This is a genomic window from Bdellovibrio sp. BIS2 (genome assembly GCF_055398295.1).
In genome coordinates this window covers 3721899-3836678 of the sequence record NZ_AP035879.1, presented here as the reverse complement: position 1 = coordinate 3836678, position 114780 = coordinate 3721899, and the positions used below count along the sequence as shown (strand labels likewise).

Sequence of the window (114780 nt, the reverse complement as noted above, 5' to 3'; positions counted from 1 at the left end):
TGGAAGCCGCCGACGATGTTGAGATTCAGCAGCAGCAGCAAGCCCCCGCGGACTTTGATGATCTAACACCTGTAGAAACCACCGACATGGACGAAGAGTCTGACCCCTTCGCGGAAGAATCCACGACAACACCGGAAGAAACTTCCACCGCAGAAACGGAAGAGGTTGCGCCAGCTCCTGAGGAGCCCGCTGTGATTGAGGCTCCGGTTCAAAGATATGCCGAGCCGACGCCAAACCCGGCCTTGGAAAACCTTCCTTTGGTGGAGGTACAGATTCGTCAGGACAATCTGGCTGACTACAAAGTCCGACGCGAAACTCACGGCACCTATGTGTCGTTTGACTATGAGGCGATCGAATTTAAAAACTTCATTTCCACTTTGGACGGCCAATCCTACAAGGCCGTTTTTGGTTCGGACACGGTGAACCTGATTCAACTGGGTGTGGACTATAAATACAACTTCATGCTGGGCTCTTTGGCGGCGGGTGCTTTCTACGGCGTTGGTAAAGTCGACGGCAACAGCGATCGCAGTCTTGAAATCACCAAATATGGTATCGGCTTTAAATTCACGGCCGACATGCTGATGAATGAGCCTTACGTGGCCCCTTATGTGGGAATCAACGTCTGGCAGATGGGATTCTCGGAAAAAAGTGCGACGGATTCATTCTCAGCAACCACTCAGATGGGTTACAACTACACGGTGGGATTATTGATCCAGCTTGATTGGATTGATTACGAAACGGCGAAAGAAAGCACGTTCAACTGGGGTCTTGAAAACACCTTCATCGACGTCTATGCGACTCAGTATGCAAAAACCGAAGCGCCGGATGATCCGGACACCACCACAGACTTCCTGTTCGGTGGCGGTCTTCGTTTGGAATTCTAGATAAGTCTTAAAAGAGCGTCGATCTCTTCGTGAACTGCGGACCAGGTGATATTGCTCATTTTGATGTTCAGGCGGTTGTCCGGAGTCAGTGAATACTTTTTGCTTTCACGGATTGCCAGTTGAATCACCTTTTCCGGGCTCAGTTTGGTTTTCTCGGTGAAGATCAAAGAAATGGATTTTAATCCCGCACTGATATCACGAACACCCAGCTCTTTACACTGACGACGAATCAACATAAGGCCCATCAAATTCACGGTTTGTTCCGGGATCGGTCCGAATTGATCACGCAGCTCTTCTTCAATGCGATCCAGCTCTTCATTGGAAGTAATGTCCGCCAAAGCCTTGTAGTAACCCAGACGGATGCGGATGTCTTTGATATAGGCATCCGGGATCAGGGCCGGGATTTTCAGATTCAGTTCCGGATCCAGATCCATGTCTTCAACCGCTTCACCCTTGGCTTCCGCCAAAGCCTCATTCAGAAGATCCATGTACATTTCATAACCTACGGAATTGACGTGACCGGATTGCTCTTCGCCCAGAATGTTTCCGGAACCGCGAAGTTCCAGATCATACTGGGCAATCTTGATGCCGCTGCCAAGCGCGGTGTTTTCCTGAATGATCTTAAGACGCTCTTGCTGCTCTTTATCGAGCTTGTGATTTCTTGGCATCATCAGATAACAGTAAGCCCGCGTTTTGGAGCGGCCCACGCGTCCACGCAGTTGATAAAGCTGGGAAAGTCCAAACAAGTGCGCGGTATCAATGAACATGGTGTTAGCACGTGGCACGTCCATGCCGGATTCCACAATCGCCGTACACACGAGCACATCGATTTCGTGGTGGAAGAAGGCGAGCATGGCTTTTTCAAGCTCGTGTTCTTCCATTTGTCCATGGGCCACGCGAATCCTTGCTTCCGGCACAATCTGACGAAGCTCATCCACCAAACCGTAAATGGATTCAATGCGGTTGTGGATAAAGTACACCTGGCCGCCACGCGAGATTTCCGCCGTCACGGCTTTGCGAATGGTTTCCGGATCGAACTTGGTCACAAAGGTGCGGGTTGGCAGACGATCCACCGGAGCCGTGTTGATCAAACTTAAATCGCGAATCCCGACAAGCGCCATATTCAGTGTGCGTGGGATAGGAGTTGCCGACAACGTCAGGGTGTCGACGCTGGTTTTGATCTTTTTGATTTTCTCTTTATGAGTGACGCCGAATTTTTGTTCTTCGTCGATAATCAAAAGGCCCAGGTCTTTATAGGCAATGGACGATCCCAGAAGTTTGTGGGTGCCCACGATCAAATCGACTTTGCCGTCTTTCAAATCCTGCAAAGTCTTTTTCACTTCAGCCGGAGTCACGAAACGATTCAGCACGCGAATATCCACCGGCCAGCCTTCGAAACGTTTTTTGAAGGTTTCAAAGTGCTGGAAGGTCAAAACGGTGGTCGGTGCCAGCACCGCCACTTGTTTTCGGGCTTGAATGGCAAAGAACGCCGCGCGCATGGCAACTTCCGTTTTACCGAAGCCCACATCGCCGCACACAAGCCGATCCATGGGCTTCGTGGATTTAAGATCTTTGCGGATGTCATTGATGGCGCGAAGCTGATCATCGGTTTCTTCATACGGGAAACCGTTTTCAAACATCATGACTTCATCTTCTTTAATCACAAAAGCCGGGCGGTGCATTTCAGCACGCTTTGCATACAAGGCCAGCAGATCCGCAGCAATGTCGCGCACGTGAGATTTGACTTTGGCTTTGGTTTTTTCCCAGGCAGTGCCGCCCAGCTTGTCCAGGATGCTGGTGCCAGCGCCGGAGAACTTCTGCAACTGACCCACGCGGTATACCGGCAGATAAAGTTTGTCTTTATCCTTGTAGCCGACCTGAATGTATTCAGATTCGACTCCGCCGATATTCATGATCTTCAGGCCTTCGTATTGGCCGATCCCGTGTTTGGTGTGAACCACCAGGTCGCCGGGCTTTAAATCACCGAAAGAAAGACGCTTGGCCTGCTTCTGGAAATCCTGGGCGCCGCTGGATTCTTTGGCGCGCTGTTTTTTGCCGTAGAAGTCCTCATCGCGCAGGAAGATGATCTTTTCCTCTTCCAGGCGCAGACTTTCCGCAAGATGGCGGGGCACGATGTGAACGATGTTTTGTTCACGATCCTGTTCCTGCAGCCAGGAATCCCAGCGGTATTCATCACTGTTCGTGCGAATGGCTTTCAGTTCCAGTTTTTCAAACACCAAAGACAACCGGTCGATATGGGACTGATTTTTGGTGCTGACAAAGATGCGATAACCCTCATCACGCCAGCGATGAAGTTTGTTGGTCGCGGCTTGCAGCCACGGCTCGGTGCCGACCGCGTTGGCTAAGGCCAGGTTTGTAAAATCCTGAGTCATTGCCGTACGATATTCAACACGGGAATCATCCGAGTTTTCTTCGTCGAAGTATTCCAACGAAGAAAAATACACCTGGCGAGAGTGTAACGGATACGCCAGAGTTTCAAAGTTGACGTAGATGTCTTCAAGCTCGGGGCGGATCACATGCGCTTCACTGGTGCGATAGTCGGCTTTTAATTCCGCCCACATTTCATCCGCACAGCGGGAGATCTCCACCGGATCCAGGAACCACAGATTTAAAGCGCCCGGAAAATGATCAGCCGGAGTGGCAAGTTCGCCGTAGAAATAGGGAAGCAGGAATTCAATGCCCGGAAAGGCATTTTTTAACACCAGGGATCGCAGGGTTTCTTCGGCCTCAGCTTTATCGACTTTACGGCCCTCAAGGGAGCCGCGCACTCGCTGCAGCAGTCTTTCATGGGTTTCATCGCGATAAAGGACTTCACGCGCCGGAGTCAGAACAAAAGATTGAATCTCGTCCGAGCTTCTTTGATCAGCGACACTGAAGTGGCGAAGGCTTTCCACCTGATCCCCGAACAGATCCATGCGCACGGGCTGATTTTCAGTGGGGGGATAGATGTCGACGATACCCCCGCGAACCGCGAACTGACCCTTGTCCTCTACCATCGGAGCGGCGGTGTAACCTAAAGTGCTGAAATAGTCCGAAAGGTTTTCGGGAAGTTCATCCCCGGCACGAACAGTTTTGGAGTGATCCTTCAGGATTTTCACCGGAAGAGTTTTCTGCATCAGTGCGTCAACGGAAGATATGAAGATTTCTCCGGCTTTGGCAGACTGAGCTTTTGCCAGGAAACGAACCCGGTCGGCGACAACTTGAGTGTTCGGATAAAGACCGGAATACGGGGAAACATCGAAAGCGGGCAGAATATGACTTTGACGACTTGGGTCGAAGAACTCCAGCAAGGCTTGCAAGGTCACCGCTTCACGATGACTGCCAGTCACAACAAGATGCGGCAAGCCGTTGATTTTTTTGGAGTAAGTCTGCGACAAAAAGTAAGCAAGCGCCAGCGGAGACGCCGCCCCGGTGACTTGAATCTTTCCGCGAGTTGTTTCAAAGGCTCTTTCCAGGATGGATTCGAGTCTTGTGTGAGTGCTTTCGGCTTTCATTTGGTGGGCTCATCTTGCCACGCTTATCGCCTTGTTTCCATTCATATTTCTTGGTTTTCAAAGACGACACATATATAACTAATTGAAATCCAAATAATAACGACAACTTTGGAGGGACTAGTGCCACTCGGTGGAGTCATATTCATCGTCATTTTCATTGCTCTTTTTGGAGCCTTTTTAGTTTGGCTTGCTGCCAACATTACTGGGACAAAACCGGTATACAACCCTGTGAAGTACGAGCCTTACGAGTGCGGTATTCCTGGTATTGAGAAAAAGGAAACAAAGATTTCTGTTAAGTACTATCTGACAGCGATCCTGTTCATCCTTTTCGATATCGAGATTATCTTCATGTACCCTTGGGCGATTTCATTCCGTGAATTCATCGCGACAGGCGGAGGCACATTTGTCTTCGTTTCCATGATGATTTTCATCGCGATCTTCATCTTCGGGCTGTTCTGGGAAGTTAAATCTAAAGCTTTGGAATGGGACTAAGCGATGGGAATGGGTAAAGATATTTTCGAGATAACCGTTAACGGTTTAAAACTGGTCGTCATCTTCCTGATGATGGTTCAAGCAGTGCCTATTTTGGTTTGGCTTGAGCGCCGTGGCTCCGCATTCATTCAGGATCGTCTGGGTCCGAACCGCGTGGGTCCGCTGGGTCTGGTGCAGCTTCTTGCCGATGCGGTGAAGTTCCTGAACAAGGAAAACTTCATGCCGCAAACTGCGAAGCCGTTCCTGTACTACGCAGCTCCGGTGTTTGCTTTGATTCCGGGTACAATCGCTTTCTCTGCGATCCCGCTTTCTTCTCCGATTCAGGTTGGAACATTCGAACTGTTCGGCTCCACTTGGGGTCCTTACACTTTCCTGGTTCAGGGTTATGATATCGGCGTGGGCATCGTCTTCATCCTGGGTGTCAGCTCTTTGGCTGCTTACACGGTTTTGATGGCGGGCTGGGGTTCCGGCAACAAGTACACTTTGATGGGTGCGCTTCGTGCTTCCGCTCAAACGATCTCTTACGAACTGGCTTTGGGTCTTTCCATCGTGGGTGTGATCATGCTTTATGGCACGTTCAACCTGACTGAAATGACTTTGGCGCAGCAGGGTCCTTTGGCGTTCTCTTTCCTGGGTCACACGATCACCGCAAACTGGCTGCCGAACTGGGGTATCTTCTATCAACCGGTGGGCGCTTTGTTGTTCTTCTCGGCTGCGTTTGCAGAATCCAACCGTCTGCCATTTGACTTGGCGGAGGGTGAGTCCGAGCTGGTCGGTGGTTTCCACACTGAGTACGGCGGTTTCAAATTCAACATGTTCTTCATCGGGGAATACGGTCACATGATGATCGCTTCCGGTCTGATGGTTCTGTTCTTCTTCGGTGGTTACACGATTCCTTACGTTTCTGTGGCTGAACTGAATGAATGGGCGGCAGGTGTTGCTTCCACAGCCGGCTGGGCAAGTGCCCTGGTTGCGCTGATCCACTTCCTGGTGTTCAACATCAAGTTTGGGTTCTTCATGTGGGTCTTCATCTGGGTTCGTTGGACTTTGCCTCGTTTCCGTTACGATCAGTTGATGGATCTGGGCTGGAAGACGATGCTTCCTTGGGCTTTGGCAAACACCATTATCACAGCCTTTGTGATCTACATCGCATCTTTGTAAGGAGTTAAAATGACAGCAGATGCATTTCTTTTCTGGTTTCTAGCGTTTGTCACCCTGGCCTCCGGCCTTGGTGTCATTTTGATGTCCAATCCGATTTACTCCGCTTTGTGCCTGGCAATGACCATGGTGGGTATCTCTGCCTTGTTCGTGACTTTGAACGCCTTCTTCATTGCGGGTGTTCAATTGATCGTTTATGCCGGCGCGGTCATGGTTTTGTTCACCATGGTGATCATGCTCTTCGACTTGAAAAAAGACATTCAGGCCTTCACCCGCGGCAAGTTCACGGGTGTGGTTAAAATCGCCTCGGTCGGTCTGTTTGCAGGCCTGGTAGTCGGTGCGATCGCAATGTCCGTGAATCTGATGGGTGAAAAAACCACAGACAATCCGGTGCTTGTGGGTACAGGCATGGAAACCACCAAAGCTTTGGGGCACATCCTGTTCACCAAATACATCTTCGGATTTGAGGCTTTGGGCGTTCTTCTTCTGGTAATTGCAGTGGGTGCCGTTGCTTTGGCACGCAGTAAAGGTGGAACACATGAACACTGAGTTCATCAATAATATCGGCCTGACTCATTACTTGGTTCTGGCTGCACTTTTGTTTGTTATGGGTATGGCGGGCGTTCTTCTTCGCCGTAACGTGATCGTTCTTTTGATGTCCATCGAGTTGATGCTGAACTCTGTGAATCTGACTTTCGTGGCTTTCAGTAAATATCTGGGCCTGCTGGACGGTCACATCATGGTGTTCTTCGTTATGACTATCGCGGCTGCGGAAGCGGCGGTGGGTCTGGCGCTGGCAGTATCCATCTTTAAACGATTCAACGAAGTGAACATCCGCTTCTTTGAGCACTTGAAAGGATAGGGGATAAGCTGTGAATCATTCTCTATTAATGGCAGTCCTGATTCTGGCTCCTTTCGTTGGTTTCCTGATCAACGGTGCCAGATATAAAAAACACTCTGGAAACGTGGCGGGTTCCATCGCAACGGTTGCGGTGGCGATCTCCTTCATCTCCGCAATCTTGCTGGTTGTGGACCTGGTTTCCATGCCGGCTGAAGCCCGCCGTATCGCGGTGAGCTTCTTTGAATGGATGGCGATTGATAAGTTCAAGGTCAACGCCGGTTTCGTCGTCGATCAAATCAGCGCGATCATGATTCTGGTGATCACCGGTGTTGGTACTCTGATCCACTTGTTCTCTATTGGTTACATGCACCACGATAAAGGGGTGGCGAAATACTTCGCTTACCTGAATCTGTTCATCTTCAACATGTTGTTGCTTGTTTTGGGCGACAGCTTGCTGGTGATGTTCGTGGGCTGGGAGGGCGTGGGCCTTTGTTCTTACCTGTTGATCGGTTTCTGGTTCACAGACAAAGAAAAAGCAGCGGCGGGCATGAAAGCCTTCATCACCAACCGTATCGGTGACGCGGCCTTCTTGCTGGGTATGTTCGTTTTGTTCATCACCTTTGGCACTTTGAACTTCTCTGAACTGAATGCCTTGGCGCCAACCGTGGCTGAGTCCTCCTGGTTGGGGGCTTTGACTCTGGGCACGTTGTTCCTGTTCATCGGGGCGACTGGTAAATCCGCACAGATTCCTTTGTACGTTTGGCTTCCAGACGCGATGGCCGGTCCAACACCGGTTTCCGCCCTGATCCACGCGGCGACGATGGTGACTGCGGGTGTGTACATGATCGTGCGTCTGAATCCACTGTTTATCATGGCTCCTAACACGATGATGGTGATTGCGATCATCGGTGCGGCGACCGCGGTGTTTGCAGCGACTATCGGTATCACTCAAAACGACATCAAAAAAGTTCTGGCTTACTCTACGGTGTCTCAATTGGGCTACATGTTCCTGGCAGCCGGTGTGGGTGCGTTCGGGGCAGCGATGTTCCACTTGATGACTCACGCATTCTTTAAAGCCCTGATGTTCCTGGGTTCTGGTTCTGTGATTCACGGAATGCACGAAGAACAGGACATCCGCAAAATGGGTGGTCTGAAAAAGTACATGCCAATCACGCACATCACATTCCTGATGGGCTGGCTGGCGATCATCGGAACTCCGCTGTTCTCGGGTTTCTTCTCTAAGGATGAAATCCTGGCTTACGCGTTCCACTCTCCAATGGGTTCTCCAATCCTTTGGGCGGCGGGTGTTGTGGGTGCGACTTTGACGGCGTTCTACATGACTCGTTTGATGGCCCTGACCTTCTGGGGTAAAAGCCGTGTTTCTGCTGATGTTCATCCGCACGAATCTTCCGCGATCATGACGATTCCACTGATCATCCTGGCGATCCTTTCTGTGTTCGCGGGCTGGATCGGGGTTCCTCATGTTATCGGTGAGCACCTGGGTCACATGCCGAACTTCTGGGAGCACTGGTTGCACCCGATGATTTCTCCGATCCCGGGCTGGACTGCGATTGATCACACGACGGAATGGGTTCTGATGGGCTGTTCTGTGGGTCTGGCGACTGTTTCTGCGATCGTGGCTTACCAGTTCTATGTGAAGTCTCCAGAGACTCCGAAGAAGATCGCGGAAAGCATCAAGCCGGTTTACAACACGGTTTACAACAAGTACTTCGTGGATGAAGCCTACTTTGGTTTCATCATCAATCCGCTGGTTTCTTTGAGCAAAAACACCTGGTACTACATCGACGTGAATTTCATCGACAAGATGACGTTCTGGGCTGGTGATCTTGTGCGTGGCATGGGTTCCTTCGCCCGCTCGGTTCAGACCGGAAATATGCAACAATACGCGATGTACATCGGTATCGGCGTGGTTGTGGCCCTTTCATTTGTGATCATGAGGTAATGTATGATCCTGAGTAGCATTGTTTTCCTACCTCTTCTATTCGCGCTGTTAGTTGCGATCTGGCCTAAGGCGAACACCGTTCGCCATCTGGCTTTGGGTCTTTCCGTGATTGAATTCATCGTGAGCCTTTCCCTGTTCAAAAGCTTCGACGCTTCCGCGACGGGCTTGCAGATGGTGGAAAAGTTCATGTGGATTGAGCGCTTCGGCATCCAGTATTTCATGGGTATCGACGGGATCTCTTTGTGGCTGGTTCTGCTGACCACGTTCCTGACTCCGATTATTATCCTGGCTAGCTGGACATCCATCACTGAACGAGTCAAAGGCTTCCACGTTTGTCTGTTCATCCTGCAAACGGCGATGCTGGGCACTTTCCTGGCAATGGATGCCGTGTTCTTCTATGTGTTCTGGGAGCTTTCTCTGGTTCCGATGTACTTCATGGTCGGTATCTGGGGTGGTGCTCGCCGTATCTACGCAACCGTGAAATTCTTCATCTACACGATGGCGGGTTCGGTGCTGATGCTGGTGGCGATCATCTATATGATGTACCTGACTCAGGAAGCGACTGGCCAGATGAGTGCAAGTTTGCTTGATTTCTATCAGTTGCAAATCCCGTTTGTGGGCGGCACGTTCTTCAGTTTGCAAACGTTGTTGTTCTTTGCCTTTGCATTGGCTTTCGCGATCAAGGTTCCGGCGTTCCCGGTTCATACTTGGTTGCCGGATGCCCACGTTGAAGCTCCGACTCCGGGTTCTGTGATCCTGGCGGGCGTGATGCTGAAAATGGGTACTTACGGTTTCATGCGCTGGGTGATTCCTTTGTTCCCAGAGGCTTCTGAATACTGGGCTTGGTTGTTCATGCTGATCGGTACTGTGGGCATCATCTATGGTGCTTTGGTGGCGATGGTTCAGCCGGACGTCAAAAAACTAGTGGCGTACTCTTCCGTATCCCACATGGGTTACATCCTTCTGGGCCTGTTCGCGTTTAACGCCTACGGCATGGGTGGTGGTCTGTATCAGATGCTGAACCACGGTATCTCTACCGGCGCGCTGTTCATCCTGATTGGTATGATCTACGAAAGAACGCATTCTCGTGAAATCTCCAAATACGGCGGTTTGGCGGGTGTGTTGCCAATCTTCACGATCTTCTTCTTTATCATCACTTTGTCCTCGATCGCGGTTCCAATGACCAACGGTTTCGTGGGCGAGTTCTTCATCCTTCTGGGCACTTACCAGGCTCACCCGGTCTTTGCGTACTTCGCGGTTTCCGGTGTGGTTCTGGGTGCAGTGTACATGTTGTGGATGTTTAAACGTGTGTTCTTCGGTGAACAGGGCGAGCTGGTTAAAGACGAGCATCATCCGCTTCATGACCTGAACGCGCGTGAAATCACAGTTCTGGTTCCATTGGTGATCATGGTGTTCTGGATGGGTCTGTTCCCGAATCATTTCCTGAACTTCTCTAAAGCCAGCATCGATCATCTGGTGAACAACAGAAGCAATTATAATCTGACGATTGTTCAGCCGGGCGCCTCTGAAGTTACGCACGCGCAAGGAGGTAACTAATGAATATCAATATCGGTCTTAGCGACGTGCTTTTGATCTCTCCGATGATCGCGTTGTTCCTGGCAAGTCTTCTGCCAATCACGATGAAAGTTCTTCGTGGCAACCGCGAACAACACGCCCTGATCACTTTGGGTCAGGCTTTGACGGGTATCGTGGCAGCGGTTGTGTTGCTGGTGGTCTTTGGTGGCTCTGACAAAACTGCTTTCAACAACGGTCTGATCTTTGACGGTGTCACTCAGTGGATGGGTATCATTGCCCTGGCTGGTGCGGGTGCCGCGATGGTTATGATGTATGAAAATCCGGCGACTACGGGCAAGCAGTTCTCTGAACTGATCTTCCTGGCGATGAGCAGTGCGGTGGGGATGTTGATCCTGGTTTCCGCAGTGGACCTGCTGATGGTCTTCATCGGTCTGGAAATGATGTCTTTGGCACTGTACCTGATGATCGCCATGAGCCACGAGGAAAAACTTTCCAAAGAAGCGGCCTTGAAATACTTCATCCTGGGTTCTTTTGCTTCGGCATTGTTCCTTTACGGTGTGGCTTTCATCTTCGGTTCTACCGGTGGCACAAACATCCTGAGCTTCATGGACAACGCTGCTGAACTTGTTCAGACCAGCCGTTTGTTCCTGTTTGGTGTGACTTTCGTGATCCTGGGCTTCTGCTTCAAGGTTTCGATTGCTCCATTCCACGCTTGGACTCCGGACGTTTACCAGGGGGCTCCGACTCCGCACACGGCCTTCATGGCCACAGCGGTGAAAACAGTGTCCTTCGCAGCGTTCTTGAGAATCATCGCAACCAAGTCTTTGACGGGTTCTGATCAGTTGTTCGACATCCTTCAGTGGATGGCTGTTATCACCATGATCGTGGGTAATGCCGCGGCTATCATGCAGAACAACTTCAAACGCATGATTGCTTACTCTTCCGTGGCTCACTCTGGTTACCTGATGGTGGGTCTGATCACGGCGGGTGTCAGCGACAACGGTGCGTTTGGTGCTTCGGGCGTGATCTTCTATCTGCTGGCTTACGGTTTGATGACGATCGGTGCGTTTGCGATTGCGGCGATGCTGGAAAAATCTGAAAACCATATCGTGAACATCGATGATCTGGCTGGTTTTGCAAAACAACGTCCGATGCTGGCTTTGTGTTTGACGGTGTTCCTGCTTTCTTTGGCAGGTATTCCGCCAACACTGGGCTTCTTCGGTAAGTTCTACATGTTCAACGCAGCTATCGGTGAAGGCCTTCTGTGGCTGGCAATCTGGGGTATGTTGAACTCTGTGATCGGTGTTTACTACTACCTGCGCCCGATCGTTGTGATGTACATGAAGGAAGGAAACGCGGAAATCGCGGGTCACTCTTTGAATGCAACCACAGTGACGGCAGTGGTTATGGCTCTTGCCATTGTTTTGATGGGCTTTGTATCTGGTCCCATCTTCTCGGCTGTCGAAAAAAGTCTGTTGTAGGACTTTCGCCTTGTGAACAGGGCGGGATCTTAGAATAAGACATAAATAAAGCCTCGGTGAACCCGGGGCTTTTTTATTTTCCAAAAAAGGTTTGGTCACCGCCGCGACGGACCTTATCCTATCAGTCTATGAACACCAAGTTTCACGATCTGATTTCTGAAGCCTCGAAAGTTGTCCTGGATAAGAATGTGGAAATCCGTCTGGCCATGACGTGCCTGCTGGCCGGGGGACATTTGTTGATCGAGGATCTTCCGGGCGTGGGTAAAACCACGCTGGTGCAAGTGCTGGGAAAACTGACCGGCTTAAAAACCCGCCGTATTCAGTTCACAATTGATCTTTTGCCCGCAGATGCCATCGGTGGTCAGGTGTTTCATCCGCAAGAACAAAAGTTTGTGTTTCATCCGGGTCCTTTGTTTTCCCAGATGGTGATGGCTGATGAACTCAATCGCGCGAGCCCTCGCACTCAAAGTGCGCTGTTGCAGGCGATGGAGGAAGGTGAAGTGTCCGTGGACGGAACCACCTGGCCTTTGCCAAAACCTTTCTATGTGATCGCGACCCAGAATCCGCATCAACAAACCGGAACCTTCCCGCTGCCGGAAAGCCAACTGGATCGTTTTTTGATGAGCCTGGAACTTCACCACGCTTCGAAAGAAACTGAAGTGCGTCTGCTGCAAGGGGAAGATCCGCGCGCAAGACTGCAGAAGATTTCTGCCTTGTTCAGTGATGGCGAAATTGAGGCAGCTTTGTCTTCAGTGCAATCCGTGACCGTGTCGCCTGTGGTGGCCGGATACATTGCCGAGATCTTAGAGCGTTCCCGCCGTGCGGGATTTGAAGGGGCTCCACTTTCCACTCGTGCCGGCATGGCTTTGGTGCGTGCCGCGAAAGCGTGGGCGTTCTTAGAGGGACGTGACTATGTTCGTCCCGATGATGTTCAACAGGTTCTGGTTCCGGTACTGGGACACCGACTGGGAGGAAATCATGGCATCAAACGAGGTCGTGAGTGGGCCCATGCCCTTCAAAAAGCGACTCCAGTCCCTGTTTAAGAAAAAGAAAAGAACCTACATCATGCCATCCCGATTCGGAATGGCGTTTGGGGCCATGGCCCTGACGCTGTTCTTTTTGGCTGTGGGGTATGCGAACAACCTGATTTATATCTTCGTGTTCTTTCTGATCTCGGTCGCATTCACCGGGATTCTTCTGACCAATAAAAACATGGATGTCGTCCAAGTCGAGGGACTTGAGAACGAAGAGCTTTTTTCCGGCGAAGAAGGACTGCTGCGAATTTCCCTGGAAAACCCTTCCGTGACTCCGGCCTGGGATGTGGAAGCGGTGTTGGGTAAAGATAAAAACACCCTCCGTAAAACGTCAATCAAGCCGCTGTCCCATGGGGATTTGCAGATTCCCTATCGTCCCGGCAAACGAGGCTGGGTGAAACTTCCGCGCATCACTTTGCAAAGCACATATCCCTTTGGACTTTTGCGGGCGTGGAAATACATGACCTCTCAGGATTCCGTGTTGGTGTATCCGGCGCGTTTGGGTGAAAAACAATTCCCCACCGATGCGGTGGCCGGAGAAGGGCAGCAGGCCACGGGTTTATTTCGTGATCATCGCGGTTTTCAAAGTGCGGATTCGCTCAGTCGTATTGACTGGCGCGCCAGTGCGCGCCGGCAGGATCTGCTGGTGAAAAACTATGAAGAGCCTGAAAAACCCGCTTTGCATTTCAACTGGGAGCAGACGGAAAACTTGCCGGACGTTGAAGCCCGCATCAGTCAGTTGTGCCTGTGGGTCGATGAAGCGGAACGACAGGGTTTTCAGTATTCATTAATCGTCGGTCCGCAGGAGCTCAAACAAAACAAAGGCCCGCATCACCGCGAAGAGTGTCTGACGTTGCTGGCGCTTGCGCAGACCGAGGCCTTGTCATGAAAAGACAGTTCTTCGCCCAAACATCCCTGGCGTTTTCATTTATCACCGCAATGGTGATGGTGGGACTGGAAGTGTCCCCGTGGGTGGCGTTGTTTTCGCTGGGTCTTTTGATCTGGAAGTGGGGAGTTGAAAAACTTCACTGGAAAAATCTTTCGCGCAAAGTGACGGGCGGATTAAGTGTCTTGTTGCTGGCGCAGATTTTGGTGCAGTACCGCACCCTGATTGGTCAGGATCCTTCGTACACATTCCTGCTGGGTCTTTCCGCCTTGCGGGTGATGGATTATGAAAACGAAAGGGATCATCGTTTCCTGGTGCTTTTGGGTTTTGTTCTGATTTCGATCAAGGCTTTGTTCAGTCTGGATATCTATTGGATCGTTCCTTCGGGTCTGGCGTTTGCGGGTCTTTGGTATTCTTTGCTGTCACCCGAACTTCCTCAGCGCGGAAAGATTTTACTGAAGGTCTTTGCGCTGTCGGTTCCCGGGGCGGTGATCTTGTTCTTTGCTTTTCCAAGGTTTGTGCTTCCGTGGGCGATGTCTCGCGGTGAAGCCACGGGGCAGATTGGTTTTAGTGAAGAGCTCAATCCCGGACGCGTGGCCGAACTTGCCGGTGTCGCCAACATGGTTTTTCGGGCGAAGCTTTCTGAGTTGCCGATCAAATCCAGCCAGGAACTTTATTGGCGTGGATCAGTTCTGGTGAATTCCCGCGGCCTAAGCTGGCGGCCGGGAATGCTGGGGATCAAACCACGAAGCGAAGCCGAAGTTGATAAACCCACCGACAAACACTATGAAGTCGCCCTGGAGCCCCATGCGAACACCTTCTTGTTCGTGCTTGAGGGCACCGAACAGGTGCAGCTTGAAATCGGAAATTCGTTTTCACTTAACGCCTCGGTGTTTCGCAGTGCCCGGCCTTTGATGACCACGACCGTGTATCGCGGGCTCTGGAATGAAGGCTCGATTGATCGTCAGACCCCGGATGAAGAGTATCTGAAAATTCCGGAACTGCGCGGGCAGGTGGCCGACTGGGTGAACACCACCAAAGAAAAGCACCCCACTCCAGCGGCAAGGATTGAAGCTTTGCAGGCGTTTTATCAGGAAAATGATTTTACCTACACTTTGAATCCCGGTGCTTATGGTGGCGTCAACGAACTGGAATCGTTTTTGTTTTATCGAAAACGTGGTTTTTGCGAGCACTTCGCCGGAAGTTACGCGACCCTTGCCAGAGCTTTGGGGATTCCGGCCCGGGTGATCGTGGGTTATCAGGGTGGCAGATACAATCCGATGGGGGAATTTTGGCGGGTCAGTCAGCGTGATGCCCATGCCTGGGTTGAGATTTTCAATGACGGCCGCTGGCAGCGAGTGGATCCGACCCAATGGGTGGCGCCCTTAAGATTGGTGATCGGGGCTGAAGATTTCTTCAACCTGTCGGAAGAAGATCAAAAGGTCTTTGCCCGGGATATTCAGTGGCGTCCAAAGGCGGGGGATGGCATCACGCTGTGGGACCGCGTGGGCTTTGTGATGGATGATCTGAACTATCGATGGACCTACTTCCTGGTGGATTTCGATCGCACCTCGCAAAAAAGCTTCTGGCAAAGTCTGATCGATCTGAAACTGCAGCTTGTGGTGGGATTGATCTTTGTGGCGGTTCTTTGTGTTTTGATTTTCCGCAGTCTTTTCAAAAACAAAGGTTTACTGAGCGAAGAACAAGTTTTGTATCATGCGGTTTTAAGCTGGGGTCAAAAGCAGGACATCTTCCCGGAAGAAGCTGAAACTCCGCTGCAGTATCTGGAGCGTTTGGGGAAAGAACATCCATCCAAAAAAGCGATTTTACGCAAGGTCAGTGAATACTATGACCAGAAGGCTTACGCGAAAAAGCCGCTTTCCGGAGAAGGCGCAAAAATTCTGACGGAATGGAAAGAGGCCAGCCGGAATTAAATGTCGTGCTGGCGAAGGGCATTGATCCCGGATTTGAAACCGATGCGCACGATGCGCGCCAGGATTTCCGGATTCAGGCTGAAGTGATCGACAAAGAACATTTCATAGTTCTGTGGGCGCGGAGCCACATAGATGTAATCCACTTCCGGACGATAGTTCACACGATTCCTAATGATTTCAAGGATCTTGTCCCGGTGTTCGCCCGGCAAGTTCTGCTGCTTGAAGTAACCATCGACTGCGTTGTAGATACCGCGGATGTCGTTTTTATACTGGATATGACGGGTGATCTTTTGCTGCACCACCTGATACAGCGCCTGATTGGCGATCAGGGGAATCCCATAGTCATGAAGCGAGCCCATCTCTTTAGTGTAGTGATAGGGCTGGATGGAGTATGAGGAAATCACAAGATCCGCGCCATAGTCCGCCGCCACGTGGGTGGACAGGGTGTCGCGGATTTCGCCGTCATAATAGAAGATCTCTTTGCCATCCGGGCGTTTGATTCCATACGGAGAAAACACCGGAGGCAAAGCCGTCGAACAAGCCACCGCATCACTGATCGTCGCATAGTTGATGTATTTGGTGGTCTCGGTTTTAAAGGAATCGGGGAAGTTCCCGAAGATGGCTTTGCGGGTGTGATTCAGTTGAGTTCCGATGATAAAGAGCTCAACCCCCAAACGGGCAAAGTCATTGTCGACCAGAACCTCTTTGCGCAGATAGTTCTCAATCCCTTTTGTGGAAAACAAGCCATTCAGTTTCAGTCCGTTTTTCAAAATGGATTCAAGACCCCCGGTGACCAGGGCTTTTTCCATGATCGAACGCGGGATGAACTTCATCAGGCCGGAAGAGTTTAAGTTAAACAGGCTGCGATAAGAAATCGGCTTCAGATAACGAAGATCGGATTTATCAAAAGTGGGATCAGAACCCGAACCGACCTGGAAAGCGTTGATCAAAGATTCCACTGGATAACCAGCGGCAAGAACGGAAGCGACAAACGCCCCGGCGCTCGAACCGACATAAAGACGGATCGTCATCGGATCATCGGACCCGAAGTTCTGACGCACCATCTCTTTGGTGCCGCCGGCAAATTTGAATCCCTTTTCTTGAAGGGCCAAGCAAACCCCGATGTGGAAGGCGGCGGCTTTGATGCCTCCACCACTTAGAACCAAGGCTACTTTCTTTTTATCTCTGATACGCATATAGCTAATTTAAATTATCGGGTCTTTGGTCAAAAGGCGCAAAGAATTCTTTTATTCCACCAGAAATCCATGACTTAGGGTTGCGTAGTCAGACTTTGGTCCAGTGAATAGGCAATGGCTAACCAGATCAAGGTCCTGAATTTAGTTGAATTTGAGTAAGTGTTCACACAAAATTTGACAGACTGAAGTCCTGTGATAATGTTGACTACGCAAGCTGAGTAGGGATACCACCTTCCTAAAAGGCTAGCTACTGAAGCTTCGGCGCCACCGAGGCAGAAAGTATAAGAGGATTTAATGAACGTTGAGAGCTACGGTTCTTGGTTACCGCTAACGGACTACTCTACTAAATACAAAATTAGTGTGAGTACCCTCCGCCGACGAATCAAAGCCGACGACATTAAGTTCCGCTTTGAAGACGGCAAGTACTTCATCATGGACGAACCGATGGGTACCCATCAAAGAGTACATCGCCCCTCCCAAGAAAGCGACCTGGCTTTGGTGGGTGCTCATCAAGGAATGATGAAAGGTTATGAAATGGCCACTTCAAAGGACGAAACAAAGACCACAGACCTTGCCGACAAAGTGGTAAAGGTGAAAAACGATGAGCCCATCCTGACAGCGGCCAACAAGCTGCTGAATGAGCTCAAGAAGGCCTACACCCAAATCCTTCACGAAAAAGAGGAGCAGATCCTCCATCTGAAGGAAGAAGTGACGGACCTGAAGACTCTGGTTCGTGTTCTTGAATCCGAAAATGACCGTCTAAAAGGTTTTAAACAATAAGAAAAGGGCTGATCTCTCAGCCCTTTTTTATTTCAGGCACTGACTGTTCCCCGGTCCGAGGTGTTCAGGATTTTGGCTATTTTGCAGGCAAAACCCACAGAGAAGTTACCACTGTCTGCAGAAAGGGCCGAACCCAGGTTTTTTTTGACTTCGTCTATATCCGGTCTTTTTTCTCCCATCCTGACTTGAGTTCTATTATCCAGTTCCCAACACAGCCGAACCAGCATGGATTCCTCCGTCAGTTTGTCGGATCGTGGGCGATGCGGAAAACCTTTTTGATCGGATCTTTCATGGCTCATAAGGATCATGTCTTTGATGGCCTCTGTCAGCGGCAGCCGACGGGACAGGCAGTTGTTGAGACTGAAGATGGGGTGCTTATGATATTCCATCAGCTCTTCTGCGTTGAGCTGGCTCATCTGATTGTTGCGCACTTTCCGGGCGGTGGAAGGGCTGAACTCCAGATAACCAATATCCGCCAGCAGGGCTCCAATCATCACTTCTTCTGCCAGGCCAATCTGGTTTTGCGAACTTAAGATACCGGCATAGGCAGAAATGGCGGGCGATCTTTCAACGGAACCGAAGTCACCCACCGCAGAACTGGCCACCACCTTCCAGGGATCCGGGGTGTTGATCAGGGAGCTGTGCAGCTCATAGGCAAATTTTCTGCAAAGTTCATAAACCTCTTTTCCGGCAGCGAAGGAGGCCCCCGAGCTTTGATCGCTGATAAGCAGGGTCAGATCCAAAAAGCTTTGATTGAGCTGTAAGAATTTAGAGCGACACTGACGAAGCAAACCCGCCTCATCTTCGGCACGAAAGCTGTTGGTGTATTCCAACCAGGCACCAAGATCTTTACGGGGAATGAACAAGTCACCAGCCGGTGAGTACTTTTCCAGAAACGCCTTGCTCAGCTTTGAATCTGGTTTAAGGACTTTCAGAAAACGGCGGTTCATGGGGAGCAGGTGATACAAAGCAAACGACAATTCAGAGTCCTCGATCAAATCCAGCGTCTTAACGGGTATGAAGGCAGAACGGATCACCTGGCTAAGCGCAAATTCGGCTTTGCATGAAGAATAGTACTCACTCTCCATCATCACCAAGGAGGCTCCGGAAGTTTTGGCAATTCGCGCATCTTCGGGCGCCAACTTGGAGCTGATGACCGTTAGAATATAACTCTCTGGAGCTCCCTGACGAGCAACCTGCACAAGACCCGCCACTTCATTCGGCTTTTCAAGATAGCTGCAGTCCAACACGACAGACGTAATGCCGTTAAAATTTTCTGCCTCTGTAAAGAAATCTTCATCACTTCGAAAGACGTGAAATTCAAACTGAAAGGACGTCGACAAATCTTTGGCTCTTTCACAGAACTTTTGATGAGGGGAAATAATGGCTAAATCAAGCGTGCGCATAATCAACCTCTAAGAAGATCATGCGCTTAGGTGGACTAAATAAACACTGGGCTTGGTCCAAGATCCCGCACGGGTTGCTTGGAATTAATCAAATTAAACAAACTTGCGACTTTGTCTATTGGCAGCTTAGCGGTCGCTTCAGATTTAAGTTCTGGGAAAACACTGTGCGCTGGCGGCTGATGTCGGTCTTGATATCCCCGACGGTTTGTCCTTGGTTTCGTTTCAAATAACTTTCCGAAGCATCCAATTTCAGATCAAACAGCACCGTATTAAAACAGACGTTGTTGGCAGCATTGAGCATATCCGCGATGAAGTTGGCTGGCTCCACACGCACGCCGGATCTGGTGGCCAGGTAACCGATCTTAAAAGAGTTGATGGTGAAATCCACATGCGGGTTTTGCAAAAGCACGGTCTCAGCGCGGGTGTTTTCATCAAGCTTGATCAGACTGCGATCACTTTTTCGCAAACACAGGTAATAGGTGCTGGAGGAATACACCTCTGTTCCGGTGATAAAGACCGACGTCTTTGGAGTGATACTGCTGCCGTTGGCGGTCGGAGGCGACTTTAAGATCACGCTGACATAATTAAAGTTGATGGCATTTCCCAGTGAATCCACGCGGGGCTGGTCATCATAGGGGTCGAGCGTTGCATTCAAACGCATGGTGTGGGTGGAAACCTTGTAGCGGCGAATGTACCGGCGATCGGCATCGACCAACACAATTTCACGCGGGGCTTTGGAAGTCCCGAACATCGAACTGGTGGTGGCGTCCGCCGTTAGGCGCAGCTCATGGGAGCTGCCGGTTTTATTCACATCCGCCAGTTCCGACCAGGCACGAAGCACGCGTTCAGAGCGCTGCTTTCGATCCAAAGTGGTGTAGCGAATCACAGAGCCCGTCGCATCGTTCACGCATACCGAAGGCTCAAGACCCGGAGGCAGGGAGGTCAGCCCGAAATAGGCGACGCCGGAAGCGGAGGTCAGATTTTCAACCGGATCAAAACGAATGACGTTTCGGATGTCACCTTCGGCATTTTTTAGGGCCATCGACATCTCAAGCTGTCCGCCGGACCACACCTCCAGATTGCGTTGCTCGGAAAAGAAATTGTGAATGAGATAAGTTACAATCCCGATCACTATCGTGGAAATACTCACCGCCAGCAAAAGCTCCATGACAGAGAAGCCTGAATTTTTTCTCATCGTTTAAACAGAGTCACCTGATTGTGAATCAGGCGGGCTCCGGCTCCGCTGGAATACCCGCGCACATGCAGGGTGACTTTCTTTAGTGTGTTGGAATATTTGGGAAGCTTCAAAGACGGCGAACTGAAGTCTGCATTGATGCTGGTGGCGGGCTCGACCTCCCAAACCACCTGAATGGTGTCTTTGGAAGGTTCAGCCAATCCACAAAGAGGTGGGCTTCCGGCCTGGGTTACTTCATTTTGAAATTCAGTCTGATAATTATAGGTGCGCACAATGCAGTTTCCGGGAAGGGGGATTTCCGTTACGGCGCGGCCCTTAAGTTCAATAGCATTGTTGGTCAGAATTTCTTTTAAAACGATTGAACGATCCACTTCGGATTTGTGCGTGCGATTGCTCAGAGTCAGTTGCATCAGCACAGTCAGGCTGATCAGAGAAATGCCGATGGCCACCAGAACTTCAACAAGAGTCATACCGGAGTTGTTCAGAGGTTTCATGTTCATCTATTGTCGGGTCTCCAGAATAGGCTGGTCAATCCCGATGATAGAGCCCAGGTTGCGGTAATCCACAGGTGGATCAGCGTGAACAAAGATGTAGCGTCCGTTGTTGATGGTTGGCTGCATGGCCGTGGTGTCCGGAAGACCGGAATTATAAGAGGCTTCTTTAAACTGCATGGTGCTTGGCAGGCAGGCGGTGCCCGCGGCAGTGGGCTTATAATAAGAGGAACTGGTCCACTGCAGATTTTTGTGTTCAAGAGAAAACTGCGAACTATAGTTGCCCCGCGTGTCGGTGACCGTGTGCAGGGGCACATTTAAATTGCGTTTTCCTGTGGGCGTGAAACTATCAAACGCCGTGTACATGCGAATGCCCGAATAGATTAAATCGGATTCTTCCCGATTGCCCATGCCCGCCGCCCGCTGCACCCAAAACACGGAAGGATAGTAGGATCGCGGGAACTGGCTGGTGTTTCCGTTATAGTAACGTGATGAAAGTGGAGGAATCGGGGAGTTCGGTGCTGAGTGATAAGCCGGTATTTGGGCTGTCGCCAGCAAGTCATTTCCGGGAACGGGAGTCAGAGTCGAGCCTGCCATCGAAACCATGCACATATTCGACGGAAACTGATTAGCGGTGGAGTCCGGGCCGCTCCACAGCCCTCTAAGGACAAAGGGATTGGATGTATCAATATTGGCATTCGTGACCAGACTGATATTTTCCAGGCGGAAAGTGCGGTATCCATAGCGGAATCCATCATTTTCCTGACGGACATAATCGGTATAGTTGTGCACGACTGGGCGGATCTTGCCATTGACCACCGGCCAGTAATTTTGCAGGTAATTTATGGAGGCGGGAACATACTGCGGACTGAGCAGATGCACCCGTTCAGGGGAAAGAATCACCATCGGTAAAGGTTCGCGCCCTGCATTGGTGGCATCGGCGTTAAAGACCACCTCGCGCATACGGGCTGGATCTGTATCTAGAGGTGAAGTGTTGTCTTGTTGATACCCTTTCAGTGCCAACGTGTCTTCAGATACAACCCACAAGGAAAAATTCTTGCGGGCGGTATTGGTGGAAAGCGCTCCCAACATCAGGCCCTGCGATGTGGACTGACGAATTTCAGTGGGAACTTTCGTGTATAATACACGACGAAGCAGGCGTTCCTTCAGGGCAGGATTTGTCAGTTGGGCCGGGTTGAAATTGGTCAGGGTCAGGGAATTCATGTCCACCGCTGAAACTTGACCGCACACATTGGATCCGCTGGCTGCGGCATACTTTTGTTGGAATGAAAGATCCCAGACATCACAGTCAGTATAGGGATTGGTGGGTGCTGAAATCACCGCACCACAGGCACGAGCATCTTCTTCTAATGCTTCCATATTATCCCAATTCAAAGTGGGGGCGGGGATTTCTTCAGCATCGGCCGTGAACAAAGTCCCTTCAAGGCCTGCATCCTTTCGCCACTGGGCAAAACCGCGTGGGAAGTGTTCTGAATTCGAGCAGATTTTTTTGGTGGTACCAGCGTCCACACGAGAAATGCAGGTGGCATCCAGGCGGACGCCGAAATAGTTCGTTCCACCCCAGCCATAATTGAAGATGCTGTAACGATCCGGATTGTTGAAATAAGCACCGGTATCAGAAGCTGTCCATGAAAGCAGTGGCGGAGTTCCACCAAACAGTGCAATCGGATAAACTTCCGAGGCTACAGAGGCTTTGGTTAAAGGACCGGGAGTCGCATCGATCACCTGCTGTTTTAATGTCTGCGCTTTGTTGTAGTCCCGGGTCACAACGGTGGTTGCGGCACCGAATTGTGAGTGGTGAGTCGGAGGTTCATCAATGGCGTTGTCATAAGGGGCGAGCATCGCTTCGATGTTTGTGCCCGGTGTGGGATTGGGTTTATTCATGCTGTACTGAATGTACTGCATGCCGCCGCCAAACTGGATGCGGTCACCTTGAATGATTGTACCCCATTCTCCGGGCCATCCGGCGGCAGATCCCGCCCAATTCAGATGATCATTGTGACGGGGAATGTTTCCGCCAAACTGCAAAGGTCCTTTGGTGTAAATGCGACGATCTCGGGCAATCAGGGCGGTCGGGAATTTTTCATTATACAAACGACGCAGGGTCATCGTGTTAGGGGAGCTTGAGAACAACAGATAATCTGAAACATCCAGAATCTTGATGCGTTTGATATAGAACGCTTTCAGATCCCGGTACTGACCTTCAGAAATCAGTTCATAGTTTTTAGTGGTGAAATTGTACTTGGCTGAAACTTTCCACTTCATACCACCATTCAGTTCACCTTCGACATTAAAGTCCTCGGACTTCAAACAGGAATTGTCCGGCGGTGGTTCCCATAGTCGGCGTTGCAGGGCGGCTTCCATCACCGCGAAGGCCGAGGTGGTCACTTCATTCAACAGCACCTGGTCGTAATCTTTGGTTTTATAGTCGTAGTTGCGTTTGTGAATATCAGCAGAGCTCAGGACAAAGATGGTCCCAATAGCACACAGAACAGTCACAAACAGAAGGGTGCTTTGCCCTAGGCGGTTGAATGTCATTGCTAACAGGGTAAGACTGAACGTTGTTTAGCACAAGTTGGTGGGGTCATTTCTGGCCCTCACATTACAGAAAGTGTGTCATGACGAGACACACTTGCGAGAGAGGCTCTACAAAAAAACAGAAGGCCGGTTTTACCGGCCTTCTGCTGTAACATCACTTTTTGGGAGGGGCGATGTGTGGCTTGCGGATTAGGCCGCAAGCGATTTGGTCTTTTTCGGATCTTTCTTCGCGGCAGGCTTTTTCTCCTGACCTTTTGCCGACTTGTCGAAGGCAACTGCGAAGACTTCGTCCAGATTTTCTGCAAGGATGAAGTTGATCTTATCCTTGAACACCTTAGGGATATCAGCAAGATCCTTTTGGCAAGCCATCGGGATGATGATGTTTGTAATACCCAGGTTCAAAGCGGCAAGACACTTCTCACGGATACCACCGACCGGCAGTACACGTCCTTGCAAGGTCACTTCACCAGTCATCGCGATATCGTGACGAACCGGAGTGCCTGTCATCAAACTCACAAGAGCGGTCGTGAGAGTGATACCTGCAGATGGACCGTCTTTCGGGATCGCACCGGCTGGCAAGTGCACATGCACATCGTACTTTTCAAAGAAGTCCTCTGGGATACCCAGTTCTTCCTGGTGAGCACGAGCGTAAGACATTGCTGCGTGAGCGGACTCTTTCATCACGTCGCCAAGCTGGCCCGTCAATGCAAGATGTCCTTTACCTTTCATTTTCAAAGCTTCGATAGTGAGAACTTCACCACCCGCTTGTGTCCAGGCAAGACCCTGAACCACGCCCACCTGAGAATCCGCGATCTTGTCATCACGCTGGAATCTTGGAGGACCCAGAAGCTCCGGAACGGTTGTTGCGTTTACTTCAACAAAGTTCGTTTCTTCCATCACCACCATCTTAGCCACTTTACGGCAGACGGAACCCACTTCACGCTCCAGGTTACGAAGACCCGCTTCGCGAGTGTAGCCTGCGATCAGGTATTTGATACCTTCGTCAGTGAACTTGATGTTTTCTTCAGTGATACCGTTGGCTTCGATCTGTCTGCGGATCAAGTGTTTCTTCGTGATCAACAGCTTGTCATTCTCGGTGTAACCAGGAATGTTCAGGATCTCCATACGGTCACGCAAAGCTGGTGGAATATTTTCCAACACGTTGGCTGTTGCGATGAACAACACATTTGAAAGGTCGAAGTCGACATTCAGATAGTTGTCACGGAAAGTGGCGTTTTGTTCCGGATCCAGCACTTCCAGCATTGCTGCAGAAGGGTCACCACGGAAGTCAGAACCCAATTTGTCAATTTCATCCAGTACGATCACTGGATTGCTTGTTTTAGCCTGACGAAGAGCCTGGATGATTTTACCCGGCATCGCGCCCACATAAGTGCGGCGGTGACCACGGATTTCCGCTTCATCCTTCACGCCGCCCAGAGCGATACGGAAGTATTCACGGCCCATCGCACGAGCGATGGATTTACCCAGGGATGTTTTACCCACACCCGGAGGACCGCCGAAGCACAGGATTGGTCCTTTCAGGTTTGGTTTCAGCTTGCGAACCGCCAGGAATTCCATGATGCGGTCTTTGGCTTTTTCCAGTTCATAGTGATCTTCGTCCAGAATTTCTTTGGAACGTTTAAGGTCAATATGATCTTCAGATTTCTTGCTCCAAGGAAGATCCGCCATCCAGTCAAGGTATGTGCGAACCATTGTGGCTTCAGATGCATCCGGGTGCATACGCTCCAGACGGCCCAGTTGTTTCAGGGCTTCTGCTTCCACATGAGGAGGCATGCCGGCGTTCACCAGCTTTTCGCGCAACTCATCCATTTCCTCTGATTTGGAGTCGCCTTCTCCAAGCTCATTCTTTATAGCCTTCATCTGCTCACGCAGGAAGTATTCGCGCTGGGACTTGGACATGTCGTCCTTGGCGCCCGTGCGATTTTTGGATTGTGTCTGCATCACTTCAAGTTCAGCAGCCAGAATCTCGTTAACCAGTTTCAGTCTTTCTGTAGCATCAGAAGTTTCCAGAACCTTCTGTGCGTCCTGAACTTTGATGCCCAGGTTGGAAGCGATAAGGTCAGCAATACGGCCTGGATCAGAAACATCATCCAGAACCAGCAGGATGTCCGGAGAAAGAGGACGGCCCAAAGCGATGATGCGCTCGATGTGCTCTTTCGCGGTTCTGATCAAAGCTTCGTTTTCAACAACGGTTTTTTGAACCGGTGTTTCCTCGATCTTTTCAACAGCCACTTCAAAGGAAGGGGAGGTCTTGGTGAAATTTTTCACGCGGCCTTTAGCGACACCTTGGATAAGGATTTTCACGCGGCCGTCGGAAAGTTTTCTCATTCTCATGATCATCGCCACTGTACCAACAGTGTAGATGTTGTCTGGAGATGGATTTTCTTCAGTGATGTCTTTCTGGGAAGCCAGGAAGATCAGGCGATTTTTTGCCAAAGCTTCTTCAACTGAGCGGATCGAAGCGTCTCTGCCTACGAACAAAGGAATGATCATGTAGGGGAATACTACGATGTCTCTCACAGGTAGCATGGGAAGGGTCTGTGGGATTTCTAGGACTTTATCGTCAAAACTCATACCGCTCCTCCGCGTGATGCGGGAATTTATGTTTCTGGTATGAGTCTTCTCGGTGTGAGACAGTTTTTTCTAAACTGCAATCGTTGAATAATTTAAAAAATTGGACTGACATCCATGTCAGTGGACCTCATCCAATGAGTTTAAATATGAATGTTATTGGAAGAGGCCAGTCTGGCTTTCTTGTTCTTCCATGCAGTCAATACAAAGGGCTGTGAAAGGTCGTGCCTGCAGACGGCGGGCATTGATAATTTCAGTGCAGGATTCGCACTGGCCGTAGGTCCCGTCAGCGATCTTTCCCAAAGCTCTTTCGATCGCGTACAAAGCGGTACGGTCACGTTCGTGCAAGTGAATAGAGATATTGTTGGAGATATCCTGAGAAGCGGCTTCCGCTTCATCCGCAACCGCAGCCATGCTGGATTGTTCCTCTTTAAATTCATGTGATTTATTGAGGATCGTGCTCTTTTGGAAGAGCAGGGATTCTTTTAGATTTTGCAGTTCAGTTTCAGTCAACTCTGTGAGTTCGGTTGCGTTCATCTCACCCCCCGATATGATGATCCTTGGCCGAAAATTGATCGCATATTACGGGGGAATGATTATCTGTCACTAAAAATGCACAGCGTGATTATTTATCGCGCAAACTTACGACTTACCGCTTCTCGCATCTCGGCACCCTCGATGGACAAGCGAGTCCACGGAATTGCCAGCAACCTTTCAGATTCGATAAGTTCCTCGGTCTCTTCGCAGATTCCGAATGTGCCTTGCTCGATGCGAGCCAGGGCCATCTCGATCTCGACCAGTTGATTTCTCATGCGTGCTTGGGATATCAAAAAAGAATGTTCTTCGATGTGGGCGACAGATTGATCTGCTTCGTCACCGCCACGCTCCGCATGGACCAGTTCGCGCTGGGCTGTTCTGAAACGATTCAAAACATCCTGTTTCGCGGTAAGAAGTTTTCTTCTGCACTCCATCACTAAGTTTTCAGAGATACGACTTGTCATAACAACCCCCTTCTAAAGATTTGCGACTCTCTTGGTCGCTGGTGTTCCTAAGACAGGGCACCGCAAGAAGGGGGTTAAAAAATCGTCATTAAATTAACTTATAGCTGCTATTTGCGGACTTTAAGGGGAATTACTTCGCCTTTTTCAATAGTTAGAGCGGTCACCGGGCGCTCGATTTCGCGCTCAGCATTAATACTGAGGCTTCCTAGCGATCCAGGGAACTTGTTGAGCTGGCCTAGCTTCTGCACCAATTCCTCGCGGGAGCTGGCTCCGGCGGCAATCAACTGACGCAGAATAAGACCCGCATCATAGGCCTGAATTTCAATCAATGAAGGTGGTTCATTGTAAAGGCTGCGGTATTCGTTCACGAAACGTGAGCGGTCCTGATTCGCTGGAGTCATGCTGTCCACAAACACCAGATTCTGCGCAAAGTTGCCGGCACGTTTGGCGATGTCTTTGGTGTTCCAAAGATTGGTGCCCAGAAGTTTCACACCACGCACGTCATTGTAAGACAGCATCGCTGAAATCTGTCCCATGGCGCGGGCCGAGTCGGGGATAAAGATCGCATCAAAGTCGGTGATGGGTGGCAGCACATTTTCAAGATTGCTCTGACGAACTGAGTGTTTCTTGCCGGAGCTTTGCAGTTCTTTTAAACGCATGTTGAACTCATCCTGACGGGCCTCGCCGAAGTAAGTTCCCACCAGACGCTGCACAACCAGGCGGAAGTCTGTCTCTTTTACAGAGTAAGTCTGAACAGCGGTGATCTCGCCTCCACGGGCCAGCACTTCATCCCAGAAGATGTTGGTGAATTCGATGCCATAGGGATCGTTCGGGTAAAGCACCGCGAACTTTTTCATGTCCATGTCTTCCATCGCCGTGCGAACCAGCGCGCGCACCTGCATGCCGCTGGTCAGAGAATTTCTGAACACGGTCGGGCCCACTTCCGTCAAACCGGAACGCTGGGAAAGGGCAATGGTCGGCACACCCAGTTCATCGGACTTCGCCGCCACAGCCGGAGCCGTCTTGGAAAGCAAGCTTCCCACGATGGCGATAACGTTGTCTTCTTTCACCAGACGCTCGACTCCGCGGCGGGCGGAGTCAGGATTGCCTTCACTGTCCATCACGGCCAATTGGAAGCCCGAGCCGGGGATATGAAGGCCCAGGCCCATTTCAAGGCCCCGCAGCGCACGCTGGCCCACAGGGGCGTTACGGCCACTCAGTGGCAGCACCACGCCCACGGTCTGGGACTTTACGTTCTTGGCGGAATCAAGCTGCAGGATGATCTCCTGGGCTCTCAGCGCCAGATCGCTGCCCGGAACAAACTCCGTCACAGAATTAAAATACATTTTTGCATCGGAGGTGTCTTTTTTATCCAGGGAAATTTCCCCCAGGCGGAACATCGCATGCCCGCGCAGGAATCCAAAGTCGGATTCATCCGCCACGTCCTCAAGCTGATCTTCGTTCAATTTGTTTTCAACGATGTCGATTGCTTTAAGGCGGTAAGATTCCTGATCTGCTTTGCTGGGTGCTTGCACGGCCTGATTTACGAGGGACTTGAGTTGTCCCAGCACATCGGCGGTTGGAGTGGCAGGCACGCTCAAGGTTTCACTTTCAATCTGCTCTGGCGGTTTGCCGGTGGTCAGACCGCCGATGGCTTTTGGTTTTTTACCCGCAGCGGCCGTCGTTGCGGCCGGTTTCATCGGGGTGCGTTTCGTAGCTACTGTCGTACAGGAAGCCAGAAGGCCGGCCGTCAGCAAGAGTGAAAAGTAGAGTTTCATTTACGCGTCCTCATCAGTTGTGCGACTTTATCCTGGAAGGCTTTCACCAGCGGACTTGTGTCCGTGGTCTTGGCAAGTTCTTCCACCAGTTCTTTTTGTTTGTTGCTCAGGCTGCTTGGGGTGTCCACCAGAACGCGCACAAGCATGTCGCCGGATCCAAAGCCGCCCAGTTTAGGGAAACCTTTGCCCTTCAGACGGAAGGTCTGGCCAGAGTGTGTTCCCGGAGGAATGCGGATCATGGCTTTTCCCGTCAGGGTCGGAACTTCGATGTTGGTTCCCAAAATCGCATCGGTGTAAACAATCGGAAGATCCAATGTCACATCGTTTTCGTTTCGTTTAAACAGCGGGTGTTCCTGAATGTTGATAATCACATACAGGTCTCCGGCGGCAGCGCCTCCGGAAGCATCCCCTTCGCCCGCCAGTTTCAGGCGCTGGCCTTCTTTCACGCCAGCAGGAACATTCACGGAAAGTTTCGCAGGCTCTTCACGGCCGCCACGCTGGCGCATGAAGCTGATGACTTTTTCGCTGCCCAAGGCGGATTCTTCAAAAGAGATATTCAGTGTATAGCGCAGGTCTGTGCCTTTGGAAGGACGGCGCGCGCGAGCTCCACCAGCTCCGGGTCCGCCACGGGCATTGCCGAAGATCTCACCAAAGACATCCCCGAAGATGTCCTGGAAGGGATCGCCACCGGCCCCGGCTCCAGCACCGCCAGCTCCGGCACCACCAAAGCCACCGAATCCCCCGGCACCGCCGAACGGGCCGCCAGCTCCGCCAAAGCCCTGGGCCCCGGCGTGACCGAACTGGTCGTACATTTCACGTTTTTTGGTATCACTCAAAACCTCGTAGGCTTCGGTGATTTCCTTGAATTTTTCCTCGGCCTTTTTATCGCCGGGATTTTTGTCCGGGTGATACTGCATAGCCAGCTTGCGATAAGATTTTTTGATCTCATCAGCAGTGGCCGAGCGGGAAACATTCAAAAGGGAGTAAAAATCTTTTTTAGACAAGCAGGTTCCTTACTCTGGCTTCTTGGCAACAACCACTTGGCCAGGTCTGATCACTTTATCATGAAGTTTGTAAGGCTTTTTAAACACACGCACCACGTGGCCAGGGGCCATTTGGTCTGTCGCTTCGCTGCTCAGCGCTTCGTGAACGTTCGGATCAAACGGTGCGCCTTGCGCCGGGATTTCGGTCACATTGTGACGCTGAAGCAGGGATTTTAATTCCTGAGCGGTCATATCCACACCCTGTTTGAAGGTGTTGAAGTTCTCAGCACTCACGTTCACGCTCAGGGCGCGGTCGAAATTGTCCACCACTTCCAGCAGGTCGCGCACCAGACGCTCGCCGCCGTACTTCGTCAACTCGGAACGTTCCTTGATCGCGTTGCGTTTGTAGTTTTCAAACTCAGCGCGCAGATAAAGATAGTCGTTTTTGAACTTTTCAGCTTGTTCCTGAAGTTTCTGGATCTCAGAAGCGATTTCGCCATTTTCTGGATTGGGAGGATTGGAGTTTTGAGAGTTGTTTTCTTCTGACATGAGACTTCCTTTCGCAATACTTAAGATTGTGTATTCACGAAGCAATGTCAATGTCAGGGGGGCGGAAGAAAAACTCCTAGCCCCTTAGAGATCTTCTTGAAGGAAAGTCAGTTCCTGGAAAACACGGTTGCTCAGCACAAGGCCCTCGCGCGTCAGTGACCAATGCCCGTTGTCATGGCGAATCCAGGATTTTTCTTCCAGATTTTTCATGATTTGCAGGACCTTTTCGCTGACGTTTTGCGGGAATTTGGCTTGAAGCTGGCCCACATTGAGTCCACGCATCAGACGCATCGAAGTATGACAAAAGTCTGTAAGCGCCTGATGCATTTCCAGCACTTCCACCTGATTCGATGGCAGATGGCGCACCGGAGAATCAAATTCCTGACCGTCAAATGCCAGAATTTGCTTTTGGTATTCGTTGATGGAATTGATGTTCCAGTAACGCGTGCCCCAGGCGGATTCTTTGGAATAGGAATGTGCGCTCAGGCCCAGGCTCCAATATGGTTCATCGACCCAGTAAAGCATGTTGTGACGGGACTCAAAACCGGGCAGGGCAAAGTTGGATATTTCGTACTGCTGAAAACCTTTGCGCGTCAGTTCATCAGCGATGATGTCAAACATTTCAACCTGTTCGTCGTCAATCGGGCGGCCTTTTGACAAAGGATGCCCGTCGGGAACTGTCAGACAATAAGGGCTGATATGTTTGGCCCCTTGTTCAACAGCGATTTCCACATCACGGCGCAGGCCCTCGACAGTTTGTGAAGGCAGTGCAAACAGAATATCAAAGCTGAAATTCACTCCATGAGCCCGAAGAAGGTCGAGAGTCTCCAGGGTTTGTTTGGCCGAATGCTCGCGATGAACCATTTTCAACAGGCGATCATCAAAGGTTTGAGCACCCACACTGAAACGGTTGATGCCGTTATCCAGATAGGTTTTCAGTTTTTCTTTGCTGACGGTCGCCGGATTGATCTCGATGGTGATCTCGGTGTCAGGTCTAGTTGTAAATCCATATCTACCCAGCTCTTTGATAATCGCTACAATGAGATTTGCAGGGATGAGGCTCGGCGTGCCTCCACCAAAGTAAATGGTGTCCAGACTTTGGGGAGTGTAATAGCGGTGCTTCTGGCGAATCTCCTTAAACAGGAGTTCGACGTACTGATCCGGCGGCAGAATCTTGCTTTGCTCATAAGTGGCAAAATCGCAGTAAGTACAGCGCTGGATACAGTAGGGAATGTGGATATAGACGCCAAATGCCATGGGAGTTATGTAGAGTATGTCTAAGAAATTTCAACTAAAAAACGGTATGAAAGTCCTTTTACTGGAAAGCCACAAGTCTCCGGTGGTCTCAGTGCAAATGTGGGTGAAAACAGGCTCGGCGGATGAAAAAAAGACCGAAGAGGGGATCTCTCACTTTATCGAGCATTTGGTGTTTAAGGGGACCCGCAAGTACAAGGTGGGTGAGATCGCGGCCACCGTGGAAGGCTCCGGCGGGGAGCTGAATGCCTACACCTCTTTTGACCAAACTGTGTTTTATGTGACCATTTCCAAACAATTCTCGGATGTGGCGCTGGATGTGATCAGCGAAATGATGGGCTATCCCACTTTTGACCCCCAGGAAATCGACAACGAACGCGAAGTGGTTCTGGAAGAGATCAAACGCGGACAGGACAGCCCGGGCCGCAGAGCCAGTCAGCTGCTATTCACCAACGTCTTCCAAAAAAGCCCTTACGGAATTCCGGTGATTGGTTATGACAAGGTCGTAAAAAAAGTTTCCGCAAAAAAAATCCGCGAATTTTATCAGTCCCGTTATGTGCCATCAAATATGTTCCTGGTGGTGTCCGGTGACTTTGACTCCAAAGAAATGAAGAACCGCGTGCAGCAGATGTTTGGCGGTTTTGCGCCGTACAAACTGCGCAAAGTGGCGCGCAAAAAAGAACCGGCGCAAAAAACCATCCGCATCAAGGTTGAACAGGCAAAATTTGAACAGACCACCGCCTATCTGACCTGGAGAATCCCAAGCGTCAAACACAAGGACATCGCGGCCCTTGAGGTGATGTCAGCGATTCTGGGGCAGGGGGATTCCTGCCGTCTGATGCAGACCTTGCGTATCAAGGAGCCTCTGACCAATTCGGTGGGGTCATTTGCCTATTCCATGCAGGACGACGGTCTATTTGCCGTGTCGCTGGGCCTTGAAAAAGAGAATCTGACCAAAGCGCTCAGCGCGCTGATTCCGGAACTGGTCCGGATTGTGACGGAGCCACCCACGGTCGCAGAAATGCAAAAAGCCATCACCAACTTTGCCAGCCACGAAGTCTACTCCATGGAGACGGTGGATAACATTGCGAGAAAAGCCGGAAGTAATGAATTCTATTACGGCGATCATGACTACTACAAAAAGTACATGAAGCAGGTCTATGCGCTGAAACCGGAAGATATTCAGAAGATCGCCAAAAAATATCTGAAGGCGGACAGCTTTGGTCTGTCCATGATGACAAACATGGATAAGAAAAACGCGGACCGCATCCTGAAAGCGTTTGCCAAAGACTTAAGAAAAGCCCTGCGTGAGGCAAAAGTCGTAAAGCAGAAAGCACCGCGCTTTGCTGCGAAGAAATTCAATATCAATGCCGGCGCGGCCAAGGGCGTTCCAACCACGGAGCGTATTGTACTGGATTCCGGTGCGACCCTGTTGATTCGCGAACAAAGTGATACGCCGTATGTGGCGATGAAAGCCGCGTTCCTGGGCGGGGCGCGTGTTGAGCCGGAAGGTCAAAACGGTCTAACGGAACTCTTTGCCAGAAACTGGATGTCGGGATCCAAAAACTTCACTGAAGATGACATCAATCTTCGTGTCGATGAACTGGCTGCGGGGATCGGCGCATTTGGCGGCCGAAATTCCGCCGGTCTTTCCATGGATTACCTTTCACCATTTGAAGACAAAATGCTGGAGATCTATGCCGACTCCCTGCTGGCGCCGCAGTTCCCGGAAATCATCCTGGAGCGCGAAAAGGTTGTCCTTAAAAATCAGATCAAAGCCCGCAATGACAATCCGGCCCAGCTTTGCATTCTGGCCTTTATGCAGGAGATCTTCAAAGGGCATCCGTACTCCCGCGATCTGGTGGGAAGTGAGACGACGGTAAACGCCATCTCGTCCGCCGACCTTCTGGGCTACTACAAAAAAATCGCCATGGCGAAGAACGTGACGTTCTCGGTCGTCGGGGATGTGGACACCAAAAAATGGGTGAAGACGCTGAATGAAATCACGAAAGAGCTTCCCAAAGGGGAGCGCGTGAAAAATCATTTTGCCGCACCAAAAATCACAGAGTCCAAACACCTGTTCCGTGAACTTAAAAAAGAACAAAGCCACATTATCGTGGGCTATCAGGGTCTGACACTTTCAAGTCCAGAGCGCTACACGATGGAAATCATTCAGTCCATCTTAAGTGGTCAGGGGGGACGGCTCTTCATCGAGCTTCGGGATAAAAACTCGTTGGCTTATTCCGTGTCACCAATGCACATGGAAGGGATTGAGTGTGGATATTTCGGTGGATACATCGGTTGTTCACCCGAGAAATCAGAAAAAGCCATCCAGATGCTGAAGGCGGAATTCAACAAGCTGGCGACAACGAAGATTTCCCCGGAAGAACTGGTGCGCGCGCAGAGATATTTGATCGGCAGACACGATATCGAACTGCAAAGAAAGAGCACCATCGGCAATGCCATCTTGTTCGATGATATCTATGGCCTGGATTATCGTGAAAGCCTGGATGTGGCGGACAAGTACTTTGCGGTCAGCCCTGAGGATGTTCAGAAGCTCGCGCAAAAAATCTTTTCCCAGCCTTCGATCGTCAGTCTGGTGGGACCTACGGATGTGAAATCCTAAAGTTCGCGACGGAAGTCCTCAATGATTCTTTGATTGAGGGCTTCCAGATCCTTGAATCCGCGGGGTTTGAGTTCTTCAGGCCCCTTGTTCAGCTCCAAGTTTAGATGTCTTTCTAAAATCGCAAATACCTTTGGAATCAAAGTGCGCTGATAGTTATCACTGCCAATGCGGGTTTTTACGATCTGCCAAAGTTCCCAGCGCGCGGGCAGGAAGGCATAGTACAGATCACCGCCGAACTGCGAATAGAAAGGATATTCTTTTTTCCAGCGCTGGCGCGACAGGTGGTGGCGGCCGTCGGTAAAGTCACGAAGCTGCAAAACGGTGGAAGTGTGCGGGCGATAGTTTTCCCCGGTGCTTTTTAAAACTTTGGACATGGCCTTGGGATCTTTTGTTGCCACCATGGACAGCGAATCCGCAAAGAGCTCGTGTACGGCGCTGCGAAGACTCCAGTGGGCCGAAAGCTCCTTGCGGCGCTCGGCGATGGCGTCGATTTCTTTGATGACTTCATAGATTCTTCGGTCCAGATCCTGGCGAATTGCCGGGTCGGCGGTCTTTTCCTGTTCGGCCATTAAAGCATCATTCTTTGCGTGCAGGAGGTCTTCGCGAGTGTGCAGGGAAATCTGCTCTTCGCGCAAATTTTTGTAGCCGGGGGATTTTAAGGCCATGTTCTTTTCAAAAACCGCGTGGGCGTATTCATGCATCAGGGTGTTTTGATTGATGGACGGATGTTTTTTACCCATTTTTTCCGGGCGCACACCGACACTGATCTGATAGCTCTGGGCATTGAAGGTGGAAAAGATAAAAGCACTGTCGACCTGGATCTGCACTTCGTGGGGAACGGCGAGGTCACCCAAGAGGGAATTGATTTTATCAACTGTGTGGGCGTAGTCCCGGGCCGGAGGCCCTTTCTGACCGGAAGGTTTGACTTCAATCTGACCCAGCTTCGCATACTCGGAAGCAAAGACCGGCCCGCACTTTTCCCCGAAGGCCCACAGGGACCCGGGCGCAAAAGCGCTCAGCACTGCCAAAGTGATAGTCATCCATCTTAAGTTCATTCGGAGTACAGCTCCTTCAAACGGGCTTTCCAAAATGAAATGCAAAGAGGGCGCCGGAACAGTGTCTCATTGTGAGACTTTCGGCCAGCTTTGCAAAAAACAACTAACCGAAAACCATTCAAAATTTGTTAAACTAGCAGTATGCGGGAAAAGCGTTCGACACCGACAGTTGAGCTTTTTGTGAGCCCAGAGGGCTACTTCCAGGAACTGGTTCAGAAAGGTCTGTCCCAGCGTAAGGTTCAGACCTTTCCGATGGTTGAAGCCTATCTTGTGAACTTATTACAGCACTATTTGGATGCGCGAAATCTGCACGATCCAGCCTATGCCAGCGAAAGCTGCGCGCGAAATCCCCAGACCCTGGCCGAAATGTATCTGACAGCCCAGAACGCCGAAAGTTTTGTGAAGGCCGAAATGCTGAGAAAACTCGGCGACAGAACCCTGTACATCAGTGGGTTCTTCGGCGATTCGCTGTCTCGCAAGATCATTGATGTGGACTATTATGCGGAGATTGGCGGAGCGGCTTATGCGTCCCTGGCTCATTGCACCCGGGAAGACACAATGGCCCGCGTGTACTCGGTGTTTTCGGACCGCTTTCTGGAGTTTGTCGATGTGCTGACGTACATCAGCCATCATTCCTTCATCAAAAGCGATGAGAGCATTCTGAGACTGTATGAACGCTATATGAGAACAGGATCTGAGCTGGCGCGGGAAAAGCTTGAGGAAATGGGAGTTCTGACCCTTCCTCAGGATCAAGTAAAGCTTGGCAAGCAGAGCTGATTCCTCTATTCTGGCGCCATGTTTGGCTTAGGTATGTCTGAAATTATCTTCCTTGCGGTTCTTGCCCTGATTGTGATCGGGCCCAAAGAACTTCCGGAACTGGCAAGGACTCTGGGGCGCTTTCTCAACGAGTTGAAAAGAAGCACCGATTCCATGGGTGATGAACTCAAGCAACAGATGCGCCTGGATAAGTTAGACAAGTTGAACATGGACACCATCCGCAATCCTCAACCACAACAGGCCCAGCAGAACGAAGCTGAACAAGCTCCGCTGACGGCTTCTGCTGATGCAGCTCCAATCGTGGAAGAGCAGTTGGAGTTCCCGCAAGCCACCACTGATGACAAATCAGAAGAACAGAAGCCTTCATGAGACGCGAAGAACTCGATTCCAAAGCCCAATCTTTGTATGAGCACCTTTCGGACTTGAGAAAATGTCTGATCAACTGTGTCTGGATTCTGCTGATCGCAACGGGCATCTGCTACGGCTTCAGTGAAAAGATTTTCGATTTTGTGCGTGAGCCGATTCGTCCCTATCTTCCTGGCGGCGGTCTGATCTATACGGGTCCTCTGGATAAGTTCATTGCTCACTTAAAACTTTCATTCGTGTGCGGTATCTTGCTGTCTTGCCCGTTCTGGCTTTATCAGGTGTGGAAGTTTATTGCTCCGGGTCTGTATGCCAAAGAACGCAAATACACGATGGGCTTTATCATTTCCGGCACGGGCTTGTTTGTGCTGGGGGCGGCGTTTTCTTATTGGATCGCTTTGCCGATGGCCTTTCAATTCCTGATGACTTTTGGTGGGGAGATCGACAAGCCGATGATTTCCATCGACCAGTACATGGGTTTCTTCACTCAGATGTGTCTGATGTTCGGGGTGGCTTTTGAGTTGCCTTTGGTGATCGTGGTTCTGGGGATGATGGGGATTGTGTCCCAGTCCTTCCTGCGCAAGAATCGCCGCTATGCCATCATGACCATTGCGGTGATTGCCGCTATCATCACTCCGCCGGACCTTTTGAGCATGGTGATGATGCTGGCGCCGATGTGGGTTCTTTACGAAGCGGCGGTCCTGATCGTCGGTGTCTTTGAAAAGAAGCGTGAAGACGCTTACGCCGTGAACGAGCGCGAGTAGCCACAGTTCCTGCCCCGACAACAGTCGGGGTGTTCGGCATTTAATGTGAAATGTGAGAATCTTAAGAGTACACTCAAAAAAGTGTACAAATGCATTCTTACGTTCATGGAGGAACTGTGAGGTCTTTGATCTTCTTGCCCCTGATGGGTCTTTCTTTGTCTGCGGCCGCCAATATGGCGGACTATGAAAAAGCATCAAAACAATTTGCGTGTATCAATCAAGTCAACATGGCGACGATGGATATGGGCTTCGGCACAGAGCCGGACGGTGCTGCCTTCGCTATCGGTGCTGATGGTAAAACCAATGTTTTGGACTCCGGAAAAGTTGTTTCCCGCGAAACCAAAGACGGCGTTGAAACGATCGTTTACAAAGCGAAAGTGATGACCGGATTCAAAGACGGCAAACCGGTTTTTGAAACGGACCGCAAAACAGTGGCGATTCGCCGTGATGATCAGGGGCGCGTGGTGGCGGTGAACAAGGACATGAATCTGAAAACTCAGATTCAAAACCGTGATGCTTATCTGAAAACAGAATGGGGCAAACACGCCAAAGGCCACTATCCGTTGATCAAAGGAACTGAGTCCACGTTCACGTACGACGGGGATTCCTGTGATGTTGCGCAAAGTGTTTACATGCAGATGCAGGATGAAAATTCCAAAGTGGAAAGTAAAGTCACTTATGACAAAGTCTTCTGCGATCGCATGAAGCCCATGATCTCCAAAATGGGTTCTCAGAATGCGGCTCAGTGTGGAAACCTGATCGGTATGGCTCAAGGCGCATTCGATCAGCGTAACGCGGAACTTGCGAAAGAGGGCAAATCCATGGCCGCCAGTGCTTTCGGCATGTATGCGGATCCTTACGGTGGTGCACCTTCTTCCAATGCCAAAACCAAACAAGCAGCTCAAAGCAGCGCCTTTAATATCGGCGGTGCGATTGCCATGTGTGCTTCTATGGCTGATGGGGGCATGGGCATGATGGGTGGCTACTACGGCATGGGTATGGGTGGCATCATGGGCGCCTATTCCGGCGGTATCGTCGGTACTGGAGGTATTGGGGGGAGCGTTCCAGCGAAAGCCAAAACGAACCAGAAAGACGCTAAAGGCACCAAGTAAGACAAAATAAAAAAGGGGCTCCAAAGAGCCCCTTTAGTTTTTCCAAGATGTCGTTTGAAGACTATGGTTCTTCGAACTTGATCAGAACCGCTCCGGATTCAACCGAATCGCCCTGTTTCACGCGGATCTCTTTGATCTTCACATCGCGAGTCGCACGCATTTCGTTTTCCATCTTCATCGCCTCCATGATCAGCAAAGGCTTGTTGGCCTTCACGATTTCACCTTCTTTGGCGAAGATTTCGATGATTTTGCCAGGCATACCGGATTTCAGTTCCTGATCGCCACCGAAACCGCCACCTTTCTTCAGGGATTCATGCAAAAGCATTTCATCATTGAAGACCTTGATGGTGCGGAATGAGTTACGCGTAAAGACCGTGTACTCGGTGTCCTGTCCGATCACGTCGATCAGATAGGACTTACCGCCAAACAGGAAGCTGATGTATTGTTCAGCCTCTTTGTAGTCGTTTTTGGAGATGTCATAGTGGATCCAGTCTTTGCCCTCTTCCTGCAAGGAAACCTTCCAGGTTGTGCGGTGCTCGGTCACATCCACTTTAAATTTTTTACCTTTAAGTTCTGCCTCAAAGTACATGGTTACGTCCTCAATTGAAGTTTGCGGCTGATGCGCTTCCAGTTGGAAGTCAGGTTCAGCTGGCGAACGTCTTTGGATTTACGATCGTTGTAAGCAGTGATTGCCGCCGCGATCAGGAATACAGGGTCTTCAACTTCTTTGAAAAGATTTGGTTCGATCACTTCGAAGTTCTTTTCAATGAACTGAGTTGTGTAAGAGCCATCACGGAATTTTGCGTGATCCAGGATGGTTTTATGAAGAACGATATTGGTTTTAATACCGGTCAACACGAACTCACTTAAAGCACGTTGCATTCTGTCGATGGCCTCTTCGCGCGTCTCACCCCAAGTGATCACTTTCGCGATCATTGGATCGTAGAAGATAGGCACTTCATAGCCAGGGTAGGCGTAGGAATCCACACGCATAAACGGACCTTGCGGGTGACGGCAGGCACGAATCACACCAGGGTGTGGTTTGTACGTGATCGGGTCTTCCGCGCAAATACGGGCTTCAATCGCGTGGCCTTTTTGTTTGATGTCTTCTTGTTTGAAGCTCAAAGGTTTGCCCGCAGCCACATAGATCTGCTCTTTCACCAGGTCATAACCCGTCACGATTTCGGTGATCGGATGTTCCACCTGAAGACGAGTGTTCATCTCCATGAAGTAGAATTCTTTGGTGGCGTTATCGAAGATGAACTCAATCGTTCCCGCGCCCACATAGTTGATCTGTTTTGCTGCGCGAACAGCGGCTTCACCCATGCGCAGGCGCACTTCGTGAGGCACAGAAGGGGACGGACATTCCTCGATGATCTTCTGGTGACGGCGCTGAACAGAGCACTCACGTTCAAACAGGTGAACGTGGTTGTTGTGGGTGTCGCCGAACACCTGGATCTCGATGTGTTTCGGGTCGTTGATGAATTTTTCGATATATACTGTCGGATCCGCGAAATAGTTCTGACCTTCAGAGCGGCACGCACGGAAAGCGCTTTCCAGCTCGTCCATCTGACGAACCACACGCATCCCCTTACCACCACCGCCGGCGGAAGCCTTGATGATGATTGGAAGGCCGATTTTTTCTGCGATCTTCTGGGCTTCCTCAACGGATTCAACGCCGCCATCAGAGCCTGGAACCGTCGGGACACCGGCTTTTTTCATCAAAGCCTTGGCGGAAAGTTTATCCCCCATGGCTTCAATGTTCGCAACTGTCGGTCCGATGAAGGTGATGCCTGCATCTTTCAAAGCTTGCGCAAAAGTGGTGTTTTCAGACAGGAAGCCGTAACCCGGGTGAACGGCGTCCACGCCGGCTTTTTTGCAGACCTCGATGATCTTGCTATAGTTCAGGTAGCTTTCACGCGAAGGGGACGGGCCAATGTGATAAGCCTCGTCCGCCAAGAATACGTGCAAACTGTCGCGGTCCGCATCGGAAAACACCGCCACAGATCCGATACCCAGCTCGCGGCAGGCACGAGTGATACGGATGGCGATTTCCCCGCGGTTGGCGATCAGGATTTTTTTAAACAATGCCATGTTCGCTCCTACAGAGGGATGTTTCCGTGCTTTTTAGCCGGAGTAACGTCACGTTTATGTTTCAGCATTTCCAAAGAGTCGATGATGCGTTTACGAGTCATCGCTGGCTCAATAACCTCATCTGTGTAGCCCAGTTCAGCGGACACGTATGGATTGCTGAATTTGGCTTCGTATTCTGCCGTCAGGCGCGCGCGCTCGGCCACAGGGTCTTTGGCTTTGTTGATCTCTTCACGGAAGATGATGCTGACCGCACCATCAGCGCCCATAACCGCGATTTCTGCGGACGGGTAAGCCAGGTTCACGTCAGAGCGAAGAAGTTTCGAGCCCATAACGATGTAAGCACCGCCGTAAGCTTTGCGAGTGATAACGGTGATTTTAGGCACCGTCGCCTCGGCATAAGCGTAAAGAAGTTTCGCCCCGTGAGTGATGATGCCGTTCCATTCCTGGTCTTTACCCGGCAGGAAGCCTGGTACGTCCACAAAGGAAACAACCGGGATGTTGAAGGCGTCACAGAAACGGATGAAACGAGCGCCTTTGCGGGACGCTTCAATGTTCAAACAACCTGCAAGGATGTTTGGCTGATTCGCCACGATACCCACAGGACGGCCGTTGAAGCGGGCAAAGCCCACGATCAGATTCTGAGCGAAGTGTTTGTGCACTTCCAGGAAGTAACCTTCATCCACGCACTCAGTGATAACCGAGATCATGTCGTAAGGTTTCTTTGGATTTTCAGGGATCAGAGTGTTCAGACCTTCAGTCAAACGGTCCGGACGGTCGTTGGTTGGAAGAACCGGCGCATCGTCAAGATTGTTGGACGGAAGGAAGTTCATCATCTCGCGGATCAGAAGCAAGCAGTGCTTGTCATCTTCAGCAGCGAAGTGAGCCACGCCGGATTTTGCCGAGTGAGTTGTTGCGCCACCCAGTTCTTCTTTGGTCACATCTTCGTGGGTCACGGTCTTGATAACATCAGGACCGGTTACGAACATGTAAGAGGTGTTTTTTACCATGAAGACGAAGTCTGTGATGGACGGGGAGTAAACCGCACCACCCGCGCACGGGCCCATGATAGCAGTGATCTGCGGGATCAAGCCGGAAGCCATGGTGTTTCTGGTGAAGATGTCCGCGTAACCGCCCAGGGATTCGATACCTTCCTGAATGCGCGCGCCACCGGAGTCATTGATAGAGATAAAAGGAGCCCCGTTTTTCATCGCCAGATCCATCACTTTGCAGATCTTGTTGGCTTGAGTGCGGGACATGGATCCACCGATCACGGTGAAATCCTGAGAAGACAAATAAACCAGTTTGCCGTTGATACGGCCGTAACCCGTGATGACCCCATCACCCGGAACCACGTTTTTATCCATGCCGAAGTTTGTGCAACGGTGAGAAACAAAACGATCCATTTCAACAAAGCTGCCTGGATCCAGCAAAACATCCACGCGCTCGCGTGCTGTCAGACGACCACCTTGTTTGTGTTTCGCCAAACGAGCTGCGCCACCACCGGCCATTGCGGCTTCGTTTCTTTTCTCAAGATCTGCCAATCGTGCTTGAATGCCAGATGAAACTTCTGTGCTCATAAAATTCCTTTTCTTGTGAGGAACCATCCTCAAAAAACAAGGAATCAATCTAGCACTTCAGTTCAAAGAATCATCTTAAAACTAGAGACGCAGAGCATACTTTTTATGCCCTGCGCGAATTGAGCTATGTGTTTGAAATTATGGAACTAACTGCTGAATGTACTGAAGCGCCTTTTCGACATTGATGCGCCCTCGAGTATTTACTTTAAACTCGTGTCCGGAAGTGACGTCCACGGACTTCAAAATTGCCTCTTTAATTTGCACCGCGGAAGCCTTCGGTTTGGCACTCCAAAGCAGGGCTGCCGCACCACTGACAAACGGTGCCGCCATGCTGGTTCCTTCCATGTAAGCGGTGGATCCGCCCGGCACGGTGGAAAGAATTCTTTCACCCGGCGCCGCCACGTGCACCAGAGAAAAACCACTGTTGGACCAAGAGGTCATGAAGTCAGAAACCGAAGCCGCCGCCACTGTGATCTGATTGGCCATATTGAAGGACGCCGGGAATTCCGGATACACATCCACATCGCGACCATCATTACCCGCGGCTACGACAACTAGGATGCCTTTTTTCTCAAGCTCTACAAAAGCGTTTCGCAAAGAGGCCACACACGGAGCTCCACCCCAGCTGGCATTGATGATCTTCGCCCCACGACTGGCAGAGTATTGCATGGCAAGAACCGCATCCCCCAAAGAGCCACCGCCATCATTGGCGATGAATTGCGCCGGAATGATCTGTGCCTGAGGAGCCACACCTTCAATCGAGCCGTAGCGTGAATCAGCGGCAATGATACCCGCCACGTGAGAACCGTGCGAGCTCGGCGTCTGATTGTTGCCCGGCTGGGAAACAAAGGCCGCGCCATAGTAATCATCCACGATCCCGTTTTTATCGTCATCAATGCCGTTATTCGGTATTTCATCCGTGTTCACAGCAATGCGTGGAAGCAGTTGGGGATGAGACACATCTACGTAAGCATCCACCACAGCGACTTTCACGCCCTGACCGTACACGCCCTGGCTCCACACTGTCGGGGCGCCGATGCGCTGCTGGCCCCAACTGTCGGTGAAGGCTGTTGCCGACACTTCGCTGGATCTTTGCAGTTGGATCACGCGATCGTAATCAACGTGCTTGATATTTTCCAATTGAGGTTTGATGAAATTTTCTTTGAATTCTTCGGCGTTGGCTGCGGTTTCAGTTGTGAAACTGCCGTCTTCCCATTGCACGATGAATTTGTTTTCAAGAGCCTGACCACGACAGGCGCTGGAATCAAGCGCGCCATTTTCTGGAAAGACTGTTTCAGCGGATTTCTGGCTACAAGCTGCAAATACAAAGACGCAAGCGACCGCCGAGAGAATTTTTTGAACATCCATGTTCACTCCCTGTGCGAGCCCAACGGGTCCCATCAATGGGACGCACTACAAAGGCCCGACCGGTTAGCTCTTCGGCTATTATATGTCTTATTTTGAGGCTAAATTTCAGAAACTGGACTGGACCCTTTTCTCAGGTCCAACCCATTAGATATGAGCGATGAATTCGCGCAAAAACGAGGAGAATTGCAGCTCTACCTGTTTGGCTGTCTCTGTCACTTCGTCGTGGGAAAGCTTCTGAGAAGAAATCCCTGCCGCCAAATTGGTGATGCAGGAAAGAGCCGCGACACGCAGACCCAGGTGGTTGGCCGCGATGGTTTCTGGAACCGTGCTCATGCCGACCGCTTTGCCGCCAATCAGTTTCAGATAACGAACTTCAGACGGAGTTTCATAAGTAGGACCGCTCACGCCACAGTACACGCCTTTGTGATAGCGTGTGCCCTGTTTCATCAGCACGTCTTCCATGATCTGGATCAGGCGCTTGTCGTAAGCTTCGGTCATGTCCGGGAAACGAGGACCCAGTTCCTTGATGTTCGGACCCATCAAAGGATTCGTGCCCATCAAGTTGATGTGATCTTCGATGACCATGAAGTCACCAGCTTGCATGTTTTCACCGAAACCACCGGCCGAGTTGGTCAGAATCAAAGTTTCCACACCCAGCATCGCCAAAGTACGAGTCGGGAACACAACACTTTCCATGCTGTGGCCTTCGTAGTAGTGGTTGCGACCCTGAAGGATCGCGATGGATTGGCCATTGATTTTACCGAAGATCAGATTTCCGGAATGTCCTTCGACAGTCGGAGGGGAGAAGTGAGGAATGTCTTTGTAAGGAATGGTCGTTTCAACTTCCACTTCCTTCACAAAAGCGCCAAGGCCCGAGCCCAATACAACACCGATTTTCGGTTTTGCCGAAGTCTTGGTGCGGATGTAGGTCATGGATTCTTGTAGCTTATTGAGTACCAAAATATTCTCCCTTTTCGACCTTGAGTATTAGCTCAAAGTTTTGAGTATCAAACTAGGCTTTGTCGTCTTTTGCAAGGAAATTGTCATTGCTGAACGAAGCATTGGCAGAGCCGATTGCAGCAGATCTTTGTCGTCGCCATGCAATGTAAACACAGTGTCGCCGACCTTCACTTCATCACCCACTTTCACATGGAATTCGATGCCCGCAGTTGGGGCAATGATGTCCGTGGTTTGTGCGCGACCCGCCTTGATCAAGATGCCCGCAACGCCAATGCTTTCGGTGTGGAAGCCACCCACCCAGCCGGCTTTGTCAGATTTGACTTCGATGGAATGTTTCGGTTTTGGCAGGGCCTTCAAATTGCCACCGTGGATGGAGCAAAGTTCTTCAAACTTCGCCATCGCTTTACCGGACACCAGAATGTCTTCAGCAATCTTGTAGGATTCTTCTTCGTTCTTGCCAACACCCGCCAAAAGCAGCATGTGCGCAGAAAGTCGCAGACTCAGTTCACGAGTGTCTTCGTAAAGATCATAACCGGCAGGGCCGATGAATTTTTCATTTTTCATGATGGCCACGCATTCCTCGACTTCCACCGAGTTCCCGGCATAGCGGCCCAGGGGCTGATCCATATTGGTCAGCAATGCGGTGACTTTTTTGCCGTAACCTTTGGCAATCGCCATCAGGTTCACCGCCAGCTCTTCCGCCAGCACCGGGGTTTTCATGAAGGCACCGGATCCGAACTTCACGTCCAGCACCAGGCCATCAATGCCTTCCGCCATTTTCTTGGACATGATCGAAGCACAAATCAACGGCAGGCTTTCTACCGTCGCAGTCACATCACGAAGCGCATAGATTTTTTTATCAGCCGGGCAGATCTCTTTGGTCTGACCGATGAAGCAGATTTTGTGTTTGTGAACCAGTTCGATAAATTCAGGCAGGGACTTTTGCGTATTGAACCCCGGAATGGATTCCAGTTTGTCCAAAGTTCCGCCAGTGTGACCCAGGCCACGGCCGGAAATCATCGGCACCGGAATGCCCGCGGCCGCCACGATCGGACCCAGAATCAGACTGGTTTTGTCACCCACGCCACCGGTGGAGTGTTTGTCCACTTTGAATTCTTTTACGGAAGAAAAATCCACAACTTCACCGGAGTGAAGCATGGCTTTCGTCAACGAAAGAGTTTCTTCGGTGTTCATGCCTTGGAAGAAGATCGCCATCAGCAAGGCTGACATCTGATAATCAGGAATCTGCCCGCGCGCATAGCCCAGGATGAATTCGTTGATTTCTTCATAAGAAAGCACGCCGCCGTTGCGTTTGATTTTAATAATTTCAGCAGGAAGAAAAGCCATTAGTAACCACCTTGTACAGAGCCGCCTTGAATAATTGTGATCCCTGAGCTTGTGCCAAGACGGGTGGCTCCAGCGTCGATCATTGCTTTTGCTTGTTGGGCATCTTTGATGCCGCCGGAAGCTTTGACTTCCATGGATGAGCCCACAACGGACTTCATCAGTTTCACATCATCCACCGTGGCGCCGCCGCCCCCGAAGCCGGTGGAGGTCTTAACAAAATGTGCTCCGGCTTCCAGGGCTGCCTTGCACGCCAGGGTTTTGTCTTCCTGATTCAGCAACGAAGTTTCGATGATGACTTTCACGGTGTGACCAGCCGCTGCCTGAACCACGGCCTTGATGTCGTCACGAACATAGTCCAGACGGCGGTCTTTCAGTGCGCCGATCTGAATGACCATGTCGATTTCCTGCGCTCCGTTGGCGATGGCCGTTTTGGTTTCAAAGGCTTTGCTGGCCGTGTCCATGGCACCCAAAGGAAAGCCCACCACGCAGCAGACTTTCACAGAAGAGCCTTTCAAAAGTTCAGCGCAGGTTTTCACATAGGACGTGTTCACGCAGACAGAGAAGAAGTTGTGCTCTTTGGCTTCCGCGCACAGCTTTTCGATCTGGGCGGTTTGGGCTTCAGGCTTTAAAAGAGTATGGTCAATGTAACGACTTAGTTGCACGGGGCACCTCAAGAATGTTTAAATTAAAAAGTTATCTCAGATCATTGCAGGAGGCAATCATGACACCACAGAAGTGGACCTCAGTTTTACTCATATCTTTGCTCATTTTCACTTCATCCACTTCGACGGCCCAGGCCAATCGCAGTGTAAAACGCAATGTCGCCGCCGTCCTGTTTTCCACTCTGGGCGGGGCCATTCTGGGATTAAGCACGCTGTCTTTTTACGGTGAACCGCAGGAACACACCGGCAATATCACGACCGGTGCTCTGGTGGGTTTGTTAGGCGGGGTGGGGTATGTTATTTATGACTCTTCGCGCCCAGCGGCGCCTCAGTATGAGTATTCCCAGAACCTGGGGATGGACTTTAAAAACCGAAGGGCCTCGGAAACTTTCGTCGCCAAGGCCCCTCCCATGATTCAGTATTCGTTTACTTTTTAGTTTAGCCCACTTTGGTGCGTGGGCTGCCGCCAGCCATGGTCGCCCCTGGCTGAACGCTGGTGTCGCCACCACCGGCCTGACCCAGGAAGGTCTTGGCATCGGCTGCGGAAACTTTCCCCTTACGAACCAGATCCTCAATATACTTTTCAAACAGAACCATACCTTGAGTGGCACCGGTCTGCATGGCAGATGGGATTTGGTGGACTTTACCTTCACGAACCAAGTTCGAGATGGCTTTGGTGTTTCTCATGATCTCGTAAGCCGCCACACGACCTTGTCCGTCCGCGCGTGAGAATAGGGTCTGAGCGACAACTCCGCGCAGGGATTCAGCCAGCATCGTTCGGATCTGCTGCTGTTGTCCGGCAGGGAATACGTCAATGATACGATCGATTGTTTTCGCCGCACTGTTGGTGTGCAGGGTTCCGAAAACGATATGACCTGTTTCTGCAGCAGTCAGTGCCAAAGAAATTGTTTCAAGGTCACGAAGCTCACCCACCAGCAAAATATCCGGGTCTTCACGCAAGGCCGCTTTCAGGGCGTTGGCAAAACTTTTGGTGTGGCTTCCCACCTCACGCTGATTGACCAGGGATTTCAAATTCGGGTGAACGAACTCGATCGGGTCTTCCACCGTGATGATGTGGGCTTCACGGGTCATGTTAATTTGGTGAATCATCGCCGCCAGAGTTGTGGACTTACCAGAACCTGTCGGACCGGTGACAAGAATCAGACCACGATCGCAATCGATCATGTCCATCACGGCCGGAGGCAGTCCCAGTTCTTGGGCGGTTTTGATTTTTTCCGGGATGATACGCATAACGGCGCCAAGGCCTTTACGCTGCATAAAGATATTGCAACGGAAACGCCCGATGCCTGACAAAGTGTAGGCGAAATCCAGTTCCCATTTTTCAACGAAAGCTTTTTTCTGCTTTTCAGAAAGAATCTCAAACAGCAGTCCCTGTACGTCCTGATTTGTGAGCTCGCGATAGTTCAATGGAACCATGTTTCCATGCAGGCGCAAATAAGGGGCGGCTCCACTTGTGATATGCAAGTCGGAGGCACCTTGTTCCACCATGAGTTTGAACAATTCATCAATTGTTGCCATCGTCGTCTCCTAAGGTCTCTAATTCAGTGATCTTTTCGGTCAGATATGTTTCAATATTAAATATTAATTGCTATCGGTCTTGTTTCTGGACTATTGAACTAAGACCAGCCCCGTTCAAGAGGGGTTATATTCGCCAAGGAGTCGCCTGTGTCTGCTGAAATTCTGATTAACGTTCGACCACAAGAGACACGTGTAGCCTATGTTGACGGCGGGATCCTGACCGATTTGAAAATTGAACGAAAAACGTCCCCCACCTTGGTCGGGTCCATCCATCGGGGCACGGTGATTCGTGTTCTTCCGGGCATGCAGGCGGCGTTTGTGGATATAGGTCTGGAAAAAGCAGCATTCCTGTATGTCGGCGATATTCGCGAAGACGTCGATGACAACTTCCTTTCCGCGGTGGACCGTGAAGAGCCGATGGATGAAGGGGATGACGACAAGCCGCTGACTCACGCAAATAAAACTCCGATTCAGGATCTGGTGAAAGAAGGCCAGAGCATTCTGGTTCAGGTTTCCAAGGATCCGCTGGGCACCAAGGGCGCACGTTTGACGACGCACCTGTCCCTGCCAGGCCGTTTCGTGGTGTTCCTGCCCACCGTGCGCCACCTGGGTATTTCCCGTCGTATCGAAGACGAAGGCGAACGCGAGCGCCTAAGAAAACTGGTTCAGAAAATCAATCCTTCCGGTGGCGTGATCGTAAGAACCGCCGGGGATGGGGCTTCGGAAGAGATGTTGAAAGCCGACATCGAGTATCTGGATCGTTTGAGCAAAGAGATTTTCAAAAACTACGAAAAGAAAAAAACGCCGGGTCCGCTGCACACCGAACTTGATGTCGAGCTGCGCGCCCTTCGTGATCTGATGAGTGAGGACGTCACGAGCGTCTGGGTCGATGACGTTGAGATTCACAAAAAAGTTGTGAAGTTCGTGTCCCAGTTCATGCCCAAGTACAAACAGAACATCGTGCTTTATGAAGAGAAAAAGCCGTTGTTTGACCTGTACGACATCGACATTGAGATCTCCCGCTCGATGGAGCGCAAGATCTGGCTTAAATCTGGCGGTTACATCGTGATCGATGAAGCCGAAGCCCTGGTGGTTATCGACGTGAACACCGGTAAGTTCGTCGGTAAAAAAGATCTGGAAGACACCATTTTAAAAACCAATCTGGAAGCGGTTCGCGAGACTGCGCACCAACTGCGTGTGCGTAACTGCGGCGGCATTATCATCATCGACTTTATCGATATGGAAAAAGAATCCCACCGCGAAAAAGTTCTGGAGGCCTTGGCCGAAGAACTGGCGCGCGACCGTGCCCGCACCAACATCGTTTCCATGTCCCAGTTGGGCTTGGTGGAAATGACCCGTAAGCGCATCCGCCCAAGTCTGATCAAGACTTTGTGTGAACCGTGCTCTTACTGTGAAGGTAAAGGCTACATCAAACGCAAATCCACGGTGGCCAATGAAATCTTCCGTGAACTTGAGCGTGACGCTGACATGCTGATCAATAAAAAAACCAACGTGGTCATTCATTGTCACAGTGAAGTGGTGGACTGGATCTACGAAGTCGAAGGCGAAAGCCTGGAAGGCATCGAAAAGAAACTGGGCCGCTCTGTCGCGTTCAAAATCGAACCAAATTATCACTTGGAACAATACGAAATCTTCTTCGTCTAGGGCGGCTGGTGAAAGCACGCCTCCGTTTCGGAAAGCTCCCTCCGCCTCGCGGCTGAACCCTTTTGACCAGCCGCGAAGCTTTTGGGCTGAATTGTGGAATCATTTTGGGATTGCTGGACCTTGGGCTGTTGAGCCGGGGGTCTGGTGTTCCGATAGATTCTGTATGAAACATCTTTTGATTTTTCTTTTAGGCATTCTATTTTCTTTCGTTGCACACTCCGAGCCGCTTTTTTGCGGCCCGAAGCCTTACCAGTTGAAAGCTCTGGCGGATGTTTCCCGCAACACTTGTATGGAGACTTTGAAGTCCAAAGAGTGTCAGGATCTTTTTGCGAAGATGCGCGCCAATGGGGAAAAGCCTGAGGAGAAAGCGCTGAAGTGCCATGATCAGAGCTCTCTGTCGCGGGCGGCGGAAAGCACCTGGGGTTACACTTCGGGTTGTGCGGTGGGTGGCTGGAATTTTGTAAAAGACTCTTTTGTCGCTATTGGTACGGCGATTGGTGAAGGGGCGGCGAAGATCGCGCTGGATATGGAAGCGGAAGCGGCTGCCAACAAAGCCTGCGAAGCCGATCCCAAAGGTAAAGAAAACCTGTTCAAACAATATAACAGCACGGTGCCGAAACTTTTGCAGGTGCAGATGCCTGAAGCCTCTGTTTTAAAGCGCGCCAACTGTGCGACCGTAAAACGCATCATCAAAATGCAGGGCATGGACAAGGGCAATGCAACCCTTCGCCTTGTTATGATGAAGGGGGATAAAAACCTTTCTGCCGATGAACGGGAATATGTTCAGTGGAGTCAGAAACAGGTCACGCCCTCAAACATTGATCTGGTGGGGATGGCTAAAGCCAAACTTAAAGAGATGGGTGTGCAGATCGAATGCTACAACGCCCAGCAGGCCGCCGCGATCGTCTGTGAAGCTGTGGCCGAGGTGGCGACTTTGGCCGGCGGACCTGCCGGAGCGGCACTGAAAGCCGCCAAAGCCAAAAACATCATGAAATTGGCCGGGGTGAGTGCGGATGCTGGAAAGGCCTCTGCCGCGACCAGAACCGTGGCTTCTGCGGCGGAACTGGAAAAGGCCGCCAAGTTGTCTAATATAGAGCGTGTGGCCGCGGCGGAAAAATCCCTGGGTCGATCTTTAAGTGAGGCGGAAAAGAAAGCGCTGATCTCGGCCCATGAAGTGGGTAAGGGCACCGGCCGGGGTTATGGGACCTATTCAAAGACGGATCTCAGCGACAAGGCCAATATATTGAAGAACGCCGGGTTCAAAGCTGAAGAGCGCGATCTATTAATGCGTCAGGGATTGGCGGGAAGCCTGTCTGACACCAAGGCCGCGCGGGACTTTGCCAACAAGGCCCGTTTGGAAGCTGACAAGCTGCGTGTGTCCGGAAATATCTCAGAATCTACAAATAGTTACCGCAAGGCGTCTGACTCTTATGAAGTCTTTATGAACGATGTAAAAGCGCCCAAATCTTCGCGCGATTATTGGGTCGGGGCGAAGATGAATGCCTCGGCTGAAAGATATGATAAGGCTGCGGAATATTTCATCAAAACCGAGCAGGCCACCAGCCGTTCGGACGTGAAAGCGCAGAACATCTTTGATGCCCTTAACCGTGAAAAAGATGAGTTGCGCGTTATTGCTGCCCGGAATCCTGCCAGCAAGTCCGCCCAGAAAAATTATCAGGATCACAAAAAGCTGATTGAAGCGGTGGTTAATAGTAAAAATCTGCAGTTGGGTGACGCCTGGAAACGGGAACTTTTGAAGCCGTGAGTTAAGCTAAGGTGCTGAAAATATAGGCTTTTATTTAGCACCTAGACCTTGCCAACTTTTTCCAAAAATATTTGCATTTGAGGGGGGTTAAAGCTAACCTCTCTTTCTCTCGTAAAAAGCTGAAAAAAATAGCATGTATTAGGTTGACAAAGCCTAGTGCAAAGTGGCATTTACCATTGGCTTAATTCGGGTAGCTGGAGGTATTACATGTACGCGATTATTCGTACTGGCGGGAAACAATATAAAGTTCAAGCTGGTGACGTAGTTCAGGTTGATAAACTTGAACAAGCACTTGGTGCAGAGTTTGAAATCAACGAAGTTTTGATGGTTGGTGGTGAGTCCACTGCTGTTGGTCAACCTCTTGTTAAAGGTGCGAAAGTAACTGTTGTTGTTACTAAACAAGCTAAGACAAGAAAAGAGATCGTCTTCAAAAAGAAGCGTCGTCAAGGTTACAGAAAGTTCGCAACTCACAAACAAGAGTTCACCGAGCTGTTTGTTAAAGCAATTTCCTTCGATGGAAAAACTGCTAAATCTGATGAAGCAGCAACTGTTGTTGACGTGAAAGCAGTTCGTGCTGAAAAAGCACAAGCTCGCGTAGCAGCTCGTAAAGAGCGCGCAGCGAACAAAGGTACTGCAGAAGTTGTAAAAAAAGCGGCTAAAAAAGTAGCGAAAAAGAAAGTTGCGAAAAAAGCAGTTAAAAAGACTGTGAAAAAAGCGACTAAAACTGGCGCGAAGAAAAAAGCAGCTAAAAAAACTTCTAAGAAAGCTTAATTAATTTTATTTCGTAAGAGAGGTTCGTCATGGCAAGTAAGAAGGCCGGTGGTAGTACAAAGAACGGTCGTGATTCACAGAGTAAACGACTGGGTGTAAAAAGATTCGGTGGCGAGAAAGTTCTTCCAGGAACTATCATCGTTCGTCAACGTGGTACTAAATTCCACTTGGGTAACAACGTAAAAATGGGTCGCGACTACACTATCTATTCTGTAGTTGAAGGTCTTGTTAAATTTGAACGTTTCTCCAAAGAGCGTTTCAAAGTTAGCGTTTATCCTAAAGCTGTTTAATCAGTCTTAAGATAAACCGATACATTTTTTCACAAATGGAAAAGGAGCCATCCCATGGCTCCTTTTTTGTTGTATAGACAGTCAGTTATGAAATTCATTGATGAAGTCAGTATCTCTTTAGCTTCGGGACGTGGCGGCCCGGGTTGTGTCAGTTTTCGCCGCGAGTCCATGCAAGCCCGTGGCGGCCCAGACGGGGGCAACGGCGGCAAGGGCGGGGATGTTATTATCCGTACATCTCGTCATATCAATTCTCTGGTAGATATTAGACAAAATAAAAGATACGCCGCTCAATCTGGAAGAATGGGTGAGGGTCGTCAGAAATCCGGTATGGATGGCGAAGACCTTATCCTTGTTGTTCCTCAAGGCACTGTATTCCGTAATATGGATGGTGAAATCATCATCGATATGACCGGAATTTCCGAGCACACCCTGCTTAAAGGCGGTCGTGGTGGAAAAGGAAATGAGTTTTTCAAAAACAGTGTGAATCAGGCTCCAGAACATGCGCAACCTGGTGAAGAAGGTCAGGAAATTGAAGTTCGTCTGGAACTGAAACTGATTGCGGATGTGGGTATCGTTGGATTCCCGAACGCCGGCAAGTCCACACTGATTTCCCGTATTTCTGCAGCAAGACCGAAAATTGCGGATTATCCGTTCACAACCCTGACTCCGAATCTGGGAGTGGTGAAGGCCGGGGACTATTCCTCGTTCGTGGTGGCGGATATTCCGGGACTGGTGAAGGGCGCACACGCGGGTGTGGGTCTGGGTATCCAGTTCTTGAAACATATTGAACGTACACGCCTGTTCATCCATCTGGTTGATGCATCCGGAATGTCAGGCCGTGATCCTTTAGAGGATTTTACGGATATTAACAACGAACTTAAAATGTACGATGAAAACAACCAGGACAAAGAGGGTTTCTTCCCTCTATCCACGCGTCCTCAATTGGTTGTGCTGAACAAGATCGACACTTTAAGTGAATCTCAGCTGACGAAGCTGAAAAAACAGTTCCGGGAAGCCAGCGGCAGCGAGCCGTTTGCGATTTCCGCAGTGACTGGCAAAAACATCAAAGAATTTGTTCAGGAACTGGCTCGTCAGATTCTGAAAGAGGAAGAAGAATAATGAAAATAGGTATTTTCGGAGGCAGTTTTAACCCTCCACACATGGGTCACATCAACGCCATTCAAACCGTAGCGAAGAAAGCCGGTTTGGGCAAAGTTCACATCATCCCTGCGGCTCAGAATCCTCTGAAAACTCCGGTGGAAGGTCCAACGCCTGAACAGCGTGTGGAACTGACTCGTCTGGCGTTTGCCCAGTACGGTGAAACTTACTTCGTGGACGATCAGGAAATCAAACGTGGTGGCATGAGCTACACAGTTGATACCGTGATGAATCTGCGCAAATCCTATGATGCCAACGACCTTTACCTGGTTGTGGGCGCAGACAAATTTGAAGAGCTGGCTCAATGGAAGGACTATCAAAAGATCCTGACCGAGGCGAATCTGATTGTCACAACCCGCCCGGGTTATGACATGCCGGAATCTCTGGAAGAGATGCCGGGTTTCCTGAAGCCCCTGGTTGCAGAATTTGATTTCAACTTCATCGAACTGAACACGGGCCGCAACATCCAGTTCATCACTTTGCGTGATGTGGAAGTTTCCTCCAGCGAAGTTCGTAAATGGCTTCGTTCCGGCAAGCCGGTTGAAAAATACCTGCCATTGTCTGTTGAATCCTACATCAAGGAACACAAACTTTACCGCAATCTGGGTGACCGTATTGGGGACTACAAAAAGTTCACCGCGTTCTGCGCCGATGTTCTGTTTGCGAAAAAAGGCATCAACGTCCGTGGTTTTGACCTGACTTCCATGTCGGCTCCAAGTGAATACACTTTGATCGCGTCCGGTACCTCCACCCGTCATGCGGCGGCGATGGCGGAAAACATCGTGATGGCGGTGAAAGAGGAATACAACGTGCACCCACAAAGCATCGAGGGTGTGGACGAGGGCCGCTGGGTTCTTGTCGATTACGGTTCTTTGATCATCCACGTCTTCTACGACTTCGTTCGCCAGGAATACAGCCTGGAAAACCTGTGGAGAGAAGGCAAAGACATGGGATTGAAAGATCCTTATGTTGGCAAGGGTGAGCCGTAGTCATGAAGTTCATTTTGTACAACCTCGCAACGGCCAAGGAAGCCTGGGCGGACGAGGTCAGCGAGTTGTACAAGAAGAAGATTTCCTTCTTCATTCCCTTCGACATTCAGTCACTAAAAGCCAAAAAGTCCGCGCGTGAAGATGCGGACTTTAAGCGCAACGAAGAATCCGATTTAATCCTTAAAAATATCAACAGCGACGACTATGTCGTGCTCTTTGACGAGCGCGGGTCCGTGCTGGATTCGATTCAGTTTTCAAAAAAAGTGGAAAACATTCTGGGAAGCTCCAAGAAGCGCGCGATTTTCATTATTGGCGGCGCTTTCGGAGTCAATGAAGAGGTCCGTAAACGTGCGGACCTGAAGGTGGCTTTATCGCCCATGGTGATGAATCATCTGATGGCCCAGGCGATGAGCTTGGAGCAAATCTACCGGGCCTTTACGATCATCAAAAAAATTCCGTATCACAATATCTAGAGCCAAGGTGGCTCGTTACCCAGTTCTTTTTCCGGATCGCGATCCAGATCCAGCAGACGGTTCCATTCAAGGCTTAGGAAGCTCTTTTGCTCGGAGATCGCCTCTTGTTCTGTCAGGGCCCGTGGATTCAGGCAGTCTGAACCCGGATCAAATGTTTTGTGGGAGCAGATGGTGTATTGCACCTGGCTTTTTTCGCCACCGACGGCTTTGTTCCATTCAACCAGTGTCACGGGTTTTTCCGGATTGATGGCTGGATCAAAAACATAAACGTCGTTACCCACGCGGTAAGTAACTGCGACGTGATACCACCAGGAAACGGAACCGCCCGGTGCGTTCTGAGTCGGCGCATACAAGTTTCCGAAGACAAAAATTTTCTTCGGTGTTGTGAAGTGATGTTCAACCAGCTCGGTGGCGGCCATTTCGGCGCGGGCATAACAGCCATCGTCCGGATACATCCAGGTCAGGCGGCGGGCAAAGGGTTCGGCATCGGTGATGAAGCGGGTGTCGCGAACGTATTTGAATTCACGCTCAAGATCCGCGTAAGAACCCACATCCGGAATCTCCTGGATGTTCAGCTCTTTCATGGGTTTTTTCATGCGATCAGGATAGCTGTTGCGACCGAAGAGTTCCCACACCGGAGTGCTGCGCTGGCGGGCAGCCTCAAAAGATTCACCAGAGTGTCGGATGGAAGAAAGACCGGCCACGGCCGTGGCGGAAGCAGACAGAATCATCAACGAAACGAAAAATGCCTTCATAAACCCCTCACTCTTTCGGTTCTAGGCCCGCTGTCAGGGACTGTCAAAGAATTTGCAGTGACGCGAAAGAATGAATTCTGTGTTGAAAACCCTTAAGACCCGACTGTCCGCCTGTCTGCATTGCGGATCGTTTCAGGTGGAACAGGCGGGCCTGTGTGTTCCCTGCCATGAGGTGCTGAATCATTACCCGCATCGCGCGCGCCGACGGCAGGATTGGCTGAGGGCTCTATATTCTTGGAATCCCGGGGAAAGTGATCTGTTGTCAGCACTGGTGCTCAGTTTGAAAGGCCGGCATAACAAGGCAGGGTGGGAGCACTTTGCCCGGAAAATGGTGCAGCAGCAGGTGCCCCGTCTTTCCGGCGGGCGAAGGTTGCACTTTGTTCCTGCTCCGGCGAAGTCCGGTGCTGAAGATCATGCTTCACTTTTTGCCCGGGCGCTGGCAGCGCACATGGGTGGTGTTTTTAACCCGTGTCTTCGTAAAGCCTCGTCAGGAAAACAAAGGCGGTCCGACCGGGGAGAGCGGGCTCTGATCGCCATGGAGCTGGTTGAAAAAAATACAGAGCTGTCTATAAACTCGACAGACATCCTCTGGATCTTTGTCGACGACATCCTAACCACCGGCTCTACAGCGCGCGCCGCCCGGCTGGCGCTCGGGAGTCCCCCTCACTTTGAAGTTTGGGTCTTGGCAGAGAGGGGCCTCTCTTGCGGAGCGTCCACGGATATGCTACAAAACCCGCATGCTTAGATCGACTCTTTCCCTGGTCCTGACATTCCTGTTTTCTTTGAGTGCTATGGCGGCCGTCACCGGCAACGGCGCTCTTCAGAAAGTCGCAAAAAAATACCGCACCACCAAGCTTGTGGAAATGAATGTGGAAAAGACTGTGAAGTCTGAACTGCTTGGCAAAGAAACCAAGTACGACGGCAAGATCTATCTGGCGAACGGAAAGTTCCGCTGGGAAAACACCAAGCCGGAAGAAACTCTGCTGGTGTTCGACGGTAAAACCATCTGGAGCGTGCAGGTGCCGCCAAAAGAATTCGGCGGACCGGTGCAGGTGGCAAAGGGCATCGTCGACAAAAAGACGAAATCCCATATCCTGATTTCCTCTTTGCTGGGCGAGGATCTGAACAAGAACTTCAAGATCCTGAAAGAGGAAAAAGACGGGGAGCTGGTCAACATCGAAGTGCAGCCGCTGAATGACGGCCTGACCGTGAAATCCCTGAAGCTGACTGTGAAGTCCAAGGACAACACTCTGCAGACGATTTCCTACCTGGACGATATCGGAAACCTGACGACCATGAAGTTTTCCGATGTGAAGTTCCTGAAAAAAGAAAATAAGAAACTGTTCAAATATCAACCGCCAAAAGATGCACAGGTAACCGACCTATGAAACAAGAGACTGCTCAAAACAAAAAAGTTCACTTTATCTCTCTGGGTTGCCCGAAGAATCTTGTCGACAGCGAAATCATGGCCGGCACTTTGATGAAAGACGGCTATGAAGTTGTGGGCGAAGCGGATCAGGCCGACACGGTTATCGTGAACACCTGTGGTTTCATCGAAGACTCCAAAAAAGAATCCATTCAGCGCATTCTGGACATGAGTGACCTGAAACAGGAAGGCAAAATCAAAAAGGTTGTTGTCGCGGGTTGCCTGACCCAGCGTTATAAAGACGACCTGGTGGAAGGTTTGCCGGAAGCGGACTTGTTCGTGGGCTCTGGTGAGTTCCAGAACATCGCAAAAATCCTGAAAAACTCTGACGAAGGCGAAAAACAGAAAACCTTCTTCAACCTGCCGACCTATCTGCAGGAAGAGGCGACTCCGCGTGTGAACTCCCAGCCGGGTCACCGCGCATATTTGAAAATCTCTGAAGGCTGCATGAAGCGTTGTGCATTCTGCGCGATCCCTCTGATCCGCGGCAACCTGCAGTCCCGCTCGATCGACGCGATCGTGGCCGAAGCCAAATTGCTGGTTGCCGGTGGCGTGAAAGAGCTGATCATCATCAGTCACGATTTCACTGATTACGGTTTTGATATCCGTCGTAAAGATCCGACTCGTAAGGAAAGCCCGGTGGAACTTTTGAAAGCTCTGGATCAGGTTGAAGGTCTGCAGTGGATCCGTTTGATGTATCTGTATCCAGATGGCATCACGCAGGAGATGGTTCAGGTTATCAAAAACAGCACCAAGATCGTGAAGTACTTCGACATGCCTTTGCAGCACGTGAACGATCAGGTTCTGAAATCCATGAACCGTAAAATGACCCGTGACGAAATCGAAACGGCACTGATGAACATCCGTGAACATCTGCCGGAAGCGGTGATCCGCACGCAGTTCATCGTGGGCTTCCCGGGTGAAACCCAGGAACAGTTCGAAGAGCTTCTGAACTTCGTGGCGGAACAGCAGTTCGACCGCGTGGGTTGCTTCAAGTACTCTCCGGAAGAAAACACTCCGGGCGGTCGCATGGAAAACCAGATCGACGAAGAAACAAAACAATACCGTCACGACGCTTTGATGGAAGTTCAGCAGAATATTTCCCGTGAAAAGCACAGCGACTTTGTGGGTAAAACTTTGCAGGTGATCGTGGAAGGCTTCTCAGAGGAAACAGACCTGTTGTTGCAGGGCCGTTTCTGGGGTCAGGCTCCGGACATCGACGGTGTGGTTCTGATCAATGACGGTCAGGCGCAGGTCGGTGACATGGTGAAAGTTCACATCACCGACAACATGGAATACGATCTCATTGGTGAGATCGTGGTGGAAAACTAGAACGTACAGTTGTCCGACGCCTGTTCAAACTGGTCGGTCCATTTGTTATTTTTCGCGTTTCTTAAAACTGTCGTGGCTCTTCTAAAGGCCACGGCATTTTTTTTATCAAATTTGCAGGCGTTTTTGTAAGCCATCAGTGAAATGTCATACTTGCGCAGCTCAAACGACGTGGTGGCAAGCCCCAGCCACGATCTTGCCGCCTGGCTGTCGGCTTCCGTGCCGGATTTAAACACCTTCATCGCATCGATATAATTCTTCTGCTCTTCCAGCAGGGCGCCATAGTGGTACTGCGCCAGCTCTGACTTGGGGAAGTCGTTGGCGGCCTTTTTAAGCGTTTTTACCGCGATGGCGTCTTCCTCCAGGGCCTTGTAGGAAAGTCCCAGATAAACGTAAGCATCGGCGATTTTAGGGTCTTTCTGGATGGCTTCCTTGCAGGACTGCACCGCCGGTTCGTAAGTGCCGTCACGGGTGTTGATCTCACACAGCTTTCTTAAGTACTGCGGGCGCGGGCCGATGTTTTGAACCATGTCCTGCAAAAGAATGCGCAGTTCGTACAGATTCGGCGTATCGCGCTTTTCATAAAGCGAGATCAGGCCGTCGTAAGCCGGTTCATATTTCGCATTCAACTCGATGGATTTTTTGTAGGATTCCATCGCGTCCTTGGTTTTTCGCTGAAGGGTGTAGGCATTCCCCATCAGGTTGTAAGCCTCAAAGTCCTTTTCATCCTTACCCAGAAGCACGTTCAGGGAGCGGATCATTTCGGTGGGCTCTTTGCGTTTTTCATGGGATCTCGCCAGAATCAGAAGTCCGCGACGGTCGATTTTGTCGACGTGTTTCCACAAAAGCAAAGTGACCTTTTCGTATTCCTCTTTTTTGTAAAGCTCGTCAGCCAGATCGACAATCAGGCGGGCGTTTTTCGGGCTGGCGCGGATTTCCTTTTTCAGGCGCTCGATTTTTTGCTCAGGTGTTTCATCTGTCGGAACAGCTGCGACCGGAGCGGTAACCGCCTCGGGCTTTGGCACGGTGGCAGTTGCTTTTTCCGGAGCGGCCGGAGTGGCTGGTGCCGCAGGTGTGTCGACTTTCGGAGTCTCCACTTTGGGTGCCGTCACCGTAGGTTTAGTTACGGTCGGTTTGCTGATGGTGGGGGCGGTGGGTTTTACGACCGGAGGAGCCGGTGTGGCCGCCGGCTTCAGTTCCTCTTCAAAGAGAGAGAACTCGTCTTTGGTCTGCTCTGCCGCAAGGGCACGGGGCGGATCAATGACCAGAAATGAGACAAAAGCCAAGAACACTGTAAATATGAGTCGATTGAAATTCAGTCCATTGGGCATATGCTGTATTATGACCTAAATGCTCTTACGAGTGAAGAAATCTCAACTTACATCTGGACTACCCAGCGAGCGAGGTCAGGCCGCGCTCGAGTATGTCCTTATGCTCGTGATCATTGTCGCATTATTGATCGGGCTGACGTCTCAAATTATCAAACCCATGGATGCCTTCATCAAAAACTACATGGGTTCTTACGTGCAATGTTTGCTGGAAATGGGTGAGCTTCCTTCCGTGGGAAGTGAAGACACCACCGTAGCCGATGAAGGGTGCAACACCCGATTCCAGGCGGGAACGTGGGCGAACGGCCGTCCTCCGAATGGCAGTGGCGGCGGGGGTTCCAGCGGCAGTGGTTCGGGCTCCAATAAAGATGGATCAGGCAGCGGTTCTGGCAGTGATGGCAGTGGCGGCAGCGGAAGTGGTTCCAGTGGCGGCACTTATGCCGGTTCTCAGTCCCGTGGGGGCAGTCGTTTCATAAATCGGGGTCGTCGTCCGTCATCCGGGGTGGAATCCGGTGGAGGCGCTCAAGGCAAGGTCGTTGAAATCGCCCTGGAGGGCGGTGGCAGCGGTGGATTCTTCCGGGGCAGCAGTGGTGGCAGCTATGGGCCCCGTCCCGTTAAAACCCGTTCCGTGGCGATTTCGGGGTTGACCGAAGCAGAGCGCAAAAAGCTTGAAAAGAAATCAAATGGCGAAGGAAAAGCCTCGATAGTTACGGGAGAGTCCCTGACTCCTCCGGTGAAGAAGCTGGCGGTGAAAAAACCGCCGGTACAAACCTTTGAAAAAGAGGAAGAACCCTTCACCATTGGAAATTTTATAAGAATCCTGTTCATCGTCGCCATCATTCTGGCGCTGGTGGTGTTCTTGGGCGGTCAGGCACTGCAAATGTCGAAGAGTTTTGAAAAATAGTCTGCGTCGCGTTTAGAAATTCTTCATAGAAATTCTTAAGTTGTCTGTCATGTCGTTAATTTCTTGAAACAGTACATTCTTTAAAGGATACAGCCTATCTGTTCAGTGATGGGGGAGTTCTTTTGGAAAATGTGATTGAAATCAATCGCAATAAAACGTTCAGCTTGGATGAAGCACGCAAACTGCTTCCCGTCATTTACCGTATGACTGAAGAGGCCTGCCGTGAGGTGAAACAACACCTGAACCGCATTGATGCCTATTCCGACAAAAGCCATCCTTCGGTGGCGATCATTGAATCCCAGATTAATGCAGTTATTGACCGCTGGCAGGTTAAAATCGAAAAACTGGGTGGCGAGCCCAAGGGCCTGTGGATGGCGGATTTTGACAACGGTGATGGTTACTATTGCTGGAAGTATCCAGAAGTTGAAATTAATCACTGGCACGGCTACCAAGATGGCTTTTCTGGGCGTATAACGATTGAATGAGAATCGCAGTCGCCCAAATAAATCCAGTTCTTGCGGACTTTCAGTTTAACAAAGAAAAGATCCTCGATTTCGTAAACCAGGCCGTCCAAAGAAAATGTGACCTGGTTGTCTTTCCTGAATGCACTTTGTTTGGCTATCACCCGTTTGATCTTTTGGAGCGTGAAAAGCTCGTCGCCAAACAAGAGGCCGAATTCAAAGACCTGATCAAAAAACTTCCAAAGGATATCGGCGTGATCATGGGCTTGATCACCAGGAACCCGGCAAAAAAAGGGCGCCCTTATTTCAACAGCGCCGCTTTGATTGCCAAAGGTGAAAAGCCGCGCTTCTTCCATAAACAGCTTTTGCCGACGGGTGACGTTTTTGATGAAGCCCGTTTTATTGAGTCCGGCGATTTGTCGAAAAACTATTTCAAATGGAAAGGGAAGAAGTTCTTCCTGACCATCTGTGAAGACATCTGGGCGTGGCCCGATGCAAAAGGGAATTCGCCTTACCGTGAAAACCCCCTTTCCAAAGTTAAAAAACAAAAGATCGACATGGTCATCAATCTGAGCGCTTCGCCTTACTTTGTAGGCAAGATGAAGCAGCGGGAATATGTCACCCAGAAAACGGCGGCGTATTTCAATGCTCCGATCATGTATGTGAATCTGGTGGGCGCGCAGGATGAGATCATCTTTGATGGTGGCAGTTTCGTGCTGGATAAAAAAGGCAAAAAACTTCTGACCTGCCAGCAGTTTAGTGAAGACATTAACGTGATTGATCTTAACACCCTGGAAGTCTGGAACAAGAACGCCAAGCTTGAAGCGATCGAAGAGCTTCGCCGGGCGCTGGTGTTGGGCATCCGAGATTTCTGTGAAAAGACGGGAATCAAGAAAGTTCATCTGGGTCTCAGCGGCGGTATTGATTCTGCCGTCGTGGCCGCTTTGGCGGTGGACGCTCTGGGGCCTGCGAATGTTGTGGGCGTGGGTTTGCCGGGGCCGTTCAATGCTCCACAAAGTCTGACTTTGGCAAAAGATCTGGCATCCAATATGGGCGTGGACTTCAAGACAGTGGAAATCGGTCCGATGTATGAATCCGTGCTGAAGGCGTTGAACAAGGGCCTGGGTCTTGAGGGTTTTAGCATCGTGAACGAAAACCTGCAGGCGCGATTGCGTGGTCTGACTTTGATGGCCTGGTCCAACAAAGAAAATAGCATGCTGCTGACGACAGGAAACAAAAGTGAATATGCGTCCGGCTATTCCACTTTGTACGGGGATATGTGCGGTGGTTTGGCGCCGTTGGGGGATCTGACCAAGGCGCAAGTTTATGCTTTGGCCAGACACTACAACAAACAGGGCGAAGTGATCCCGCAAGAGATCATTGATCGTCCGCCATCGGCCGAACTTCGCCCGAACCAAAAAGATCAGGATTCGTTGCCTGAGTACGATGACCTGGACAAGGCTGTGACTTACTTGGTGGAAAAATCAGGTCCGGCAAAATCAGCGACTGAAAAGTGGCTGCTTCCGGTGTTGATGCGCACGGAATTCAAACGCTGGCAGGCACCGCCTATTTTGAAAGTGTCGCAGCACTCGTTTGGCCGGGGCAGAAGATATCCGGTGGCTCACCGGGCTCGTGAAATCTAGAAACTAAAAAGCCCCTTTGCAGGGGCTTTTTTTATTTTGCACAGACGGCGACTTCTTTACAAAGCTGGATGCACTCGCGCTGGGCTCCGGCGATGGCGCCCCGGCACTCGGCTTCGGCCAGCATCTTCAGAACACGATCAAGGCCTTCGGGCATCGAGTCACCTGCATCCGGCAGGGTGTACTTGTTTTTCTCAGCGTCTGTGATTTTGCAGTCGCCAAGACTTTTCACATAGAAGACAGCTTCTTCGCAGGTTTTAAGATCAGGGAAACTGGTGGCCGCCTGAACGGTGGAGGAAATTGCCAGCAAGAGCGTTGCAGAAAGCATCATAAGTTTAGACATGTAAAACTCCTTGAGCTGATAGAAATAAAAAAGGCCCCGAAGGGCCGTTTCTTAAAGACCTCCGAAGAAGTCCATTTGTTTTGGCTGGCGCACGATTTGCGGGAAACGCAGTTCGGGTTTGCCGGTCAGGGCGATCAGGTTTCCGACCTGCGGGGCCTGTCCGCCGATGGAGATTCTTTTCATCATCTGGCTGAACATGTGGCCCAGGTAAGTCGCATCTTCTTCCGCGCGGTGGAAATTGGAAGTCGGGATTTTCAGGTGCTGAACCAAAGTTCCCAGTTTGTAGTTCGGAAGGCCCGGGAAGACTTTGCGAGCGATCGGCAAGCTGTCCAGGATCACGCCTTTTGGAGCAGCAGTTTCATGCTTTTTGATGTCAGCAATCAGGAACTGGGAGTCAAATGGCGCATTGTGCGCGACCAAAACGTCATCACCGCAGAATTCCGCAAAGGCCGGCAGGATGGTGTCGATCAGGGGTTTGCCTTTAACCATATCATCAGAGATACCATTCACGGCGGAAGCCCCTGGTGGGATAGGGCGAAGAGGATCAATCAAAGTGGCAAAGATCGCCTCGGGCTGGCCATCGATAAAACGAACGGCACCGATTTCTACGATTTGATCTACTCCAGGAACTGTACCAGTGGTCTCTAAGTCAAAAGCTATGAATCTCATAAAAACATTGATACAAAATGGATGGGGCTGTTTCAACTAAAGAGTGTCCCCGTGAAGGAGTTCCTGACTGTGTCATCCAAGTCTGGAAAAATTATAAGCTTTTTGCCCGAAAATATTGATGTCTCAGTGAGTCAAAAGGATCATTCCGTTTTGGATGTGGCCTTGCGGGCGAAGGTGCCGTTGAACCACACCTGTGGCGGAAACGCGACCTGCGGGACGTGCCGGGTTTTCGTGGTGAAGGGGCTGGAAAAGCTGCCTCCACGCAATGAGCTGGAGCAGGAGATGGCCGAGGACCGGGGCTTTCAGCCTTCGGAGCGGCTGGCCTGTCAGATTGAGCCCGTGGACGGGCTCACGGTTGAAATTCCACTAGCAGATGATTAAGGGCTCACGTAGAACGGGTTTGTGTAAATCCACGTGATCCATTTTTTGGCGTCCGGGATGGGCAGCATCGGACTGACCCGCACTTGCACGCGATAAGTTCCGGGCTCTTTCAGCTCAAACACCGTTTCAGGTTCGTTTTTTCTAGCCACCACTTCGCCGTCTTTGATGATCATGATTTCAAAAAAGTCCTGAGGCTTCGCGGGCAGAGTCACTTTCAGACTCATGTTTTTGCTGAATTTCACCTCTGAACCCATCATGTGGCTGTGATTGCCGTCTTCGATGGTGGCGGAAAACCCTTTCGGGTCACCCAGCGTGTCCAGTGCAATATAGAAGCTTCCGTTTTTAACGGCGTTAAAGATCTTGGTGCGGTCACTGTTGAAGCTTCCGGTCAGTTCGGATTTCAGCAGCACGTGATTGCTCATGAATTCAAAGCTGCGTTTGTAGCTTGGGAAGCGGATGAAATAATTCGCCAGGGGAATCGCCCGCGCCGAGGCTTCAGTTCCGGCATAAACAACCACTTTGCGCTGCTGGCTGAGTTTGTTTAAAAGCGCGATTTCATCTGTGGGTTCGGTGTAAAGTCGAATGAACGCCAGGCGCGGATTGAAAGGGTAAATCAAAAGACTCCAGATGGTAGAGACCTTGGATTCCGCCCAGGCGCGATTGATCAGACTTTTCATGTTCAAAAGCTCAAATCCATCAAGACCCGAAGGAATTTCACCGGACCAGGAATAACCCGCTTTGTAGGGATGAGCCAGAATCGTCAGGGTGTCTTTGCTGGCGCCGGTTTTCTGTGAAAGCAGATCGGACAGCTTTACCTGGGCGTCGCCAAGGTTTGCGCCGATGCTTTCCTGATTCAGGGAATAGTAGATCAGCCGTGAATCCAGATAGCTGTACTTGCCGGCGTTAAAGACGAGCAGATTTCCATGGTAGGATTCAAACGTCGTCGGGATGTTGAAGATATTGTAGTCGGTGAAAAAGATGAAATCCAGGTTGGCAAGTTTTGCCGACGTGATGACAAAACTTGAAGTGGCCGAACCACTGGAAAGATCGGTGTGCACGTTCAGCACACCTTTGTAGTCATACAGGTTTCTGGAGGAATGTTGCGAGGTGATCTGTGGCGGCACCACAGCCAGTTCGTACTGATTCAGGTAAAATCCGTACAAGAAGAAGGTCACCAGTAAAAAAGAAAGAGTCGCAATTACTTTCATGGTCTTGTGAATTCCAACAGGACAAAGTCAGGAGAGATTTTTCGAATCTCTTTCATCTGCCATTGTTGTTCGGAAATCCACTTTGGTAAACCATTTCTCTCGCGCTTCACCAAATAAAAAACATTCCCTTGCGGTTCGGCCTCGGGAAGTGTGTCAAAGAAGTCATAACGGCTGATTCCCTTGAGCTTAAACACCGGAACCTTGCTGAAATACCAAAGTGAGGACGCCATCTGATAACTGCTGGCGTAAAGTGGACTCACTTCTTTGGCCACGGTGCTCAGTTCCTGGAAGACATAAGGTTCTTCCACTTTGTCACTGAGTTTGCGCAAAGATGGAGTGAACAGGGTGGCGAGCACAACAGCGACAATCGCTCCCCAGAAGATCATGTACACCTTGGTCCACTTTTGTACTTTAGGATGGAATAGGGCCAACGCCAGCACCGCCGGATAGGCGATGATCGGCCAGTTGGCCTCCACTAAAGCGCGGAAGGACGTGAACAGGAAAAACAGCAGTGGCCCCCAGCCAAAGTAATAAAGCCAGCGCATGGCTTTGGGAACCTGCGCGCGAAGGGCCGCCCAGAAAATCAGCGGGAACACGATCAGGATCTGTCCCAGAATATAGGACAGTGTCCATTCCGGATTGTAAGAGCTTTTTTCAAGGCCGTGTTTGATCTGGAATTCAAAAGAAGCAAAGTCGTTTTGATAATTCCACAAAAGAACCGGCGTGCAGAAGATCAGGCCGGACACTAGAGTCAGCAAAACCCCGCTCCAGCGCACATCCTTCCAGCGTTTTTCCAGGGTCAGATACGCCAGCAGGCACGGCACGAACAAAACGATGTGATACTTGGAGCAGAATCCCAGACCCAAAGCCACACCCAGCCAGAGGTAGCTGGAAAGAGCTTTTTTGTCGAGAGCCTGCAGGGATAACAAGATGGCCAGGGACCAGAAGAACATCACCGGCAGATCCGGTGTTACGATCAAAGAACCAAATCCCAGAAGCGGGGAGAACAGCACCAGATAGGTCCAAACTTTGATTTTATCAAAGTCGATCTTGTCTTTCAGGATATAGAACCATACTGCCAGTAAACCGTGGCCCAGAATCACTGCCGGCCAGCGGACCGCGTGCATGAAAGGCTCAAGGAAGTGTCCAAGATAGAACAGCCAGGACACCAGTGGTGGATGGTCGAAGTAGCTCAGCTGCGGGCGCTGCGCCCACACCCAGTAGTAGGCTTCATCAGCACTCAACGGGATGAGTGCTGACAGAACAAGTTTCACCAGAAGGCTGATCCACCAGATGCGGAATAGATCTTTCAAGATTAGTAGCTCAGACGGATTGGTTTACCAAGATCACCCGGAATGCCGATTTCTTTTCCATTCAAAATCAGATTCACAGCGCCACCGTTGGAGAAATTGATCTTCAGACCGCTTTTGCTTTTAAAGGTGTGAACCTGCTCTGCAGAAAGACGGATCTTTTGTGGTTTGCCGTTTGGAGCGGAGTACTCGATCTCCACAGAATCCAGTGCCTCAACGATCAGCTCAACAGGCTTTCCAGCCTCAGGTTTCGGAGTCGGAGTGGGTGTCGGGCTTGGAGACGGCGAAGCCACTGGCGTCGGCGACGGAGTGACTGTTGGAGCAGGACTTGGAGTTGTCGTCGGCTTCGGCGTTGCGGTCGGGGAAGCCGCCGGGGTCGCCGGCGTGGACACTGCCGGAGTCGGAGACGCTGCAGGGGTTGCTGTGGAGGACACCGGTGCCGCAGGCGTTGGTGCCGTCGTCAGGTTGCCCAACGGACCGGGAGTGGTGTTTGGTTCCACTTCCGTCAAAGTGCCGCCATCAATGGAGGTGTCGACCACCACCGGAGTTGCGCCTTCCATGGTTTGTGCCACTTCGGCGCTTGGAACTTCGGCTTCCTTGGAATACTTGTCGATCATTTTTTTTGTAAACAGAATCAAGCCGACCAGAACAACACCCAGACCCAGAATGATATAGGTTTTGGTGTTCTTGTTTTCTTTCAGGGACTGCATTCCGTGATTGGAGCTGGTTGGTGGCGGAGTCTTGCGAATCGGAGTGACTGTGGCTTCCGGAGCCGGAGCCGCTGTCGTTTCGGCAGTCACTTCGGTTGAGGCTGTTGCCGGTTTTGCCTCGGGTTCGGCCGGGGCCGCCGCTTTGGGTTCGTCAGTCTGGCGAATGTAAGGCTTTGGTTTTGTGGAACCCATTTCCTCGTAGAAGACTTCAAGGACCTGATCGGAGTTCAAGTGCAGGAAGTTGGCATAACTCTGTACAAAGCCGCGCAGGAAGGTCTTTGCCGGCAATTGGGTTTCGTCGCCCTCTTCAATGGCTTTCAGAACCTTGCTGCTGATTTTCAAAGAAAGACCAATTTCGTGCAGGGAGAGGCCTTTTTCCTCGCGGGCTTTCTTTAGAATTTCTCCGGTCTTTTTCATTAATGTCCCTTTCGAATCAAACTGAGCATTCCCTTGGCTTTGTCGCGGTACTTACCGGTGGGATAATATTTTATCAACTCTTCAAAGCGGGCGACAGATTTGGATTTTTCGCCCAGACGATAGTAGGAAAGCGCACTGTAGTAGTGGGGCTCATCGAACAGAATCTTCTGACAGAACCCGATGGCGCGATCCAAAGCTTCGGCAGCACGACCATAGTCCTTTTCCTCAAAGAATGTACGGCCGTAATAAGTGTTGGCAACGCAGTCGTCCGTTTGTGTGTCCATGACTTTGCCAAAAGCGGTGCGGGCAGCGCCGTACTCTTTTTGATTGAATTTCACCAGTCCCAGATTGATGTAGGCTTTTTCCGGATTTCCGTAGGTCAGATCATTGATCACCGTGCGAATTTCTTTTTCCGCATCGGCGTAGCGGCCTTCTTCAATCAGCACGCGGCCCAGATTGTTGCGGGCGTCGGAATAGCGCGGCTCAAATTCCAGTGCCTGACGAAGATGTTTCTCGGCCAGATCAAAGCGATCGCGATAGAAATACACCTGACCCAGGTTGTTTTGAATGACGGGATTTTTCGGATCCAGCTCCTGAGCTTTCAGCAGTTCCTGCAAAGCGTAGGGATAGTTGCCGCTTTCAATGTGTGCAGCACCCAAACGAAGGTGAAGTTCAGCTTTTTGTTTTTCCTGTGCTGATCGGCTGGCACAACCCAGCATGGTCAGGGCGCACAGAGCGAGAATCCATTTACGCATGCTAAAAAGGTATCATTAGAGGACTAAGAGTCAACCCTGAGTTCCGCAATAGTTTCCACATGATCCGTCTGTGGGAACATCTCGAAAGTCTGCACCCGGTCGAGCTTGTACTTGATGCCCATTTTCTGCGTCTGAGCAAAGAACCAGTTAAGATCCCGAGCCAAAGACACCGGATGGCAGCTGATGTAAATGATCTTGCGCGGCTGGGCGGCGGCGAGGGTCTGCATGGTGTATTCACTGGCTCCGGCCCGCGGCGGATCCAGGACCACCAGATCATCTTTACCGATGCGGGCCCGGCGCATGTAGGTTTCCACGTCCGACATGAAGTAGGTCATGCGTTTATCGGTGATTTTGGAGCGGGCGCGCTCCACGAGCTTCGGATTCAGCTCGACACCGATGATTTCTGAACTGGCGTATTTCGCGGCAAGGGGGAAGGTGAAGTTTCCGGCACCGGCATACAGGTCATAAACTTTTTTGTACGGACCGTCGCCCGCCCAGTCCAAAGCCGTGCGCAGCAGGTCTTCGTTCTGAAAGCGATTCACTTGAGAAAAACCGATGCCGTCATCCTCGTCCGTGATCAGGCCGTAGCGCACATCGCCTTCTTCAGCGATGTACATCTCAAGACGCTGAAGATCTTTCGCATTTTTCTTTTCGGCCCAGGCTTTCACCTCGGCAAACTTGTCGGTCAGGGTTTCTTCCGTGATCAGGCAGTCCATCGTTTCCACGATTTGGTGGGAATTGCGCGCAAAGAAGCCGAAGCGGCCGTTTTTGAACTTCGGCTGAATGCGGTTGCGATAGCGCAGCACACGTGGACTGGGCTGGATCGGCAGATAGTTGAATTCCAGATCGCGGTTGAACTTCTTGATCGTTTCCAGAACCAGAGTGTGTTTTTGGCGGCGCTGTTCTTCCTCGGTGATGTGCTGCCAGTTGCAGCCGCCGCAAGTGTGCGCCACCGGGCACGGTGGCTCGCGACGATGAGGGCTGGCGGACAGAACTTCGACCACGCGGGCTTCCATGAAGTTCTTTTTTACCAGAGTGATTTCCGCCAGGATCTCTTCATTGGGCGCTGCTTGAGGAACGAAGACAACCATGCCCTCGTGTCGAGCGACTCCAGCACCGCCAATGGCGAGTTTTTCAATATTCAATTTGATCTTTGAACCAAGAAGGGGAGCTTTCGCTCCCCTTTGGTTTGATTTCGCAGACATTTTATATCGCTAATTTCAAATTTGAATCTGTGAACGATTAAACGTTGCAGATTTCGTGTTTTTCGAAGAACAAAGCCAATTCACGAGCTGCAGACTCTGGAGAGTCAGAACCGTGAACAGCGTTTTCACCAACGTTGTCGCCGAATTTCGCGCGAACTGTGCCTGGGTTGGCTTTTTTAGGGTCAGTAGCGCCCATGATTTCGCGGTTTTTCAAAACTGCGCCTTCACCTTGAAGACACATCAACATAACCGGACCGGAAGTCATGAAGGACACAAGCTCACCGAAGAATGGGCGTGCTTTGTGTTCAGCGTAGAACTCTTCAGCTTTTGCAGTTGTAAGAACGGTGATTTTCGCAGCAGCGATTTTCAAGCCGTTAGCTTCAAACATGCTCACGATATCGCCGATAGCGTTTTTCTTCATGGCATTTGGTTTGATGATAGAGAATGTTTGTTCGATAGACATGGTGTCTCCTTGTTTATTAATGACAAACTGTTTTAGTAATCTCAAAGAACCTAGGAGTTTTAACGAATTGAGTGACACATGTCCACTCTTGGTTTCCTTGGTTCGGCATGTTCACAACCAGTTTTGTCTGAACGGCCAGATCGTGGCCTTCGGATGGGGTGGTGAAGTTCTGGTAGGTGATCTGATAGCTTTCGCGGTTTTGCCAAAGATTCAACGTGAACTCGACATCCTCGGTCGTCATGATCTGGATTTCATCAACACGGCCGGCGAATGCAGGACTGGCTGCCAACAAGGCAAAAACCAATAATTTCTTCATCTTAGATCTCCTGGATGGCCCTTAAATAGAGGCCGGAAGGGGCGCTGTCAACGGAAAATTGCCGCATGGGGTTATAAGCTCTTCTATATTCGAACTGAATCCTGGGATAGCGTTTTTTCCATGCACTCTGCTAGATGGATCCTCACTTCTGTCGCGATTCATGCCCTGGCTTTGTCAGCCCTGTGGTTGGGAAAACCCGTGCCTGCCCAAGCACCCACCAGTTCTGATCCTGTCCCGGTGGAATTTGCAGTTGTTGAAAGATCCCCTGTGCCTTCTGCAGGCCCGAAAAAAGGGATCCCTTCCGGAGCATCGAGACTTGAGGGCACGAAATCAGCGGCAATCACCAAGTCCCTGTTTAAAACCTATGACTTCAGTGATCGCGAGGATGTCGCCGTAAACTCTGCAGGTCCCCAGAAAGACTTCCGGGATCGCGCCACGTATGCGCTGGAAAGCGCCAATGCCTTTGCTGACACCGACAACTGGGATTATCACCGCGAAGTCTTTAAACGCATCGACAGCGAGCTGATGTTTGATTCTATTCTGGCCCAGTATAATCACTTCGGCACCGTGATGCTGCAGTTTGAAGTCGATGCAAAAGGTTATCTGCTGGAAAAATCCCTGCGCGCCTTTTCTGAAGATGCCGTTTTGAAAGTGCATGCCGTGCGCGCCGTAAGAAAGGCCCTGAAAGAACAGTTTAACGAGCTGAAGTGGAGTTCAGAAAGCACCATCTTCCAGGCCAAGTTTGAATTCCTGAGTGATTCGCATTCATTGAATTTTCGCAAGCAGCGGGAGTTTGGCAAACCGGTGCTGAATTTCACCCGCGCCACCCAAGAAAAGCCGGTGGCGACGAATCTGCAGGATCATCTGCTTTCCGGCGGAATTCATTACGACCCCTTTGCCCTGGCTGATCGATGGCAAAAGTACAACAAAAGAAAGCGCCTGGCGGTGGGCGAATATGATCCTTTCGCCCACTATCGCAAAGACCCGGCGTATCGTCTTTAGAACCGAATCTTAAACGAGAAACCCAGACTTAGCGGGAAGAAACTGTCGTCATCCTCGCTGTTAAGGCACTTTTTCAAAGACAGGCACAGGCCTTCCGGCAAAAAGAAACCCATCTCGAAACGGTCCGGGCTTGCCGGGTCGTTGATTGACGTATTGATGTTATCCACAATATTCAACGACTGCAGAATGGATTTTTCTTTGGCCATGCCTTCTATCGACGAAGAGCGCAGGCGCACGCGGCGGATGATGCGGTCGCTGGCTTCGCGGTCCTCATCACTCAGATGACGGGGAATATTTCTAAGAATGAAATGCACAAACGTGTGCCCGCGTTTGATTTCCTGAAGCATTGAAAGATCCGACACACGCACTTGCGCCACGGTGGCCGCGTCCCGACGAACGGCCACACGGATCATGTTGTTGGATTCCCGGGCTGAAGGCAGAAGGAACAACAGACTTGTGCGTCCGCCGCGCACGAAGCCGACATTGGAATCCCGGGCCGATCTTTCAGCCCTGCGCGAGCTGTCCACTTCGCCCATAAAGTCCCACTCATCAATTGGAATCGTCATCACCACAACACTGATGGGGTTGAGTTCATCAACGGCGCACAGATCCTCTTCCAAAGGCATAAAGGTTCGGATCTGATCCCGGGTTCTTTGGCAGTCGGCCTGATCGCGGGTGTCGGTGGCCACCATGATCCCGCGGGCATAGGTCTCGCGCTCTTCCAAGAACGAGTTCGCCTGCGTCGTCAGGGACGTCAGCATCATTGCAAATGTAAGTATCAGCATGGCGTTTTTCATCGTCAAATCTGTCTGTCCCTTGGGTTAAATGGAGCGCATAAAGCTAAGCGCAAACTCCACGTTCTTTTTAATTGCTTCAATTTCTTTCAACTGTGCCGAGTTGATCAGGCTTTCCACATTCTTTTGCACTTCATCGTAGATATCTGATCCCTGGCTTTGTTTGTGCGAAGAAAGACGCTGAACCTGTTCCCAGTCCTGCTCGGTCGGCAGACCGTATCCGTCCGCTCCCTTTAGGAAGGACGCCGGCTGTGAGAACATGTCACTGATCTCGGTCAGTGCAGTCACAATTTCTTTCTGGCGTGTGGTTTCGCCGCGTTTGGCGGCTTGTTTTTCTTCCTTGATCACATGCTGGGTCAGATCCGCTTTGATGGCTGCCGTCAGGAAGCGGTGAGCACCGTTTTCAAGCAGGACGATGGCCGCCGCAGCTTTTCTGCGGGTTTTTCCTTCCAGTTTGTTGATGCGCGAATACAGGCTGGCACGCTGAGAGGCGCTCAGGCTTAACAATTCACGGAAATCCTTTTGCTTAATTCCAATTGTGTCTTTCAGAACCTTAAAGCTCAATTCATAACGGTCACGGTAGGAATCAAACAGATAGCCGGTGTTGATGGCCTGGGTGCGATTGGCAAAAACGCGGTTGTCGGCAATTTTCAGACGCAAAAGATCCTTTTCAAGACCAATTGGGGTCTTGGTTTGAAGATAGATCAGCTCAGGACGGAACAAAGATCCCTTCATCAGATTCAGTGATTCCACCGCGCAGTTGTTCGAGGTGAAATAGTAGCGGCCGTCGTAAGACCAGTGTGTTTCGATTGTGCGGGTCACGAACTGACGGATTTCATCACGGGAAAGATTCATCGGCACACTTCGAAGATCGCGCAGCTCGGTCTTGGTGTATTCCTCGATCACCTGATGCATCGGCACCAGGAACAGACGGGATGGATAGTCCCCGGTCAGACCTTTAAGGGTGTTGATTTGAATGCTGTTCACAAAGGCGCGGTAAGAAAGCACGATGTGCTGATCCAAATCCTTCAGGCAGTCAGGACCGACCTCTTTTCTTTCCGGAGCACACATCACCAGACGGAACATGGAATGACCCCAGCCGCTCATCATGGCTTCGCCCTCGGCCGCCAGCAGATAATGAACCTGATAGATGCGGCTTGGATCGATACTGCGAAGAGGGCTGTCTTTGCCCTTGAAGTCAGGAATGACATAGTTCAGCGGGACCTGACAGCGGCTGTTCGGAAATGGCGTGTGATTGAATTTGGAACGGAACAGGTGATACAGCGAAGGCCGACGGCAGGCATAGTCCGGGTCCATCAGGAAGTATTCCATGTTCACCGGGAAGGACTCAAAGGCGCTGGTCAGCTCATAGATGTCAGGACTGCGGTGTTTCATCCACGATTCATCACTGTCGACAAAACCTGCGATCATCGTGAAATAAGGATTCTGCGAATAACTGCGATACATGTTTTCGTAAGGACGGCACTCGGGGCTGGTCTGGTTGTTCTGGCGATCGTCTTTTTCTTCTTTGCAGATGCGGATCATGCGGGATTCATCGGCATCATGCACATTCAGTTTGTCATAGGCGTGAATAGTTTCGTGAACCACTGTGGCCAGAATCTCACGATAGAAGGTTTTATGAGTGCGGTTGATGCGGGTGGCGTTGTTTTCACCACGGCGGATTTCTGCCACGGCCTTCAAATCAATGCGCACCTTGCCCCAGGACAGTTTTCCCAAGGCGTGATCGCCGCTTTCTTTTAAGCTTTCAAATCGGACTTCCAGTGGTTTTTTGAATTGGGATTTGATCGAAGCCGGCAGCAGTTGTTCTGCTTGTTTTAGCAGGATCTGCGCGTTTTGCCGGAACTGTTTGTCAGAAGGCCCCTCCGTCAGAGAGTAGAATGAAGCATGAACGCTGGAAGCCATCAGCATCGCGGCGACAAACAATCCTGCTTTTCTCATCGGACTCTCCTTTTGTGTCTCGTTCTGAGACGTTCGGGCCCTGGCGCTCAGAAGCTGAGGCCTCGTTTGAAATATTCTTACAAATTCAGTGCCAGACTATGGGGACCTAAGTGATTGATTTGAAAATAAAAAAGGGCCACCTTGCGGCAGCCCTTTTCCAGAGAAGAGGAGGAGATAAAGCGCGAATTACATCTTCAGGATGCCTTCAGCGATCTCAAGATCGGAAGCCTGAAGTTTTGGGTTTTCAGCGCGGATGGCTTCCAAAGCTTTCTGCAAAGCCACGCCACGGATAGCGCCATCAGAAGCAACCATCGTTGCGGCATCTTCTTTAGCTTCAACAACAAGTTTCAAAGTCTGACCAGAGATAGAAGCAGATGTCGCTACAACACCACCTGTAGTCATCAATGGAATCGCCAGGATGGAGTCTACTGTGGAAGTCACAGAAGCAGAGTATACCTGAGAAATCTCAGTAGCTTGAGCCATAGTAGCGGACAACAACAACGCAACGATAACGGACTTTTTCATGGGCACTCCTAAAAAGGGTTTAATGTGTTTTGGTTACTGGCTGGGGAGTATTGCAGCAACAGTGCCAAGGTGTCTCAGTACGGGAAATCACGCATTTGCCGGAAATTCGCGGTAAATCCGATGAGGGCTTGTGTTTAGGGATTGAACAGCGGGCGCCAATAAGCGCCCGTGTTTGCAGGAAAATCAGGAAACACTCGCGCAGAGACGCTTAGAGTGTCTGCAGGAATTGAATCAGATTGTATTTGTCTTCGGCGGAAAGAATTTCCTTTCCATCTTTGATGAAGATGCCTTCATCGTGGCCCATGTTGCCCATGCCGGCTTTTCTTGTGTCGTACAAATGCTCGCGTGTCTTCCACGCCTTCGGTGTTTTGTCGCCGATCGGGTAGCCACCGCAGGCGAAGTCATAGTCGGTGTCTTTATTCAGCGCTTCGCCGGAGTAATAAATCGACGGACGCTTCTTTGCCGGAGTCAGCAGGACACACAGATTCGGAATCGAGTTGTTGTGCATGTACGGCCATCGGGCCCAGATGCCCACCAGTGGTGGTGGCACATAGCCTTCCTGCGCTTTGATCACGATGCCGTTCTTTTTGGAGATCTCAAGGTCATTCAGTTGTTCCAAAGACTTCATGCCCTGACGGCGGTAGGGATCCGTGCCAACATTCACCACCGGGGTTTTTTCTTTGTAGCGGACTTCCACTGTTTTCAGGCGCTCAGCGGGCGACAGCACCAGGGCATGTGGCAGGTTCCAGGCTTTTTCATAGTTCCCGTGGCACTTGGCGCAGTTGTTTTTAAAGATCTGTTCGCCCGCTTTGGCGCGACCCAGATCAATTTTTTCCGCCGGATAAAAGTCAGTGATGTGCGGCGCTTCCGAGGCAAAAACCGCCGTGGTCAGCTCTTTGATCACATGATCATTTTCCGCCAGCCACTGTTCCAGTTCGTGCAAGTCGGCACCGCGGCCGATTTCATTCCAGATCAAATTGGTGAAAATGGGATTTCCGCTAAGAACACTTCCGTCAGACAGCCAGCGGTTTTTGTATTTTACGTTCCACCAGACGGCAGGTTTTGAATCTGCAGGCTTTTCATCAAGATAGGCATCGGCACGCGGCGATCTTGCGGCTTTGTCGCTGTAGTTGGCGTAGCCGTCTTTCGCACGACGATTCAGCGACAGACTGACCTGCGCCAAAGACGTATCCAAGCCCAGTGCAATCGGCTGCTTCAGGGCGACGGACTTCAGGCGTTCTTTGGATTCCACCAACAGGGCGGTTTCCGCATCAGTGGCACGCGTGTAAGCTTGAAAGATGTGCGGGTCCATCAAAGGCATGACTTTCTTGGCTTTGATGAAGAATTCATTCGCACGCGGGAATCGGTTGGTCATGCCCAAAACAGTTTTGCCAAACAAATTGGACGAGTGGCAGGCCGCGCAACTGAAAGTGAAACCTTCAGCCCCGTTTCGTTCAATCAAACCAAATCCCATCAGGGTGTCAGGACGAATTTCATTGGGATAAGGAACGGCATAAACCCCGCGCTCGTTTTCAAGCGGGTACTTGTGCAGGCCCAGATTTTTCAGCACGTCTTCAAAGCTTCTGAATCCACTGAGGCCTTTCATCAGGCTTTGAATCCATTTGCGCAAAGGATTGCTGTTCTTTTCCTCGATCAAGCGGCGCACGGGTTCATAGGGTGGCAGCATGCCGGTGACAGTGACCGGATAGATTTGTGCGTGGATCTTTCCCTTGTTTTGAGACGTCTGGAAATCGAAATCGTTCCATAAATAGATGTTGGATCTCCCGCCCGGAGGGACGGCGACTCCGGCAGTCCAGTCGGGTTCGGTTTGGGCAAAGGCGCTTGCAGAGATCAGGGTCAGAAGGAAAAAGAACTTCGTCATTCCCGATGCTTACATTGCTGTAAGATTACTAGACAATAATATTCTGTCGTTTGACGGGGAGGGCAGGCCCCCAAAGCTTTTAAAATGGGACCTTGTGAAAAATTGTAATGGTGTGTTCCACAAAAATTGAAGGGAGCACTATCTGCGGACAGGATCTGGTGAAAGACAAATTCTAAGTTAACATGAAATTGTTAACAGGAGTTTTATGGGTGCCGAGTCCGTTAAAGTGATTAAAGTAGTGCGTTCCTCATCCGCAGCCAAAGCTGAATCCGGGGCGGCGCCATTGTCCGACAATATTACGGAGATTCGTGAAAAAGCCCGTGAATTTCTGCTGTCGGCTTTAAAGATGCTGGCGCCTGAAGCTGAGGGCATCGGCGTGGATGTTGTTGTGGGCGAGAAAACCACCCAGTACATCGTGAGCTGCCCGAAAGAGGCCATCGGCCGGGTGATCGGTCAAAGAGGTGCCACGATCATGTCCTTGCGCCAGGTGCTGGGCGCGATTATGGGAGCGGCCGGAGCTCGCGCCGTCATTGAAATTCCCTATTATCCAGCAGAGAAATAAAAAACCCACGGTTTTCACCGCGGGTTCTTCAATTCCTATCTCATTTTTACCAGACTACTCAGGCTGACATTGTGTGTGCCTGAGTAACCGTTCAGGGTGACTAAGGCTGTGCCGTTACCGAACACGGAAATAACTTTTCCGGTGTAGCTGCGATCATAAGTCACACGGTCACCAGCACAAATTCCTTTGGAGCAGGTCACAGGTTTCGTCAGACTTTGCAGGGACACGGTGTGCGTGCCGTTGTAACCTTCAATCGTGATCAAAGCCTGACCATGACTGAAGACTTTGATGACTTTGGCTTTCATTGTGAAGTCATACATTAACTGATCGCCCACGCAGATGCCGCTGGCGCAGTTGATTTTCTTGCTTAAAGAGCTGATTGCCACCGTGTGGGTGCCATTGTAGCCCGCGATCGTGATCAGGGCCTGGCGGTTGTTGTAAACCTCAATAACCTTGGCGTCCATGGTGCGATCGTACATCAATGAATCCCCGGCACAAACACCGTCAAGGCAGCGAGTCGGGCGAGTCAGTTCAGAGATATTCACCATGTGAGTTCCAGAGTAGCCTTCCAGCGTGACTTGCGCCTTGCCATTGCCGTAGACCTTCAGGATCTTTGCTTTATAAGTATTGTTGTACATCACTGAGTCACCCACGCACATTTCTTTTGCGCACTGAATGACGTTGGCCAGCTCTGACAAACTCACGATATGCAGGCCGGAATAGCCAGCCAGCACCACCTGGGCTTTGCCATTGGTGAAAAGTTTTTTGATCGTGGCATCGTAGGAATTGCTGTAGATCGCTTGACGATTGATACAGAAGTTCTGGTGACAGTCGACGGATCTGGCAAGTTCGCTCAAGTTCACGATGTGCAAACCGGAATAACCATCCAGTACCACGCGGGCTTTTTTGTTAGCGAAAACCTCTTTAATAACACCGCTATAGCTATTGGAATAAAGGATGTTGTATCCACTACAAAGACCATCCAAACACGCTGTTTGGGTGGCGATTTCACGCAAGTCCACATCATGAGTGCCGCTGTAACCGTCCAACGTCACACGCACTTTGCCGCCGCCAAGAATCTGCACGATGGTGCCGACGTAAGAACCGGAATAGACGACCTTGCTGCCTTTGGCGATGGCTGACGGAGTGCTGTTTTGTACTATGGGTTCGTTGCGCACAGGAATAACAGGATTGCTTGGTGCCGGAGGAGCTGTCGGAGTGGCAGCCACAGGCTCAATCACCTGTTGCAATGTCAGACGAGGAACATCGGTCGCGCCGATGGCGCGCAGGCGGATGTTCGCAGCCCCACCATAAGATTCGGCAACCATTTCAATCGAAACCACACGGTCGGACAGGTTCAGGTTTTCAGACGTCAGTGATTCCCATGTGGATAAGACACGGGTGTCTTTGAATTCGCGAACCTGGATTTCCCGGCCACTGTCCGTGATAAGGGAAGCGGAATGGATCTTTAGCTTGTTGACCTCGACTACGAGTTCCAGACGGTTCAGGACGGCAGAGCGCTGCAGATCAATCTTATAAGTGGCGCCGCCGGATTTGCGCGACATGGAGGTGATGGAAAGCTCACCCTTATATTCGGTCTGCACAGGAGCTGCAGGTGCTGCCGGCGTTGTTGTGGGTTGAGTTTGAGTTGTGTCTTCCGCTGGTGGGGCCGGAGGAGTTGTCGGAGCTGTAACGACATCGCCTTCGAATTCGCCCGGGAATGGCAAATCGACGATGATGTCGGCGTGAGCCGTGTTGTGAGTCAGCGACAATAAGGCCATAAAAGCAGCCAAACCAGAACGTTTCATAAACTCTCCTAAATTGATCAACGCAAAACCTTTTACAAGAGGCGTTCCACCGCTTTACGGCCTTGAAACCAATCAGAGGATGTTTGAGCGGGGTGAGGCTGTCTTAAAAATTGACAGGGATCGAAAATGGTCAGCTTCGGAAACAAAAAAACCCACGACATTTCTGCCGTGGGTTTTTCAAAGTTGAATCTAAAATCTTAGAACTACTTTTTCAGCATGGATTGCATTGTGATACCCATGTCCGCCGGGGAACGGGAAATCTTGCAACCTGCAGCTTCAAGCGCTTTGAACTTCGCTTCTGCTGTGCCTTTGCCGCCGCTGATGATCGCGCCCGCGTGACCCATGCGTTTACCAGCCGGAGCTGCCGCGCCTGCGATGAACGCTGTCACCGGCTTTTTGAAGTGAGCTTTGATGTACTCTGCAGCTTCTTCTTCCGCCGTACCACCGATTTCACCGATCATGATAACGCCGTCTGTATCCGGATCTTCATTGAACATTTTCAAAACGTCGATGAAGTTTGTGCCGTTCACCGGGTCACCACCGATACCCACGCAAGTGGATTGACCGATACCCAGCGCGGTCAACTGACCAACAGCTTCGTAAGTCAATGTGCCAGAGCGGGAAAGAACGCCGATACGGCCTGGTTTATGGATGTGACCAGGCATGATACCGATTTTGCACTCGCCCGGAGTGATAACACCAGGACAGTTTGGGCCGATCAAGCGCGTGCGCTTGCCCTTCATGTATTCTTTCACCTTTACCATGTCCAAAACTGGAATGCCTTCAGTGATACAGATCACCAGATCCAGATCGGCATCAACCGCTTCCATGATGGAATCCGCAGCGAATGGAGGCGGAACGAATACAACGGATGCGTTGCAACCTGTGGCTGCTTTGGCTTCTTTCACAGTGTTGAACACTGGAAGACCGATGTGAGTTGTGCCACCTTTACCCGGAGTCACACCACCAACCATTTTAGTTCCGTATGCCAAAGCCTGCTCAGAGTGGAAAGTACCTTGAGCACCAGTGAAACCTTGGCAGATTACTTTTGTGTTTTTGTTAATAAGAATTGCCATGTTCGCTTATCCTTTAATCGCAGCAACGATCTTTTTAGCTGCATCAGTCAGGTTGTCGGCTGGAGTGATGTTCAAACCAGATTCTTTCAACATCTTTTTACCCAATTCCACGTTTGTACCTTCAAGGCGAACAACCAATGGAACTTTCAGGCCCAATTCTTTGGACGCCGCGATCACACCTTCTGCGATGATGTCACATTTCATGATACCACCGAAGATGTTAACCAGGATGCCCTTTACGTTTTTGTCTTTCAGGATGATTTTGAACGCCTCAGTCACTTTCTCTTTGTTGGCGCCGCCGCCCACATCCAGGAAGTTTGCAGGTTCAGCACCGTGCAATTTGATGATGTCCAAAGTCGCCATCGCCAGACCCGCACCGTTCACAAGGCAGCCGATGTTACCGTCAAGCTTGATGAACGCCAGATCGAACTTGGAAGCTTCGATTTCAGACGGCTCTTCTTCGTTCAGGTCACGCATCTCAACGATGTCTGGATGACGGAACAAAGAGTTGGAGTCGAAGTTCATTTTTGCATCCAAGCAAAGAACGTCGCCTTCTTTAGTCACAACCAATGGGTTGATTTCCGCGATAGAGCAGTCTGTGGCAACGAATGCGTTGTAAAGACCGGCGAAGAATTTCACCGCTTTGTTCACGATCGCTGGTTCCATACCGATTTGGAAAGCCAGTTCGCGAGCCTGGAACGGCATCAAACCCACAGTTGGATCGATGTCGACTTTTTTGATCGCGTCTGGATTGTGTTCAGCAACTTCCTCGATGTCCATGCCACCTTCGGAAGAAGCCATCATAGCCGCACGGCCTGTCGCACGGTCGATCAAGCAGGCAACATAGTATTCTTTTGCGATGTTGCAGCCTTGTTCGATGAAGACTTTTTGAACAACTTTGCCTTCAGGGCCTGTTTGGTGAGTCACCAAAGTCATGCCGATCATTTTCTTGGTGTATTCAGAAACTTCGTCCAGGGACTTGGCAACTTTAACACCGCCGCCTTTACCGCGACCACCAGCGTGGATCTGGGCCTTAACAACCCAAACGCTTCCGCCGATTTCTTTTGCCGCAGCAACGGCCTCTTCAGGAGAGTGAGCAAGTTTGCCTTTCAGCGTAGCCACTCCGAACTTTCTCAAGACTTCTTTAGCCTGATACTCATGAATATTCATTTAATTACTCCTAAAATTCCCAACGAAAATAAAAACTTGCGTTCGATGACCCATTCAATATCAAATCGTATTTAGAGACAACCATTACCGCTGGGCGCAGAGGCCCCCAGAGAGAGAATCTGGACCGAATGAGCATCATCAGCCTGAAAGACGTGACAGTGGCCTTTGACGACCTGGTGGTGTTGAAGTCCATCAACCTGGAAATTCAGGCGGGCGAATCATTTGTGATTGTCGGACCCAGCGGGCAGGGTAAAACAACTTTGCTCAAGACCATGTCAGGCTTGGTAAGTCCCCGTAATGGCAAAGTATTTGTTGAACAAAAGGACTGGTCGACGCTAAGCAATAAAGAGCGTCTTCCGCTGCTTAAAAAGGTCGGGATTCTGTTTCAGAAAAACGCCCTTTTTGATTCCCTGACTTGTGTTCAAAATATCAGCTTTCCGTTGCGCGAAACCACAGCGTTGTCGGACTGGGAAATAACAAAAAAAGCAGAGTATTTCTTGGATGCTGTCGGCATTCCTCATGCCCGCGATTTGTATCCGGATGAAATCAGCGGCGGGATGCAAAAGCGCCTGGGAATCGCCCGGGCACTGGCTTTGGATCCCGAGATCATTTTCTATGATGACCCAACTGCAGGCCTTGATCCGATCACTTCGCGCAAGATCATCGATCTGATCATGACGTTGAAAAAAGAAAAAGGATCTACGGTTGTCGCGATCACCAACGACATGAATCGCGCTTTTCAAATGGCGGATCGAATCGGCATGGTGGTGGATCAGGAACTGCTTATCACCGGAACACCTGAAGAAACAAAGAATCATACCGATCCACGCGTGCATCAGTTCATTCGCGGATTACTTTCCGGCCCTCTCACCACAGCTAACGTCTAGTTTGTTAACATCATCGTACACTAGTCGTAGAAATGTCGGATTGACCGTGTGTGAACACGCCTCTACCATGAGTCAGTGATTGAGTTCAAAAACCTCGTGAAAAGATTCGGTACAAGGACAGTACTCAACGGATTAAATCTGAAAATCCGCGAGGGCGAGATCATCTTTATTCTGGGGACATCTGGGACAGGAAAATCCGTTCTTTTGAAAAACATCGTGGGTCTGCTGACTCCGGATGAAGGCGAAATCTGGATCGACGATGAAGAGGTCTCTAAATTCTCTGAAGAACAATATCTTCCCATCCGCAAAAAATGCGGCATGGTCTTTCAGCATCCGGCCCTTTTTGATTCCCTGACAATTTACGAAAATGTAGCCTTCGGGCTTCGCCGTCACTATCAACTGTCTGAAGAAGTCATTCAGGCCAAGGTTTCAAAGGCCCTGCGTCTGGTGAATTTGCACGGGGTGGAACGAAAACGTCCCGGCCAGATTTCTTACGGAATGCAAAAGCGCGTGAGTCTGGCAAGAACCGTGGCCCTTGAACCAAGAATTTTGCTTTTTGATGAGCCCACCACCGGACTTGATCCCGTCACGACAACGGCGGTGAATCAGTTGATTCTGGATCTTTCCCGAGAATTGAAAACAACTTCCCTGGTGGTCAGCCACGATATGAATTGTGCGCTTTCCATTGCCGATCGCATTGTCGTTCTGGACAAGGGAAATATTGTGGCCTTGGGTACTCCGGAAGAATTGAAAAAGTCAAATCAGCCACTGGTGAAAGACTTCCTGGCGGAGGTTTTAGAGGCATGAGCATGATCACCTCGTTCCTCGACCAGGTCGGGGCCACATTGTTATTTCTGCAAAAAATCCTGCGCACGATGATGTTTAAGAAACTCAAAACGCACGAAATTTTTGAGCAGATCTGGAAGGTCACTGTCGACAGCTTCCCGACCACGGCGATGGCGGGTTTCTTTGTGGGCGCAATCATGACTGTGCAGTTTGCGATGCAGGTGAAAGAGTTTGGCGCCCTGGGGTATCTGGGGGCTTTGGCCACCAGTGCGACTTTCCGGGAAGTGGGCCCGCTTTTGATCGCCTTCATGCTCAGCGGGAAAGTCGGGGCGTTTACTTCTGCGGAACTGGGGACCATGAAAGTCACTGAACAGATTGATGCCGTTCGCTGCCTGGGCGCAGATCCGATTCAGGAAATCATCGTTCCGCGATTTGTGGGCATCATTGTTTCAAGCTTCTTCCTGCTAGCGGCGGGTTTGATGATGTCCGTCTTTGGTGGCATGCTGCTGGGTGAGCTTTTTGCCGGCGTGAATTATGAAGAATACCTGCGCCATGTTCCTCTGATTGTCAGTCCGGTATCTATTTTAAGCGGCCTTGTGAAATGCGGCACTTTTGCGGTGGTGCTGGCGACGATTTGCACCTATCAGGGCTATTCCACAACCGGCGGAGCCAAAGGTGTGGGCCGGGCGGTGGTGGCCACGGCTGTGACGACGATGATTTGTATTGTGGTGATGGACTGGATGACCAGCTTTATCGGGGACATTATCCTGACGATGGTGCGGGGGTTTAGACCATGATCACATTGATTGCTGAAACCCTGACCGGGGTGTTCACTCCGCCGTTTCGTCGTAAAGAATTCTTCCAGCAACTGCATTTTGTGGGCAATAAAAGCCTTTTTATCGTGGTTTTTTGTGTGTGTTTTGCCGCGATTGTCACAATCTTAGAGTCCTCTTTCCATATGAAGATGGTCATTCAGAATGACTCGATGGTGCCGGGTTTTGCCGCTGTTTTGATTCTGCGGGAACTGGGGGCGATCGTTACGGCGTTGCTTTTAAGCTCGCGCGTGGGTGCGGGATACGCTTCCGAAGTGGGTTCCATGCAGATCACTGAACAGGTGGATGCGCTAAAAATGCTGGGGATTGATCCGGTCAATTATCTGGTGGTCCCTCGTTTTTTGGCCTGTGTTCTGGGTGGCATGATGATCACAGTCGTCGCCAATATGGCGTGCATCTTTTCGGCGATGGCGGTCAGTCAGTTTTATCTGGGTTACACACCGGGGATGTTTTTGACTTCGATGCAGCGTTTTGTGGATTTCAAGGATCTGATTTTTGCAATGATCAAGGGTGCGTGTTTCGGAGGCGTGATTCCACTTGTGGCTTGTTACTTTGGATTCCGTTGTCAGCAAGGTGCCGAAGGCGTGGGTCGTGCGACAACAAACACGGTGGTCGTGTCTTCGATTGCAATCATTGTGATTGATTTTATTTTGTCCTATACTTTTAGTTATCTTTACTAGGGGAACGTATGAAGGTTGAAACCAAAGTGGGCCTGTTGGCTCTGGTCTCGGTAGTTCTGATTGTGGTCTTTGCCTACTTCATGGGATTTATTTCCCCGTTCTCCAATTCCAAAGAACTGAATGTCATGTACAACTATGCCGGGGGGATTGAAGAAGGTTCTCCTGTGCGTGTGATGGGTATCAAAGTGGGCAAAGTAAAGGCAATCACTTTTGATCCGGGATACAAAGCGCCTTCCGGTGAAGAAGTAAAACTTCGCCTGACGATCACTGTCGACAAGAAAGCCTGGACCAGTGTCCGGAAAGATTCCAAATTCTTCATCAACCTTGCGGGTGTGATTGGGGAAAAGTTTCTGGAAATCTCGCCAGGCTCTGTGGATTCCGGTGAATTTTCCTCCGGCGACTATGTTCGCGGTGAAGATCCCCCGCGTGTGGATCAATTGATCTCTCAAGGTTACGGTTTGGCCGGCAAAATCATCGAACTTGTGGAAAAAAACGAAGGTTCGGTCACCAATATGATCCAACAACTGAATTCTTTGACGACAAACTTCAATAAAACGCTGGTTCTGCTGGATAAAACCACGAAGAATAAAGAAATGGCCAGACTGCTTGATAATGCGGTCAAAATCAGCGATGACATGGCATATTTGACAGACAAAATGAGATCGAAGAAAGCGGAAGAGACTTATGAGCTGGTTCATAAGCTTCTTTTCAGGCTCGAACCGCTGGATGGTCCGGCTTTGAAGAAATTCTTCCAGCAAGAGGGTGTGAAAGCCCGCGTTTTCTAAGATCTCCTCGAGCACAGGGAGGTCCTCTATGTTGAAACTTTCTATCCGTCATGCGGTATCCACCGTGGTGTTTTTTGCAGCCCTGCAAACCCAAGCAGCCACGGTGATCCTGGGCGCAGACTCCAACACCATCAACACCAAAGCACGCTCTATCGAAACTGAATATGCCCAAGGCATGCGTGATGAGCGCCTGATGAACACTTATTCCTCGACATTAAGCATGCGCCAGCAGTTGAAAGTCGGCGCCGGTATGTCCGTGGGCGGAGCCCTGGGTACCATGGGCTTCAATTTGGAATTGAACGTGGAAGATGCTGACGGTGCCATCGCCGGATTCGGCACGGGTCATGGTTACAACTCTTTCCAACTGGCATGGAAACATGCTTTCGAGGGTGATTATCTGGCTCCTTATTTCACCGCCGGTTATTCCCGCTGGTATAATACCAGCGGCAGCACGTCGGCTGCGAATCATTCCGGAATTCTGGACCGTGTTTTGACCACGGAAGAGAAAAAAACCGGCCGATTTGGCACAGATTTTGTGAATGCTTCGTTTGGCCTGCAATATAATCAGCTTTCCGGCGACTTCCGAGGTGTCTCGGTTTATGCAGAACTGATGGCCATGACCGAAATTAAACGCGGCATGCTAGTTCCGACCGGTACCGTAGGCGCCCTCTACTACTTCTGATCGGTTGGTGAAAAGGGCCCATCCACTTCGTTGTCGGGCCTTTTACTTCTCTCCGACGTGCTTGGAGCACGCCTCCGTTTCGTAAAAAGCCCTCCGCCTCGCGGCTGAACCCTTTTGACCAACCTCAAGCTTTTTGGGTTGGTCTTTTTTTTACTGGCTCTCGCTTCGCGAATCGCCGGGCGCCTTGCTTCGCAAGAGCGTGTTCTTGGAGAGCATTTTTTATTCAAGAATTTTTGGTGAAATTGGAAGATTTGGATCGGCTTGAAAGCCGCTCTGGTGGCGGGTTTTGGGCATAAAAAAACCCCAGAGTTGCCTCTGGGGTTCAAGAACTAAAAACTAGTTCCTAAGAAAGACTACTTCGCAGCTTTCTTAGTAGCTTTTTTAGTAGCTTTCTTAGCTACTTTTTTTGTAGCTTTTTTTGCTACTTTTTTAGTAGTTTTTTTAACTGCTTTTTTTGTAGCTTTTTTAGCTGCTTTCTTTGCCATGTGCTCCTCCTAGGATGCAAACGTTGTTGTTGTTTCTTAACTTACAAAACTTTACTTACTTAAGTTTTTCCTAATTCGACCACCGACGTCAACAAAAAATTTACCTTGCATATTTTTTGCGAGCAACCGGGTTCAAGGAGGTGCCCTTTGCTCATCGTTTTTTCGATTTCGCTGTTCGGACATGCGCTCGTTCACCGAATTTTTTCATCGGTGGCGCGGGATTTTGCATTCTCTCAACACTGGGTTCGATCTTTTTCGATCATGAACCTGGTTGTGATCTGCTTTCTCACCGTCGCAGCCTCGACACCCACCTTGCTCTGGCTTTTCATCGGCATTCTTTTAATAACTTTAAAGTTTTTTCCGGCAATTTTGCGTTTTTTCTTAATTCGAAGACTGCGAAGTGCGCTGATTCCGCTTCTTGATTGCATGATTCTGGGTTTGCAAACCGGAAAATCCTTCCGCGCTTCGTTCCTTTCGGCCGTTGAATCACAAAGCGGTTGGGTGCGTGTGCAGATGTTTGAAGTGTTACATTCGCTGCAGTTTCCGGAATCAAACATCGCCGTGAAATCCGCTCTGCTGGCGGATTTCCTGTCAGAGATGCGCACCATCGATCAGTCGCAGACCCGGTGTGTGGAGCAGGTCAAAGCCCTTCGCCGACATTATAAAATGCTCGAAGATTTTCGACGTAGGTCCGGACAAGTGAGTCAGCAGATCAAGATGCAGGCGATAATTGTCACCGCTCTTTATCTCGCGCTTTTTGTCTTTGTAATTATGCAATTTGGTTTCGAGAAGCATCGAAATCTGCTTTTTGGCTCCGGTTTGGTGTTCATCGCGGGCCTTGTTTTCATTTTTTATGTGGGTCGGAGGATGAAATGGACGGTGTAGCACCTCCGTTAAAGCTTTTATTGGAGGTTAAACGTGCGGTGGAGCGCGGGCAGTCGGTGCGTCAGGGTGTTTTATCTTATGTAAAGACCTCGCACGATGACTTTGTCCCCGTTGTAACCCAGTGGTTGGCGCTATTGCAGCAAGGACAGGATCCGAAAGAGGCGCTGAAGGCTGTGCCCTCCCTTTATCGCCGCAGTCTTCTGCAGGTTCTGGAGCGCGGTTTGCGGGGCGAGGCCGTTTTTAATGTGCTGGTGCAGTTGGAATCGGAGCTGGTGGAGGCCTGTCAGGAGGAAATTTCAGGAAAGATAGCGCGGTTGCCGTTTATATTGCTGATCCCGCTTCTTTTGTTTCAGTTTCCGGCGTTTCTGCTGCTCCTTTTTGGTCCTCTTCTTCAAAATTTTTTTCACTCTTTGGGAGGGGGGTGATAGAGTGCCATCTGTTGGAGGATTCCTATGGCTCAGGCTGATAAAAAGCAGGTGGCACTTGAAAAACTGGTGGACGAGTTGATGAAAGATCAACCCAGTCGTCAGCTTGTTAAGCAGCTGACCAACGAGCTGGGAATGCCTTATTCCCTGGATCCAATGACTCAGATCAATACGGTCCTGCAGTCCATGAACACATCCCACCTTCGTTCCAACCGAAGAAAAGAACTAGAAAGATAGTCCCATGTCACAGATTTACGGTTCCATTCTCGAAGCTATCGGAAACACCCCGATGGTGCGTTTGAACAACGTCACCAAAGGTTCCAAACACCAGTTTTTCGCCAAAGTTGAGTACTTCAACCCGGGTGGAAGCATCAAAGACCGCGTTGCGGTGGCGATGATTGAAGAAGCCGAAAAGCGCGGGGACTTAAAACCCGGCGGCACTATTGTGGAAGCCACTTCCGGAAACACCGGTGTGGGTCTGGCTTTGGCAGCGGCGGTGAAGGGTTATAAGTGCATTTTCGTGATGCCAGAAAAGATGAGTGACGAAAAACGCGCGATCTTGCGTGCCTACGGCGCGAAAGTGGTTATCACACCGATGGTGATGCCGGAAGATCCGATGAGCCATTACTCTGTATCAAAAAAGATCGCCGATGAAACTCCGGGCGCGTTCCTGGTGAACCAATTCCACAATCCTGACAACCCTGAGCGTCACTATCGCACCACAGGTCCAGAAATCTGGAAGCAGATGGATGGAAAAGTCGACATGATCGTGGGTGGCGCAGGCACCGGCGGAACTTTGTCCGGCATCGCTCGCTACATGAAAGAGATGAATCCGCAGGTGAAGGCCATCTGTACGGATCCAATCGGCAGTATTTTGTATGATTTGTTTTATCATAAAAAAATCGTGGATCCTCCAGGCTCTTATAAAGTTGAAGGCGTTGGTGAGGACATGCTTCCTGACAACGTCCATCTGGACATCTATGACGGCTTTGTTCGTGTTTCTGATCCAGAAGCTTTCGCGATGACCCGTCGTTTGGTGGCTGAAGAAGGTCTCTTGGTCGGTCCATCCAGCGCTTTGGCCTTGGTAGGAGCGATGAAAGCGGCGGAAAAACTGGAAAAACCTTCCAACATCGTGGTGATTTTCCCGGATAGCGGTCGCGCTTATCTGAGCAAAGCCTTCAACGACAAATGGATGGTTGAGAACGAATTCCTGACTGATGCTGACATGAAAAACGCCTTCAACCGCGTGGTTTCTGCAGAAGAAGCCCTGGCTGACCTTAAAAAATAATAGAGCAGGTGAATGATATGAAAAAAATGAACGACAATCTTGGTTTTTCCACTCGTGCGATTCATGCCGGCCAAGCTCCGGATCCTTCTACCGGCGCCATCATGACGCCGGTTTATTTGACCTCGACTTACGTACAAGAATCTCCGGGTGTTCACAAAGGCTGGGAATATTCCCGCACGCACAATCCCACTCGTCACGCCTATGAAAGCTGCATGGCAAGTCTTGAGGGCGGCAAACATGGTTTTGCTTTTTCTTCCGGTTGCGCGGCGACGACAACTGTTTTGCACCTTCTTAAAGGCGGCGATCATGTGATTGCCATGGATGACATGTACGGCGGCACTTTCCGTCTGTTTGACAAAATCCTTAAGCACGATGGCATGGAGTTTTCTTTCGTTGATCTGACGAAGGTTGAAAACTTTGAAAAGGCCGTAAAACCAAACACCAAACTGGTGTGGTTGGAAACTCCGACCAATCCGACTTTGAAGCTGGTTGATATCAAAAAAATCGCAGCCATCGCCAAAGCCAAAGGCATTCTGGTTGCGGTTGATAACACGTTCATGAGTCCCTACTTCCAAAGACCTTTGGAGCTGGGTGCGGATATCGTGGTTCATTCTGCGACAAAATACATCGGCGGCCACAGTGACACGGTCGGTGGTATGGTCGTTGTATCCCGCGCGGATCTGGCAGAAAGAATGGCGTTCTTAAGCAACGGTATCGGGGCGACTCAAGGGGCGTTTGATTCCTTTATGTTCCTGAGAAGTTTGAAAACTTTGCCACTTCGTATGAAAGCCCATCAGGAAAATGCCATGGCGATTGCGAAGTTCTTGGAAGGACATCCAAAAGTGGACAAAGTCATCTATCCGGGTCTGGAAAGCCATCCTCAGCATGCTTTGGCGAAAGAACAAATGCATGGTTTCGGTGGGATGATCACTTTCTACATTAAAGGGGGCCTGGATTCGGCTCGTAAGTTCCTGGAAAACGTGAATGTCTTTTCATTGGCCGAGAGTTTGGGAGGGGTTGAGTCCCTGATCGAGCATCCGGCGATTATGACGCATGCCTCCGTTCCGCCTGAAAACCGCAAGGCTTTGGGGATCGACGACTCCCTGATCCGCCTTTCTGTGGGTGTAGAGGATCTGAACGACCTGATTGCTGACCTTAAAACTGCTTTTGATAAGGCTTAACTGTTGACATGCAGGGGGCCAATGGATAAACCTTTGGTCTCTTTGAACGCATAAGTTCCAGTGGCTTGGTAGCTCAGTTGGTAGAGCAGAGGACTGAAAATCCTTGTGTCGGCGGTTCAATTCCGTCTCAAGCCACCATTTTTCTTCAAAAGTTCAAAGCAACTAAACCCGCTTAATCAGCGGGTTTTTTCGTTTCAGGGGCCTGATAATCCGGGCAATTAAGTGAAATAAATCAGCAGACACAGGTACTGAAGGGCGGTTCCGCCCATCACGCAGACGTGCCACACGCCGTGGCCGTGTTTGATGCGTTCGTCATTCAGGAAAAAGATCATGCCGATGCCATAGCTGATGAAGCCTGCGATAATCATCGCAAAACCCATCGGCGGAATCGCATCCATCAAATACTTGATAAACGGAAAGATCGTCACGGCCATGGTGGAATACAAAAGCAACGAGGGCAGACGATTTTTCGGATTTAGAAGTTCCCAGAAAATACCCACCACCGCTAAAGACCAGACGATTCCCAGAATCACCCAACCCAAAGTTCCGCGCAAAGCCAGCAGCGCATACGGAGTGTAACCTCCGGCGATCTTCAGATAGATGCCGATATAGTCCAAACGGCGATACAGTTTTTTTCTTTCTCCGCGGGTGCCATGATAGATGGTTGAAATGCAGTAAAGTCCGACCGTGCAGACCGCATAGACACCGAAGCTGAAGATTTTCCAGGTGTCATGTTTTGTGGCTGCAAGCCCCAGAAGCAGAGCACACCCGACCAGCGCCAGCAACGCTCCGATGGCGTGGGTGACGACGTTGAGTCTTTCTCCATGTTCGATCTTCTGAATCATTCCCTAAAACCTGCTGAATTAAACCTGTTCCGTATAAGTCCAGCTTATCATCATTGGTGTGTCCAGAATGAACAAAAAATTTTAGCGGTCCAGTAAATTGATCACTTTTTAGAAACGAACAGATGATCGCGCAGATAAAAACGCAGAGGCCATTTTGCCGCTTCACCGGCATAATCAACACCCACACGCGCCGTGGGGATGATTTGTTTTTTCGAAACTTTGAAGTCCTCGTCCGTCACATACAGATCAGAACTTTTCTTCCACAGCTTCAGACCGTCATGCTTTCGGGTGATGCCGTAGTACTTGCAAAGCTTGCCCGGACCGTTGGTTTTTAAATCTTTCTTGCGCAGATTTTCCTGTGCTGGCAAAGGTTCCACCGCACGAATCAAAACCGCTTCCGGGTGTTCATGGGTGCGGGTCACAAAATTCAGGCAAAAATACATTCCATAAATCATATACACATAAGAATGCCCGCCATCCAGATACATGGATTTGGTGCGTTCGGTGCGACGGTCTTCAAATGTATGACAGGCGGGGTCTTCAACGCCCAGATAGGCTTCGGTTTCAATGATGCGGGCTTGTTGGATTCCACCGTCAGTGCGGATATTCAGAACTTTTCCCAGAAGAGACTGAGCCACCAGGGTCGTGTCTTCAAAGTAAAATTCCTGCGGCAGTATCATGTGCGGCAGATGAAACTGATCTGGCGCCCGGACTTTTCTTTGTCCCGGCGGTAAGAGTGAAATTCGTTGTTGGTGACCGTATCGATATGCAGATCAAACAAGCGGTCCAGATTGAGGCCCTCTTGTTCAAGCTGGGTGCGCACGACAAGATTCAAATCCACCAAAGATTTTCCATCTTCCAGATTCTGGAAATACTGAGCGCGTTCCGCCGGGCTTAAAGGTCCCAGACTGGAAAGAATCTGATCGCGCACGTCATTTCCGACTTCAAAACTGTTTTTCTGGATGTGTGGTCCGATGATCACATCCAGCTCTGAAGCCACAGCGCCTTCAGAAATAAGTTTCTGTACGGTCTTGGGGATAATTCGGTTGGCAACGCCGCGCCAGCCGGCGTGAACTCCTGACACTAAGCCAGTGCCATGATGATAGAAAAGCACCGGCACACAGTCAGCGGTGATCACACACAGGGCCAGATTTTTGGCGCGGGAAAAATGCGCGTCCCCCAGCACCTGATAGTCCAAAGAATTGTCTTTGCTTTCAATGACGGCATCGCTGTGAATTTGTTTTAGGCGGACAAAATCAAACTGAGGATAGGCGGATTTTAAGTCCGCCAGCGGAGCCGCAGCGCCGCCGAAGAAGGCCGTGATATGCGGGGTTTTGAGTTCATATCCAAGCGGGGTTTTTTCCAAATTCACAGCAAACCCCATTTTTTGATCAGCACCAGAACATCTTCTGGCCAGTCTTTTGTGAAGAACATGCGCTCTTTGGTGCGGGGATGAGTGAACCCCAGCTCTGCTGCGTGCAGCAGGAATCTTGGTAAAGTACGAAGGTCCTCCTGGGTCGCGCGGGCTTCGATGGATTTGATCTTGCGATCGGCTCCATACAAAGTGTCACCGGCAATCGGCAGACCGCTTTCAGACATGTGCACACGGATTTGGTGTGTACGTCCGGTTTCAAGCTTTAGTTTCAGATAGCTCATGCCGCTTTTTCTTTGCAGCACTTCAAAGTGGGTGACCGCCCACTTGCCCAGGCCCGGATCATCATTCGGATCAGTCAGGGGCTTGCGGTCATCCCCCAGTACAGACGCATAACGTTTGCGATCCACCGGGTGGCGGGCCAGGAAACTACGAACACTGCCGGACAAAGTACGCGCGGTTCCCAAACAGACGGCATAATAAATTCTATGTGTGCTGCGCTCTTTGAACTGTGAAGTCAGGGATTCATGGGCTTTGTCATTCTTGGCAATAACGATGATGCCGCTGGTTTCTTTGTCCAGGCGGTGCACGATGCCGGGACGTTCTTCGCCAAATTTCATGGAAAGATCATCCGTATGATGGATCAAAGCATTCACCAAAGTGTCATGCGCATGTCCCGCCGCGGGGTGAACAACAAGGCCGGCGGGTTTGTTGATCACAATCAGATCTTCATCTTCAAACAGCACATCCAGTTTCAGATCAAAGGGCTGAAGTTCGGATGGTTCAGGTTCGGGCAGTTGAATTTCAATCAGGTCGTTTTCTTTGATGGCGACAGAGGCTTTGGCGGGTTTCCCGTTTAACAGAACCGCGTTGTTTTCAAGCAGATGGCTTGCGCGGGAGCGGGTGCCGATCTCAGGAATAAGGGCCATCGCTTTATCAAGGCGAAGTCCACTCATCTCTGCTGTGGCAGTGACCGAAATAGTCGTGTTGTTCTTATTTTCCAAGTTTGTTTTTAAAGTGTGTCATGTATGAGTCGGCGACCTTTTTTTCGTCCAGACCCAAAGCTTTGGCAATTTGCACCACATAACCACGAACGAAAACCACAACCGGCAGATTGCCCGGATCCATGTTTTCAATGGCTGTGACATAGTAGGAATTGATTTTGGTGATCTCACTCATGCGTTGAGTGGTGATCTTTTTGTACTCGCGAACCTTTTTAAGGAAAGCGCCATCCCAGTCGGTGCGGGCCGCGATTTCTTTTTCGAAGGTTTCATCCTTTTGATAAGCCGCTGCTGGTTTTTCAACTTTGGTTTCAGGGAAAACCTGTTTGCTGGCTTCCAGGATGGATTCATAAGTCAGATCGTTCAAAGAAGAACGGCCGGACAAAAGTCTTTGATCATAGATGTTGCGAAGGATCTTGTTACCAAGAACCTGATAGGCCTCTTCGATCACAACCAGAAGCTCGCGAGCTTCCTGTTCAGAGAAAATAGTGTAGATCGCCGGATTGTCCCCGGAATAAGTCGAGCGAGCGCGCTCATAAGCCGTCGTCACCTCATGTTGAGGAGCGTTGGCTGTGAGTTCCAGGACTTCGTAATAGTTGTATCTAGACGTCGCTTGCATCGTAGCTATTATACTACGGCGCGAAGCTCCTCTGGAGCAATAAGTTGTTTGCAGGTTGCCAAAAATTGTCCTGCAAGGGGAGTGAAGGGTTGGGCGACAAGCACGTGTTCTCTCACACGCACGGACTGCCACACCGCATTGTCATAGTCGATCGCGCCGATGTAATCAATACCAAGGTCGTAGTACTTGTTACAGACACTTTTCATCGAGTGACCCAAGTCATCGTTGGCCTGATTGCGGGATGTATTCACCAACAAACGAACTGGTGTTGAGGAAAGAGCCTCAAAGAAGTCATAGTGAATGCCGGTTTCCTCTTTCAGATAAGAACGGAAAGAAAACGGCTTGCTCAAAGTTCTTTGGCGGTGATTGCGCAAAGTGGAAATCATGTTGCCGTAAGCATCCGGCGTGGAATTTTCACGCAGGGAATAGCACATGAAAGATTCAATAAAACGATAGGTCTTTTCAATGCTGGTTGGTTCCGGAGTCGTGATCAGGAACTTTTCATCAGCGACTTTGAACAGCTCCAGGTGAGCTTCCAAAGCGCCAGCGCCCAGGTCCACGATCACATAATCCGCGCGCAGGTTTTTCAACTGCGGGATCAGGCTTTGAATCTGGTTTTGGGAAAAATCAGTCGGTGTCCAGGCATCCCAGAAGCCTTGAACATAGGAAAGATGCGGATACGGAGTCGGGATCACCAGCTCTTGCAGGGTCTTAGCACCTTCAAAGTAGTGACGGATGTTCATGTGAGAAGGATTCAAACCCAGCACCGTGTGGATGTTGGAACCGGAAAGATCCAGATCGACGATCACAACCGAGTGGCCCAGTTTGGAAAGAGTCATGCCCAGGGAAGAGGATACAAACGTTTTACCCACGCCACCTTTACCGGAAGCGACCACCCATAGTTTGGTGTCATGATCTTTGTTTGCGTGAGTCGGTTTGAATTCCAATACAGCCTTATCCATGGTTGCATCCTCTTGCTATTTCAATGGTGAGATGAGAATCCCTTTTTTTGTCTCTTCGGCTTCAGATGCGCGAATATAAAGAGGAACAAACGATTTCCAGTCCAAAGTTTGACCTTTTTTTGCACGGGCTTCCGCCATCAGACCCAGCGTTGTCGCCAGCGGATAGTCCGGCAGGCCGGAATCGCGGTGCATTTTTTTCGCAAGCTCTTCAGGGAAGTATTCATGATAGGCCTCCCACCCGTCACCCACGACCAGGATGTCCTGACTGATGTGTTGGGAAAGTTCGCGAACGGGAATGGCCGCTGGACCTTTCAGATATTTCGGTTCTTCACCGGACATATCAAAAAGACCTGTGTACACCATGTTTTTATAGGCATTGATGATGGCCAGAACCGGCTTATCCGATCCGCGCGCGCGTTCAGCCAAAAGCATCAGCGAGTCAATAGTGACCAGGGGCTTGTTGAAGCTGTAGGAAAAAGTCTTTCCCGCATTGGCGGCAACCCGGATGCCGGTGAAACTGCCCGGGCCCTGGCCCACGGCAAAGACGTCGATGTCTTCCAATTTCAATCCGGCTTTAAGCAGACAGTTTTCAGTGAAGGGACTGATGATTTCGCTATGGGTTTTTTGCCGCAAAGTGGTTTCCTCGGCGACGATATTTCCATCCACGATGATGGCAACACCGCCGACGGCGGTGCTGGTTTCCATAGCTAATACTTTCATAGGCCAAACAAGCGGGTGAAGTCATTAAACAGGGCAAAGATCATAAGACTCATCAAAATCGCCAGACCCACTTGCTGGGCGATTTCCATTTTCTTCATGCTCAGCGGAGCACCTTTGACCAGCTCAATCACATAGAACACCAGATGACCACCGTCAAGCACCGGCACCGGCAGCAAGTTCAGGATGAACAGATTCACCGAAATGATAGCCATCATCTGCAGGAACTGAGTGATACCAATCTTGAATGTCTCGCTGGCGGCCTGACCGATAGAGATCACACCACCGATATTTTTCGGAGAGATCTTGGCCTGGAACAAACGAACAAAGCTCATGACCGTCATGACCGACACTTCCCACGTTTTTTCCGTGCCGCGGATCAAAGCATCCACCGGGTTGGAAGAACGAAGGGTCATCAGCTCCGGCATTGCGATGTTCGGAATAGGCGAAATACCGATGGTATAACGCTTTTCCTCAGCACCGGATGCCGTCATCTGCTTGGTCATCTTCGGAGTGATTTCCAGATCAATGGTTTTGCCTTCACGCAGAACGGACAAAGACACCGGATTTTTGCCGTCGAAGGATTTGATGTTGTTCAGAACATCTTCCCATTTGGACAGGGTGATGTTGTTGATCTTCACCAGACGATCCCCGGCGCGCAGACCCGCGGCCTGAGCCGGGGAGCCTTCAATCACACGGGACAGATACAATTCAGAACTTTCAAGCCCCAAAGACGCCAGTGAAAACGCCTTGATGGATGCAATCGGCGCCATGGTCACGGTGATGGCTTTATCAGCCTTGTCACCTTCGCGCATGCCCATTACTTCCAGGGTCAACGGCTCTTTGGCGCTGAATTTTGCCAAAGTGTCTTCCAAGGATCTCCAGTAAGAAACCTTGACGCCATTAATGCTGGTGATGGTGTCGCCGGTGCGAAGACCCAAAGCATGCAGCGGAGAGTTTTCCAAAACCCCGATCGTTGTGCCCGCGGAATAAGGGGAAATCCCCTCCACATTGGCCATGTATTCATAGCTGGAAAGCACATTTGGATTTGGTTCCGGTTTGGCGGTGGTGGAAACCGTCAGGGACTCACCCGTGCCTTCACGTTTCACATCCACATCAATGTGCAGATCGTGACTTTCTTTCAAGGAAAGGGTGCGCTGAACATCTTCCCAGGTGGTGATCGGCTTTTGGTTGATGGAAACAATCTGATCCCCAGAGCGGAAGCCCGCCGTGTAGGCCGGAGAGTCTTTCGCCACATCACCCAGTACCGGGATCTTGGCATCTTCGCCAATCAGGGCCACGGTGAAGAACACCAGGATCGCAAAGAAGAAGTTCATCAGCGGGCCGGCCAGAACGATGGCGATACGCTGCCATACGTTTTTGTGGGTGAAAGAGACTTTCTTGTCTTCTTCCGAAATGCCTTCGCCGTTTTGTTCGCCGAACATTTTCACGTAACCACCCAGCGGGATCAAAGACAGCGCGTAAGTGGTGTCACCTTTTTTATAGGTCAGAAGCTTTTTGCCAAAGCCCAGACTGAAGACCTCAACACGGACTCCGCACCAGCGGGCAACAAGGAAGTGTCCCAGCTCATGAACGAAGATCAGGATCCCCAGCAGGATGACAAATGGAACAATTGCAGACAGACCAGATTGTAAGAATGAGAAAATATCCATTGGTCCATTCTAGAGTGAGCCAAGGATTAAGGGGTAGAAAATTAAGGGATTTTTCCTGTGGGGCTCGACGTTTCTCTTAAGACAAAAGATGAGACAGAATCAAAACTCCGCCTAAAACAACAGGACTTGCGAATAGGACGCCATCGACTCGATCCAGGACACCACCATGACCCGGCATGATTTTGCCTGAATCCTTCACATCCGCCACACGTTTCAGCAGAGATTCGAAGAAGTCTCCGAATTGACCCACAAACCCGGAAACACCACCCAGAAGCAGAAAGACACCAACACTGTTTTCCGGGAACAGGAACAACCAGCAAATCAGACCTGCGGTCACAGAACCAATGATGCCACCGACCGAGCCCTGCCAGGTTTTCTTAGGGGAAACTGAAGGCATGACTTTATTTTTGCCAAACAGCACGCCAAACACGTACGCCAAAGTGTCACCGGCAAATACAACTGCCAGCAGGAAGATGAACCAATAAAGGCCATACGCCTGATCCAGCAAACGGAATGCAAAAGAAGGCAAAAGACCCATATAGAAAAGGCCCAGAGCCGATTTTGCCTGAACAGAAGCCATGTGTTCCAGGTTGCCTTCTTTATGCGAAGACAAAAGAACCGTGATAATCATTCCGATCACGGCCAAAGAATAAACGATGGACCCCATGCTCAGGGACGTGATCGACGCAATGAAAACCGCGTAGGTGAAAATTCTGAAAAGTGTTTTGATCAGTTGGGACTTTTCACGCTGGAACAAGATGGCCGTCAGTTCCCAGTTGCCGATAACAACAATCAGACCCACCGCAATTTTAAGTCCCATCAGCCCCAACGAAACATAAAGTCCGATGATCAGGGCCAGGGCCACAATTGCAGAAACAGATCTAGTTAGGAAGCTTTTCATGGTTGTTGTCATTGGATGAGACCTTGCCATAACGGCGTTGTCTCATCGCAAAAGCCTGAAGGGCTTCGTCGAGGTGAGACTCGGTGAAGTTGGGCCACAGTACTTCTGTGAAATAGAATTCAGAGTACGCAGCCTGCCACAGAAGGAAATTCGAAAGACGCTGTTCCCCACTGGTACGGACGATCAGATCCGGATCCGGTGTCGGGAAAGTGCTCAAAGAGGAGTTGATCACGGATTCGTCGATGTCAGCAGGGGACATTTCCCCGGCCGCGATCTTTTCCGCGATTTCACGCACAGCTTGAGTGATTTCCTGGCGAGAACCATAGCTCAAGGCAAAGACCAGATTCAGGCCTGTGCATTGAGATGTGGCTTCGATGGATTTTTCGATGGCATTGGCAACATCCAGCGGAAGGCGCGACAAATCGCCAATCACCGAGAAGCGGATGTTTTCTTTAACCAGGTTGTCTGTTTCGCGTTTCAGGTAACGGCTCAGGATCAGCATCAAAAGGCTGACTTCCTCTTGAGGGCGGAACCAGTTTTCAGTGCTGAAAGCGTACAGGGTCAGGTTTTTGATCCCACGGCGTGAACACGCCGTGATGATCTTTTTTGCGACACGGGTGCCTTTGATATGCCCGAACGTGCGAGGACGGCGCTTGAGCTGAGCCCAACGACCGTTCCCGTCCATAATGATGGCAATATGCTTTGGCAAACCCATGATCTTATAAGTCCCTGATTAGATGGTCAGGATCGCTTTTTCTTTTTCGTCAGCAACCTGATCCACTTTTTTGATGAAATCGTCAGTTACTTTTTGGATGTCTGCTTCGGCTTTTTTGCCTTCGTCTTCGCTGACAGCTTTGTCTTTCTGAAGTTTTTTAACTTCATCGTTGGCGTCACGACGAGCCATACGAACAGCGACGCGTGCTTCTTCAGCGATTTTTTTAACTTGTTTCGCCAGGTCTTTACGGCGCTCTTCAGTCAGGTCAGGAACTTTCAAACGAATCACTTTACCGTCGTTCATTGGGGCCATGCCCAGTTCAGACTTGATGATCGCTTGTTCGATGTCTTTAAGGATAGCGACTTCCCAAGGTGCAATCAGGAAGGATTTTGCATCCGGAGTGGAGATAGAAGCCACCTGGGATAGCGGGGATGGAGTTCCGTAGTAGTTCACACGGATACCGTCCAGCATGGAAACCTGAGCACGGCCTGTACGAACTTTTTTAAGTTCTTCAGACAAAGAGTTCAGAGTCTTTTCCATTTTTGCTTGTGCATTCTTTTTAACGTCTGCGATAGCCATAGCTGTCTCCTTATTAATGTACCAGCGTTCCGATGGTCTCACCCTGAACGGCTTTCAGGATGTTGCCCGGTACAGTGAGGTCAAAGGTGATAATAGGAAGTTTATTGTCCATGCACATGCTGATCGCCGTGGAATCCATCACCTGAAGTCCGCGGTTGAGCACGTCGATGTAGCTGATCTTGTCGAATTTCTTCGCGTCAGCGTGTTTAGCAGGGTCTTTGTCGTAGATACCGTCCACTTTGGTTGCCTTCATGATCACCTGAGCGTTGATCTCCATGGCGCGAAGGGAAGCCGCAGTGTCGGTCGTGAAGAAAGGATTCCCGGTGCCTGCACCGAAAATCACCAGACGATTCTTTTCAAGGTGACGAATCGCTCTGCGACGGATGTAAGGTTCAGCGATTTCCGCCATTTCGATGGCAGTCTGAACACGTGTAGGAACGCCTTGTTTTTCCAAGGCGTCCTGAAGTGCCAGGGCATTGATACAGGTCGCAAGCATTCCCATATAGTCAGCACTTGCGCGATCCATGCCCTCGGCAGAGGCGGCAACACCACGATAGATATTGCCACCACCGATGACCAGGCCAATTTGAACGCCTGCTTTGTAAGCCGCTGCCACGTCCTGCGCGATCTGAGTGATCGTTGCAGTGTTGATACCAGTCCCTTGCTTTCCAGCCAGGGCTTCACCACTAAGTTTCAGCAAAATGCGCTTATAAACAGGCTCTTTCAAACTAGTGTCCTTTCATCTGAGCAGCAACTTCAGCTGCGAAGTCGTTGGTTTTCTTTTCGATACCAGCGCCCAGTTCGAAGCGAACGAAACGTTTTACAGTTACGTCTGCGCCGATTTCTTTACCAACAGCTTTCGCCAGGTCAGACACTTTCATGTCCGGGTTCTTAACGAATGGCTGATCAAGAAGGCAGTTTTCAGCAAGGAACTTGCGGATTTGACCTTCAACGATCTTTTCGATCATTTCTGGTTTTTTGCCGGACTCAAGATTTTTTGCAGTCAGGATTTCTTTCTCTTTAGCAACAACATCCGCAGGGATCTGTTCAGAAGAGATCGCCATTGGGTTCATCGCAGCGATGTGCAATGCAACGTCTTGAGCGAAAGTTTTCAATGCAGGAGCGTTTGCAGCTTCTGGCTTGGAAACGGAGGCTTCAACCATAACACCGATTTTGCCTTCGCCGTGCAGGTACGTGTGTACCAGGGAAGTTGCAGTTGCAGTGTATTTTTCCTGACGACGAAGAACGATTTTTTCACCGATAGTAGCAGTTGCTTCAGTGAACAGATCGCCAAGCTTTTTAGAAGAATCAAGAGCGTAAGCCTGAGCCAATACATCACCTTCAAGGTTAGTTTTAGCCAAGTGGGCAACTACGTTGCCAGCCAATGCTTTGAAACCATCGTTACGAGCAACGAAGTCAGTCTCAGAGTTGATTTCAACAACAACACCAGTGTTGCCGTGAAGTTCTGCGAAGACAGCGCCTTCAGCAGCAATACGGTCAGCTTTCTTAGCGGCAGCGCCAAGACCTTTTACGCGCAACCATTCAACAGCAGCATTGAAATCGCCAGAAGTCGCTTCAAGCGCCTTTTTGCAATCCATCATACCTGCGTTAGTTTTTTCTCTTAGCTCTTTAACAAGAGTAGCGGAAATAGACATTAGGAAGACTCCTTAGTTTTTTGCATCGCGAGCGGGCCGCGGATGACAATATAAATTAAGTTTTTAGATTCAGGACAAAGAAAAGGGTGGCTAGGCCACCCTTTTTTGAACGATCTGCAGATTACTCTGCGGATTCGTCAGACTGGCCTTGTTCAAGCTCAGCTTGGATCTCAACTTCTTCTGCTGTACCAGCAGCAACAAGTTTGCGAGATTTAGTGGCTTTAACAACTGCAGGACCAGCGGATTTCTTAGGAGCTTCTTTTGCTCCGGCTTTCGCGCCAGCACCACGTCTCTTAGGAGCTTCTTCCTTGCCATCTGCTTTTGCTTCTTTAGCAACGTCAGATTGCTTGTCAGTCATAGTGCGAAGTTTACCTTCCCACTCTTTAGCACCTTCAAGGTAAGCATCAGCTACCAAGTTGGAGAACAACTTGATGGAGCGGATAGCATCGTCATTGCCTGGGATCGCGTATTCAACAGACTCTGGATCAGAGTTTGTATCAGCGATAGCAACAACCGGGATGCCCAAGCGTTTAGCTTCAGCAACTGCGATGTGCTCTTTTGGCAAATCAACTACGAACATTGCGGAAGGCATTTCCTTCATGTCGCGGATACCAGCAAGGAAATCAGTCAGGCGAAGGTATTCTTTTTCAAGCTTCGCGCGCTCTTTCTTAGTCAGGTAGTTGAATTCACCTTTTTCTTTCATGGTGTCGATCTTGCGAAGACGATCGATAGAAGACTTGATCGTTTCGAAGTTCGTCATCATGCCACCCAACCAACGCTTAGTAACATAGTACTGACCGCATTTTGCTGCAGCTTCTTGGATTGGTTCGATCGCTTGTTTTTTAGTACCAACGAAGATCAAACGACCACCGTTAGCAGCGATTTCTTTTACGAACTCAGCAGCTTTGTTTGCGCGTACAACAGTCTTTTGCAGGTCGATAATGTGAATACCGCCGCGAGCTGTGTATACATAAGGTTTCATCTTTGGGTTCCAACGCTGTGTTTGATGTCCGAAGTGGACGCCAGCGTCTAGCATTTCTTTCATGGTCACTTGTGCCATGGTAGTACTTCCTTTCTGGTTAATCGTCCTCGCAGGTAGAGCCAGCTTATTTTGTTTCGCCGGAAGACCCCCTTTTTCAGTACTTGGGGGACCAGTTGATGCCTGTGAGTGCTTATTGTTGGACTCTCGGGATATCACAGGGCGCCATTGACCGCAAGCAGTCTTTAAAGCTCTTTTCTGAGACGCTTTCGTTACAAACCACGGTCTTCATTAAAAGATGTTTAGACGCACTGAATAATAGCCGATGATAAATGGGTAATCTCCCAAAATAATCCAGAACGTAAGCGGTGGGGAATGAATCAGCAACGGGGCGGTCGGAACGATCCTGAAGTGCAGCGAATCTTCCTGGAGCAATCCAGGGAAATCCACATTCGCGTCGATCGTGGTTTTTCAATTCTTCTTTTAATTCAATGGGTTGCAGCTATCGTTATGGGTATATTGCTAACCCCTACAACGTGGCTGGGAAGCTTTTCGGGGGCGGTGGAAAACGCCTTTGTGGGCCTGATTTTCGGAGGGCTTTTCAGTCTGCCCGCAGTTTACTGTGTCTATGTCTTCCCTGGGGAAAAGTGGACCCGCCATGTGGTGGCGGTCTCACAGATGTGCTTTTCGATTCTGTTCATCCATTTGTCGGGGGGCCGGATTGAGACCCACTTCCATGTCTTTGTTTCACTGGCGGCGCTGGCCTTCTATAAGGATGTCGGGCTTTTGGGGGTGGCGTCCTTTATTGTGATCACGGATCACATCCTGCGCGGGTGCATGCTGCCGATCTCGCTGTACGGGGTGGCTGAAAGCAATCAGTGGCGGTGGCTGGAGCATGCGGCCTGGATCTTGATTGAAGACATCATCTTAATCATCGGTATCGAACGCATTCGCGGTGAGCTTTATGAGATGGCCTATTCCAAATATCAACTGGTGCAGGCCCGCGAAGAGGCTTTGCAGTTATCCTCAATCAAATCCACATTCTTAAGCAATATGAGCCATGAAATCCGCACACCCCTAAACAGTATCATCGGTTTTGCGGATATTCTGCGCGACACTCATCTGGACAAGGATCAGACTGACTATGTCGGCACGATCCAGCGCTGTTCGGATTCGCTTTTACACATCATCAATGACGTTCTGGATATTTCAAAAATTGAAAACGGTCTTCTGCAAATTGACCGGCACAAATTCGATGTGAAAGAGCTGCACACAGACATCTTTAAGATCTTCGAAGCCAAGTGCCAGGAGAAAAACCTGCAGTTGAAAGTCGACATCGATCCCAGTATTCCGGCCTTTGCGATGGGGGATTCCCACCGCCTGCGCCAGATTCTGATGAATCTTGTGGGGAATGCGGTGAAGTTCACTGACAAGGGCCGTGTTTGCATCAGCCTGCAAAGGCAGCCGGGGTCAGGGCATTATGTTTGGAAGGTCGCGGACACCGGTCGGGGCATTCGTGTGGAAAATATGTCGAAATTATTCCGCAGCTTTTCTCAGGAGGATGTCACGATTTCCCGCACCTATGGCGGTTCGGGGCTGGGTCTGATGATTTGCAAAAATCTTGTTGAGATGATGGGCGGGGATATCAAAGTGGACAGCAAGCCGGGTGAGGGAACCACGTTCCACTTCACCCTGCCGTTGGAAGAGGCTTAAAGAGCAGCCTCTGTCATGGATTCAGATTCATCGGATACAGAAGGCATTTCAGCTGCTTCAACTTTGAAGCCCAAAGATGCCACGACCATTTCGGCCTGCAAAAGAGCGCCGACCAGGTTTTTCTGCTCGTGCACGGTTGCAGAGGCAATCCACAGATTTTCAAGTTCCGGCATGGTCATATTGGCGCTTAGTTTGATGTCGCCATTGCCCGCGATGATCGGAGTCACAAAGATTCTTTCAAGCTTCACGTTGTCCAAAGCTTCCGGATAAGCGCGTTTGATCTGGCGTTTGATTTTCTTCAAAGCCGTCCCCACAACTTCGCTGTCTTCAGTCACTTCCTGTTCGATGAAGGTCATCCACTGGGACGCCTGCAAAGGTGCACCCTCAACTTCAACCGGCGCATGGAACTTACCCACGCATGGGCCGATTTCATCCTGAGTGGTGCCGTTCAAAACGTGCATCGCCGTAGAGTCTGTCACCGGTTTGGCGTGGCAGATATCCAGGCACAAAGAAGTCCAGTAAGTGTTTTTAGCAAGCTTCGTGCGGGCGCGAACAGAAATCGCGTCTTCCGGAAGAAGCAAAGCCAGATCCTTCACAGAGCCAGCAAAGATGAAGTTCTGAGCGTGCACAGTCTTGGAACCGTTCACCGTGACGTGAGTCACGCGCTCGCCTTCCTGGTGGAACTTGGTCACATAAGAACGCGGCATGAAAGTGCCGGTGAATTTTTCAAACAGCATCTGGGTCCACTGATAAGGCTCCACCGCCAGATCCAGGCGTTTGCTGGAAGTGAAGTAGCTGAACTCTTCATAGAACGCAGGCGGGTTTTCACCAAAACCCAGGAAGGTTTTGAAGTTTCCGCCTTCGTAGGTCACAGGAGCTTCTTCAGAAGCTTCCGGTGCCACATTCACGTCAATCAGGCTTCCCAAAAAGCGCAGGGCTTTTTCAGAAAGCACAGAGTCCGGAACAAAGCGCAGACCGTTATTCATCGGTCCGGTCGGGAAGTTGACCTTTTTGTTGGAGCCAAAAGGAAGATCGGCCGCTTCAATCAGGGCGATATTCTTTGTTTCGCGGCTAAGTGCCGCTGCGATGCTAAGTCCGGTAAGTCCGCTGCCAATAATTGCGTAATCGTAGATATGAGCCATGCAAATACCTTCCCTCATAAGGAAGCCGCTTTGCAAGCCTCAAACGGACGAATTATCTGCTAACGCATTTAATCAAAACGCGGAGAGCGGCTCTGACTGAGGGTTTCAGCCAGGAGTGCTTATCGAGTAAGCAAGCAATGCGAGGGGAGTACTTGTAGTAGACAGCGATGAACTTTCTGCCCCAGTTGTGGGTTCGCAGTTGTGTGTCGCGGAAGGCGCGAAGCTGCATGACCTCAAAGGCGGCAGGGTTTTCAAAAGCCGAGGTTGCGATAAAGCAACGAGGGCGTTCCTTGTCGGACATCTTCAGGAACTGTTTTACGATCTGTGGGTTCTTGGCGGTTTTCTGGAACGACTCAGCCTTGCGGATGATGTCCGGATAAATCGGCGTGAACTGGATGAACATGGAAAGCTGTTTCGCAGCGTTCATCATGCGATCCTGATACTTTTCATGCGTGTCATAGATACGCAGCAAGTCCCAGTACACCGACGCCACCACGGTCAATTCGGTCGTGCGCGCGCTTTCCTTGAAAGCTTCCGGCTTCAGCTTTTCGCCTTTTTTGATGTCAAAAACGATGTCCAGAATTTTCAAATATTTTTCGTAGGAAATGGCGGCTTCAGAATAAAGCTTCTGACCCATGCACATGCGCGCTTTTTTAATCAGCATCACACGGCTTTTCCAAAGCTGCAGGCGGTGCTGCTCGCGGGCCCGTTCCTGCTGCATCAACACACCACCACTGCTGGTGGCGACGGTGCGCTTCAGGTCTGAAATGCATCCCGCACAAACCTGTGGAGGCAAATTGCTTTCGCCAGCGGCCTGAAGCTTACTGATAAGCTCCGGATCCACCGGGTGCAATTCGGTCACTTGTATTCCACATCGCGGGCATTGAATCATTTCATTGGTCCTTAACCTTCTATTTTAGGTAAGGGCCGTCACTAAAGCAAACTCATTGGATCGATATCGATTAATATTTTGACCCCTGAAGGAACCCAATCCTGGTCACCCAGGAGTTGTCTTGAAAAGGGATTCGCGGCTGCGGGCTGCGTAGTTTTTATTAGAAGATGATATCGGAATTGGCCTCGCAGTTTCGACAGCGGAGCCTCTGCCGGGCCCAAGACTTCAATCGAGCCATATTGCGGGAACTGAGTTTTTAAAGCCTGAGCTCTTCTGGCCAATAGTCTCGCGGTTTCCTCAACCTGTCCCAGTTTGGTCCCTTGAATGCGGAAGCTGACCAAGCGACCCATCGGGGGGTAATGAAGGGCCGAGCGGATTTCCAGTTCATGCGTGGCAAAGCCTTCAAAGTCATGGTTCTTTGCAAACGTGATGCTGTCGTGTTCGGTGTTGAACGTCTGAATGATCACAAGCCCGGGGCTTTCTCCGTCTTTGACGTGTCGACCACTGCGGCCGCTCATCTGTGTGATCAGTTGAAAACTTCTTTCGGTGGCGCGGAAATCAGGAAGGTTGAAGCCCACATCTGCCAGCACCAATCCCACCAGCTTCAGCTTCGGGAAATCCAAACCTTTGGCGATCATTTGGGTGCCGACCAGAATGTCGATCTCACCGGATTCCATGTTGGCAATCAGATCTTCCAGATCTGCACGGCTTTGAATCTCATCCCGGTCTGCGCGGGCAATTTTTTTACCCGGGAACAGGCGGGTCAGATCCGTTTCCAAAAGCTCGGTGCCCAGGCCGATGGCTTCCAGTTGGCCTTCTTTGCAGTCGGGACATTTGGTTTTGAAATTTTCGTGATAGTCGCAATAATGACAAATCAAATGCGAGTGCGCATGCAGGGTCAGTGAAATATCGCAGTTGGGGCATTCCCGCGTGTGACCACAGGCCGGACACACCACCATCTGGGCAATGCCACGACGATTCAGGAACAACGCGGCCTGATCACCGCGATCCAATACCTGATGCATGCGCTCGTACAGGTCGGGGCTGAGCCAGAACGGCAGATGCGAGTACTTGGTGATGGCTTTTTGTTTTTCCTCGTCATCGGATTTCAATTTTCTTAAATCAATGACTTCAATGTCCGGCAAGGCACGATTGGCCACACGACGGCTAAGGCGGTGCAGGTGATACTTGCCTTCCACCGCGTTCTTCCACGTTTCAAGGCTTGGTGTGGCGGAACCCAGCACGACCGGGCAGTTCATTTGTTTGCCGAGCATCACGGCGGCATCGCGGCCGTTGTATTTCAGTTTTTCATCCTGCTTGAAGCTGGGTTCATGCTCTTCGTCGACGATGATCAGGCCCAGGTTGTCGATCGGGCAGAATAAAGCGGACCGTGCGCCGATCAGAATGGATTTTCGTCCCTCGACGATGTCCCACCACTGATTGGTGCGTTCGCGATCAGTCAGTTGGGAATGTAAAGCTGCAATCTTGTCGCCGAATCGGCGTGCAAAACGCTGAATCAACTGCGGGGTCAGAGAAATTTCCGGCACCAGCACGATGCCCCGTTTGCCTTCGGAAAGCACCTTGTCCAAAAGACGCAGGTACACTTCAGTTTTACCAGAACCCGTCACACCAAAAAGCAGGTGCGTGGAAAAATTGGAAAACTTCGCAATGCTTTCAAAGCACGTTTGTTGTTCGTCTGTTAGGTGCAGGGCGGAATCCGCTTCCAGTTGCGGGATGACCGGTGGTCGCTTCGAGGCGCGCTGCTTTTCGGATTTTCGTAAAGGTGGAAAAGCCGATTGCACGACCTGACCCACGGGGTGCAGATAATACTGCGCCAGCCATTCCAGCCACTTTACATAGGGCTCTGGCAGGGGTGCGTATTCTTCCACAATACTATCCACAGCCTTGACTTCAAACTCGGGAACTTCCTGAGTCGGACCCAAAATCAGGCCGTGAACTTTTCGTCCCCCGCGGCCCAACGGCACGGTGACAAGCTGGCCTCTTTGCAGAGGCAGATCAGAGCTGTAGGTCAATGCCTCGGGAAGAGGAGCGTCGGCCGCAACTTTCCAAAGTTGCGTCGAACTCATCTAAACCTCGTGTAGAACTCCGTGATAACGTCTTTCGTTGCCAAAGAGTTGATGCCATCCCATTTCAGGTTCGCATCCAAAGAGGAAGGCTGGAACAGCGCCACCGCCGTTTGTGGACGGGCCGAAGCGCTGATCAAGCGGATGGTCACAGTGTTGTTGCCCCAGCGAATCGTGCGGGAGCGCGGATAAGAAAGATTTCGGGCGAAATTGTTATAGTTGTTCGCGCTCATCTCCACCTGGCTTGGCAGGCGCAGCTTGCGCACGACGAACTCATCCTGCTGAATCCAGATCCCCGGCGAACCGGCTTCCTGATCCACCGGCGTCGCCACACCCAGCGCGTAGTTCACGACGCCCCCGGTGCGGGAAAAACGCACCCAGCTTTCCGGGTCATGTTTGATATCGGCGGCATTTTTTGGAAGAGGCTTCTTGTTGAATGCACCTGCGGGAACAATTTTGAAATGCGCCAGGGTGTTGGCGAAGATTTCCGGATTGCGCATGTTCAGGAATTTTTCCAAAAACTCTTCCGGCAGCTTTTCGCTTTTGCGGTTGCCGCCGGTCATGCTCCACTTCTGGCCGCCATTATAAACAAACTGCAGACGGAAAGAGTTTTGCAAATCCTTTCCGCCAGTCACGGTCAGGCGCAGGGTGCGGTCGCTGTCGACCAGCCAGGTTTCTTTTACCAGGGTTGTTTCTTCGCCATTGGAAAACTGAACTTCCTGTTCGATGGCGTAAATGCCGGAACCGGCGTTCTCGCTGGTTTTTTGCAAAATTGTGCGAGTCGGAAGAATGTACGCCGTCGCCAAAGCTGGCAGCAGCAAAGTGGAAAGGGCGGCGGAGAAAATCATTTTCTTCATCGGGGACTCCTTACTTCAGTTTTTCAGCCAGGCTTAGAATATAGGATTTCAGTTCCTGATTCAGTTCCGGACTTTGCAAAGCCAGTTCAATATTGGCCTGCAGGTAACCTAGCTTGTCGCCAGCATCAAAGCGCTGTGCGGTGAAAGTCATGGCGTTCAGTCCATGCTGGGCACAAAGCACCTTCATGCTGTCAGTCAGTTGGATTTCGCCATTCAGGGTTGGTTTGGCATTTTGCAGAATATCCATGATCGCATTGTCGAAAACATAACGACCCGGAAGAGCCCAGCGGCTGTTGGTTTCACTGGCTTTGGGTTTTTCGACCAAAGAAGTCACTTTGAAGAAGCCCGTGGATTTTTCCTCGATCTCGGCAATGCCGTACTTGGAAACGTCTTTGTCTTCAACCTTCATGACCGAAATGGTGGAGGTTCCGGTTTCTTCAAAAGAGCTGACCAATTGGGAAGTCACATTCGGTTCACCGTGGAAGCCCATGGTGATTTCATCCCCCAGAAGAACCGCAAAGGGTTCTTTACCGACAATCGGAAGACCGCAAAGCACGGCGTGCCCCAGGCCCATGGCTTGCTTTTGGCGGATGCTGATGATGTTGGCGGAATCGCGGATGCGGGTCACACGCTCAAGCAGCTTCTCTTTGCCGTCCTTTGCCAGTTTGTCTTCCAGTTCGTAGGATGTATCGAAGAAATCCTCGATAGCATGTTTGCCACGCCCGGCAATCAGGATGATGTCCTCAATCCCGGCTTTCACGGCTTCTTCCACCACATACAGAATGATCGGAGCGTCCACGATGGTCAGCATTTCTTTCGGGACAGTCTTGGTGGCAGGCAGGAAACGGGTTCCGAGGCCGGCAGCGGGGATAATGGCTTTTTTAACTCTTGGCATAGACTATAAAATCTCAAACGTTTCATTCTAAGACAAGCCTTAACGAGGCCTGTCTCAATATGAAAAAGACTGCTGTTTTTCGCCAATATGCCGAAAAGAGATATGTTAGTCTAGGTACAGGGGAGTATTCCATGAAAGTGCGTTTTAAAAAGGCGACCTGGCGTGCAGCGGGCGGCATCTTTGCCTCCTTCGTGCTGATTGTGTCGTTCCAGAACTGCGGAAAGGCCGGATTTGATTCGGACCTGGGCAGTGAGGTGGAAGCCGGCCTGACAGATGCTGAACTTTCAGCGAAATATGGTTCCACAACCGGGGCCAAAGTATCCGCCATTCCATTTGCGTTTGATGCAGGGTTTGACACGATTACTTATAACTCCTGCGCGGACACTCATTTGCGCAACAATCCCGCTTTCTTTTCCATTAAAGCTGGTGCCTACAGTACCGGTGGTATTAAACTGACGAATGAATTCTTTGATTACGCGGATACGAATTTCAATCCCGTGTATCCGGCGACCGAGCTGACTGAAAACCAGTACAAGGAATATCTGGCGGACTCTCCGGCCAACAATGGTGCGGTGGCGACGATGGCGATTCGTGTGAAAAACAGCCTGACGGATGTTTACACAGCCACGAACAAACTGACGTTGTGGACCGATGTGATCCCGCTGGTGGCGCCCTTGACAGATTCCCTGGTGATGGATTCTTTTGCTCAGAAAAACACGACTGCGAACTATTTTCCGTTCTCGCCTGAATCCCGTGTGATGGAAGCTCAGATGAGTTTCAACTCCAGTGAATCACTGGCGAACGAATACCGCAGTACTTTCATGACGGCGGCTATCTTGAGTTTGACCTTTATGCCCAACAATGGCGAGCTTTATGAAGTTCGTGCGCCAGCGGCAACAGCGCCCGTGAAGACGGCGTATGGTAAAGGGTATTCCATGGTGTTTACACCAGCTGCGGTTGTCGGTGCGGCGGTGAACAATCCGAATAATATTCTTTCCAGTATTACGGAATATGATCTGCAGAATCCGACGACAGTGACTAAGAACTGGAACTGTAGTCGTGCTTACAAAATCATTCGAACCCAGGATGCCTCTTCACTTTGTCCGGCACAGTCTTACAATGACATCTCGGGCAACGCCACTTACCGTTCTGAATTGGCAGTGATGCGCCGTCATCTGCGTGCGGATCAGTGGGACGTGAATGTGGCCTTGAAGTGTGTGGTACCGAAGGGCGGGGTTTCTTGCTACAAGGAAGAATCCATCAATGGCGCGCCGGTTGTTGAGTATACATTGTCAAATGAATGCTTCCGCGAAAACGGAAGCTATTCAACCACGGTTCCCAACAGCCGTTGCATGCACTGGGTGACCGTGTGCACGCGTGACTAGTTTGCAGCTACGCGCGCTTCCAGCATCGCTTCCATGTGCGATGGATAAGATTTGATGTATTTGATAGGGTCGACCATTCGACCCTTTTTCTTTACCGCGAAATGCAGATGCGGGCGGGTGCAGTAACCTGTGCAACCCACTTCACCGATTCTTTCCCCGGCAGAAACTCTTAAGCCCTGGCGGATTCTTTTATCAATGCGATGCAGGTGATTATAGGCCGTTTCCATCCCATTGGAGTGCAGCAGGATGATATAGTTGCCCGCGGCGTGATTGCGCCCATAACGGACCACTGTGCCCTTGCGGGGAGCATATACCGGCTCGCCCACCGGAAGCTCAAAGTCGATTCCCAGGTGCGGTTGCAGGCGTTTGGTGATCGGATGAACGCGGTTGGGTTTAAAGCGGCTGGCGATTTTCAGATAATCTACTGGTGCATAGAACGGCTTGTTTTCAAGCAGGTCGCCGGCGGCAAAGAAGACGCCTCCACCTTTGTTGTTACGGACAAACTTTTTCTGAACTGGTCGGCCATTGATATCCAGTGAAGTCTGCAGAACCTCTCCGTATTTCACGAACTGACCCTGTTCGAACTTTCTTTCCACCACCAGCCAGAAATCAGCGCCACGGCTGACGGCTCTGGGGGCGATATCAAAGGCATAGGCATCCATAAAGCGGGTCGCCACCCAGTTGCTGTTGATTTTGGAAAGGATGCTTCCCAGCAGGGATCCGTACACTTTTCCTTCCACGCGTGCATGGCTGATTTTGTACTGCGGATCATAAGCGAAGGCCTGAACCCTGCCGGATTTTTTAACGATGCGGAAAGCGTCCGAAGTTTGAGAATCAAACATGCGCAGCTCGGTTTCGCCCTTGGATTGGCGAACCAGATAGCGTGTGTCGAGAGTGAGGAAGAGGTTGCGAAGCTTGCTGTTTGAGCCTACAACTGATTCACGTTCACTCTGAGAAAAGCCATGCTGGCGCAGAATTGAAATCAGATTGTCGCCAAGACGAACAGGTTTTGCGGTAAATGTGCTGGCTCCGGCCTGGGCCGATTGATAGGATGTGAATGCCAAAAGAAATGCACTCACTAGTGTTACGAGGTGAAGATTCATGATGCCCCATCCTTTGAGCTTGTTAAAAAAACTTCCTGTTTTTTTCTGCTTTTATCTTATCGTGAACGTGGCCCATGCCCAAGTTTATAATTCCTCGACATCCGCAGCCACAGGTGGAACTGGACGTGCGACGGTGGAACCTGGTGATGTGTCATTCATGAATCCGGGTACTATGGTGCACTTAAAAGGCCGTCACTTCTTTTCTTCCTTCGCGGAAAATCAATTCGCTGTCAGTTTGAGCGATAACACAAAAGACAGCGCGATGCCGGCGGCACTGGCCTTCGTCAAAAAAACTTCGGACGTGTCGCTGGGTCAGTTGGAAGAAAGTGATCTGACTTTGACTCTGGCGGAATTTGCGACGGAAAAGTGGGCGATGGGTGTGACGGGTCACTATCGTGAACAAAAACTTCCGAATACTTCTTATCGTCAGACCAATGCAGATATCGGCTTCATCTACACACCTCGCGCGAACATCGGTCTGGCTTTGGTGGGGTATAACTTGTTCGGTGAAGATAAAGATGCTCCTGAAGAGCTTCGCCGCAAAACCTCAGCCGGGGCGGGATTCAACTATATCCACAACCGCATGGTCCGTTTCCGTCTGGATGCCACGACGGAATCAGAAGTCATGGGGGGCCTTGAAACTTATGTGAACAATTTTTTGGTCAGCCGTCTGGGGTACTATAACGACACCAATGACAATAGGGAGCTTCTGACGGCCGGATTGGGCTTTAATGGCCCTAGATTCGCTTTGAACTATGCCTATGAAGGAAATCCCAAGGAGTCTGGGGATTACAGGCATTCAGTTGACTTGGGGATTCCGTTTTGATAACTAACTCATTCCGTTAAAAACCTAGGGGATAAAATGGCTTCAAAAACAAAAAAGACTGAATATATTCGCGAAAGAAAAAAAGCGACTAGCGGCAAAAAGCGTAAAGCTGCAGCTCGCACTAAGGGCACTACTAAATCTGCAAAGACTCTTTTCAAAGACTAATTGTCTTCTGATTTAAAGCACTTAGATCAAAGCCCCTGGAGACGTCCAAGGGCTTTTTTTTATGCTTAAAACGCCCTGGTAAGGGGCTGAAACGAAAAAAGGGCTCCGTCTGGAGCCCTTTTGTTTTTTTGTCTGTTCTTATCTCTGACCAACGCTGCGTCGCAACATCCCACCATCTTCCACTGCGCCACCTTTAAGGTCCCAGCGGAACGGCAGTTCAACCCAGCCTTCCTGACCTGGATAGAAGCGCCATTTTTTCAGCGCCGCCAGAGTCTTAGCATCCAGATTGCGGAAGCCGGTCGATTTCATCATTTTGAACTGCTGAGGATAACCCTCTTTCGTGATGTAGGCGTAGAAGGCTACGGCACCCTGATCGCCGCGACGACGTTCTTCGCGTGAATATTGCGGGCGCGGGTTGCCGGGCATTTGACGAAGCTGATCCAGACTGCGAACTCCGGTTGGAGTTCCCGCCAGTTGTGTGCCCTGACCCGGAGAACCTGCGTTTCCGGCGCCTGCACCTTTACCCATACCACGTCCGTTACCTTCGCCACCAAGACCGGCTTTTTTACTGCGCGCTTCGCGTTCCGCAGCTTCACGAGCGGCTGCTGCCATTGCCGCCGCACGTTCGTTGGCTAAAGCCGAAGCAATTGCCTTGGAGTTTCTTTGGCGCAGGTCTGCTTGTTGCGCAGCCAGTTGGTCCGCTTCCGCTTTGTTTTCTTCATCCAAAGCGGCCAGAGTTTCATCCTGCTCGGAGGCAAGGGCCGCCGCCAGTGCATCCATGGACTTCTTTTCATTTTCGATCGCCGCCCCTTGAGCGCGATCCATGTTATCGAAGTCCTCGTTGAAGTCTTCATTCATGCTGGAGGCCACGGCGTGTTTAGCCAGTTGGCCTTCATCCAGTTCTGGAGCTTCAATATCATCAATCGTCATTGGAACAGCTTTGAACGCCGTTTTTGGAGCCACACTGCGACCGCCCTTGGCTGCCGCCACAGACGCTTTCGCAGCAGATTTAGTGGCCTTTACTGGAACAGCTTTCGGAGCTTTTGCCACGTTCTTGGCTTTGGCTTCCGCTTTAGGTTTGGCAACAACCACATCACCCGGGCTGCCGGCGTCTTCGAGCTTTTCAACCACTGGAGTGTCTGCCGCAACTGGAGTTCCACCTTGAGTCGGCGGCACTTTTGCTCCACGAGGAGTGATCATTCGTTGAGGCACGTCTTCGATTTCAATCGTGATGGTTTCAGTTTTTACCTGCTCAACCAGGGGCACAGTGATCATTGCCACGATCAGGATTGCCGCCGCGTGAATGGTCGCAGAGATAGTCAGGAAGCGAGAGGTTTTGCTTTGTTCCGGTTCGCGGTGAGCCAACAGGAAGGCATCAAAATCAATAGCCGTATTGTCGGCAGCAGACTTCTTTGCCGGGGCAAAGTCAGCATTAGGCAGCTTGTAGTCGAACAGACTTAGCTGATCTTTTGACTTGTCATTATCGAGGTTAAAACCCATAGGCACTCCTGTAGCTATCCAA

The 114780-nt window shown here is 50.5% G+C and carries 111 protein-coding genes and 1 tRNA gene (1 of these 112 cut by a window edge); 50 read left to right on the top strand and 62 right to left on the bottom strand.

Annotated elements, in window-relative coordinates:
* Positions 1–884, top strand: the 3' portion of a protein-coding gene (locus tag ACZ520_RS18360; protein WP_464126946.1) for a hypothetical protein. Its footprint begins 94 nt before the window's first position; the window shows 884 of its 978 coding nt (coding positions 95–978); the start codon falls outside the window, past its left edge; its stop codon occupies positions 882–884.
* On the opposite strand, the gene mfd is transcribed toward ACZ520_RS18360, so the two are convergent.
* Positions 881–4399 carry a transcription-repair coupling factor gene (gene mfd, locus ACZ520_RS18355; protein ID WP_464126944.1) on the bottom strand — a complete coding sequence of 1173 codons (3519 nt, stop codon included), beginning with the start codon at positions 4397–4399 and terminating at the stop codon, positions 881–883. The two genes, ACZ520_RS18360 and mfd, sit on opposite strands and share 4 nt — an antisense overlap.
* A 228-nt stretch (positions 4400–4627) precedes the next feature.
* Between mfd and ACZ520_RS18350 the strand changes: the two genes are divergently transcribed.
* The 10 genes from ACZ520_RS18350 to ACZ520_RS18305 all read left to right on the top strand — a co-directional run bounded on the left by ACZ520_RS18350 (position 4628) and on the right by ACZ520_RS18305 (position 15724).
* Positions 4628–4891, top strand: coding sequence for an NADH-quinone oxidoreductase subunit A (locus ACZ520_RS18350; protein WP_015092825.1), 264 nt, complete (start codon positions 4628–4630; stop codon positions 4889–4891).
* Positions 4892–4900: 9 nt separating this feature from the next.
* Complete coding sequence (locus tag ACZ520_RS18345; protein ID WP_232468922.1) at positions 4901–6052, top strand: complex I subunit 1/NuoH family protein; 1152 nt, start codon at positions 4901–4903, stop codon at positions 6050–6052.
* Between the two features lie 9 nt (positions 6053–6061).
* Positions 6062–6598: an NADH-quinone oxidoreductase subunit J gene (locus ACZ520_RS18340; RefSeq protein ID WP_088563775.1), complete on the top strand. Its 537-nt coding sequence runs from the start codon at positions 6062–6064 to the stop codon at positions 6596–6598.
* The gene (gene nuoK / locus ACZ520_RS18335) at positions 6588–6911 is read left to right on the top strand and encodes an NADH-quinone oxidoreductase subunit NuoK (RefSeq protein WP_011166187.1); all 324 of its coding nucleotides are present in this window, start codon (positions 6588–6590) and stop codon (positions 6909–6911) included. The genes ACZ520_RS18340 and nuoK overlap by 11 nt, the downstream gene beginning before the upstream one ends.
* Positions 6912–6939: 28 nt before the next feature.
* Complete coding sequence (gene nuoL / locus ACZ520_RS18330) at positions 6940–8853, top strand: NADH-quinone oxidoreductase subunit L (protein WP_464126941.1); 1914 nt, start codon at positions 6940–6942, stop codon at positions 8851–8853.
* Between the two features lie 3 nt (positions 8854–8856).
* Entirely contained in the window at positions 8857–10410 is a 1554-nt protein-coding gene (locus ACZ520_RS18325; RefSeq protein ID WP_088563777.1) for a complex I subunit 4 family protein, read from the top strand.
* Entirely contained in the window at positions 10410–11870 is a 1461-nt protein-coding gene (locus ACZ520_RS18320; RefSeq protein WP_088563778.1) for an NADH-quinone oxidoreductase subunit N, read from the top strand. The genes ACZ520_RS18325 and ACZ520_RS18320 overlap by 1 nt, the downstream gene beginning before the upstream one ends.
* Positions 11871–11998: 128 nt before the next feature.
* Positions 11999–12913 carry an AAA family ATPase gene (locus ACZ520_RS18315; protein WP_417867317.1) on the top strand — a complete coding sequence of 305 codons (915 nt, stop codon included), beginning with the start codon at positions 11999–12001 and terminating at the stop codon, positions 12911–12913.
* Positions 12849–13793: a DUF58 domain-containing protein gene (locus ACZ520_RS18310; protein WP_464126938.1), complete on the top strand. Its 945-nt coding sequence runs from the start codon at positions 12849–12851 to the stop codon at positions 13791–13793. Before ACZ520_RS18315 ends, ACZ520_RS18310 begins: the two co-directional genes overlap by 65 nt.
* Positions 13790–15724 carry a transglutaminase TgpA family protein gene (locus ACZ520_RS18305; RefSeq protein WP_464126936.1) on the top strand — a complete coding sequence of 645 codons (1935 nt, stop codon included), beginning with the start codon at positions 13790–13792 and terminating at the stop codon, positions 15722–15724. Before ACZ520_RS18310 ends, ACZ520_RS18305 begins: the two co-directional genes overlap by 4 nt.
* Here ACZ520_RS18305 and ACZ520_RS18300 read toward each other — a convergent pair.
* Entirely contained in the window at positions 15721–16920 is a 1200-nt protein-coding gene (locus tag ACZ520_RS18300; protein ID WP_088563782.1) for a patatin-like phospholipase family protein, read from the bottom strand. The genes ACZ520_RS18305 and ACZ520_RS18300 overlap by 4 nt on opposite strands.
* Before the next feature lie 360 nt (positions 16921–17280).
* Here ACZ520_RS18300 and ACZ520_RS18295 point away from each other — a divergent pair, with 360 nt between their 5' ends.
* The gene (locus ACZ520_RS18295) at positions 17281–17700 is read left to right on the top strand and encodes a hypothetical protein (RefSeq protein WP_416479730.1); all 420 of its coding nucleotides are present in this window, start codon (positions 17281–17283) and stop codon (positions 17698–17700) included.
* Between the two features lie 32 nt (positions 17701–17732).
* On the opposite strand, the gene ACZ520_RS18290 is transcribed toward ACZ520_RS18295, so the two are convergent.
* The 11 genes from ACZ520_RS18290 to hemW form a co-directional block, all read right to left on the bottom strand.
* A complete protein-coding gene (locus ACZ520_RS18290) occupies positions 17733–19106 on the bottom strand; it encodes a hypothetical protein (protein WP_464126933.1) in 1374 nt (457 codons plus the stop codon).
* A gap of 115 nt (positions 19107–19221) precedes the next feature.
* Positions 19222–20301, bottom strand: a complete 1080-nt coding sequence (locus ACZ520_RS18285) for a PulJ/GspJ family protein (RefSeq protein ID WP_464126931.1) — start codon at positions 20299–20301, stop codon at positions 19222–19224.
* Positions 20298–20801, bottom strand: coding sequence for a PulJ/GspJ family protein (locus ACZ520_RS18280; RefSeq protein ID WP_374031606.1), 504 nt, complete (start codon positions 20799–20801; stop codon positions 20298–20300). Before ACZ520_RS18280 ends, ACZ520_RS18285 begins: the two co-directional genes overlap by 4 nt.
* Positions 20802–23351: a hypothetical protein gene (locus tag ACZ520_RS18275; protein ID WP_464126929.1), complete on the bottom strand. Its 2550-nt coding sequence runs from the start codon at positions 23349–23351 to the stop codon at positions 20802–20804.
* A 189-nt stretch (positions 23352–23540) separates the two neighbouring features.
* Positions 23541–25946, bottom strand: coding sequence for an endopeptidase La (lon, locus tag ACZ520_RS18270; protein ID WP_088563790.1), 2406 nt, complete (start codon positions 25944–25946; stop codon positions 23541–23543).
* Between the two features lie 153 nt (positions 25947–26099).
* Positions 26100–26480, bottom strand: a complete 381-nt coding sequence (locus tag ACZ520_RS18265; RefSeq protein WP_088563791.1) for a TraR/DksA family transcriptional regulator — start codon at positions 26478–26480, stop codon at positions 26100–26102.
* Positions 26481–26572: 92 nt separating this feature from the next.
* Positions 26573–26944 carry a TraR/DksA family transcriptional regulator gene (locus ACZ520_RS18260; protein WP_088563792.1) on the bottom strand — a complete coding sequence of 124 codons (372 nt, stop codon included), beginning with the start codon at positions 26942–26944 and terminating at the stop codon, positions 26573–26575.
* A 107-nt stretch (positions 26945–27051) separates the two neighbouring features.
* Positions 27052–28722 carry an ABC transporter substrate-binding protein gene (locus ACZ520_RS18255; RefSeq protein ID WP_464126926.1) on the bottom strand — a complete coding sequence of 557 codons (1671 nt, stop codon included), beginning with the start codon at positions 28720–28722 and terminating at the stop codon, positions 27052–27054.
* Positions 28719–29726, bottom strand: coding sequence for a DnaJ C-terminal domain-containing protein (locus ACZ520_RS18250; protein ID WP_088563794.1), 1008 nt, complete (start codon positions 29724–29726; stop codon positions 28719–28721). Before ACZ520_RS18250 ends, ACZ520_RS18255 begins: the two co-directional genes overlap by 4 nt.
* A gap of 9 nt (positions 29727–29735) precedes the next feature.
* Entirely contained in the window at positions 29736–30254 is a 519-nt protein-coding gene (grpE, locus tag ACZ520_RS18245) for a nucleotide exchange factor GrpE (RefSeq protein WP_088563795.1), read from the bottom strand.
* An 84-nt stretch (positions 30255–30338) separates the two neighbouring features.
* A complete protein-coding gene (gene hemW, locus ACZ520_RS18240; protein WP_088563796.1) occupies positions 30339–31511 on the bottom strand; it encodes a radical SAM family heme chaperone HemW in 1173 nt (390 codons plus the stop codon).
* A 16-nt stretch (positions 31512–31527) separates the two neighbouring features.
* On the opposite strand from hemW, the gene ACZ520_RS18235 reads away from it, so the two are divergent.
* Entirely contained in the window at positions 31528–34134 is a 2607-nt protein-coding gene (locus ACZ520_RS18235; protein WP_464126923.1) for a M16 family metallopeptidase, read from the top strand.
* Here ACZ520_RS18235 and ACZ520_RS18230 read toward each other — a convergent pair.
* Complete coding sequence (locus tag ACZ520_RS18230; RefSeq protein ID WP_416479734.1) at positions 34131–35189, bottom strand: hypothetical protein; 1059 nt, start codon at positions 35187–35189, stop codon at positions 34131–34133. The genes ACZ520_RS18235 and ACZ520_RS18230 overlap by 4 nt on opposite strands.
* A 141-nt stretch (positions 35190–35330) precedes the next feature.
* Here ACZ520_RS18230 and ACZ520_RS18225 point away from each other — a divergent pair, with 141 nt between their 5' ends.
* From ACZ520_RS18225 to ACZ520_RS18210, 4 genes are all read left to right on the top strand, one after another.
* Positions 35331–35966 carry a hypothetical protein gene (locus ACZ520_RS18225; RefSeq protein ID WP_464126920.1) on the top strand — a complete coding sequence of 212 codons (636 nt, stop codon included), beginning with the start codon at positions 35331–35333 and terminating at the stop codon, positions 35964–35966.
* Between the two features lie 18 nt (positions 35967–35984).
* Positions 35985–36335: a twin-arginine translocase TatA/TatE family subunit gene (locus ACZ520_RS18220; RefSeq protein WP_416479736.1), complete on the top strand. Its 351-nt coding sequence runs from the start codon at positions 35985–35987 to the stop codon at positions 36333–36335.
* Positions 36332–37093 carry a twin-arginine translocase subunit TatC gene (gene tatC, locus ACZ520_RS18215; protein ID WP_374031595.1) on the top strand — a complete coding sequence of 254 codons (762 nt, stop codon included), beginning with the start codon at positions 36332–36334 and terminating at the stop codon, positions 37091–37093. Before ACZ520_RS18220 ends, tatC begins: the two co-directional genes overlap by 4 nt.
* A 116-nt stretch (positions 37094–37209) precedes the next feature.
* Complete coding sequence (locus ACZ520_RS18210; protein ID WP_464126918.1) at positions 37210–38205, top strand: hypothetical protein; 996 nt, start codon at positions 37210–37212, stop codon at positions 38203–38205.
* 61 nt (positions 38206–38266) lie between these two features.
* On the opposite strand, the gene ACZ520_RS18205 is transcribed toward ACZ520_RS18210, so the two are convergent.
* From ACZ520_RS18205 to deoC, 7 genes are all read right to left on the bottom strand, one after another.
* The gene (locus ACZ520_RS18205; RefSeq protein WP_088563803.1) at positions 38267–38794 is read right to left on the bottom strand and encodes an acyl-CoA carboxylase biotin carboxyl carrier protein subunit; all 528 of its coding nucleotides are present in this window, start codon (positions 38792–38794) and stop codon (positions 38267–38269) included.
* 2 nt (positions 38795–38796) lie between these two features.
* Positions 38797–40299 carry an acetyl-CoA carboxylase biotin carboxylase subunit gene (accC, locus tag ACZ520_RS18200; protein ID WP_088563804.1) on the bottom strand — a complete coding sequence of 501 codons (1503 nt, stop codon included), beginning with the start codon at positions 40297–40299 and terminating at the stop codon, positions 38797–38799.
* 8 nt (positions 40300–40307) lie between these two features.
* Positions 40308–41876 (bottom strand): acyl-CoA carboxylase subunit beta, encoded by a 1569-nt coding sequence (locus ACZ520_RS18195; protein ID WP_374031591.1) that lies wholly within the window; start codon positions 41874–41876, stop codon positions 40308–40310.
* A gap of 138 nt (positions 41877–42014) precedes the next feature.
* Complete coding sequence (locus ACZ520_RS18190) at positions 42015–43244, bottom strand: S8 family peptidase (RefSeq protein ID WP_374031590.1); 1230 nt, start codon at positions 43242–43244, stop codon at positions 42015–42017.
* Between the two features lie 144 nt (positions 43245–43388).
* Entirely contained in the window at positions 43389–44204 is an 816-nt protein-coding gene (locus tag ACZ520_RS18185; RefSeq protein ID WP_416479739.1) for a purine-nucleoside phosphorylase, read from the bottom strand.
* Between the two features lie 27 nt (positions 44205–44231).
* Entirely contained in the window at positions 44232–45551 is a 1320-nt protein-coding gene (locus ACZ520_RS18180) for a thymidine phosphorylase (protein ID WP_464126914.1), read from the bottom strand.
* A complete protein-coding gene (gene deoC / locus ACZ520_RS18175) occupies positions 45551–46213 on the bottom strand; it encodes a deoxyribose-phosphate aldolase (protein ID WP_464126912.1) in 663 nt (220 codons plus the stop codon). Before deoC ends, ACZ520_RS18180 begins: the two co-directional genes overlap by 1 nt.
* Positions 46214–46272: 59 nt before the next feature.
* Here deoC and ACZ520_RS18170 point away from each other — a divergent pair, with 59 nt between their 5' ends.
* The gene (locus ACZ520_RS18170) at positions 46273–46650 is read left to right on the top strand and encodes a hypothetical protein (protein WP_232468932.1); all 378 of its coding nucleotides are present in this window, start codon (positions 46273–46275) and stop codon (positions 46648–46650) included.
* Position 46651: 1 nt separating this feature from the next.
* Here ACZ520_RS18170 and ACZ520_RS18165 read toward each other — a convergent pair whose 3' ends face one another.
* Positions 46652–47752 (bottom strand): type IV pilus twitching motility protein PilT, encoded by a 1101-nt coding sequence (locus ACZ520_RS18165; RefSeq protein ID WP_464126910.1) that lies wholly within the window; start codon positions 47750–47752, stop codon positions 46652–46654.
* Between the two features lie 147 nt (positions 47753–47899).
* Between ACZ520_RS18165 and ACZ520_RS18160 the strand changes: the two genes are divergently transcribed.
* The 7 genes from ACZ520_RS18160 (at position 47900) to ACZ520_RS18130 (ending at position 54863) form a co-directional block, all read left to right on the top strand.
* Positions 47900–49417, top strand: coding sequence for an Rne/Rng family ribonuclease (locus ACZ520_RS18160; protein WP_088563812.1), 1518 nt, complete (start codon positions 47900–47902; stop codon positions 49415–49417).
* Positions 49418–49580: 163 nt separating this feature from the next.
* Positions 49581–51182, top strand: a complete 1602-nt coding sequence (locus tag ACZ520_RS18155) for a hypothetical protein (protein WP_464126908.1) — start codon at positions 49581–49583, stop codon at positions 51180–51182.
* 207 nt (positions 51183–51389) lie between these two features.
* Complete coding sequence (gene rplU, locus ACZ520_RS18150; RefSeq protein WP_374034407.1) at positions 51390–51953, top strand: 50S ribosomal protein L21; 564 nt, start codon at positions 51390–51392, stop codon at positions 51951–51953.
* A 29-nt stretch (positions 51954–51982) separates the two neighbouring features.
* The gene (gene rpmA, locus ACZ520_RS18145) at positions 51983–52243 is read left to right on the top strand and encodes a 50S ribosomal protein L27 (RefSeq protein ID WP_011166148.1); all 261 of its coding nucleotides are present in this window, start codon (positions 51983–51985) and stop codon (positions 52241–52243) included.
* Positions 52244–52330: 87 nt separating this feature from the next.
* Entirely contained in the window at positions 52331–53362 is a 1032-nt protein-coding gene (gene obgE / locus ACZ520_RS18140; protein WP_374031585.1) for a GTPase ObgE, read from the top strand.
* Positions 53362–54390: a nicotinate (nicotinamide) nucleotide adenylyltransferase gene (gene nadD / locus ACZ520_RS18135; protein ID WP_416479743.1), complete on the top strand. Its 1029-nt coding sequence runs from the start codon at positions 53362–53364 to the stop codon at positions 54388–54390. The genes obgE and nadD overlap by 1 nt, the downstream gene beginning before the upstream one ends.
* Before the next feature lie 2 nt (positions 54391–54392).
* Positions 54393–54863 carry a 23S rRNA (pseudouridine(1915)-N(3))-methyltransferase RlmH gene (locus ACZ520_RS18130; protein WP_374031582.1) on the top strand — a complete coding sequence of 157 codons (471 nt, stop codon included), beginning with the start codon at positions 54393–54395 and terminating at the stop codon, positions 54861–54863.
* Here ACZ520_RS18130 and ACZ520_RS18125 read toward each other — a convergent pair.
* Positions 54860–55618, bottom strand: coding sequence for a protein-glutamine glutaminase family protein (locus ACZ520_RS18125; RefSeq protein ID WP_416479744.1), 759 nt, complete (start codon positions 55616–55618; stop codon positions 54860–54862). The two genes, ACZ520_RS18130 and ACZ520_RS18125, sit on opposite strands and share 4 nt — an antisense overlap.
* 70 nt (positions 55619–55688) lie before the next feature.
* Between ACZ520_RS18125 and ACZ520_RS18120 the strand changes: the two genes are divergently transcribed.
* Genes ACZ520_RS18120 through rimO form a run of 3 tightly spaced genes read left to right on the top strand, consistent with a single transcriptional unit; the run spans position 55689 to position 58376 of the window.
* The gene (locus tag ACZ520_RS18120) at positions 55689–56363 is read left to right on the top strand and encodes a ComF family protein (RefSeq protein WP_464126903.1); all 675 of its coding nucleotides are present in this window, start codon (positions 55689–55691) and stop codon (positions 56361–56363) included.
* Positions 56356–57006, top strand: coding sequence for a LolA family protein (locus ACZ520_RS18115; RefSeq protein ID WP_088563819.1), 651 nt, complete (start codon positions 56356–56358; stop codon positions 57004–57006). The genes ACZ520_RS18120 and ACZ520_RS18115 overlap by 8 nt, the downstream gene beginning before the upstream one ends.
* Positions 57003–58376: a 30S ribosomal protein S12 methylthiotransferase RimO gene (rimO, locus tag ACZ520_RS18110; RefSeq protein WP_011166141.1), complete on the top strand. Its 1374-nt coding sequence runs from the start codon at positions 57003–57005 to the stop codon at positions 58374–58376. Before ACZ520_RS18115 ends, rimO begins: the two co-directional genes overlap by 4 nt.
* Here the strand turns inward: rimO and ACZ520_RS18105 are convergent.
* Entirely contained in the window at positions 58373–59665 is a 1293-nt protein-coding gene (locus ACZ520_RS18105) for a tetratricopeptide repeat protein (protein ID WP_464128439.1), read from the bottom strand. The two genes, rimO and ACZ520_RS18105, sit on opposite strands and share 4 nt — an antisense overlap.
* 139 nt (positions 59666–59804) lie before the next feature.
* Here ACZ520_RS18105 and ACZ520_RS18100 point away from each other — a divergent pair, with 139 nt between their 5' ends.
* The 3 genes from ACZ520_RS18100 (at position 59805) to ACZ520_RS18090 (ending at position 62709) form a co-directional block, all read left to right on the top strand.
* Positions 59805–60605: a hypothetical protein gene (locus ACZ520_RS18100; protein ID WP_374031576.1), complete on the top strand. Its 801-nt coding sequence runs from the start codon at positions 59805–59807 to the stop codon at positions 60603–60605.
* Positions 60606–60736: 131 nt separating this feature from the next.
* Complete coding sequence (locus tag ACZ520_RS18095) at positions 60737–61090, top strand: DUF2203 domain-containing protein (protein ID WP_374033056.1); 354 nt, start codon at positions 60737–60739, stop codon at positions 61088–61090.
* A complete protein-coding gene (locus tag ACZ520_RS18090; protein ID WP_464126899.1) occupies positions 61087–62709 on the top strand; it encodes an NAD+ synthase in 1623 nt (540 codons plus the stop codon). Before ACZ520_RS18095 ends, ACZ520_RS18090 begins: the two co-directional genes overlap by 4 nt.
* Positions 62710–62740: 31 nt before the next feature.
* Here ACZ520_RS18090 and ACZ520_RS18085 read toward each other — a convergent pair whose 3' ends face one another.
* Entirely contained in the window at positions 62741–63049 is a 309-nt protein-coding gene (locus ACZ520_RS18085) for a hypothetical protein (RefSeq protein ID WP_416479746.1), read from the bottom strand.
* Positions 63050–63100: 51 nt separating this feature from the next.
* Positions 63101–63718, bottom strand: a complete 618-nt coding sequence (locus tag ACZ520_RS18080; RefSeq protein WP_416479747.1) for a 3'-5' exonuclease — start codon at positions 63716–63718, stop codon at positions 63101–63103.
* Positions 63719–63769: 51 nt separating this feature from the next.
* Here ACZ520_RS18080 and ACZ520_RS18075 point away from each other — a divergent pair, with 51 nt between their 5' ends.
* Positions 63770–64099, top strand: coding sequence for a 2Fe-2S iron-sulfur cluster-binding protein (locus tag ACZ520_RS18075; RefSeq protein ID WP_088563823.1), 330 nt, complete (start codon positions 63770–63772; stop codon positions 64097–64099).
* Here the strand turns inward: ACZ520_RS18075 and ACZ520_RS18070 are convergent.
* Genes ACZ520_RS18070 through ACZ520_RS18040 form a run of 7 tightly spaced genes read right to left on the bottom strand, consistent with a single transcriptional unit; the run spans position 64096 to position 70483 of the window.
* Complete coding sequence (locus ACZ520_RS18070) at positions 64096–65307, bottom strand: PHP domain-containing protein (RefSeq protein ID WP_416479748.1); 1212 nt, start codon at positions 65305–65307, stop codon at positions 64096–64098. The two genes, ACZ520_RS18075 and ACZ520_RS18070, sit on opposite strands and share 4 nt — an antisense overlap.
* Positions 65304–66620 (bottom strand): ArnT family glycosyltransferase, encoded by a 1317-nt coding sequence (locus ACZ520_RS18065; RefSeq protein WP_464126895.1) that lies wholly within the window; start codon positions 66618–66620, stop codon positions 65304–65306. The genes ACZ520_RS18070 and ACZ520_RS18065 overlap by 4 nt, the downstream gene beginning before the upstream one ends.
* A 2-nt stretch (positions 66621–66622) precedes the next feature.
* Positions 66623–67744 carry a helix-turn-helix domain-containing protein gene (locus ACZ520_RS18060; RefSeq protein ID WP_464126893.1) on the bottom strand — a complete coding sequence of 374 codons (1122 nt, stop codon included), beginning with the start codon at positions 67742–67744 and terminating at the stop codon, positions 66623–66625.
* A complete protein-coding gene (locus ACZ520_RS18055) occupies positions 67744–68499 on the bottom strand; it encodes a tetratricopeptide repeat protein (protein WP_088563826.1) in 756 nt (251 codons plus the stop codon). Before ACZ520_RS18055 ends, ACZ520_RS18060 begins: the two co-directional genes overlap by 1 nt.
* A 23-nt stretch (positions 68500–68522) precedes the next feature.
* Positions 68523–69704, bottom strand: coding sequence for a class I SAM-dependent RNA methyltransferase (locus tag ACZ520_RS18050; RefSeq protein ID WP_464126891.1), 1182 nt, complete (start codon positions 69702–69704; stop codon positions 68523–68525).
* A gap of 37 nt (positions 69705–69741) precedes the next feature.
* On the bottom strand, positions 69742–70167 hold the full coding sequence (ndk, locus tag ACZ520_RS18045) for a nucleoside-diphosphate kinase (RefSeq protein ID WP_011166128.1): 426 nt from the start codon (positions 70165–70167) through the stop codon (positions 69742–69744).
* 16 nt (positions 70168–70183) lie between these two features.
* Complete coding sequence (locus tag ACZ520_RS18040) at positions 70184–70483, bottom strand: hypothetical protein (RefSeq protein ID WP_374031564.1); 300 nt, start codon at positions 70481–70483, stop codon at positions 70184–70186.
* Positions 70484–70603: 120 nt separating this feature from the next.
* Here ACZ520_RS18040 and ACZ520_RS18035 point away from each other — a divergent pair, with 120 nt between their 5' ends.
* On the top strand, positions 70604–71485 hold the full coding sequence (locus ACZ520_RS18035; RefSeq protein ID WP_464126889.1) for a hypothetical protein: 882 nt from the start codon (positions 70604–70606) through the stop codon (positions 71483–71485).
* On the opposite strand, the gene ACZ520_RS18030 is transcribed toward ACZ520_RS18035, so the two are convergent.
* The 4 genes from ACZ520_RS18030 to ACZ520_RS18015 form a co-directional block, all read right to left on the bottom strand.
* Positions 71482–72270 carry a hypothetical protein gene (locus tag ACZ520_RS18030; protein ID WP_464126887.1) on the bottom strand — a complete coding sequence of 263 codons (789 nt, stop codon included), beginning with the start codon at positions 72268–72270 and terminating at the stop codon, positions 71482–71484. The two genes, ACZ520_RS18035 and ACZ520_RS18030, sit on opposite strands and share 4 nt — an antisense overlap.
* Before the next feature lie 36 nt (positions 72271–72306).
* The gene (locus ACZ520_RS18025) at positions 72307–74238 is read right to left on the bottom strand and encodes a DUF7844 domain-containing protein (protein ID WP_464126885.1); all 1932 of its coding nucleotides are present in this window, start codon (positions 74236–74238) and stop codon (positions 72307–72309) included.
* A gap of 186 nt (positions 74239–74424) precedes the next feature.
* Positions 74425–74763, bottom strand: coding sequence for a DUF2388 domain-containing protein (locus ACZ520_RS18020; protein ID WP_374031560.1), 339 nt, complete (start codon positions 74761–74763; stop codon positions 74425–74427).
* Between the two features lie 208 nt (positions 74764–74971).
* Positions 74972–76645: a c-type cytochrome gene (locus ACZ520_RS18015; protein WP_464126882.1), complete on the bottom strand. Its 1674-nt coding sequence runs from the start codon at positions 76643–76645 to the stop codon at positions 74972–74974.
* Between the two features lie 205 nt (positions 76646–76850).
* Between ACZ520_RS18015 and ACZ520_RS18010 the strand changes: the two genes are divergently transcribed.
* Positions 76851–77207 (top strand): KH domain-containing protein, encoded by a 357-nt coding sequence (locus ACZ520_RS18010; RefSeq protein ID WP_374034387.1) that lies wholly within the window; start codon positions 76851–76853, stop codon positions 77205–77207.
* Between the two features lie 35 nt (positions 77208–77242).
* Here the strand turns inward: ACZ520_RS18010 and ACZ520_RS18005 are convergent, their stop codons facing one another.
* From ACZ520_RS18005 to sucC, 3 genes are all read right to left on the bottom strand, one after another.
* Positions 77243–79015 (bottom strand): beta-sandwich domain-containing protein, encoded by a 1773-nt coding sequence (locus ACZ520_RS18005; protein WP_464126880.1) that lies wholly within the window; start codon positions 79013–79015, stop codon positions 77243–77245.
* Between the two features lie 203 nt (positions 79016–79218).
* The gene (gene sucD, locus ACZ520_RS18000) at positions 79219–80091 is read right to left on the bottom strand and encodes a succinate--CoA ligase subunit alpha (protein ID WP_374034385.1); all 873 of its coding nucleotides are present in this window, start codon (positions 80089–80091) and stop codon (positions 79219–79221) included.
* A gap of 6 nt (positions 80092–80097) precedes the next feature.
* Positions 80098–81261 carry an ADP-forming succinate--CoA ligase subunit beta gene (sucC, locus tag ACZ520_RS17995; protein ID WP_015092760.1) on the bottom strand — a complete coding sequence of 388 codons (1164 nt, stop codon included), beginning with the start codon at positions 81259–81261 and terminating at the stop codon, positions 80098–80100.
* A 128-nt stretch (positions 81262–81389) separates the two neighbouring features.
* Between sucC and ACZ520_RS17990 the strand changes: the two genes are divergently transcribed.
* The 6 genes from ACZ520_RS17990 (at position 81390) to ACZ520_RS17965 (ending at position 85914) form a co-directional block, all read left to right on the top strand.
* A complete protein-coding gene (locus tag ACZ520_RS17990; RefSeq protein ID WP_088563834.1) occupies positions 81390–82148 on the top strand; it encodes an ABC transporter ATP-binding protein in 759 nt (252 codons plus the stop codon).
* A 75-nt stretch (positions 82149–82223) separates the two neighbouring features.
* Positions 82224–82955 (top strand): ABC transporter ATP-binding protein, encoded by a 732-nt coding sequence (locus ACZ520_RS17985; RefSeq protein WP_464126877.1) that lies wholly within the window; start codon positions 82224–82226, stop codon positions 82953–82955.
* Positions 82952–83731, top strand: coding sequence for an MlaE family ABC transporter permease (locus ACZ520_RS17980; RefSeq protein ID WP_088563836.1), 780 nt, complete (start codon positions 82952–82954; stop codon positions 83729–83731). Before ACZ520_RS17985 ends, ACZ520_RS17980 begins: the two co-directional genes overlap by 4 nt.
* Positions 83728–84447 (top strand): MlaE family ABC transporter permease, encoded by a 720-nt coding sequence (locus tag ACZ520_RS17975; RefSeq protein ID WP_416479754.1) that lies wholly within the window; start codon positions 83728–83730, stop codon positions 84445–84447. The genes ACZ520_RS17980 and ACZ520_RS17975 overlap by 4 nt, the downstream gene beginning before the upstream one ends.
* Before the next feature lie 8 nt (positions 84448–84455).
* On the top strand, positions 84456–85232 hold the full coding sequence (locus ACZ520_RS17970; RefSeq protein WP_011166106.1) for an MlaD family protein: 777 nt from the start codon (positions 84456–84458) through the stop codon (positions 85230–85232).
* 28 nt (positions 85233–85260) lie between these two features.
* A complete protein-coding gene (locus ACZ520_RS17965) occupies positions 85261–85914 on the top strand; it encodes a hypothetical protein (protein WP_464126874.1) in 654 nt (217 codons plus the stop codon).
* Positions 85915–86267: 353 nt separating this feature from the next.
* Here the strand turns inward: ACZ520_RS17965 and ACZ520_RS17960 are convergent, their stop codons facing one another.
* Entirely contained in the window at positions 86268–86399 is a 132-nt protein-coding gene (locus tag ACZ520_RS17960) for a hypothetical protein (protein ID WP_011166103.1), read from the bottom strand.
* Between the two features lie 147 nt (positions 86400–86546).
* On the opposite strand from ACZ520_RS17960, the gene ACZ520_RS17955 reads away from it, so the two are divergent.
* The 6 genes from ACZ520_RS17955 (at position 86547) to ACZ520_RS17930 (ending at position 90316) form a co-directional block, all read left to right on the top strand.
* Positions 86547–87284, top strand: a complete 738-nt coding sequence (locus ACZ520_RS17955) for a hypothetical protein (RefSeq protein WP_464126872.1) — start codon at positions 86547–86549, stop codon at positions 87282–87284.
* Positions 87272–87709 (top strand): hypothetical protein, encoded by a 438-nt coding sequence (locus tag ACZ520_RS17950; protein WP_088563840.1) that lies wholly within the window; start codon positions 87272–87274, stop codon positions 87707–87709. The genes ACZ520_RS17955 and ACZ520_RS17950 overlap by 13 nt, the downstream gene beginning before the upstream one ends.
* A gap of 27 nt (positions 87710–87736) precedes the next feature.
* A complete protein-coding gene (locus ACZ520_RS17945; protein ID WP_015092751.1) occupies positions 87737–87946 on the top strand; it encodes a hypothetical protein in 210 nt (69 codons plus the stop codon).
* Positions 87947–87950: 4 nt separating this feature from the next.
* Entirely contained in the window at positions 87951–88997 is a 1047-nt protein-coding gene (locus ACZ520_RS17940; RefSeq protein ID WP_088563841.1) for a PLP-dependent cysteine synthase family protein, read from the top strand.
* A 17-nt stretch (positions 88998–89014) separates the two neighbouring features.
* A complete protein-coding gene (locus tag ACZ520_RS17935) occupies positions 89015–90178 on the top strand; it encodes a cystathionine gamma-synthase (protein ID WP_347355835.1) in 1164 nt (387 codons plus the stop codon).
* A gap of 62 nt (positions 90179–90240) precedes the next feature.
* Positions 90241–90316: transfer RNA gene (locus tag ACZ520_RS17930), tRNA-Phe, on the top strand.
* An 80-nt stretch (positions 90317–90396) separates the two neighbouring features.
* Here ACZ520_RS17930 and trhA read toward each other — a convergent pair.
* The 14 genes from trhA to rpsB form a co-directional block, all read right to left on the bottom strand.
* A complete protein-coding gene (trhA, locus tag ACZ520_RS17925) occupies positions 90397–91023 on the bottom strand; it encodes a PAQR family membrane homeostasis protein TrhA (protein ID WP_011166097.1) in 627 nt (208 codons plus the stop codon).
* 101 nt (positions 91024–91124) lie between these two features.
* Positions 91125–91703, bottom strand: a complete 579-nt coding sequence (locus tag ACZ520_RS17920; protein ID WP_374031547.1) for a DNA-3-methyladenine glycosylase — start codon at positions 91701–91703, stop codon at positions 91125–91127.
* The gene (gene pgeF / locus ACZ520_RS17915; protein WP_464126868.1) at positions 91700–92395 is read right to left on the bottom strand and encodes a peptidoglycan editing factor PgeF; all 696 of its coding nucleotides are present in this window, start codon (positions 92393–92395) and stop codon (positions 91700–91702) included. The genes ACZ520_RS17920 and pgeF overlap by 4 nt, the downstream gene beginning before the upstream one ends.
* On the bottom strand, positions 92392–93399 hold the full coding sequence (locus ACZ520_RS17910) for an RluA family pseudouridine synthase (RefSeq protein WP_464126866.1): 1008 nt from the start codon (positions 93397–93399) through the stop codon (positions 92392–92394). The genes pgeF and ACZ520_RS17910 overlap by 4 nt, the downstream gene beginning before the upstream one ends.
* Complete coding sequence (locus ACZ520_RS17905) at positions 93389–94015, bottom strand: helix-turn-helix domain-containing protein (protein ID WP_088563846.1); 627 nt, start codon at positions 94013–94015, stop codon at positions 93389–93391. The genes ACZ520_RS17910 and ACZ520_RS17905 overlap by 11 nt, the downstream gene beginning before the upstream one ends.
* Before the next feature lie 8 nt (positions 94016–94023).
* Entirely contained in the window at positions 94024–94977 is a 954-nt protein-coding gene (locus tag ACZ520_RS17900) for a P-loop NTPase (RefSeq protein ID WP_088563847.1), read from the bottom strand.
* A gap of 15 nt (positions 94978–94992) precedes the next feature.
* Entirely contained in the window at positions 94993–95697 is a 705-nt protein-coding gene (tsaB, locus tag ACZ520_RS17895) for a tRNA (adenosine(37)-N6)-threonylcarbamoyltransferase complex dimerization subunit type 1 TsaB (protein WP_464126864.1), read from the bottom strand.
* On the bottom strand, positions 95694–97367 hold the full coding sequence (gene rseP, locus ACZ520_RS17890) for an RIP metalloprotease RseP (RefSeq protein ID WP_464126862.1): 1674 nt from the start codon (positions 97365–97367) through the stop codon (positions 95694–95696). The genes tsaB and rseP overlap by 4 nt, the downstream gene beginning before the upstream one ends.
* Before the next feature lie 76 nt (positions 97368–97443).
* Positions 97444–98268 carry a phosphatidate cytidylyltransferase gene (locus ACZ520_RS17885; RefSeq protein ID WP_088563850.1) on the bottom strand — a complete coding sequence of 275 codons (825 nt, stop codon included), beginning with the start codon at positions 98266–98268 and terminating at the stop codon, positions 97444–97446.
* Complete coding sequence (locus ACZ520_RS17880) at positions 98249–98983, bottom strand: isoprenyl transferase (protein ID WP_088563851.1); 735 nt, start codon at positions 98981–98983, stop codon at positions 98249–98251. The genes ACZ520_RS17885 and ACZ520_RS17880 overlap by 20 nt, the downstream gene beginning before the upstream one ends.
* Positions 98984–99001: 18 nt before the next feature.
* The gene (gene frr / locus ACZ520_RS17875; protein WP_088563852.1) at positions 99002–99562 is read right to left on the bottom strand and encodes a ribosome recycling factor; all 561 of its coding nucleotides are present in this window, start codon (positions 99560–99562) and stop codon (positions 99002–99004) included.
* Positions 99563–99575: 13 nt separating this feature from the next.
* Entirely contained in the window at positions 99576–100289 is a 714-nt protein-coding gene (gene pyrH / locus ACZ520_RS17870) for a UMP kinase (RefSeq protein WP_011166086.1), read from the bottom strand.
* A gap of 1 nt (position 100290) precedes the next feature.
* Entirely contained in the window at positions 100291–101217 is a 927-nt protein-coding gene (gene tsf, locus ACZ520_RS17865) for a translation elongation factor Ts (RefSeq protein WP_417863149.1), read from the bottom strand.
* A gap of 121 nt (positions 101218–101338) precedes the next feature.
* Positions 101339–102262, bottom strand: coding sequence for a 30S ribosomal protein S2 (rpsB, locus tag ACZ520_RS17860; RefSeq protein WP_417868020.1), 924 nt, complete (start codon positions 102260–102262; stop codon positions 101339–101341).
* A 309-nt stretch (positions 102263–102571) separates the two neighbouring features.
* On the opposite strand from rpsB, the gene ACZ520_RS17855 reads away from it, so the two are divergent.
* Positions 102572–103909: a sensor histidine kinase gene (locus ACZ520_RS17855; protein ID WP_416479761.1), complete on the top strand. Its 1338-nt coding sequence runs from the start codon at positions 102572–102574 to the stop codon at positions 103907–103909.
* Here the strand turns inward: ACZ520_RS17855 and ACZ520_RS17850 are convergent.
* From ACZ520_RS17850 to galU, 5 genes are all read right to left on the bottom strand, one after another.
* Positions 103906–105051: an NAD(P)-binding protein gene (locus tag ACZ520_RS17850; protein WP_374031529.1), complete on the bottom strand. Its 1146-nt coding sequence runs from the start codon at positions 105049–105051 to the stop codon at positions 103906–103908. The two genes, ACZ520_RS17855 and ACZ520_RS17850, sit on opposite strands and share 4 nt — an antisense overlap.
* Before the next feature lie 52 nt (positions 105052–105103).
* Positions 105104–105913 (bottom strand): CFI-box-CTERM domain-containing protein, encoded by an 810-nt coding sequence (locus tag ACZ520_RS17845; RefSeq protein WP_232468954.1) that lies wholly within the window; start codon positions 105911–105913, stop codon positions 105104–105106.
* A 71-nt stretch (positions 105914–105984) separates the two neighbouring features.
* Positions 105985–108030, bottom strand: coding sequence for a replication restart helicase PriA (priA, locus tag ACZ520_RS17840; protein WP_417867254.1), 2046 nt, complete (start codon positions 108028–108030; stop codon positions 105985–105987).
* Positions 108027–108884, bottom strand: a complete 858-nt coding sequence (locus ACZ520_RS17835) for a hypothetical protein (protein WP_088563859.1) — start codon at positions 108882–108884, stop codon at positions 108027–108029. The genes priA and ACZ520_RS17835 overlap by 4 nt, the downstream gene beginning before the upstream one ends.
* Before the next feature lie 10 nt (positions 108885–108894).
* Positions 108895–109779, bottom strand: coding sequence for a UTP--glucose-1-phosphate uridylyltransferase GalU (gene galU / locus ACZ520_RS17830; RefSeq protein WP_011166078.1), 885 nt, complete (start codon positions 109777–109779; stop codon positions 108895–108897).
* Positions 109780–109910: 131 nt separating this feature from the next.
* Here galU and ACZ520_RS17825 point away from each other — a divergent pair, with 131 nt between their 5' ends.
* Positions 109911–111164: a hypothetical protein gene (locus tag ACZ520_RS17825; protein ID WP_464126857.1), complete on the top strand. Its 1254-nt coding sequence runs from the start codon at positions 109911–109913 to the stop codon at positions 111162–111164.
* Here the strand turns inward: ACZ520_RS17825 and ACZ520_RS17820 are convergent.
* Positions 111161–112267: a M23 family metallopeptidase gene (locus ACZ520_RS17820; protein WP_088563861.1), complete on the bottom strand. Its 1107-nt coding sequence runs from the start codon at positions 112265–112267 to the stop codon at positions 111161–111163. The genes ACZ520_RS17825 and ACZ520_RS17820 overlap by 4 nt on opposite strands.
* A gap of 61 nt (positions 112268–112328) precedes the next feature.
* On the opposite strand from ACZ520_RS17820, the gene ACZ520_RS17815 reads away from it, so the two are divergent.
* Positions 112329–113093, top strand: a complete 765-nt coding sequence (locus ACZ520_RS17815; RefSeq protein WP_416479764.1) for a PorV/PorQ family protein — start codon at positions 112329–112331, stop codon at positions 113091–113093.
* Positions 113094–113129: 36 nt separating this feature from the next.
* On the top strand, positions 113130–113258 hold the full coding sequence (locus ACZ520_RS17810) for a hypothetical protein (protein WP_269768125.1): 129 nt from the start codon (positions 113130–113132) through the stop codon (positions 113256–113258).
* A gap of 138 nt (positions 113259–113396) precedes the next feature.
* Here ACZ520_RS17810 and ACZ520_RS17805 read toward each other — a convergent pair whose 3' ends face one another.
* Entirely contained in the window at positions 113397–114758 is a 1362-nt protein-coding gene (locus ACZ520_RS17805; RefSeq protein ID WP_464126854.1) for an energy transducer TonB, read from the bottom strand.
* Positions 114759–114780: the final 22 nt, after the last annotated feature.

Coding starts and splice junctions, on each gene's coding strand:
- mfd (WP_464126944.1), bottom strand. CDS start 4,399: ATGAAAGCCGAAAGCACTCACACAAGACTCGAATCCATCCTGGAAAGA.
- ACZ520_RS18345 (WP_232468922.1), top strand. CDS start 4,901: ATGGGTAAAGATATTTTCGAGATAACCGTTAACGGTTTAAAACTGGTC.
- ACZ520_RS18340 (WP_088563775.1), top strand. CDS start 6,062: ATGACAGCAGATGCATTTCTTTTCTGGTTTCTAGCGTTTGTCACCCTG.
- nuoK (WP_011166187.1), top strand. CDS start 6,588: ATGAACACTGAGTTCATCAATAATATCGGCCTGACTCATTACTTGGTT.
- nuoL (WP_464126941.1), top strand. CDS start 6,940: ATGGCAGTCCTGATTCTGGCTCCTTTCGTTGGTTTCCTGATCAACGGT.
- ACZ520_RS18325 (WP_088563777.1), top strand. CDS start 8,857: ATGATCCTGAGTAGCATTGTTTTCCTACCTCTTCTATTCGCGCTGTTA.
- ACZ520_RS18320 (WP_088563778.1), top strand. CDS start 10,410: ATGAATATCAATATCGGTCTTAGCGACGTGCTTTTGATCTCTCCGATG.
- ACZ520_RS18315 (WP_417867317.1), top strand. CDS start 11,999: ATGAACACCAAGTTTCACGATCTGATTTCTGAAGCCTCGAAAGTTGTC.
- ACZ520_RS18310 (WP_464126938.1), top strand. CDS start 12,849: ATGGCATCAAACGAGGTCGTGAGTGGGCCCATGCCCTTCAAAAAGCGA.
- ACZ520_RS18305 (WP_464126936.1), top strand. CDS start 13,790: ATGAAAAGACAGTTCTTCGCCCAAACATCCCTGGCGTTTTCATTTATC.
- ACZ520_RS18300 (WP_088563782.1), bottom strand. CDS start 16,920: ATGCGTATCAGAGATAAAAAGAAAGTAGCCTTGGTTCTAAGTGGTGGA.
- ACZ520_RS18290 (WP_464126933.1), bottom strand. CDS start 19,106: ATGCGCACGCTTGATTTAGCCATTATTTCCCCTCATCAAAAGTTCTGT.
- ACZ520_RS18285 (WP_464126931.1), bottom strand. CDS start 20,301: ATGAGAAAAAATTCAGGCTTCTCTGTCATGGAGCTTTTGCTGGCGGTG.
- ACZ520_RS18280 (WP_374031606.1), bottom strand. CDS start 20,801: ATGAACATGAAACCTCTGAACAACTCCGGTATGACTCTTGTTGAAGTT.
- ACZ520_RS18275 (WP_464126929.1), bottom strand. CDS start 23,351: ATGACATTCAACCGCCTAGGGCAAAGCACCCTTCTGTTTGTGACTGTT.
- lon (WP_088563790.1), bottom strand. CDS start 25,946: ATGAGTTTTGACGATAAAGTCCTAGAAATCCCACAGACCCTTCCCATG.
- ACZ520_RS18265 (WP_088563791.1), bottom strand. CDS start 26,480: ATGAACGCAACCGAACTCACAGAGTTGACTGAAACTGAACTGCAAAAT.
- ACZ520_RS18260 (WP_088563792.1), bottom strand. CDS start 26,944: ATGACAAGTCGTATCTCTGAAAACTTAGTGATGGAGTGCAGAAGAAAA.
- ACZ520_RS18255 (WP_464126926.1), bottom strand. CDS start 28,722: ATGAAACTCTACTTTTCACTCTTGCTGACGGCCGGCCTTCTGGCTTCC.
- grpE (WP_088563795.1), bottom strand. CDS start 30,254: ATGTCAGAAGAAAACAACTCTCAAAACTCCAATCCTCCCAATCCAGAA.
- hemW (WP_088563796.1), bottom strand. CDS start 31,511: ATGGCATTTGGCGTCTATATCCACATTCCCTACTGTATCCAGCGCTGT.
- ACZ520_RS18235 (WP_464126923.1), top strand. CDS start 31,528: ATGTCTAAGAAATTTCAACTAAAAAACGGTATGAAAGTCCTTTTACTG.
- ACZ520_RS18230 (WP_416479734.1), bottom strand. CDS start 35,189: ATGAACTTAAGATGGATGACTATCACTTTGGCAGTGCTGAGCGCTTTT.
- ACZ520_RS18225 (WP_464126920.1), top strand. CDS start 35,331: ATGCGGGAAAAGCGTTCGACACCGACAGTTGAGCTTTTTGTGAGCCCA.
- ACZ520_RS18220 (WP_416479736.1), top strand. CDS start 35,985: ATGTTTGGCTTAGGTATGTCTGAAATTATCTTCCTTGCGGTTCTTGCC.
- tatC (WP_374031595.1), top strand. CDS start 36,332: ATGAGACGCGAAGAACTCGATTCCAAAGCCCAATCTTTGTATGAGCAC.
- ACZ520_RS18205 (WP_088563803.1), bottom strand. CDS start 38,794: ATGTACTTTGAGGCAGAACTTAAAGGTAAAAAATTTAAAGTGGATGTG.
- accC (WP_088563804.1), bottom strand. CDS start 40,299: ATGGCATTGTTTAAAAAAATCCTGATCGCCAACCGCGGGGAAATCGCC.
- ACZ520_RS18195 (WP_374031591.1), bottom strand. CDS start 41,876: ATGAGCACAGAAGTTTCATCTGGCATTCAAGCACGATTGGCAGATCTT.
- ACZ520_RS18190 (WP_374031590.1), bottom strand. CDS start 43,244: ATGGATGTTCAAAAAATTCTCTCGGCGGTCGCTTGCGTCTTTGTATTT.
- ACZ520_RS18180 (WP_464126914.1), bottom strand. CDS start 45,551: ATGGCTTTTCTTCCTGCTGAAATTATTAAAATCAAACGCAACGGCGGC.
- ACZ520_RS18170 (WP_232468932.1), top strand. CDS start 46,273: ATGACACCACAGAAGTGGACCTCAGTTTTACTCATATCTTTGCTCATT.
- ACZ520_RS18165 (WP_464126910.1), bottom strand. CDS start 47,752: ATGGCAACAATTGATGAATTGTTCAAACTCATGGTGGAACAAGGTGCC.
- ACZ520_RS18155 (WP_464126908.1), top strand. CDS start 49,581: ATGAAACATCTTTTGATTTTTCTTTTAGGCATTCTATTTTCTTTCGTT.
- rplU (WP_374034407.1), top strand. CDS start 51,390: ATGTACGCGATTATTCGTACTGGCGGGAAACAATATAAAGTTCAAGCT.
- rpmA (WP_011166148.1), top strand. CDS start 51,983: ATGGCAAGTAAGAAGGCCGGTGGTAGTACAAAGAACGGTCGTGATTCA.
- obgE (WP_374031585.1), top strand. CDS start 52,331: ATGAAATTCATTGATGAAGTCAGTATCTCTTTAGCTTCGGGACGTGGC.
- nadD (WP_416479743.1), top strand. CDS start 53,362: ATGAAAATAGGTATTTTCGGAGGCAGTTTTAACCCTCCACACATGGGT.
- ACZ520_RS18130 (WP_374031582.1), top strand. CDS start 54,393: ATGAAGTTCATTTTGTACAACCTCGCAACGGCCAAGGAAGCCTGGGCG.
- ACZ520_RS18125 (WP_416479744.1), bottom strand. CDS start 55,618: ATGAAGGCATTTTTCGTTTCGTTGATGATTCTGTCTGCTTCCGCCACG.
- ACZ520_RS18120 (WP_464126903.1), top strand. CDS start 55,689: ATGAATTCTGTGTTGAAAACCCTTAAGACCCGACTGTCCGCCTGTCTG.
- ACZ520_RS18115 (WP_088563819.1), top strand. CDS start 56,356: ATGCTTAGATCGACTCTTTCCCTGGTCCTGACATTCCTGTTTTCTTTG.
- rimO (WP_011166141.1), top strand. CDS start 57,003: ATGAAACAAGAGACTGCTCAAAACAAAAAAGTTCACTTTATCTCTCTG.
- ACZ520_RS18100 (WP_374031576.1), top strand. CDS start 59,805: ATGCTCGTGATCATTGTCGCATTATTGATCGGGCTGACGTCTCAAATT.
- ACZ520_RS18090 (WP_464126899.1), top strand. CDS start 61,087: ATGAGAATCGCAGTCGCCCAAATAAATCCAGTTCTTGCGGACTTTCAG.
- ACZ520_RS18085 (WP_416479746.1), bottom strand. CDS start 63,049: ATGTCTAAACTTATGATGCTTTCTGCAACGCTCTTGCTGGCAATTTCC.
- ACZ520_RS18080 (WP_416479747.1), bottom strand. CDS start 63,718: ATGAGATTCATAGCTTTTGACTTAGAGACCACTGGTACAGTTCCTGGA.
- ACZ520_RS18070 (WP_416479748.1), bottom strand. CDS start 65,307: ATGAAAGTAATTGCGACTCTTTCTTTTTTACTGGTGACCTTCTTCTTG.
- ACZ520_RS18060 (WP_464126893.1), bottom strand. CDS start 67,744: ATGAAAAAGACCGGAGAAATTCTAAAGAAAGCCCGCGAGGAAAAAGGC.
- ACZ520_RS18055 (WP_088563826.1), bottom strand. CDS start 68,499: ATGCGTAAATGGATTCTCGCTCTGTGCGCCCTGACCATGCTGGGTTGT.
- ACZ520_RS18050 (WP_464126891.1), bottom strand. CDS start 69,704: ATGTCTGCGAAATCAAACCAAAGGGGAGCGAAAGCTCCCCTTCTTGGT.
- ndk (WP_011166128.1), bottom strand. CDS start 70,167: ATGTCTATCGAACAAACATTCTCTATCATCAAACCAAATGCCATGAAG.
- ACZ520_RS18040 (WP_374031564.1), bottom strand. CDS start 70,483: ATGAAGAAATTATTGGTTTTTGCCTTGTTGGCAGCCAGTCCTGCATTC.
- ACZ520_RS18035 (WP_464126889.1), top strand. CDS start 70,604: ATGCACTCTGCTAGATGGATCCTCACTTCTGTCGCGATTCATGCCCTG.
- ACZ520_RS18030 (WP_464126887.1), bottom strand. CDS start 72,270: ATGCTGATACTTACATTTGCAATGATGCTGACGTCCCTGACGACGCAG.
- ACZ520_RS18025 (WP_464126885.1), bottom strand. CDS start 74,238: ATGAGAAAAGCAGGATTGTTTGTCGCCGCGATGCTGATGGCTTCCAGC.
- ACZ520_RS18020 (WP_374031560.1), bottom strand. CDS start 74,763: ATGAAAAAGTCCGTTATCGTTGCGTTGTTGTTGTCCGCTACTATGGCT.
- ACZ520_RS18015 (WP_464126882.1), bottom strand. CDS start 76,645: ATGACGAAGTTCTTTTTCCTTCTGACCCTGATCTCTGCAAGCGCCTTT.
- ACZ520_RS18010 (WP_374034387.1), top strand. CDS start 76,851: ATGGGTGCCGAGTCCGTTAAAGTGATTAAAGTAGTGCGTTCCTCATCC.
- ACZ520_RS18005 (WP_464126880.1), bottom strand. CDS start 79,015: ATGAAACGTTCTGGTTTGGCTGCTTTTATGGCCTTATTGTCGCTGACT.
- sucD (WP_374034385.1), bottom strand. CDS start 80,091: ATGGCAATTCTTATTAACAAAAACACAAAAGTAATCTGCCAAGGTTTC.
- sucC (WP_015092760.1), bottom strand. CDS start 81,261: ATGAATATTCATGAGTATCAGGCTAAAGAAGTCTTGAGAAAGTTCGGA.
- ACZ520_RS17990 (WP_088563834.1), top strand. CDS start 81,390: ATGAGCATCATCAGCCTGAAAGACGTGACAGTGGCCTTTGACGACCTG.
- ACZ520_RS17980 (WP_088563836.1), top strand. CDS start 82,952: ATGAGCATGATCACCTCGTTCCTCGACCAGGTCGGGGCCACATTGTTA.
- ACZ520_RS17975 (WP_416479754.1), top strand. CDS start 83,728: ATGATCACATTGATTGCTGAAACCCTGACCGGGGTGTTCACTCCGCCG.
- ACZ520_RS17970 (WP_011166106.1), top strand. CDS start 84,456: ATGAAGGTTGAAACCAAAGTGGGCCTGTTGGCTCTGGTCTCGGTAGTT.
- ACZ520_RS17965 (WP_464126874.1), top strand. CDS start 85,261: ATGTTGAAACTTTCTATCCGTCATGCGGTATCCACCGTGGTGTTTTTT.
- ACZ520_RS17960 (WP_011166103.1), bottom strand. CDS start 86,399: ATGGCAAAGAAAGCAGCTAAAAAAGCTACAAAAAAAGCAGTTAAAAAA.
- ACZ520_RS17950 (WP_088563840.1), top strand. CDS start 87,272: ATGGACGGTGTAGCACCTCCGTTAAAGCTTTTATTGGAGGTTAAACGT.
- ACZ520_RS17945 (WP_015092751.1), top strand. CDS start 87,737: ATGGCTCAGGCTGATAAAAAGCAGGTGGCACTTGAAAAACTGGTGGAC.
- ACZ520_RS17940 (WP_088563841.1), top strand. CDS start 87,951: ATGTCACAGATTTACGGTTCCATTCTCGAAGCTATCGGAAACACCCCG.
- ACZ520_RS17935 (WP_347355835.1), top strand. CDS start 89,015: ATGAAAAAAATGAACGACAATCTTGGTTTTTCCACTCGTGCGATTCAT.
- trhA (WP_011166097.1), bottom strand. CDS start 91,023: ATGATTCAGAAGATCGAACATGGAGAAAGACTCAACGTCGTCACCCAC.
- ACZ520_RS17920 (WP_374031547.1), bottom strand. CDS start 91,703: ATGATACTGCCGCAGGAATTTTACTTTGAAGACACGACCCTGGTGGCT.
- ACZ520_RS17905 (WP_088563846.1), bottom strand. CDS start 94,015: ATGCAAGCGACGTCTAGATACAACTATTACGAAGTCCTGGAACTCACA.
- ACZ520_RS17900 (WP_088563847.1), bottom strand. CDS start 94,977: ATGGATAAGGCTGTATTGGAATTCAAACCGACTCACGCAAACAAAGAT.
- tsaB (WP_464126864.1), bottom strand. CDS start 95,697: ATGAAAGTATTAGCTATGGAAACCAGCACCGCCGTCGGCGGTGTTGCC.
- rseP (WP_464126862.1), bottom strand. CDS start 97,367: ATGGATATTTTCTCATTCTTACAATCTGGTCTGTCTGCAATTGTTCCA.
- ACZ520_RS17885 (WP_088563850.1), bottom strand. CDS start 98,268: ATGAAAAGCTTCCTAACTAGATCTGTTTCTGCAATTGTGGCCCTGGCC.
- ACZ520_RS17880 (WP_088563851.1), bottom strand. CDS start 98,983: ATGGGTTTGCCAAAGCATATTGCCATCATTATGGACGGGAACGGTCGT.
- frr (WP_088563852.1), bottom strand. CDS start 99,562: ATGGCTATCGCAGACGTTAAAAAGAATGCACAAGCAAAAATGGAAAAG.
- tsf (WP_417863149.1), bottom strand. CDS start 101,217: ATGTCTATTTCCGCTACTCTTGTTAAAGAGCTAAGAGAAAAAACTAAC.
- rpsB (WP_417868020.1), bottom strand. CDS start 102,262: ATGAAAGAAATGCTAGACGCTGGCGTCCACTTCGGACATCAAACACAG.
- ACZ520_RS17855 (WP_416479761.1), top strand. CDS start 102,572: ATGAATCAGCAACGGGGCGGTCGGAACGATCCTGAAGTGCAGCGAATC.
- ACZ520_RS17850 (WP_374031529.1), bottom strand. CDS start 105,051: ATGGCTCATATCTACGATTACGCAATTATTGGCAGCGGACTTACCGGA.
- priA (WP_417867254.1), bottom strand. CDS start 108,030: ATGAGTTCGACGCAACTTTGGAAAGTTGCGGCCGACGCTCCTCTTCCC.
- ACZ520_RS17835 (WP_088563859.1), bottom strand. CDS start 108,884: ATGAAGAAAATGATTTTCTCCGCCGCCCTTTCCACTTTGCTGCTGCCA.
- galU (WP_011166078.1), bottom strand. CDS start 109,779: ATGCCAAGAGTTAAAAAAGCCATTATCCCCGCTGCCGGCCTCGGAACC.
- ACZ520_RS17825 (WP_464126857.1), top strand. CDS start 109,911: ATGAAAGTGCGTTTTAAAAAGGCGACCTGGCGTGCAGCGGGCGGCATC.
- ACZ520_RS17820 (WP_088563861.1), bottom strand. CDS start 112,267: ATGAATCTTCACCTCGTAACACTAGTGAGTGCATTTCTTTTGGCATTC.
- ACZ520_RS17810 (WP_269768125.1), top strand. CDS start 113,130: ATGGCTTCAAAAACAAAAAAGACTGAATATATTCGCGAAAGAAAAAAA.
- ACZ520_RS17805 (WP_464126854.1), bottom strand. CDS start 114,758: ATGGGTTTTAACCTCGATAATGACAAGTCAAAAGATCAGCTAAGTCTG.